General features: G+C 55.5%; 91 protein-coding genes and 1 riboswitch (1 of these 92 only partly in view). Of the genes, 55 read left to right on the top strand and 36 right to left on the bottom strand.

The window, feature by feature from the left end:
* The first annotated feature begins 10 nt into the window (after nt 1-10).
* From CSC3H3_RS20000 to CSC3H3_RS20110, 22 genes are all read left to right on the top strand, one after another.
* Entirely contained in the window at nt 11-511 is a 501-nt protein-coding gene (locus tag CSC3H3_RS20000) for a helix-turn-helix domain-containing protein (RefSeq protein WP_425444969.1), read from the top strand.
* 340 nt (nt 512-851) lie between these two features.
* Complete coding sequence (metK, locus tag CSC3H3_RS20005) at nt 852-2,027, top strand: methionine adenosyltransferase (RefSeq protein WP_101265452.1); 1,176 nt, start codon at nt 852-854, stop codon at nt 2,025-2,027.
* Between the two features lie 108 nt (nt 2,028-2,135).
* Nucleotides 2,136-2,849, top strand: a complete 714-nt coding sequence (gene trmB, locus CSC3H3_RS20010) for a tRNA (guanosine(46)-N7)-methyltransferase TrmB (protein WP_101265454.1) — start codon at nt 2,136-2,138, stop codon at nt 2,847-2,849.
* Between the two features lie 323 nt (nt 2,850-3,172).
* The gene (locus CSC3H3_RS20015; protein ID WP_101265630.1) at nt 3,173-3,751 is read left to right on the top strand and encodes an RNA polymerase sigma factor; all 579 of its coding nucleotides are present in this window, start codon (nt 3,173-3,175) and stop codon (nt 3,749-3,751) included.
* Between the two features lie 102 nt (nt 3,752-3,853).
* Complete coding sequence (locus CSC3H3_RS20020; protein WP_101285972.1) at nt 3,854-4,798, top strand: FecR family protein; 945 nt, start codon at nt 3,854-3,856, stop codon at nt 4,796-4,798.
* 191 nt (nt 4,799-4,989) lie between these two features.
* Nucleotides 4,990-7,767, top strand: a complete 2,778-nt coding sequence (locus CSC3H3_RS20025) for a TonB-dependent receptor (RefSeq protein WP_245881202.1) — start codon at nt 4,990-4,992, stop codon at nt 7,765-7,767.
* Between the two features lie 207 nt (nt 7,768-7,974).
* The gene (locus tag CSC3H3_RS20030) at nt 7,975-8,715 is read left to right on the top strand and encodes a calcium-binding protein (protein WP_101265460.1); all 741 of its coding nucleotides are present in this window, start codon (nt 7,975-7,977) and stop codon (nt 8,713-8,715) included.
* 128 nt (nt 8,716-8,843) lie between these two features.
* Nucleotides 8,844-10,706, top strand: coding sequence for a type I secretion system permease/ATPase (locus CSC3H3_RS20035; RefSeq protein WP_245881203.1), 1,863 nt, complete (start codon nt 8,844-8,846; stop codon nt 10,704-10,706).
* Nucleotides 10,703-12,118: an HlyD family type I secretion periplasmic adaptor subunit gene (locus tag CSC3H3_RS20040; protein ID WP_245881204.1), complete on the top strand. Its 1,416-nt coding sequence runs from the start codon at nt 10,703-10,705 to the stop codon at nt 12,116-12,118. Before CSC3H3_RS20035 ends, CSC3H3_RS20040 begins: the two co-directional genes overlap by 4 nt.
* 242 nt (nt 12,119-12,360) lie before the next feature.
* Nucleotides 12,361-12,972, top strand: a complete 612-nt coding sequence (locus tag CSC3H3_RS20050; RefSeq protein ID WP_101285974.1) for a biliverdin-producing heme oxygenase — start codon at nt 12,361-12,363, stop codon at nt 12,970-12,972.
* Nucleotides 12,973-13,136: 164 nt separating this feature from the next.
* Complete coding sequence (rimP, locus tag CSC3H3_RS20055) at nt 13,137-13,676, top strand: ribosome maturation factor RimP (protein ID WP_101265464.1); 540 nt, start codon at nt 13,137-13,139, stop codon at nt 13,674-13,676.
* Nucleotides 13,677-13,685: 9 nt separating this feature from the next.
* Nucleotides 13,686-15,245 carry a transcription termination factor NusA gene (nusA, locus tag CSC3H3_RS20060; protein ID WP_101265466.1) on the top strand — a complete coding sequence of 520 codons (1,560 nt, stop codon included), beginning with the start codon at nt 13,686-13,688 and terminating at the stop codon, nt 15,243-15,245.
* 19 nt (nt 15,246-15,264) lie between these two features.
* Nucleotides 15,265-15,855 (top strand): RNA-binding protein, encoded by a 591-nt coding sequence (locus CSC3H3_RS20065; RefSeq protein ID WP_101265468.1) that lies wholly within the window; start codon nt 15,265-15,267, stop codon nt 15,853-15,855.
* A gap of 80 nt (nt 15,856-15,935) precedes the next feature.
* Entirely contained in the window at nt 15,936-18,743 is a 2,808-nt protein-coding gene (gene infB, locus CSC3H3_RS20070; RefSeq protein WP_101265470.1) for a translation initiation factor IF-2, read from the top strand.
* Between the two features lie 18 nt (nt 18,744-18,761).
* The gene (rbfA, locus tag CSC3H3_RS20075) at nt 18,762-19,184 is read left to right on the top strand and encodes a 30S ribosome-binding factor RbfA (protein WP_101265472.1); all 423 of its coding nucleotides are present in this window, start codon (nt 18,762-18,764) and stop codon (nt 19,182-19,184) included.
* Nucleotides 19,184-20,110, top strand: coding sequence for a tRNA pseudouridine(55) synthase TruB (truB, locus tag CSC3H3_RS20080; protein WP_101265474.1), 927 nt, complete (start codon nt 19,184-19,186; stop codon nt 20,108-20,110). The genes rbfA and truB overlap by 1 nt, the downstream gene beginning before the upstream one ends.
* Nucleotides 20,111-20,127: 17 nt before the next feature.
* Nucleotides 20,128-20,397, top strand: a complete 270-nt coding sequence (gene rpsO, locus CSC3H3_RS20085; RefSeq protein WP_101265476.1) for a 30S ribosomal protein S15 — start codon at nt 20,128-20,130, stop codon at nt 20,395-20,397.
* A gap of 214 nt (nt 20,398-20,611) precedes the next feature.
* The gene (gene pnp / locus CSC3H3_RS20090; RefSeq protein ID WP_101265478.1) at nt 20,612-22,738 is read left to right on the top strand and encodes a polyribonucleotide nucleotidyltransferase; all 2,127 of its coding nucleotides are present in this window, start codon (nt 20,612-20,614) and stop codon (nt 22,736-22,738) included.
* Between the two features lie 107 nt (nt 22,739-22,845).
* Nucleotides 22,846-24,240, top strand: coding sequence for an NAD(P)H-dependent flavin oxidoreductase (locus CSC3H3_RS20095; RefSeq protein WP_101265480.1), 1,395 nt, complete (start codon nt 22,846-22,848; stop codon nt 24,238-24,240).
* 228 nt (nt 24,241-24,468) lie between these two features.
* On the top strand, nt 24,469-24,906 hold the full coding sequence (gene irrA / locus CSC3H3_RS20100; RefSeq protein WP_073955015.1) for an iron response transcriptional regulator IrrA: 438 nt from the start codon (nt 24,469-24,471) through the stop codon (nt 24,904-24,906).
* A 271-nt stretch (nt 24,907-25,177) separates the two neighbouring features.
* Entirely contained in the window at nt 25,178-25,606 is a 429-nt protein-coding gene (locus CSC3H3_RS20105) for a rubrerythrin family protein (protein WP_101285975.1), read from the top strand.
* 174 nt (nt 25,607-25,780) lie between these two features.
* Entirely contained in the window at nt 25,781-26,068 is a 288-nt protein-coding gene (locus tag CSC3H3_RS20110) for a YciI family protein (protein ID WP_101265484.1), read from the top strand.
* A gap of 93 nt (nt 26,069-26,161) precedes the next feature.
* Here the strand turns inward: CSC3H3_RS20110 and CSC3H3_RS20115 are convergent, their stop codons facing one another.
* Nucleotides 26,162-26,908, bottom strand: coding sequence for a class I SAM-dependent methyltransferase (locus tag CSC3H3_RS20115; RefSeq protein ID WP_101285976.1), 747 nt, complete (start codon nt 26,906-26,908; stop codon nt 26,162-26,164).
* Nucleotides 26,909-27,005: 97 nt separating this feature from the next.
* Between CSC3H3_RS20115 and CSC3H3_RS20120 the strand changes: the two genes are divergently transcribed.
* A complete protein-coding gene (locus CSC3H3_RS20120) occupies nt 27,006-27,356 on the top strand; it encodes a hypothetical protein (RefSeq protein WP_101285977.1) in 351 nt (116 codons plus the stop codon).
* Here the strand turns inward: CSC3H3_RS20120 and CSC3H3_RS20125 are convergent.
* Nucleotides 27,334-29,973 (bottom strand): alpha/beta fold hydrolase, encoded by a 2,640-nt coding sequence (locus tag CSC3H3_RS20125; protein ID WP_101285978.1) that lies wholly within the window; start codon nt 29,971-29,973, stop codon nt 27,334-27,336. The genes CSC3H3_RS20120 and CSC3H3_RS20125 overlap by 23 nt on opposite strands.
* 453 nt (nt 29,974-30,426) lie before the next feature.
* Between CSC3H3_RS20125 and CSC3H3_RS20130 the strand changes: the two genes are divergently transcribed.
* From CSC3H3_RS20130 to CSC3H3_RS20140, 3 genes are all read left to right on the top strand, one after another.
* Entirely contained in the window at nt 30,427-31,668 is a 1,242-nt protein-coding gene (locus tag CSC3H3_RS20130; protein ID WP_101285979.1) for an MFS transporter, read from the top strand.
* A 100-nt stretch (nt 31,669-31,768) separates the two neighbouring features.
* Complete coding sequence (locus CSC3H3_RS20135) at nt 31,769-32,353, top strand: CHAP domain-containing protein (RefSeq protein WP_101286345.1); 585 nt, start codon at nt 31,769-31,771, stop codon at nt 32,351-32,353.
* 980 nt (nt 32,354-33,333) lie between these two features.
* Nucleotides 33,334-36,057 (top strand): plasma-membrane proton-efflux P-type ATPase, encoded by a 2,724-nt coding sequence (locus CSC3H3_RS20140; RefSeq protein WP_215907533.1) that lies wholly within the window; start codon nt 33,334-33,336, stop codon nt 36,055-36,057.
* 177 nt (nt 36,058-36,234) lie between these two features.
* Here the strand turns inward: CSC3H3_RS20140 and bioB are convergent, their stop codons facing one another.
* The 13 genes from bioB to CSC3H3_RS20205 form a co-directional block, all read right to left on the bottom strand.
* On the bottom strand, nt 36,235-37,239 hold the full coding sequence (bioB, locus tag CSC3H3_RS20145) for a biotin synthase BioB (RefSeq protein WP_101285981.1): 1,005 nt from the start codon (nt 37,237-37,239) through the stop codon (nt 36,235-36,237).
* Nucleotides 37,239-37,838 carry a biotin transporter BioY gene (locus CSC3H3_RS20150; RefSeq protein ID WP_101285982.1) on the bottom strand — a complete coding sequence of 200 codons (600 nt, stop codon included), beginning with the start codon at nt 37,836-37,838 and terminating at the stop codon, nt 37,239-37,241. Before CSC3H3_RS20150 ends, bioB begins: the two co-directional genes overlap by 1 nt.
* 352 nt (nt 37,839-38,190) lie before the next feature.
* Nucleotides 38,191-38,841, bottom strand: a complete 651-nt coding sequence (locus CSC3H3_RS20155; RefSeq protein ID WP_101285983.1) for a GntR family transcriptional regulator — start codon at nt 38,839-38,841, stop codon at nt 38,191-38,193.
* A gap of 216 nt (nt 38,842-39,057) precedes the next feature.
* Nucleotides 39,058-39,801 (bottom strand): proteasome-type protease, encoded by a 744-nt coding sequence (locus tag CSC3H3_RS20160; RefSeq protein WP_101285984.1) that lies wholly within the window; start codon nt 39,799-39,801, stop codon nt 39,058-39,060.
* A 16-nt stretch (nt 39,802-39,817) separates the two neighbouring features.
* Nucleotides 39,818-40,639: a transglutaminase family protein gene (locus tag CSC3H3_RS20165; RefSeq protein ID WP_101265502.1), complete on the bottom strand. Its 822-nt coding sequence runs from the start codon at nt 40,637-40,639 to the stop codon at nt 39,818-39,820.
* 1 nt (nt 40,640) lies between these two features.
* Complete coding sequence (locus CSC3H3_RS20170; RefSeq protein WP_101265504.1) at nt 40,641-41,591, bottom strand: alpha-E domain-containing protein; 951 nt, start codon at nt 41,589-41,591, stop codon at nt 40,641-40,643.
* 15 nt (nt 41,592-41,606) lie between these two features.
* Nucleotides 41,607-43,010: a circularly permuted type 2 ATP-grasp protein gene (locus CSC3H3_RS20175; RefSeq protein WP_101265505.1), complete on the bottom strand. Its 1,404-nt coding sequence runs from the start codon at nt 43,008-43,010 to the stop codon at nt 41,607-41,609.
* Between the two features lie 173 nt (nt 43,011-43,183).
* Nucleotides 43,184-43,954: a precorrin-4 C(11)-methyltransferase gene (gene cobM, locus CSC3H3_RS20180; protein ID WP_101285985.1), complete on the bottom strand. Its 771-nt coding sequence runs from the start codon at nt 43,952-43,954 to the stop codon at nt 43,184-43,186.
* 2 nt (nt 43,955-43,956) lie between these two features.
* Nucleotides 43,957-45,963, bottom strand: a complete 2,007-nt coding sequence (cobJ, locus tag CSC3H3_RS20185; RefSeq protein WP_101286346.1) for a precorrin-3B C(17)-methyltransferase — start codon at nt 45,961-45,963, stop codon at nt 43,957-43,959.
* Nucleotides 45,960-46,697: a precorrin-2 C(20)-methyltransferase gene (cobI, locus tag CSC3H3_RS20190; protein ID WP_101285986.1), complete on the bottom strand. Its 738-nt coding sequence runs from the start codon at nt 46,695-46,697 to the stop codon at nt 45,960-45,962. The genes cobJ and cobI overlap by 4 nt, the downstream gene beginning before the upstream one ends.
* Nucleotides 46,694-48,040: a precorrin-6y C5,15-methyltransferase (decarboxylating) subunit CbiE gene (gene cbiE / locus CSC3H3_RS20195; RefSeq protein WP_101285987.1), complete on the bottom strand. Its 1,347-nt coding sequence runs from the start codon at nt 48,038-48,040 to the stop codon at nt 46,694-46,696. The genes cobI and cbiE overlap by 4 nt, the downstream gene beginning before the upstream one ends.
* A 7-nt stretch (nt 48,041-48,047) precedes the next feature.
* Nucleotides 48,048-48,734 carry a precorrin-8X methylmutase gene (locus CSC3H3_RS20200; RefSeq protein ID WP_101285988.1) on the bottom strand — a complete coding sequence of 229 codons (687 nt, stop codon included), beginning with the start codon at nt 48,732-48,734 and terminating at the stop codon, nt 48,048-48,050.
* A 32-nt stretch (nt 48,735-48,766) separates the two neighbouring features.
* A complete protein-coding gene (locus tag CSC3H3_RS20205; RefSeq protein WP_101265515.1) occupies nt 48,767-49,885 on the bottom strand; it encodes a sirohydrochlorin chelatase in 1,119 nt (372 codons plus the stop codon).
* Nucleotides 49,886-50,147: 262 nt separating this feature from the next.
* Between CSC3H3_RS20205 and cbiB the strand changes: the two genes are divergently transcribed.
* Entirely contained in the window at nt 50,148-51,164 is a 1,017-nt protein-coding gene (cbiB, locus tag CSC3H3_RS20210; RefSeq protein WP_101265517.1) for an adenosylcobinamide-phosphate synthase CbiB, read from the top strand.
* A 27-nt stretch (nt 51,165-51,191) separates the two neighbouring features.
* Complete coding sequence (locus tag CSC3H3_RS20215) at nt 51,192-51,824, top strand: nucleotidyltransferase family protein (protein ID WP_101285989.1); 633 nt, start codon at nt 51,192-51,194, stop codon at nt 51,822-51,824.
* Nucleotides 51,825-51,853: 29 nt separating this feature from the next.
* On the opposite strand, the gene rfaE1 is transcribed toward CSC3H3_RS20215, so the two are convergent.
* Entirely contained in the window at nt 51,854-53,326 is a 1,473-nt protein-coding gene (gene rfaE1, locus CSC3H3_RS20220) for a D-glycero-beta-D-manno-heptose-7-phosphate kinase (RefSeq protein WP_101285990.1), read from the bottom strand.
* A gap of 133 nt (nt 53,327-53,459) precedes the next feature.
* Nucleotides 53,460-54,041 carry a D-sedoheptulose 7-phosphate isomerase gene (locus CSC3H3_RS20225; RefSeq protein WP_101265523.1) on the bottom strand — a complete coding sequence of 194 codons (582 nt, stop codon included), beginning with the start codon at nt 54,039-54,041 and terminating at the stop codon, nt 53,460-53,462.
* Between the two features lie 393 nt (nt 54,042-54,434).
* On the opposite strand from CSC3H3_RS20225, the gene CSC3H3_RS20230 reads away from it, so the two are divergent.
* Nucleotides 54,435-55,670: an EAL domain-containing protein gene (locus tag CSC3H3_RS20230; RefSeq protein ID WP_101265525.1), complete on the top strand. Its 1,236-nt coding sequence runs from the start codon at nt 54,435-54,437 to the stop codon at nt 55,668-55,670.
* Nucleotides 55,671-55,797: 127 nt separating this feature from the next.
* On the opposite strand, the gene cobT is transcribed toward CSC3H3_RS20230, so the two are convergent.
* On the bottom strand, nt 55,798-56,832 hold the full coding sequence (gene cobT / locus CSC3H3_RS20235) for a nicotinate-nucleotide--dimethylbenzimidazole phosphoribosyltransferase (protein ID WP_101285991.1): 1,035 nt from the start codon (nt 56,830-56,832) through the stop codon (nt 55,798-55,800).
* Nucleotides 56,833-56,951: 119 nt separating this feature from the next.
* Here cobT and cobS point away from each other — a divergent pair, with 119 nt between their 5' ends.
* Both cobS and CSC3H3_RS20245 read left to right on the top strand, forming a co-directional pair.
* Nucleotides 56,952-57,926: an adenosylcobinamide-GDP ribazoletransferase gene (cobS, locus tag CSC3H3_RS20240; protein WP_157831967.1), complete on the top strand. Its 975-nt coding sequence runs from the start codon at nt 56,952-56,954 to the stop codon at nt 57,924-57,926.
* Nucleotides 57,923-58,573: a histidine phosphatase family protein gene (locus tag CSC3H3_RS20245; protein ID WP_101285993.1), complete on the top strand. Its 651-nt coding sequence runs from the start codon at nt 57,923-57,925 to the stop codon at nt 58,571-58,573. The genes cobS and CSC3H3_RS20245 overlap by 4 nt, the downstream gene beginning before the upstream one ends.
* Before the next feature lie 170 nt (nt 58,574-58,743).
* On the opposite strand, the gene CSC3H3_RS20250 is transcribed toward CSC3H3_RS20245, so the two are convergent.
* The gene (locus CSC3H3_RS20250; RefSeq protein ID WP_245881205.1) at nt 58,744-59,370 is read right to left on the bottom strand and encodes a hypothetical protein; all 627 of its coding nucleotides are present in this window, start codon (nt 59,368-59,370) and stop codon (nt 58,744-58,746) included.
* A gap of 487 nt (nt 59,371-59,857) precedes the next feature.
* Nucleotides 59,858-60,062, top strand: a riboswitch (cobalamin riboswitch).
* A 57-nt stretch (nt 60,063-60,119) separates the two neighbouring features.
* On the opposite strand from CSC3H3_RS20250, the gene cobU reads away from it, so the two are divergent.
* From cobU to CSC3H3_RS20295, 9 genes are all read left to right on the top strand, one after another.
* Complete coding sequence (gene cobU, locus CSC3H3_RS20255; RefSeq protein ID WP_101285995.1) at nt 60,120-60,647, top strand: bifunctional adenosylcobinamide kinase/adenosylcobinamide-phosphate guanylyltransferase; 528 nt, start codon at nt 60,120-60,122, stop codon at nt 60,645-60,647.
* Between the two features lie 46 nt (nt 60,648-60,693).
* A complete protein-coding gene (gene cobW / locus CSC3H3_RS20260) occupies nt 60,694-61,734 on the top strand; it encodes a cobalamin biosynthesis protein CobW (protein WP_101285996.1) in 1,041 nt (346 codons plus the stop codon).
* A gap of 144 nt (nt 61,735-61,878) precedes the next feature.
* Complete coding sequence (cobN, locus tag CSC3H3_RS20265; RefSeq protein WP_101285997.1) at nt 61,879-65,691, top strand: cobaltochelatase subunit CobN; 3,813 nt, start codon at nt 61,879-61,881, stop codon at nt 65,689-65,691.
* On the top strand, nt 65,678-66,565 hold the full coding sequence (locus CSC3H3_RS20270; protein ID WP_101285998.1) for an endo alpha-1,4 polygalactosaminidase: 888 nt from the start codon (nt 65,678-65,680) through the stop codon (nt 66,563-66,565). The genes cobN and CSC3H3_RS20270 overlap by 14 nt, the downstream gene beginning before the upstream one ends.
* Before the next feature lie 473 nt (nt 66,566-67,038).
* Nucleotides 67,039-67,719, top strand: a complete 681-nt coding sequence (locus CSC3H3_RS20275) for a hypothetical protein (RefSeq protein ID WP_101265539.1) — start codon at nt 67,039-67,041, stop codon at nt 67,717-67,719.
* Nucleotides 67,720-68,135: 416 nt separating this feature from the next.
* The gene (cobO, locus tag CSC3H3_RS20280; RefSeq protein ID WP_101285999.1) at nt 68,136-68,780 is read left to right on the top strand and encodes a cob(I)yrinic acid a,c-diamide adenosyltransferase; all 645 of its coding nucleotides are present in this window, start codon (nt 68,136-68,138) and stop codon (nt 68,778-68,780) included.
* A gap of 46 nt (nt 68,781-68,826) precedes the next feature.
* Nucleotides 68,827-70,443, top strand: coding sequence for a cobyric acid synthase (locus CSC3H3_RS20285; protein ID WP_245881206.1), 1,617 nt, complete (start codon nt 68,827-68,829; stop codon nt 70,441-70,443).
* A gap of 185 nt (nt 70,444-70,628) precedes the next feature.
* The gene (locus CSC3H3_RS20290; RefSeq protein ID WP_101286000.1) at nt 70,629-71,303 is read left to right on the top strand and encodes a glutathione S-transferase family protein; all 675 of its coding nucleotides are present in this window, start codon (nt 70,629-70,631) and stop codon (nt 71,301-71,303) included.
* A complete protein-coding gene (locus tag CSC3H3_RS20295; RefSeq protein WP_101286001.1) occupies nt 71,300-72,112 on the top strand; it encodes a class I SAM-dependent methyltransferase in 813 nt (270 codons plus the stop codon). Before CSC3H3_RS20290 ends, CSC3H3_RS20295 begins: the two co-directional genes overlap by 4 nt.
* Before the next feature lie 152 nt (nt 72,113-72,264).
* On the opposite strand, the gene CSC3H3_RS20300 is transcribed toward CSC3H3_RS20295, so the two are convergent.
* Nucleotides 72,265-73,296: a substrate-binding domain-containing protein gene (locus tag CSC3H3_RS20300; RefSeq protein WP_101286002.1), complete on the bottom strand. Its 1,032-nt coding sequence runs from the start codon at nt 73,294-73,296 to the stop codon at nt 72,265-72,267.
* A 134-nt stretch (nt 73,297-73,430) separates the two neighbouring features.
* Nucleotides 73,431-74,306: a tetratricopeptide repeat protein gene (locus tag CSC3H3_RS20305; RefSeq protein WP_245881207.1), complete on the bottom strand. Its 876-nt coding sequence runs from the start codon at nt 74,304-74,306 to the stop codon at nt 73,431-73,433.
* Nucleotides 74,307-74,597: 291 nt separating this feature from the next.
* On the opposite strand from CSC3H3_RS20305, the gene CSC3H3_RS20310 reads away from it, so the two are divergent.
* Both CSC3H3_RS20310 and CSC3H3_RS20315 read left to right on the top strand, forming a co-directional pair.
* On the top strand, nt 74,598-75,500 hold the full coding sequence (locus tag CSC3H3_RS20310) for an SDR family oxidoreductase (RefSeq protein WP_101286003.1): 903 nt from the start codon (nt 74,598-74,600) through the stop codon (nt 75,498-75,500).
* A 164-nt stretch (nt 75,501-75,664) separates the two neighbouring features.
* Nucleotides 75,665-76,672: a complex I NDUFA9 subunit family protein gene (locus CSC3H3_RS20315; protein WP_101286004.1), complete on the top strand. Its 1,008-nt coding sequence runs from the start codon at nt 75,665-75,667 to the stop codon at nt 76,670-76,672.
* A 184-nt stretch (nt 76,673-76,856) separates the two neighbouring features.
* On the opposite strand, the gene CSC3H3_RS20320 is transcribed toward CSC3H3_RS20315, so the two are convergent.
* On the bottom strand, nt 76,857-77,438 hold the full coding sequence (locus CSC3H3_RS20320) for a flavodoxin family protein (protein WP_101286005.1): 582 nt from the start codon (nt 77,436-77,438) through the stop codon (nt 76,857-76,859).
* A gap of 129 nt (nt 77,439-77,567) precedes the next feature.
* On the bottom strand, nt 77,568-77,963 hold the full coding sequence (locus CSC3H3_RS20325) for a DoxX family protein (protein WP_101286006.1): 396 nt from the start codon (nt 77,961-77,963) through the stop codon (nt 77,568-77,570).
* Nucleotides 77,964-78,080: 117 nt separating this feature from the next.
* On the opposite strand from CSC3H3_RS20325, the gene CSC3H3_RS20330 reads away from it, so the two are divergent.
* Entirely contained in the window at nt 78,081-78,992 is a 912-nt protein-coding gene (locus CSC3H3_RS20330) for a LysR family transcriptional regulator (RefSeq protein WP_101286007.1), read from the top strand.
* Nucleotides 78,993-79,035: 43 nt separating this feature from the next.
* On the opposite strand, the gene CSC3H3_RS20335 is transcribed toward CSC3H3_RS20330, so the two are convergent.
* Nucleotides 79,036-79,713, bottom strand: a complete 678-nt coding sequence (locus CSC3H3_RS20335) for a GntR family transcriptional regulator (protein ID WP_101265559.1) — start codon at nt 79,711-79,713, stop codon at nt 79,036-79,038.
* A gap of 5 nt (nt 79,714-79,718) precedes the next feature.
* Nucleotides 79,719-80,615, bottom strand: coding sequence for a dihydrodipicolinate synthase family protein (locus tag CSC3H3_RS20340; protein WP_101286008.1), 897 nt, complete (start codon nt 80,613-80,615; stop codon nt 79,719-79,721).
* 191 nt (nt 80,616-80,806) lie between these two features.
* Here CSC3H3_RS20340 and CSC3H3_RS20345 point away from each other — a divergent pair, with 191 nt between their 5' ends.
* Genes CSC3H3_RS20345 through CSC3H3_RS20355 form a run of 3 tightly spaced genes read left to right on the top strand, consistent with a single transcriptional unit; the run spans nt 80,807 to nt 83,633 of the window.
* Nucleotides 80,807-81,811 carry a sialic acid TRAP transporter substrate-binding protein SiaP gene (locus tag CSC3H3_RS20345; RefSeq protein WP_101265562.1) on the top strand — a complete coding sequence of 335 codons (1,005 nt, stop codon included), beginning with the start codon at nt 80,807-80,809 and terminating at the stop codon, nt 81,809-81,811.
* Between the two features lie 56 nt (nt 81,812-81,867).
* Complete coding sequence (locus tag CSC3H3_RS20350) at nt 81,868-82,341, top strand: TRAP transporter small permease (RefSeq protein WP_157831968.1); 474 nt, start codon at nt 81,868-81,870, stop codon at nt 82,339-82,341.
* Nucleotides 82,338-83,633: a TRAP transporter large permease gene (locus CSC3H3_RS20355; protein WP_101265565.1), complete on the top strand. Its 1,296-nt coding sequence runs from the start codon at nt 82,338-82,340 to the stop codon at nt 83,631-83,633. The genes CSC3H3_RS20350 and CSC3H3_RS20355 overlap by 4 nt, the downstream gene beginning before the upstream one ends.
* 176 nt (nt 83,634-83,809) lie before the next feature.
* On the opposite strand, the gene CSC3H3_RS20360 is transcribed toward CSC3H3_RS20355, so the two are convergent.
* The 3 genes from CSC3H3_RS20360 to CSC3H3_RS20370 form a co-directional block, all read right to left on the bottom strand.
* A complete protein-coding gene (locus tag CSC3H3_RS20360) occupies nt 83,810-85,957 on the bottom strand; it encodes a methyl-accepting chemotaxis protein (RefSeq protein WP_172963452.1) in 2,148 nt (715 codons plus the stop codon).
* 471 nt (nt 85,958-86,428) lie between these two features.
* Entirely contained in the window at nt 86,429-87,226 is a 798-nt protein-coding gene (locus tag CSC3H3_RS20365; protein ID WP_101286348.1) for a cobalt-precorrin-6A reductase, read from the bottom strand.
* Nucleotides 87,227-87,340: 114 nt separating this feature from the next.
* A complete protein-coding gene (locus tag CSC3H3_RS20370; RefSeq protein ID WP_101286010.1) occupies nt 87,341-88,447 on the bottom strand; it encodes a cobalt-precorrin-5B (C(1))-methyltransferase in 1,107 nt (368 codons plus the stop codon).
* A 290-nt stretch (nt 88,448-88,737) separates the two neighbouring features.
* Between CSC3H3_RS20370 and cobA the strand changes: the two genes are divergently transcribed.
* The 6 genes from cobA to CSC3H3_RS20405 all read left to right on the top strand — a co-directional run bounded on the left by cobA (nt 88,738) and on the right by CSC3H3_RS20405 (nt 95,092).
* Complete coding sequence (gene cobA, locus CSC3H3_RS20375) at nt 88,738-89,604, top strand: uroporphyrinogen-III C-methyltransferase (RefSeq protein ID WP_101286011.1); 867 nt, start codon at nt 88,738-88,740, stop codon at nt 89,602-89,604.
* A 133-nt stretch (nt 89,605-89,737) separates the two neighbouring features.
* Nucleotides 89,738-90,541, top strand: a complete 804-nt coding sequence (locus CSC3H3_RS20380) for a sulfite exporter TauE/SafE family protein (protein ID WP_101286012.1) — start codon at nt 89,738-89,740, stop codon at nt 90,539-90,541.
* A gap of 259 nt (nt 90,542-90,800) precedes the next feature.
* Nucleotides 90,801-91,439 (top strand): SCO family protein, encoded by a 639-nt coding sequence (locus CSC3H3_RS20390; RefSeq protein ID WP_245881208.1) that lies wholly within the window; start codon nt 90,801-90,803, stop codon nt 91,437-91,439.
* Nucleotides 91,420-92,934, top strand: coding sequence for a cobyrinic acid a,c-diamide synthase CobB (locus tag CSC3H3_RS20395; RefSeq protein ID WP_215907534.1), 1,515 nt, complete (start codon nt 91,420-91,422; stop codon nt 92,932-92,934). Before CSC3H3_RS20390 ends, CSC3H3_RS20395 begins: the two co-directional genes overlap by 20 nt.
* A gap of 83 nt (nt 92,935-93,017) precedes the next feature.
* The gene (locus CSC3H3_RS20400; RefSeq protein ID WP_101265649.1) at nt 93,018-93,455 is read left to right on the top strand and encodes a YcgN family cysteine cluster protein; all 438 of its coding nucleotides are present in this window, start codon (nt 93,018-93,020) and stop codon (nt 93,453-93,455) included.
* A gap of 146 nt (nt 93,456-93,601) precedes the next feature.
* Nucleotides 93,602-95,092: a methyl-accepting chemotaxis protein gene (locus CSC3H3_RS20405; protein WP_101286015.1), complete on the top strand. Its 1,491-nt coding sequence runs from the start codon at nt 93,602-93,604 to the stop codon at nt 95,090-95,092.
* A 269-nt stretch (nt 95,093-95,361) separates the two neighbouring features.
* Here CSC3H3_RS20405 and CSC3H3_RS20410 read toward each other — a convergent pair whose 3' ends face one another.
* The 6 genes from CSC3H3_RS20410 to CSC3H3_RS20435 form a co-directional block, all read right to left on the bottom strand.
* Nucleotides 95,362-95,631: a DUF1150 family protein gene (locus CSC3H3_RS20410; RefSeq protein WP_101265580.1), complete on the bottom strand. Its 270-nt coding sequence runs from the start codon at nt 95,629-95,631 to the stop codon at nt 95,362-95,364.
* Between the two features lie 33 nt (nt 95,632-95,664).
* Nucleotides 95,665-96,147 (bottom strand): Hsp20 family protein, encoded by a 483-nt coding sequence (locus CSC3H3_RS20415; protein ID WP_101265651.1) that lies wholly within the window; start codon nt 96,145-96,147, stop codon nt 95,665-95,667.
* A 269-nt stretch (nt 96,148-96,416) separates the two neighbouring features.
* A complete protein-coding gene (locus tag CSC3H3_RS20420) occupies nt 96,417-98,165 on the bottom strand; it encodes an adenylate/guanylate cyclase domain-containing protein (RefSeq protein WP_101286016.1) in 1,749 nt (582 codons plus the stop codon).
* Between the two features lie 143 nt (nt 98,166-98,308).
* The gene (locus tag CSC3H3_RS20425) at nt 98,309-99,037 is read right to left on the bottom strand and encodes a glutamine amidotransferase-related protein (RefSeq protein WP_101265583.1); all 729 of its coding nucleotides are present in this window, start codon (nt 99,035-99,037) and stop codon (nt 98,309-98,311) included.
* A gap of 199 nt (nt 99,038-99,236) precedes the next feature.
* Nucleotides 99,237-99,659 (bottom strand): DUF6691 family protein, encoded by a 423-nt coding sequence (locus CSC3H3_RS20430; protein WP_101265584.1) that lies wholly within the window; start codon nt 99,657-99,659, stop codon nt 99,237-99,239.
* Nucleotide 99,660: 1 nt separating this feature from the next.
* The gene (locus CSC3H3_RS20435) at nt 99,661-100,086 is read right to left on the bottom strand and encodes a YeeE/YedE family protein (RefSeq protein WP_101286017.1); all 426 of its coding nucleotides are present in this window, start codon (nt 100,084-100,086) and stop codon (nt 99,661-99,663) included.
* 87 nt (nt 100,087-100,173) lie between these two features.
* Here CSC3H3_RS20435 and CSC3H3_RS24735 point away from each other — a divergent pair, with 87 nt between their 5' ends.
* Both CSC3H3_RS24735 and CSC3H3_RS20440 read left to right on the top strand, forming a co-directional pair.
* Nucleotides 100,174-100,311: a hypothetical protein gene (locus CSC3H3_RS24735; protein WP_157831969.1), complete on the top strand. Its 138-nt coding sequence runs from the start codon at nt 100,174-100,176 to the stop codon at nt 100,309-100,311.
* A gap of 256 nt (nt 100,312-100,567) precedes the next feature.
* Nucleotides 100,568-101,557, top strand: coding sequence for a class I SAM-dependent DNA methyltransferase (locus CSC3H3_RS20440; protein ID WP_101286018.1), 990 nt, complete (start codon nt 100,568-100,570; stop codon nt 101,555-101,557).
* A 142-nt stretch (nt 101,558-101,699) separates the two neighbouring features.
* Here CSC3H3_RS20440 and CSC3H3_RS20445 read toward each other — a convergent pair whose 3' ends face one another.
* On the bottom strand, nt 101,700-102,539 hold the full coding sequence (locus tag CSC3H3_RS20445; RefSeq protein WP_101286349.1) for an FTR1 family iron permease: 840 nt from the start codon (nt 102,537-102,539) through the stop codon (nt 101,700-101,702).
* A gap of 186 nt (nt 102,540-102,725) precedes the next feature.
* Nucleotides 102,726-103,061, bottom strand: a complete 336-nt coding sequence (locus CSC3H3_RS20450; RefSeq protein WP_101265589.1) for a cupredoxin domain-containing protein — start codon at nt 103,059-103,061, stop codon at nt 102,726-102,728.
* Nucleotides 103,062-104,220: 1,159 nt separating this feature from the next.
* Here CSC3H3_RS20450 and CSC3H3_RS20460 point away from each other — a divergent pair.
* Nucleotides 104,221-115,343: the 5' portion of a cadherin-like domain-containing protein gene (locus CSC3H3_RS20460; RefSeq protein ID WP_101286019.1), read on the top strand. Its footprint extends 7,969 nt past the window's final position; only the first 11,123 of its 19,092 coding nucleotides appear in the window; it begins with the start codon at nt 104,221-104,223; its stop codon lies beyond the right edge, outside the window.

The raw sequence follows: 115,343 nt of genomic DNA on the forward strand, positions 1-115,343 counted from the left end.
GGACAAGACGATGTCGCCGAAGGATGACAGTGTGATGATTGTAAAGAATACACGCGGTCGTGGCCGTGGCCGTACGGCCACTGGAAAGCCAAACCCTGTAGATATTCATGTGGGTTCCCGGGTACGTTTGCGGCGTACCCTTCTGGGGATGAGCCAGGAAAAGCTGGGCGAGGCCATTGGCCTGACATTCCAGCAGGTGCAGAAATACGAACGCGGTGCCAACCGTGTTGGTGCTTCGCGCCTTTATGATCTTTCCCGTGTACTTGAAGTGCCGGTTTCATTCTTTTTCGATGATATGCCCGACGAAATTTCGGCAAAATCGGTGCATGAACGTCGTGAAATGTCGGAAAGCCCGGATCCGTTTGATAACGATCCGATGAACCGTCGTGAAACCCTGGAACTGGTGCGTGCCTATTACCGCATCATCGACCCGGTTCAGCGCAAACGCGTTTTTGAACTGGTCAAGGCGATGGGTGTTCTGCCGGCTGCCGACGAAGGCGACAGCAAATAAGCACGCGATGAGAAAAAACGTCTGGCGACGTTGAAGCACTTTATCTTAAACGCATTCGGCATCCACACCGGATGCGTTTTTTTATGGAATATTCCGTTCAAAACCGAATGCATCGATTTTGGAATGGTTGTCTTCAAAAAAATTGCCACTAATTAATGGCAGAAGGCTTAAAAAGCTTGGGTCATGTTTCCAATTGGGATATGACAACCTGATGACGTGGACGGATTTGGACCGCTTGCCACCACGCAAAAAAAGGCTAAGTGGGCGCTGATCGATACGTTCGTATCACGGCCCTCCGGTCCAGTTTTTGGAAACTCCCTTTTCACCGGAGAAGGTTTATATGTCTCATAAAGAATATCTGTTCACGAGCGAATCCGTTTCGGAAGGTCATCCCGATAAGGTTTGCGACCGTATTTCTGACTCGATCGTTGATATTTTCCTGGCTGCCGATGCGGATTCCCGCGTTGCTGTTGAAACCCTGGCAACGACCAATCGTGTCGTTCTGGCAGGGGAAGTTCGCGGTCCGGCAAGTGTCGCCAATAACGAAACCATGATCGAGGCAGCCCGCGAAGCCATTCGCGCCATCGGTTACGAACAGGAAGGTTTTAGCTGGAAGACGGCTGAAATTTCCTGCCACGTTCATGAACAGTCGGTAGACATCGCCCAGGGCGTTGACTCCAAGGACAATAAAGACCTTGGCGCTGGTGACCAGGGCATCATGTTTGGCTATGCCTGTGATGAAACCGACGAGCTGATGCCGGCCCCGATCCAGTTTTCGCACCGGATCCTGCGCCATATGGCAGAAGACCGCCATTCGGGCAAATCGGCCATTTTCGGCCCGGATGCCAAAAGCCAGGTGACCCTGCGCTATGTCGATGGCAAGCCGGTTGGTGCAACGTCGGTTGTGGTTTCGACCCAGCATAACGACGGCGTCAGCCAGGATGACGTCCGCGCTGCTGTTCTGCCCTATATCGAAGCTGCCCTGCCGGAAGGCTGGTTGCCCGCGCAGGACGAAATCTATATCAACCCGACGGGCCGTTTTGTCATTGGTGGACCGGATGGTGATGCGGGCCTGACGGGCCGTAAAATCATTGTTGATACCTATGGCGGTGCCGCACCGCATGGTGGCGGCGCATTCTCGGGCAAAGATCCGACGAAGGTTGACCGTTCTGCTGCCTATGCAGCGCGCTATCTGGCAAAGAATGTGGTCGCGGCTGGCCTGGCTGGCAAATGCACCATTCAGGTTGCCTATGCGATTGGTGTTTCCAAGCCGTTGGCACTTTATGTCAACACCCATGAAACCGGTGAAGTTGACGAAGTGAAGCTGGGCAAGGTCCTGCGTGAATTGATGGATCTCAGCCCGCGTGGCATTCGCGAGCATCTTAATCTGTGCGCGCCGATCTATACGCCGACCTCGGCCTATGGTCACTTTGGCCGTCAGCCGGAAGCAGGCGGGTTCTTCTCGTGGGAGAAAACCGACTTGGTTGGTGAGCTGAAATCGGCATTTGGTGCCTGATCGTGCATTTGGCCCCGGATAGGTGATTTGCCAAAATCGCCAGACATGTTATGACGCGGGCGGTTCATTGAAACCGCCCGTTTCGTTTTTTTAACTGCCAGAAAAACCATGCGTAGCAACAGACCCATCCCGACCCCTGATCGCCCGAATTTTTATGGCCGCCGTGGCAGCCGTGCGCCCAAAGCGTCACGCAAAGTCCTGATGGATGATCTGTTGCCAAAGCTGACCATCGAATATCCCGACCAGGCCGGTATTGACCCGGCAACCTATTTCGCCCCGGATCGCAAGGAACTGTGGCTTGAAATCGGTTTTGGCGGTGGTGAACATCTGGCCGGGCAGGCCGAAGCCAACCCGGAAATCGGCATTATCGGCTGTGAACCCTATATGGATGGGGTCAGCAGCATGATCCGCCATATCAGCGAGCGGAATTTGGAAAATGTTCGCATCGTGCCCGACGATTCTCGCCCGCTGCTTTATAAGTTGCAGGATGCGTGCTTTGATCGGGCGTTTTTGCTGTTCCCCGATCCCTGGCCGAAAAAGCGCCATGCGGAACGCCGGTTTGTTGGCCCCAAAAACCTGGCTTTGCTGGCCCGTCTGATCAAGGATGGCGGCGAGTTTCGCGTTGCCAGTGATGACATGCAGTATATTTCCTGGACGCTGCAGCATTTGCATAACCACCCGGATTTTGAGTGGCTGGCCGAAAGCCCCGATGACTGGCGCATTCCGCCGGAAGACTGGGTAAAAACCCGCTATGAGCAAAAGGCCCTGCGCCAGGGCAAAAAATGCAATTACCTGCGATTCCGGCGGAAAGCCCGCGCCTGATTGCAATATCGCGTTAAGGCCAAACCGTGTGCCACGTGATTTTGCGAAAATGGTTTGGGGGATGCCAGTTGTGTTGTTGGCAGTCCTCGACGATATTCAAACAGTTTCCAAAAGGTCCTTTGATGTGTCGAAGGGCCTTTTTCTTTTGCCGATATTGTCGCCTTCAATGAGCCTTTAACCGGGTCCTCGGGGCTAAATAGAATGGGACAGGCAGGTATTTGGCATCCGATGTCTTTTGCCGAAAAACAACATTTCGGGTCTGACTCCCCCAAGTTTTTATTGAGAATGATTTTCATATGCGATATCTGTTTTATATCAGCGATATGGCATTACCTGTGCGAACGCCTGCAAAATGGTCGTTTGCTTGCAGGTTCGTTTCAAAGGTCAGGCTTGTGGCCCATTGGGATATCAATCAACTTTTTCGCAAATATCAGGTGCGATTGCGGCATTTCGTGCAGAAGCGCAAGCTGGCCTGGTACACTGCCGATGACATCGTGCAGGATACGTTTTTGCGTATTGTTGCAACGCCCACATTACCTGATGTGAAATATGCGCAATCCTATCTGTATCGGACGGCGCAAAATCTGGTCGTTGATCATTTCCGTCGCGAACGAATTCTGAAATTTGTGCCCGACGCGGAAAAAAGCCTGGAATTCATGGCCAGCGACGACCCCCTGCCCGATCAGATCGCCTGGTCACGTCAGGAACTGCGCCAGTTGCAGGCGGCCATTAACAAGCTTCCCTCGCCAACTCGCGAAGTGTTTGTTCTGGCCCGGCTGGAAGGCAAAACCTATGTCGAGATCGGCGAAAAGCTGGGCATTCCACCGCAAACCGCCTTCAGCCGAATGGTTCGTGCCCTGACCCTGCTGCGCGATGAAACCCGACCGGGCGAAAAAAACTGAAATTATCTTCGGATATGATGAAGGCTGCCTCGTCATAAGAAAAAGCCCTGCCATTTTTGCGGGTATTACGGGTCTAATTGTGGAAATCGGGACAGGCACATCATGGAACACAGCAGCGCGTTTTTAAAAAATGCACCGGCCGATGATGTCTCCGAACAGGCGATATACTGGTTTGCCCTGTTGCTTGATGGCGCGGAAACCGATCAGGACCGCAAGGCCTTTGCCCGCTGGATTGCCGCAGACGATGCCAACCGGCAGGCTTTTCTGGAAATCGAACATCTTTGGGCCGGGACCTCCAGCCTTGATATGTCAGCTCGAACGTCGCCAATCGGGCGGCGGGCCTTTTTGGGTGCCGGGCTGGCTGCTGGGCTGGTTGGGGCGGCTGGCTGGTATGGCAATGTTATTCCCCATCATCCCTTTGCCGATTTTTCGGTGCCAAAGGGTGAACGCCGTAAATTCACGCTTATGCCCGGTATTCAGGCGGAACTGGCAAGCCAGACGTCCCTGTCACTGGCGCGAAATGACTTGGGTCAAACCGGCCTCACCCTTCATGAAGGCGAGGTCTTTCTGGAGCATGACGGCACCCAGACGGGATTTTTTGTGGCAGCGGCGGGCGGCATGGTCCGCCCGCGTGAAGCAGCCCGGTTTGATATTTCCCATTATGATGCGCGCGCGGAAGTAATTTCAGCACAGGGGATGCTTGATGTATCGGCCGATGCGTCATCGGTCGGGCTTGGGCAAGGCAGGGGATTATCATTTGGTCCGGCCGATATGGGCGTGCCCTATCAGGTTGATCTTGCCATGCGGCTGGCCTGGCGGCAGGGACGGCTGGTATTTGTGGGCGAACGACTGGATCGTGTGGCGACCGTTTTACAACGCTGGCAGCCGGGCAAAATTGTGGTGTTGGGTGAAGCGTTAAAACAGCGTCCCGTGACCCTTGTGGTTAACCTTAATCGTACCGGCGATATTTTGCCGCTGATGGGCAAGGTTTTAAATGTCGAGGTCAATCAGATTGGCAATTATCTGACGATCCTGCGGGCGGCCTGATTGTTAGGCAGCAACGCGGTTTAGCTGCGCCCGGAATGTGTTTTATTGTCCGGCATTCATCTTTTTATTTGATAATAAAAATTATTCGCAAAAATAAGCCTGCACTTTCGGATATCACCCCTCCCGGACCGTCTCAGTAAATAGATCGCGATAATGCGATGCATTTGCATATGTGTTTGGGAGACAGTTAAATGGGTTATATGTGGGGAGAAGGCCGGGAACCGGTGCCGGGGGACATGGCACCGGGGCGAAGATTCGGCCTTTTGTCACAAAAACTGGCGGCCACGGCCCTATCGGGCTGCTTGCTGGTTGTTATGCCGCATGTGGTGCTGGCGGCATCTACTGATGTTGGCACGGCACCAGAAGCTGCAATAGCAACCGTAACCGCTACGGAACTGGCACAGGCCGTATCTTCCGATCCATCATTCCGGTTTGATATTCCGGCGCAAAAGCTGACATCGGCGCTGGTCGAATATTCCCGGATTACCGGCATTGATGTGGTTATTGATGGCGATCTTTCTTCCAACCATGTAACGCCTGCTTTCAAAGGCGAAATGACAGCAAACCAGGCGCTGGACAGTTTGTTGAATGGTACGGGCCTGACATGGCAGGCGCTTGATTCGCATACCGTTTCGATTGTTACCGTACATGTTGATCAATCATTGTCACCCGTTGTGACTGCGCCTGTGACGATTACCTCATATGCTGGGCGTGGTGTTGGTGTGGATGCTGATCCTGAAACTGTCTATGAAACACCGGGCGGGCTTTCTGTTGTGACGCGCGACGACATGCAAAAAGTTCCGGGGCGTGAGGCACGGGATATTTTTGGTCAGGTGGCCGGCGTTGATATTTCCAACGATGCTCGCGACCCGGGACTGACGGTTAATGTCCGTGGTCAGCAGGAAATGGGGCGCGTTAACGTCAATATTGATGGTGCCCGTCAGAATTATAATCAAACAACGCATGGGACAACGTCGCGTGTTTATGTTGATCCTGCGCTTCTGGCAAATGTGACGATTGATAAAACCAACATGAACCAGAGCGGCGGTGCCGGAACATCGGCCGGGATCGTAACTCTTCGAACCCTAAACACAGATGATATTCTTGATTTCGGCGAGGATTGGGGTGGAAAAGTTAATCTGAGTCACGGCACCAACAATTATAACTTTGCCGGTGACGCATCTGTCGCTGCGCGCGTTTCGCCCAAGCTGGATATTGCTGCAGCGATGAGTCGAAAAACGATCGGAAATTACAGGGCTGGTTCACGAAATCCGGAACTGTTTACACTGAGTTCCGGCAAAGAATACACCACCGAAAATTCGCGCCCGGAATATACGTTTTCACGCCACACGTCGGGATTGTTGAAAGCCAATATTCAGCTTACCGACGATCAGGAGCTGCATCTGGGGTATGTCGGCAGCACGGTTGATTACGCCAAGACCAGTGATGTGACCAACCTTTATACAGATTTCAATGAAACCCAGACTCATACATTAACTGCAAAACATAACTGGAACCCTGATTCGGAACTTATTGACCTGAATACCAATCTGTACTGGACGAGAACAAAAAACCATCAGAACCGGCCTGCGCGCTATAATAGTTCAGGGCGTGTTACGACAGATTCTTTCAGTACGGATTACACCCTTGATACTGCCGGGGCAGATATCGCCAATAGTAGTGACTGGTATCTTGGAAATTTGGCGGGCGGGAGTAGTTCTATTCGGTTCAATTATGGAACTGAATTTTTCCAGGATAAGGCCAAAACGGATTCTTCAACCGGAGGCGAAGGGGGGGCAGGCGAAGATTACCAGTTGGAAGGGTCTACTCCCGGTGGCAAACGGGATGTTTATGGTGGATTTCTTAAAACGACCTATGATTGGGATGAGATGTTCCAAGTGTATGGCGGCCTTCGTTATGATCGCTATCAGCTGGATGGTAACGCTTATTGGTGTGATACTGCTCATCCCTGTACAAGTGGCGGTGTGTCTTATGACGTAAATCTTTCTGATCAGAAGGTTTCGCCGTCCTTCGGGGCCAGCGTGACGCCCTTTGATGGTATTCAGTTTTTCGCCAATTATCGCAAAAACATGCGGGCCCCCACGATCGCAGAAGCAATGATCAAGGGGGAGCATATTGGTGATGTTGGCATTCCGTTTTATGCCAACGGCAATTTGCAGTCTGAAGAATCAGAGACAAAGGAAATCGGCGTCAATTTCAAATTTGACGATGTGCTGCAAAAGCATGACCGTTTCCGAGCCAAATTTACCTATTACCGGACCAAAATTGATAATTATGTGACATTAGGATATGTGCCGGAGCCAACAACGAATGTGAGTTGTATTCCCAGTCCATGTACTCCTTCTTATATCGGTCGCACTATTACGACTAATCAAGCAGCTGCAATGGTTAATTTGACTGATCCAGTTTACATTAACGGTTCCGAGTTCGATTTAAATTATGATGCCGATATGTACTATCTAGGCGGTACTTTGACTTTGAACGACGTTGATCTGAAAGGTAACTATAATCCTTTCGTTTTAAATACAGCATATGATGAATATGCGAATTACCAACTTGACGAAGTTAAACCGGCTAATCTGTTTAATTTGACAGGACCCATCTATGGAAATGGTGGAACGCTTTACGGTATTTATGCTCCACCGAAACGTAAAATAACCCTCGACGGTGGATTGCGGCTCTTTGACCAGAATTTGATTTTGGGAATGCGGGCGACCTTTGTCGAACCCCAGGATAACTTTGGTTCTTCCAATATTTCCACAGTCGTTGGCAAGTACTTCAGTTATCGCTTCTTCGATTTCTATAGCTCTTACAAGATCAATGACCATGTTGCGGTGCGTTTGGCAGTAAATAATTTTCTTGATGAGGCGTATGTCCAGGGATCCGGGGGGACCTATGCTGCTGCACCCGGGCGAACGGGAATTTTGACATTAAGCGGTAATTTCTAGCTTTAACTTCCAGTTGTTAAGCAGCTTTTTGCATGTGTGAGCCGGTCGGGGTTTCCCTGACCGGTATGCAGTGCTGAAATAACATAAGTAATTGATTTAGTTGAATATTTTAAAATATTTCTGTTGACGATAAAAGATAATGAGAGTCATTATCATTTTTATCGCCCCTTTGGTTGGGACGATGAACATCAACAGGAGACTTTTGAAATGACGATCAATATCGACCTGAACGCAGACGCATCCGGCAATGGTGTTGACCTTCACGGCGTGATTGAGGATTTCAACGCAAACTTTTCGCTGGGCAGCGGTAATCACGGCACGTTTTATACTGGTCTGCTTGACACTACATTGTCGTATTCTGGCACCCAGTACTACGTAGAAGATCAGGACAGCGGAAGCAGCTACACTGGTGGCGTTTTGGCAACTGCTGGTGATGATTCTTTTGCCTATGACATTTCTTCCCATACAATCACCGGCGATCTTGACGGGTTTTCCTTTGGTGAAAACCTTGGCTACAATGCCGGTTATACGGGTTATGAATTTACCGACTCATCTGTCGATATTTCCAATTTGGGCCTGTCGGGCACCGATACCAATGACGTGCTGGTCGATATTTATACCGGCAGCACCGATGCCCTTGAATCCGCTTTCGCGTCAGAAGGCGTTGCCATCAACGGCAGTGCCGGTGCGGACGTGATCGGTGGTTGGTCGGGTGATGACGTTCTGACCGGCAATGGCGGTGCGGACGTTTTTGAATTTGATGCCAGCGCCAGCTTTGGTGATGACACCATCACCGATTTCACAAATGGCAGCGACCTGATTGGTCTGGATTACAACGACGTCACCATCACCGGTGATTCCAGCCATACCGTGATCACGCATGCCAATGGCACCGTGACCCTGTCGGGCGTCGATTTCGCGACCATCGACCAGAATGATTTTGTCTAAGGCAAAATAAACCCGTTCCGAGAGGGCTAATCGCGGAACGGGCACTTGGTCTCATCGGGTGTCGCACACGGCAAAATGGGCGGCACCCATCCCCAGTTTACCGGCAAATCAATGGATCACCAATAGTTATGCTTTGGCGTGCCAGCGCGGCTGCGTATTCCCCCTCATCCTATTCATCATCCAGATCATCCGATGGTTCCGCTAAATCGGGTGCCGCTGGGGCATCGGGCGTTTCGGGCTCATCTTTGGGCCGGGTTATGGCATCGCTTCGGCGCGCGTTTTACTGTGTCGCCGCGCTTAGCGGTGTGTCCAATATCCTGATGCTGACCGGGCCGCTTTTCATGTTGCAGGTCTATGACCGGGTTCTGGCCAGCCAAAGCATGCCAACCCTTCTGGCGCTGATCATGCTGGTTTTGGCGCTGTATCTGTTTTTGGGAACGGCCGATGCCCTGCGTGCCCGTATGCTGGTGCGGATCGGCTGGCGCGTTGATGAACAGATTGGCCCCGATGTCATGCGCCATGCCCTTGCCCTGCCGCTTGATCATCCGGGTGCCGATGCAAGGCCGGTGAATGACCTGGATCAGATCCGCCAGTTTGTTGGCAGTGCCGGGCCGGTGGCAATTTGTGATTTGCCCTGGATGCCCCTGTTTATGGGGATCGTGTTTTTGCTGCATCCCTGGCTGGGGATTTTGGCGCTGGGCGGTGGTGTGGTTCTGATCAGCCTGACCCTGATCAGCGAAACCCTGTCGCGCCGCCATGTATTACGAATGACCCATCAATCGTTACGGCGCAGCACCCTGCTTGAAGCCGGGCACCGCAATGCCGAGGTGCTGCGTGCCATGGGCATGGTGCCGGCCTTTCTGGCGCGCTGGGCGATGGTCAATGATCGCTATTTGCAAACCAACACCAGCGCGGGTGACGTCACATCGACCTTTACCGCCTATATAAAAGTCATCCGCCTTGCCATGCAGTCCGGGGTGCTGGCGCTGGGGGCCTATCTGGCAATTTTGCAGGAAGTTTCCCCTGGGGCAATGGTTGCCGCCTCGATCCTGACGGCGCGTGCCCTTTCGCCAGTCGAACAGGCAATCGGGAATTGGCGCGGCTTTGTTGCTGCCCGTCAGGCTTATGGCCGGTTGGGAAAAATCCTGGGCTGCGATGGTAAATCTGCCGGGATCGCGGATATATCCCATTCCCGCCTCGCCCTGCCCGCCCCGCATCAGACTCTGTCGGTTCAAACCCTGGTGGTACAGGTGCCATCGGCACGGTTGGCCGCATCTTCGGGCAAACATGGGGGTAAACCAGGCAATGGCATGGGTAGCGGGCGTACCCTGTTAAAGGTGGCGCAACTGGAGCTTAAGGCCGGTGATGGCCTTGGCGTGATTGGCCCCAGCGGGTCTGGTAAATCAACCCTTGCCCGTGCGCTGGTGGGCATCGGGCATTGCCCGCAGGGCACCATTCGCCTTGATGGGGCAGAGCTTTCGCACTGGTCGCGCGATGATCTGGGAAAATATGTGGGGTATCTGCCCCAGGATGTGGAACTGTTTGACGATAGCATTGCACGCAATATCGCCCGGCTGGCGGCACGGCCAAACGCGCAAAAGGTGATTGCGGCGGCGAAAATGGCCGGTGTCCATGATTTGATCCAGTCCTTTCCCAATGGTTATGACACACAGATCGGTCCCGGTGGCATCGTTCTTTCGGGCGGGCAGCGCCAGCGCATCGGTCTGGCCCGTGCCCTGTTTGATGACCCGTTTCTGGTGGTGCTTGATGAACCCAATGCCAGCCTGGATGCCGATGGCGAACAGGCCCTGATCAAGGCGGTGGTGGCCCTGCGCGAACGTGGTGCGATTGTCGTGATGATTGCCCATCGCCCGCATATTCTGGCCTGCGTGAATTACGCCACCGTTATCCAGAATGGCCAGCAGGTTGCCTTTGGTAGCCGGGACGACATTTTGCGCAAAACCCTGCGCCAGGTCGGAGAAAGCGCATGATCCCCCCTTTCAATAAGCCCGGCCTTTCAGTGGCAGCACATACCCCGAATGGAAATATACCTGCCGGTGGCGGGGATACCCGTGGCGAGATGCTTCTTGGTGATGGGCAAACAGGTGTCAGTCTGGCGCTGGCATCGCTGCGTCGGCATATGCTGTTTGGGGCGGGGGCGGTTTTGTCGCTTTTTGCCCTGATGATGGTGTGGCTGATTTTTGCCAGCCTTTCAGGTGCGGTGGTGGCAGGGGGTAAAATCGTTGTCGAAAGCAATGCCAAGGTGGTGCAGCATCCCGATGGCGGGATTGTTGGCCAGATATTTGTGCGCGATGGCGACCATGTAAAAACCGGCGATATGCTGGTGCGCCTGGATGATACAAGGGCGCGTGCCAGCCTTGGCATTGTCGAAAGCCAGATTGATGCCCTTTCTGCCAGCCAGATGCGCCTTTTGGCGGAACGCGATGAACGGATCACACCCGTTATCCCGGCGATATTGGCGGACCGTCTGAACCAGCGCGATATTGCAGACCTTATTCATGCCGAAACCCGCCTGTTTGAAGCGCGGAAAAACAGCCTGATTGGGGAAAAGCAGCAACTGGAACAAAAGCGCCGCCAGCTAAACGAACGGATTGGCGGGCTGGAAGCCCAGAAAACAGCCAATATGGAACAGCACCGCCATATCATGGACGAGCTTTCGGGCCTCGAAATGCTGTTTGCCAAACAGTTGGTGCCCATCACCCGTGTCGCAGCACTTCGCCGGGAAAAGGCCAATCTTGAAGGGCAGCACGGCGAACTGGCGGCTGAGATCGCCTCGATCCAGACGCAGATTGCAGAAACGCAAATGGCGATCCTGCAGCTTGAACGTGACCGCCGCACCGAAGTTTTGACCGATCTTTCCGATGTGGAACGCCAGTTGGCCGAACTTAAACAGCGCCAGATTGCCCTGGTTGACCAGTTGCGCCGTACCGATATTCGCGCGCCCTATGCTGGCACCATTTATCAGATGCAGGTGCATAGCGAAGGCGGGGTGATTTCCGCGGGCGAAAAGATCATGGGTATTGTGCCCGATCAGGATGCATTGGTGGTCGAGGCGCGCACCCGCCCGCAGGATGTGGACCAGATCCATCCGGGCCAAAAGGCAATGTTGCGTTTTACGGCTTTTAACCGTCGCACCACACCGGAACTGGCAGGCGAGGTGGATTTTGTCGCGGCGGATTTGTCGCGCGATGAGGTAACAGGCGAAAGCTATTACCCTGTGCGTATGCATATCGAACCGGGTGAGCTGGCCCGGCTGGGGGATCATGTGCTGATCCCCGGCATGCCGGTGGAAACCTTTATCGCCACGGGCGAACGCACCGCCCTTAGCTATTTTATGAAACCCCTGGCCGACCAGTTCGCCCGCGCCTTTCGCGAGGAATGATCGCATCCCATATGCCGCCGTTTTCACAGGTCACTATATATAAGTGATGTGCGGCGGTTCTGGCATGGCGTTGCGCTGCACTGCTGGTGGTGGCGCGGATGGAAAAATGATCCGGCTTTCTGGCATTTATTTCCATTTGGCTTCGGATATCGGCAGGGCTGGATCGTTTCTGATGATAAGGGGCATGGCATGCATATATGCCAGCCCGGAATTTCAGGACCAGAAACAGGGTGCCAGGCAATATGAATAGCGAACAGTCAACACAATCCGCCACACCGGAAACCATGACACGGCTGGAACGGGTGAAAGCCAATACCCGCGAAGACCACCAGCAGATTGACAACATGGTTATGGCGATGAAGCCCTTTGACAGCCGGGCCAATTATGTGCGGTTCCTGCAATTGCAGCATGCCTTTCATCGGGTGATGAAACCGCTTTACGAGGCCGAAGACATTAACCAGCTGGTGCCGGGCCTGGCATCGCGCAGCCGGTATGACGATGTATGTGCCGATCTTGCCGATCTGGGTGCCGCTGGCCGGGAGGGCGCACAGGGCATGGCAGCCCCGCAAAAAGGTGCCGGCCGGATGGGCTGGCTTTACGTTTGTGAAGGGTCAAATCTGGGGGCGGCGTTTTTGTTGAAGGCAGCCGCGCGGATCGGCCTGGATGACAGTTTCGGTGCCCGGCATTTGCGTGCGCATTCGGATGGGCGCGGCAAACACTGGCGCGAATTTGTTGCGCAATTAAACGCACTTGAACTTGACGCTGCCGAAGAAGAAGCCTTCATGAAGGGCGCGCATGATGCATTCGACTTTTTCCACAGCCTTCTGCTTGATGATCAGCGGCTGGCCGCATAGGGGCGAAGGGCAGGCTATCCCTTGGTTGAATGCCGGTCTGCGACAGGATCGTCACTTGATTTCTGTGGAAAATGGCGTTATACAGCGCGCAAGCTTTTTGTAAAACGTAACAAAGAGTGGGCCCCGGCCCGCTCTTTTGTGCATTTTGGGGTATGGCATTCTATATGGCTGAACTGATCGGACAGCAGGTAAAAGACCCGCTATTGTCGCGGATCGCGGATATTATTGCACCGTCGATAGAGGCACAGGGCTTTGAACTGGTCCGTGTGTCCATGATGGGCAAGGACAGCCAGATCCTGCAGATTATGGCGGATCGCCCCGAAGGCCAGGGATCCATCAATGTCGAAGACTGCGCTGAAATCAGCCGCACTGTTTCGGCCCTTTTGGATGTCGATGACCCCATTTCCGGTGCGTATAACCTGGAAGTCAGCTCGCCGGGGATTGACCGGCCGCTGACCCGGCGCAAGGATTTTGATGTTTGGCGCGGTTTTGACGCCAAGGTCGAACTGGTGGTGGCTGTTGCCGGTCGCCGCCGTTTCAGCGGAAAGCTGGATGGACTCGAAGACGACGCGGTCGCCATGATTGTGGACGGCGAACGCGAACTGTTGCCGTTGGCCGATATCGCAAAGGCGAAACTCGTGCTGACAGATGAATTGATCGCGCATGTCACCGGCCCGCGCCGGTCTGACGACAACGCAGAATAGAGGTTGGATATGGAAGCAACTTCGGGAATGCCGCGGCCGGAGCTTTTGCAGGTCGCTGATGCTGTCGCCCGCGAAAAAGGCATTGATCGTGACGAGGTTCTTGGCGCGATGGAACAGGCCATTCAAAAGGCCGGTCGTTCGCGTTATGGCCATGAACATGACATTCGTGCACATATCGACCGCAAAACCGGTGAAATCCGGCTGGCGCGCTTCATCGAAGTCACCGATGATATCGAAAATGACTTCACCCAGATGTCGCTGGAACAGGCGCGTATTCGCGACGAAAATGTCCAGCTTGGTGAATTCCTGATCGACCCGCTGCCGCCGATCGATTTTGGCCGTATTGCTGCACAGACCGCAAAGCAGGTTATCGTCCAGAAGGTGCGTGACGCCGAACGTGAACGCCAGTTCAACGAATATCAGGACCGTGTTGGTGAAGTCATCAACGGTGCTGTGAAGCGTGTTGAATTTGGTAACGTTCTGGTCGATCTGGGCCGGGCAGAAGCCATTTTGCGCCGTGAAGAACTGATCCCGCGTGAAACCATGCGCCAGGGTGACCGGGTTCGTGCCCTGATCCTTGATGTGCGTCGTGAACAGCGCGGCCCGCAGATTTTCCTGTCGCGTACCCATCCGACTTTCATGGCAAAACTGTTTGCCCAGGAAGTGCCGGAAATTTACGACAATATCATCGAAATCAAATCGGTTGCCCGTGACCCCGGTTCGCGCGCCAAGATTTCGGTTCAGTCCTCTGACAGCTCGATCGATCCGGTCGGTGCCTGTGTCGGTATGCGCGGTTCGCGCGTCCAGGCTGTTGTCGGCGAATTGCAGGGCGAAAAAATCGACATCATCCAGTGGTCGGAAGATCCGGCAACTTTTGTCGTGAACGCCCTGGCCCCGGCTGAAGTCACCAAGGTCGTGATCGACGAGGAATCCAACCGCATTGAAGTGGTTGTTCCCGATGATCAGCTTAGCCTTGCCATTGGCCGTCGCGGTCAGAATGTGCGTCTTGCCTCGCAGCTTACCGGCTGGGATATCGATATCCTGACCGAAGAAGACGAAAGCGAACGTCGCCAGGAAGAAGCCCGCAAGCGCGCCGAAATGTTCATCAAGGCCCTTGACGTTGATGAAGTCATTGCCCACCTCCTCGTGGCTGAAGGCTTTACCTCGATTGAAGAAGTCGGTTACGTGCCGCTGGCCGAACTGGCAGAAATCGAAGGCTTTGAAGAAGAACTGGCCGAAGAACTGCGCGGTCGTGCACGCAGCTATCTCGCCGAGGAAGCCGAACGCCTTCAGGCCCGCCGTGACGAACTTGGCGTCGAAGACGATCTGGTCGAATTCACGGGCATCTCGCTTGCTGTTGCGGTTCAGCTTGGTGAAAACGGGGTCAAGAACCTTGAAGATTTCGCCGATCTCGCCAGCGACGAGCTGATCGAATTTGCCGGTTCTGCCGAAACCATTACCCTTGACCAGGCCAATGACCTGATCATGGAAGCCCGCCGTCGTCTGGGTTGGTTTGATGACCTGGAAGAAGAAACCGGCGATGCCGGAGCGGAAGGCGAAGACGCCTGATCGCTGATCGGAGGGGACCATGTCGCACCGTAAAGGCGGCAAGGAACGCGAGCTCCCGGAACGCCGGTGCATTGTCACCGGCGAAGTCCGGCTAAAAGAAGACCTTCTCAGATTTGTGATCGGCCCTGACAACAGTGTCTTTCCGGATCTTGATGAACGGTTGCCCGGACGGGGATTATGGTTGTGCCCGTCGCGGGATGTGGTAAATACCGCCTGTGCAAAAAATGCCTTTGCCCGGGCGGCACGGCAAAAAGTCGTGATTGATCCGGCGCTGGCAGACAGGATTGAAGCAATGCTGTCGCAAAAATGCGTTGATCTGCTGTCTCTGGCGCGTCGTGCCGGGCAGGCTGTCGCCGGATTTGAGAAGGTTCGCGCCCAGATAGACGAAGGCGCGGAACTGGTTTTGGCGGCACGTGACGGTGCTGCGGACGGAAAAGCGCGTATCGCGGCCAAAGCCGCCGATATACCGGTTTTCTCCGTTCTGGATGCTGCCGAGATTGCAGCGGCTTTTGGCCGCGATCACGCAGTACATGCGGCTGTTGCACCAGGTGGTCTGGCGCAACGCCTAAGCCGGTCACTACAGCGGCTTGAAGGATTTCGCGCAGCCTGAAGGCAGGCCGCGCCGTACGGAAGAACAGGATTGGCCGCCAGGCGACTGATCCCGCAGGAAATGAGGAAGTTGGACGGATTATGAGTGATCGCGATCAGGAGAAGAAGCCGCTAAGCCTCAATCGATCGAAGCTTGAATTGCGCAAGACGGTCGAGGCTGGGCAGGTGCGCCAAAGCTTCTCGCACGGACGGTCCAAATCTGTGGCCGTGGAAGTGCGCAAGAAGCGTACTTTTGAACAGAACGAATCCGGCCGCTTCCGCGAAGTGAACAAGGATAACGCGGCCAAGACCGAGACCCCGGCACCGGCACCGGCAAGTGCGCCGGCCGCTCCGGCTGCGCCTGCGGCACCGGCTGCTAAAAAACCGGCACCGGCAGCGTCCAAGCCTGCTGCCCCGCAGCGTCATAAGCCGAAACCGGCCCCGCAGCGCCCGCGCGCCAATGAAGACCAGGGTAATCTGACCCAGGGTGAGCGCGCAGCCCGCATGGCCGCCCTGATGGCTGCCGAAGAACGCCGCAAGCAGGAAGAAGCCGCAGCCGCCGAGCAGGCCCGCAAGGACGCCGCTCGCAAGGTTGAGGAAGAAGCTGCCCGCAAGAAAGCCGAAGCTGAAGAAGCTGCCCGCAAGGCGGAAGAAAAAGCCCAGGCAGAAGCCCAGGCCGCTGCACCTGCACCGGCTGCTCCGGCCAAGGCCGCACCGGCTGCTGCGCCGAAGTCGCGTGATGAAGATGCCGGAAATGCCCGTGATGCTTCGGCACCGCGCACCAAAATGCAGCCGCGTCCGAAACCCGAAGCCCGTAAAAAGGTAGAGGAAGAAGTCATTCCGGGTGCACCGGCAGAACCGCTGGTCCCTGAAGAGCGCCGCCGGTCGGCCCCGTCCGCTTCCAAGCCGAAAAGCCGCAAGGAACTGGACGAGGAAGAAGTCCGTTCGGCAGCAGCCCGCAAGCGCGCGGAAGAAGCCGAAGTTGCCGGTCGTGGCGCACGTGCGAAAACCGAAGACACCAGCCGCCGCCGTGGCAAGCTGTCGATCAACACCGCAATGAGCGGTGATGAAGGTGGTCGCCGCCGTTCGATGGCATCGATCAAGCGCCAGCAGGCCAAGGCGAAAGCCCGCAGCCAGGGCCAGCAGAAGCCGAAAGAAAAAATCATTCGCGAAGTTATCGTTCCGGACGTCATTACCGTTCAGGAACTGGCTAACCGTATGGCAGAACGTGCTGCTGACGTGATCAAATGTCTGATGGGTCTTGGCGTTATGGCCACCATCAACCAGAGCCTTGATCCCGACACCGCACAGCTTGTTGTCGAAGAATTCGGCCACAACATGAAGCGCGTTTCCGATGCAGACGTCGAAGAAGCGCTGGTTGTTGCCGATGACACCGACGAGCAGCTGATCTCGCGTCCGCCGGTCGTGACCGTGATGGGCCACGTTGACCATGGTAAAACCTCGCTTCTGGACGCCCTGCGTAAAACCGACGTGGTGAGCGGCGAAGCCGGTGGCATTACCCAGCATATCGGTGCCTATCAGGTGACCATGGCCAACAGCGCCAAGATCACCTTCATCGATACCCCGGGTCACGCCGCCTTTACCGAAATGCGTTCGCGCGGTGCCAAGGTTACCGATATCGTCGTTCTCGTGGTTGCAGCCGATGACTCGGTCATGCCGCAGACCATCGAAGCCATCAGCCACGCCAAGGCTGCCGACGTGCCCCTGATCGTTGCCATCAACAAGATGGACAAGCCGGGTGCCGATGCCAACCGCGTGAAAACCGAACTGCTGCAGCACGAAGTCGTCGTTGAAGAAATGGGCGGTGATGTTCAGGCTGTTGAAGTTTCGGCCAAGGCTGGCATGGGTTTGACCGACCTTGAAGAAGCCATCCTGCTGCAGGCTGAAGTTCTTGACCTTAAAGCCAACCCGAACCGTGTTGCTGACGGCGTTGTCGTTGAAGCCCGCATGGAAAAGGGTCGTGGCCCGGTGGCAACCGTTCTGGTTCAGCGCGGTACGCTCAAGACTGGTGATATCTTTGTGACCGGTGCCGAATGGGGCCGTGTCCGTGCCCTGATCGACGATCACGGTGCGCGCGTCCAGGAAGCCATTCCGGGTATGCCGGTCGAGGTTAACGGCCTGAACGGTGTTCCGTCGGCTGGTGATGACTTTGTTGTTGTTGAAAGCGAAGCCAAGGCCCGTGAAGTTTCCGACTTCCGCCAGCGTCGCATCCGTGAACAGCAGGCTGCCGCGATGAAGAAATCGGCGCTTGAAAACATGTTCACCAGCAATGGCGATCTCAAGGAACTGCCGGTTGTCATCAAGGGTGACGTGCAGGGTTCTGTCGAAGCACTTATTGGTACCCTGCAGAAGCTGGGCAACGAAGAAGTCAGCGTTCGCGTCCTTCACAGTGGCGTTGGCGGAATCAACGAATCCGACGTAACCCTGGCCCGTGCCTCGAACGCGCTGATCATCGGCTTTAACGTTCGTGCCAACCAGCAGGCCCGTGAACAGGCCCGCCGTGACAATGTCGACATTCGTTACTACTCGATCATTTACGATGTCGCCGATGACACCAAGGCAATGCTCAGCGGCATGCTGTCGCCGGAAGTCCGCGAGAAGTTCCTGGGTTACGCCCAGATTCGCGAGATCTTCACGATTTCGGGCAACAAGATTGCTGGCTGTATGATTACCGAAGGCACCGTGAAGCGTGGTGCGGGCGTTCGCCTGCTGCGCGACAACGTTGTCATTCATACCGGCGAACTTTCGACGCTGCGTCGCTTCAAGGACGAAGTCAAGGAAGTCCGCGAGGGTTACGAATGCGGTATGTCCTTTGCGAAATACAATGACCTTGCCGTTGGCGACGTTATTGAGTGCTTCGAGCAAGAGGAAGTCGCCGTCGAGCTTTAAGAGGCGATTGAAACTGATATGTCGAAGCAACCTGCCAAGGGACCAAGTCAGCGACAGTTACGCGTGGCGGAGGAAATCCGCCAGGCGCTGTCCTATGCGCTTGAACGTGGTGATATCTACGACCCGGAACTGTCGCGTCGTCCGATTACCGTGACCAAGGTTGACCTTAGTCCGGACATGCGCAACGCAATGGTATCTGTAACCCCGCTTGGCGGCGGGGATGCAAAACCGACCCTTGAGGCGCTTAAACGCCAGAAGGGTATATTGCGAAGCCATGTTGCCAACAGCGTGCATATGAAATATGTCCCGGCTTTGCGTTTTATCGAAGATACCAGCTTTGATATCTCCGATCATATTGGCGCGCTGTTGCGCGACCCGCATGTGGCACAGGACCTGTCGTCCGACGAGGACGCGGACGATTACGACAAAGAGGACGACTGATGGCGCGTCGGCGTCGCGGCAAAATTATCAGCGGCTGGCTGGCGGTCGACAAACCCCTTGAGATCACGTCTTCAACCGTGGTCAACCAGGTGCGTCGTCTGCTTGATGCGGCCAAAGCCGGGCACGGCGGGACTCTTGACCCGTTGGCAACCGGCGTTTTGCCCATTGCCTTTGGCGAGGCGACAAAAACCGTCGCCTATGTCATGGATGGCAGTAAAAGTTACCGCGTTACCCTGAAATTCGGGGAATCGCGCAGCACCGATGATGCCGAAGGCGAAGTGACCGCCACATCGGACCATCGCCCGACTCGCGAAGAGATCGAGGCCGTGCTGGGTGAATTCATCGGCGAAATTCAGCAGGTGCCGCCCAAATTTTCGGCGATCAAGGTAAATGGCAAGCGTGCCTATGATCTTGCGCGCCGTGATGAAGACGTGGTTTTGAAAGCCCGTCCGATTTTGATAAAAGATCTTCGTCTGGTTGACATGCCTGATCGCGATCATGCCGTGTTCGATGTAATATCGGGCAAAGGGGCATATATGCGGTCGCTGGCGCGCGATATCGCATTGCGCCTTGGCACTGTTGGCCACATTGCCGCCCTTCGCCGCACATCGGCGGGGCCGTTTGCGGAAGGTGATTCCATTCCCCTGCAGGAACTGCTGGAAATGGATCCCGAGGCGGTAATGGAAAAACTGCTTCCGGTCGAGACCGCGCTGGACGACATCCCGGCGCTGGCCCTGACCGAAGTCGAGGCGCAACGTCTTGCCAGCGGGCAGCCTGTCGGGCTGTTACCGGTGGTCAAACGCAGCGAACTCGGTACCTCCGTCGCCCAGGACGGGATCGTCTGTGCCATGCTGAACGACCGCGCTGTTGCGCTGGCCGAAATTCATGGCGGCGAAATCCGTCCGGTGCGTGTATTTAATCTTTAAAGGCGAAAGGATGCCTGATGTCGATTACTGCTGAACGCAAAACCGACCTGATCAAAGAATTCGGCCAGAAAGAAGGCGATACCGGTTCCCCCGAGGTCCAGATCGCAATTCTGACCGAGCGGATCAAGAACCTGACCGAACACATGAAAGAACACAAACACGACTTCCATAGCCGTCGTGGTCTTCTGATGATGGTTGGTCAGCGCCGTCGGCTGCTGAAATACCTGCAGCGCAAAAATACCGAACGTTACGAAGCGATTATCGCTACCCTCGGTATTCGCCGCTGATATTGACGCGCGGCGGAGTGGTTTATCCCTCCGCCGTCGTTTTTTTATTGTCCCGCGGACGGGGATGCACGGGAGCGTAGATCCAGAGTGGCTGGTCACGCCCGGTTTGTCCGGACCCATTAATTATGTCGCTGACGCAAAAGCCTCATAATTAATGTGTTCGGATCTCGTGTAAAAAACGCTTGGTCCGCAAGTAGGTTTGGAAGGAAGTAAAATGTTTAATGTCGTCCGCAAGGAAATGCAGTGGGGCAATGCCAAGCTGGTTCTGGAAACCGGCAAGGTTGCACGCCAGGCAGATGGTGCGGTTATGGTCACCTATGGTGAAACCGTTGTTCTGTGTACTGCTGTTGGCGCCAAGTCGCCGCGCCCGGACATCGACTTTTTCCCGCTGACCGTGAATTACCAGGAAAAGGCATTTGCCGCTGGTAAAATTCCGGGTGGTTTTTTCAAGCGTGAAGGCCGTCCGTCGGAAAAGGAAACCCTGGTTTCCCGTCTGATCGACCGTCCGGTCCGTCCGCTGTTCCACCCGCAATATCGCAACGAAACCCAGATCGTTTGTACCGTTCTGTCGCATGACATGGAAAACGATCCTGACGTCGTTGCCATGATCGGTACCTCGGCCGCGCTGACCATTTCCGGTTTGCCGTTCCTCGGCCCGATTGGTGCAGCACGCGTTGGTTACAAAGACGGCGAATACCTGCTGAACCCGTCGACCGAATCCATCAAGGAAAGCGCACTGGACCTGGTTGTTGCCGGTACCCGTGATGGCGTGATGATGGTTGAATCCGAAGCATCCGAACTTTCCGAAGAAGTGATGCTCGGTGCCGTCAAGTTCGGCCACGAGAAATTCCAGGCCGTGATCGACCTGATTATTGAACTGGCCGAAGAAGCCGCCAAAGACCCGCGTGACATCGCCGGTCTGCCGGAAGGTTATGATGCCCTGGTCGAAAAAGTTGCGGCTATCGGCACGGAAAGCCTGACCGCGGCTTATGGCCATGTCGTCAAGCAGGAGCGTTCGGCTGCCGTTTCGGCTGCCAAGGAAGCCATCGTTGCCAAACTGGCTGACGAAGAAATCGAAGATGCCCTGAAGGGCAAAGTTTCCTCGATCATTAAAGATCTGGAAAAAGACATCGTTCGCGGTGCGATCCTGAAAACCGGCAAGCGTATCGACGGCCGTACCGGTTCCGACGTTCGCCCGATCCTGGGTGAAGTTTCGGTTCTGCCGCGCGCCCATGGTTCGGCGCTGTTCACCCGTGGCGAAACCCAGGCCCTGGCAGTTGCCACCCTTGGTACCGGCCAGGACGAACAGATCGTTGACGCCCTTGATGGTGAATACCGTGAAGGCTTCATGCTGCACTATAACTTCCCGCCCTACTCGGTTGGTGAAGCAGGCCGTATGGGTTCGCCGGGACGTCGTGAAATCGGTCATGGCAAGCTGGCATGGCGCGCAATTCACCCGCTGATGCCGACCAAGGATGCCTTCCCCTATACCGTCCGTATCGTTTCGGAAGTTACCGAATCGAACGGTTCGTCCTCGATGGCAACGGTTTGCGCAACCTCGCTGTCGATGATGGATGCCGGTGTGCCGCTGGCACGCCCGGTTGCCGGTATCGCCATGGGTCTGATCAAGGAAGGCGAAGATTTCGCCGTTCTGTCCGACATCATGGGTGACGAAGACCACCTTGGCGATATGGACTTCAAGGTTGCCGGTACCGATCAGGGTATCACCTCGCTGCAGATGGACATCAAGATCACTTCGGTGACCCCGGACATCATGCAGATCGCCCTGGGCCAGGCCCGCGATGGCCGCCTGCACATCCTTGGCGAAATGTCCAAGGCCCTGCCGGAAGCCCGCGGTGAAGTTTCGGGCAATGCGCCGACCATCACCCAGTTCTCGATCCCGAAAGACAAGATCCGTGACGTTATCGGTTCGGGCGGCAAGGTCATTCGCGAAATCTGCGAAGAAACCGGCGCGAAAGTCGATATCGAAGACGATGGCTCGATCACTGTTGCACATACCGATGGTGCAAAAGGCAAGCAGGCCGTTGACTGGATTAAGTCGATCGTTGCAGAACCTGAATTGAACCATATCTATGAAGGTAAGGTTGTTAAGGCTGTCGATTTCGGCGCATTCGTGAACTTCTTTGGTGCGCGTGACGGCCTGGTTCATATTTCGGAACTGGCACAGGAACGTGTCAAACAGGTTTCCGATGTGGTCAAGGAAGGCGACAAGGTGAAGGTCAAGGTTATCGGCTTTGATGACCGCGGCAAGATCAAATTGTCGATGAAGCGTGTTGACCAGGAAACCGGCGCTGACCTTGATGCTGCCGCTGAAGCCTGATTAAAGGTATGTGTGAGCGGGCGGCGATAAAAAAAACAGACGCCGCCCCTTCCTCACATGCATTCGGATAACCCGCTTGTCCGAAAAGCCGAATGGGAGAGACGAATTTGAAAGCCCTTAAACCGCTCGTCATGTCGGGAAAAGAGGTTCTGCCTTTGGTTGAAGGTGGAAAAGGCATCTCTGTTTCGACAGGTCAAAGCTCAGGCGCATGGGCCGCGGCCGGTGGTATCGGTACCTTTTCTGCAGTGAATGCCGATTATTATGATGCAGCCGGCAATGTTGTGCCTGTCACCTATGAAGGCAAGACCCGCGGCGAACGCCACCACGAACTGGTTTCCTTTGGTATCCAGGGCGGTATCGCCCAGGCACAGATCGCCCATGAAACCCGCAACGGCGAAGGCCGCCTGCACATGAATGTGCTGTGGGAAATGGGCGGGGCCGAGGCCATCCTTGAAGGTGTCCTGGAAGGCACCAAAGGCCTGGTTCATGGCGTTACCTGTGGTGCAGGCATGCCTTACCGGGTATCGACCATCGCAGCATCCTACGGTGTTTATTATTATCCGATCGTGTCATCCGCCCGTGCGTTCCGCGCATTGTGGCTGCGTGCCTATAAAAAGGTACCGGAATGGCTGGGTGGTGTGGTTTACGAAGACCCGTGGCGTGCTGGTGGGCATAATGGTCTGTCAAATTCCGAAGACCCGCTGGTTCCTGAAGATCCGTTTCCGCGCGTGCGGGCCCTGCGCGAATTCATGAATTCCGTTGGCCTGAATGATGTTCCGATCATTATGGCTGGTGGCGTGTGGTATCTGCGCGATTACGCCGACTGGATCGAAAATCCCGAAGTTGCTCCGGTTGCCTTCCAGTATGGCACCCGCCCGCTGCTAACCCAGGAAAGCCCAATTTCCGATGAATGGAAAAAGCGCCTCCTGACCCTGCAGAACGGCGATGTGTCCCTGCATAAATTCAGCCCGACCGGCTTTTACAGCTCGGCGGTGCGCAACGACTTCCTTGAAGACCTGCATCAGCGTTCGGACCGCCAGGTACGTTATTCACGTACGGCAGAAGCCGATTTGCATGTGGGGATTCCGCTGGGTCGTCGTGGCCGTCCGATTTATGTGCGTGAAGACGATGCCGACAAGGTCCGTGGCTGGCTTGAAGCCGGTTACACCGAAGGCATGCCGACCCCGGATGACACGATGGTTTTCGTTACCCCGGACAGCGCACTGGAAATCAAAAAAGACCAGATCGACTGCATGGGTTGCTTGTCGCAGTGCCAGTTCTCCAACTGGCAGCAGCATGAAGGCACCACCGGCAAGCGTGCTGATCCCCGTTCTTTCTGCATTCAGAAAACCCTGCAAAACATTGCCCATGGCGCCCCGGTGGACCATGAATTGATGTTTGCCGGGCACAATGCCTACAAGTTTGCCGAAGATCCCTTCTATGCAAACGGCTTTATTCCGACAGTCAAACAGCTTGTCGAACGTATTGCTTCGGGCGACTGAGAACAGACACATGATGACAGCAACCTTGCGTTGCATGTCAAAAAACAGGGGCTGGTCATCGACCGGCCCTTCTTTTTTAAAACATTGCCCCGACAATCGACCTTAAGAACAATTATAGTTGATCAAAATCAAAGAAAACGACTTTAAGGTACGCCTAATATAGCCTCGAAATCAAAGGGCAGTTGTCTTTCAACCGCCGGTTCGAAATTTTGTCGAAGGGGCACCATCATGACCATCCAGCGGCCTTATACCCATGCACTGAACCGTCTTAAAGAAGCCGGTCTGCGTCCGACCCGCCAGCGCCTTGCACTGGCCCGTTTCCTGTTTGACGCCGGCCATCGCCATGTTACCGCCGAACAGCTTCATTCCGAAGCCATGGCCCAGCATGTCAAAGTTTCGCTGGCGACGGTTTATAACACTCTGCACCAGTTCACCGATGCCGGTTTGATCCGTGAAATCATCGTTGATTCGGGCCGTTCCTATTTCGATACCAATGTTGCCCCGCATTACCATTTCTATTGCGAAGATGACGGCAGCCTGGTCGATATCCCGGCGGATGCCGTTCATCTGGCGCGTATTCCCAATATGCCGCGCGGCACCGAACTTTCTTCGGTTGATCTGGTTTTCCGTCTGCGCCGCCAGCAGGAACGCCACGCTGCTGCGTAACGCGTTACCGACAATTGCGATGAAGCCGGGTTTTCATCCCTGATGTAAAGCCGCTGCTGATCTGCCGGTATTGTGCCGTTTGCCAAGGCCTTTTTGGCTGTGCATGGATGGCCGCTGCTGTGACAGGGTTATGAAAACGAACCGGCGCGTTGCCAAACGCCCCTTTGGTTCTTGACGCGCATCGATATTGAAACAAATACAAGGACGGCAATGCGGGGTATCGCGTGCCGTCCTTTTTTATGTCTCGACCAATAAGAAACAGGGGGCCCCAGTGGCGCTAAAGGGAACACGTACCGAGCAAAACCTGCGTTCCGCCTTTGCGGCCGAAGCCGCAGGAAACCGGCGTTATCTTTATTTTGCCCAGCAGGCTGATATTGAAGGACTGACCCAGCTTGCCGATCTGTTTCGCAGTGCTGCCGAAGCAGAAACCGGCCATGCCTTCGGGCATCTGGAATTTCTGGAGCAATGCGGCGACCCGCAAACGGGCTTGCCTTTTGGCAACAGCCGGAGCAATTTGCGCGCGGCCCTGCAGTCCGAACGCGAGGAATGCGCTAATTCCTACCCGGAAATGGCGCGTGTCGCCCGGGAAGAAGGCCTGGAAGACATTGCCGCCTGGTTTGAAACCCTTGGCCGGGTGGAAAAACAGCATGCTGACCGTTTTGAACGCGCACTGCGCGACCTTGGCGAGACCGTTGAATAAACAAAAATAACGGCTGCCAAAGCCCGGAAATCCGCGCGGATTAACGCGCATGGAACCGGGTAACACGTTGAGGAAGATCAGTGCGACCACCTTTTTCCGGGGCGGTCGTAATTTCCAGGCTGATGAAAAAGGCACCATCACGCCTGCACATATGAAAACCGGATGACTCATTGAATGTTCATTGTGAACCTGACCTATCTTGTTGATCTAAATGAAATCGACGCAGTGCTGGCCGATCATGTTGAATGGCTCAAGCAATGTTACGGGACGGGGGCCTTTGTGGCATCGGGGCCGAAAAAACCGCGTGAAGGCGGGGTTATTCTGGCGCGATGCACCCGCGAAAAACTTGAAGACTGTCTGAAGCTTGATCCCTTCTGGGATAAGGGTTTTGCCCGCTATGACATTATCGAGTTTGAACCGGCCATGATGGCAAGCGGCTTTGAAAAGCTGCTGGCAAAGTAAAGACACCACCGTCAGATACCCTGTCTGACGGTGTGTTTTTAGGGGCTGTGTGCTTTGATATCGCAATGCCCGCAGAATGACCCGGCAGGTTTTTCAGGATGCCGGGCGGGTGGCGATGGCGATCAGTTCAGCACAGGTATTCGTTGCTGGCTGCCCCTGCCAGTCGCCCAGCCAGGTGATGGGGGCAAAGCCACAGCCTGTCAGCAGGGCTTCAATTTCCGCGCGCGTGGAAAAACGCAGGGTGCTTTGGCTGGTAACAGGGGCATCTTCGCCGGGAAAATAATGGCGGGTGTGAAAATGCACCTGATCACCCTTTACCCATTGCAGGTCATGTTCGACGGTCACGGCACCAATATCGTCCAGCATTACGGTTTTGCGGGTTTGATCCGGCGTCCAGTTCAGCCACGGTTTTTGCAGCGGGTTGCGGCTTTCAAATATCAGCCTGCCGCCGGGTTTTAACAACGCAAATGCCCTGGCAAGGGTGGCACGGGTGGCTTCATCATCCAGAAAAACCTGAAAAACATGGCCAGTCATGATGATCAGATCGAATGTGTGATCAAGGTGGGCAGACTCCGCAGTGCCCCGTTGCCAGTGAACCCGGTCGCCGAACGGCCTTTTTCGCGCGACTGAGAGCATTTCAGCCGCCGGATCAATACCCGTAACATCTTTGCCCTGTTGCGCCAGAGCAGCGGTTAAAAGGCCCGTACCGCAGCCAATATCGAGCACCGATTGCGCATCCTGTGCCATGCGCAGGTAAAATTCGGTGTCCTGCCCGGCGGGGTTAAGCACGTCATACAGGGCAACCAGAAGACGGTTTTGATAAATGGCATCCTCAGTCATGACGGCCTTTTGATCTAAAATTCTACATAAACGTTGTGGTATTTTGGGTGCAGGTCTATCATCAGGTTTGCCAGTTCAGGTCCTGCAGGGCAGTACTATGAGACGCCAACATCTTGCTTTTCAAGCCATTACCTCAAAAGACCGCCATCTAGTCGGGCGGCAGATTCAGGATGCCCTGACTTTGGCGGGGGGCTGGGTTGATGATGCGCGGTTTTATTCCAACAAAATGACGACCATCCGTTTCACCCTTATTGGCCGTGACGTTGCTGTGTTTCTGGGGAAATTGCAGGAAGATGGCCTGAAGGTTGAGGAAGTCAGCCGCCCGGGTAACGCCATTGCCGCAGCGGCCGCTGCTGCGGATGATGCTGAAATTTCAGGATCGATCCAGATTACGTTTTTGCATGATGAACCGGATCTGAAACAGGTTATTCCGGCTGTGCCGGGCTAAGGTCTGTCGGTTTTTGCGCTGGCTCATCTGGCAGTGCCGGTTCTGCTTCGATATCCTTTTTTACGGCCAGTTTGCCAAACCCGGCGCGTGCCAGAATGGCCAGGCTTTTATCCCGTGCGCTCAAAAGGGGGCTGTTGGCTTCGCTGGTTTCGGCGCCATCCGTGTTGGCTTCGGTGTCGGCAATGGGCAGGTTTTCGTCTGCGTCATCACGTAACAGGATTGCAGTTTCATCAACCTCCGAACCGGGCATGGGCAGGGCAGCGGCACCAATGGCGGCTTCGGGCCGGTCTGGCAGGGTGAAATCCTCGCTTTGGCGGACAAATTCCGCAACCTGATCCAGGGCATCGCCGATATTTTCGTTAAGCACCCCGTGTCGGTCAGATTCCAGCATCCGCACGGTTTTGTTGATGGTGCCCGTCAGGCGCCGGGCAATCATATTGGCACTGACGGGGTCGACGATCTGGTCATTATCGGCCTGCAGGATCAACACCGGGATATCAATATGTGCCAGCCTGTCATTCATTTCGGCAACGGCGCGGCGCAAATGATACAGCCCGTTAATCGGGATATGGCGGTAATTGGTTTCCGGGTGTTCGGACTGGTTGGGGCGAAAACCCAGCATTTCGCCCGCATTGGGCACCCAGCCCATCAATTTGTTGGCCCCATAAAGCAGGGGCACAAACATCAGGTTGCGATTGCGGAATTTAAGCGGTGCACTTGCCATCAAAAGCCCGGCCAACCGGGGCGGATGGCTGGCGGCAAATATCGCACTAAGTGCGGCCCCGGTTGAAAAGCCGACAATGACCACCCGGTCACAAAAGGCGGAAAGAATGTCATAACCGCGCTGGACCGATGCCAGCCAGTCCTGCCAGTTACGGGTTTGCAGATCATGCGGGGATGTACCATGCCCCGACAGGCGTACGCCCAAAACGGCATGGCCCTGTGTTGCAAGATGGTCGCCCACATTGCGCAATTCGGCAGGGGAAGCCAGAAACCCATGCACGACCAGAATGCCGGTTTTGCTGTGGCGTGATGGTTCAGGCAGGTGCAGATAGGGCGCGCCGGAAAGGGTGGCTGTTTCCTGGTCATTAATGGTGGCAAATTGCGGACGATGGAATTTTTGCCAGTTCCATTGCCAGGCGCGCATTTCATCATCAAACCGCAGGCGGGCAAATTCGGCGGGTTTTATTTTGCCAATCTGTTTGCGCGCGGCCTTCAGGGCATCCCACGCGGCCTGGATCGGCGCCATTTCATTGGCATAAACCATCACCGGGTTATCCATACGGATCTGGTCAAAGCCTGCTTCGGCCTGCAATTTGGGCAGGAAACAATATTTGCCATCGCGCCGTTCGATCAGGCCCAATTGCACGGCGCTGTCAATAAACTGGCGGATTTGCGGGCATTTATGATCAAAAATGCCGATATAGGCCGCCGGGTTTAAAATGCCGCGATGCAAATGCACATTTGTTGCCTGCTGCACATTCTTGATCGCCAGATAGATGGTTTTGTCGAACCGGTCGATATCGACTTCGGTTTCGCCATCGGCCAGCATCATCTTCATCAGCCGCGCGGCAAGGTGGCTGACATTCAGCGTAATGTTGGAATACATCACCGCCATGCACTGGTCGCGCAGCGGATGCACATGGCGGGTCAGGGTGTTTTGAATCACGCGGTCCCCCAGGCGGGGTAAATCGCGGGCCGGGCGAAACAGGTCATCAACGGTTTTGGCATGGCGCACGATGCGCCCCAGCAGGCGCTGGTCCAGCCAGTTAAACCGTTCATGGGGATAAACCGGGTCACCCAGGCGAATATCCATGTCGGTCCGTTTCAGGATCAGGTTGCCTTCAATGATCAGTTCTTCGGCCATTTTCGGGCTAAGCCCGCCCATAAACATTTCCGCCCCGCGCGCCAGCAGGTTCTGGTCCACGCGCAGTGGATGAAACGTGATATTGGCGGGAAACATCAGGGTCGGTTTGGCAATGGCGGTTCTAAGCTGGTCGGTACTGGTGCCCAGAATATCCGCCCAGCGCAGGATTTCATCGGGGTGGCCATGTTCGATCAGCCAGGAAAGCCCGGTTTTAAACCCGTCCAGGCCCAGGGCCAAAACTGCCGCACCGGTATGGTGGGCGCGGCGCTGGTCAGCAGACCGTGAATAGATGCTGTAATCGGGCCGACGGCCAATAAAGGGTGACTCATCGGTCATCACCCGCCGGTCTTTGACCATGCCGCCTTCGGGAAAGATAACAACCTTGCCACCCCGCAGGATTTCTTCTGCCAGAAATGGTAAAAGGCGCGCATAATTATTGGGCACACCGCCAAGTGCGCGTAAATATTTCGACAGGGCATTGTCTTCGACAAAAAATTCCGACGATGCCACAGACCGGCAATAAACCCCGGTTTCCAGCGCAATCAGATATTGCGGGATAAAGGTTTCAAAGCGGGCGAAATGGTTGAACATGAAAATATCGCCCTGGGCAATATGTTCGCGTTCCCCATGCAGCTTGATATTGATATCGACCCGATTGCGCAGCACGCTCATGGCGCGCATTGTCCATTCACAGGCGGCCGGGTGAATGGCGAACTGTTCCTGTTCGATCTGTTTGAAATCGGGTGTCATGGGCGGCCTTCCCTAACGGTGCGATTGCACGTTGCGGCAGGAACATGATCCAGCCTGGGGCCGGACCGACAAACAAAACCGGAATGGAACAACGGGCGGGCAAAATGCCGTGATGTTGGCGGGCAGTGCGTGATTACATACGCTGTGCCACTGCCGGAATTATGCGGGCAACCCGGTGCTGGTTTGACCCGCCGTGGGGGTGGGTGATGCGGGGTCGCCTGTTTGCCAAACCTGAACGTTCCTGCCGGTCATGTTTATATTTTCCGACCTTATTTATTATATGTGTGGAAATCATGGCGCTGCCAAGCCGCCCCCGTCAAGAATGACGATGGCAAGCAATGCGGGCCGTGGTTATAGTAACCCACCCCGACCGGCAGCAGGCCGCCCCAATACGCCCCACAAATACCCTGTTGCCGTGTTTCTTTGCGCCCCGTTTACCATACAGGACCCGTTTTGAGCGACGATGCCGCCCGCCGCCCTTCCATTTTCCGGGATCGGAATTTTGTGCTGTTCCTGACGGGACAGGCGATCAGTACCCAGGGATTGTGGATCGAAAAAATTGCCATGTCCTGGCTGGCCTGGTCTTTGACCGGGTCTGCCTTCTGGACCGGGCTGATTGCCGCCCTGCATTTTGCCCCGGCCTTTTTGCTGGGGCCGGTTTTTGGTGTTTTTGCCGACCGGATCGATTTGCGCCGCGCGGCCATTCTGATCAATGCGTTAATGGCGGCAACGTCGTTTTTCCTTATGGCCCTTTCTTTTGCCGGGTATGTCACTGTTGGCTGGATGGTTCTGATCGCCACCTGCAATGGCGTTCTGGCCAGCGCCATGACGCCCATTCGCCTGTCTTTGGTGCCAGCAATTGTTTCACGCGAATATATGAGCCGCGCTGTCACCTATGCCTCGATGAATTTTAATCTGTCGCGGCTGGTGGGGCCGGCCATTGGCGGGGTGGTGATTGCGCGGTTCGATGTTGGCACCGCCTTTATGTTAAATGCCATCAGCTATCTGCCGTTTATTTTCGTGATGATGCTGGTGGATATCCAGGCGGACCGTGGCCCGGAAACCCGCAAACGGCGAATCTGGGCTGCTTTGGGCGATGGCGCGCGCTATGCCCTGGGCGAACCGATGATTCGCGCCATGCTGTTGCTGTCCTGTGTGATTGCGATTGTCGGGCGCGGGATGCTGGAACTGATGCCGGTTTTTGCCGAAGGTGCCTATGACAGCGGGGTGACCGGGCTGGGGGCTTTGTCTTCGGCGGCGGGGTTCGGGGCGGTGATTTCGACCTTTGTTTTATCGCGCACCAAATCCGACCCGCATAGTTTTCAAAGGGTTGCCGTTATCGGTGCATTGCTCTCAGGTGGGGCGATGCTGGCACTGTGTTTTTGCCCCTGGTTCAAGCTGGCGGTGGTTCTTGTCGGGCTGGCTGGCTTTGGTTTGACAGCGGTTGGTGTGGGCTCGCAAACGGCGTTGCAATTGGCTGTCGACAACACCCTGCGAGGCCGTGTAATGAGCTTCTGGAGCGCTACCAGTTTTGGGGGCGTTGCGCTGGGTGGCACCGTTCTTGGGGCAATCTCGCAATGGAGTGACATCCGCCTGACGGCGGGTGGCGCAGGATTATTGATTGTGCTGGTGGCACTGGTGGCAATGTGGCGCATTTCACGCGCCGCAGGGCCGACAGCATCACCGGTAAAGTGACTTCATTTTGCGTCACAGGATGTGTGCGGAAGTGACTGTGTAAACACTTGTTTAAACATCGACAGGGTATGGTGGAATGCAGTTATTTGGGGGTCGTGGAATGCGTCAGTTAGCGATTGTCTGTCTGAGTTTGGTTCTTGCCGGGTGTTTTTCCAACGCCAATAGTGCGACCGGTGTTTCCGTCCAGCCAGACCTTGATCGCGACGCCCGTGACACCCGCGTAACACAGGTTGCCCATGTTGCCCTGCCGCCGTCCCGTCTGAACAATTTCCCGCCCACGGATGAATTTTTGCAATGCGTGCCCTATGCGCGTGCGGTTTCGGGCATTGAAATTTATGGCGATGCCTGGACCTGGTGGGGCCAGGCCAAGAGCCAGTATAAACGCGGCAGCAAACCCGTTGTTGGTTCAGTCCTCGCCTTCAAGAAAACCAAACGTCTGCGTTATGGCCATGTTGCCGTGGTTTCTGCCGTGCTCGATAAACGCCACATCCTGGTCAACCAGGCCAATTGGGGCAGTGATTCGCGCACCCGTGGCAAGGTTCACCTGCGTCAGCCAGTCGAGGATGTATCGCCGAAAAACGACTGGAGCCAGCTTCGCCTGATGAACACGATCGGCACCTATGGCCGCATCTATCCGGCGCATGGTTTCATCTATCAGCCCAGCGAAACGGCCGAAGCCAACTGATCAACCCTGTTGGCATTCCGGTCCCATAAGCATCCCTGGCCCTTCTTTTCCTGCCTTTCATAGCCTCCCTGCTTTCACGGATTTTCTGTGTGCCGATGCCACTGGGCAAAGGCATGTCTGTGCGTGAAGCTGTGTCGCGTTAAATGTGATGTGCTGCAGGTGCCAAGGTGGCTGGTTAGGGGAAGGGCCATATTGAAAACGGGCTTTTGAGGGCCGGGATTTTGTTGTCCTGCACGGGAACCTTTTGCACTGTGCCGCCTTTTGCTTTTGGGCGTTTCCCGCGCCAAAAATGCCGTAATCGGGGCGTAGAAATTTCGATGCTACAGACCAAAAAACGGGCAAATTGGCCAAAATTTTTGAACCGGGATTATTGATCAGGAATAGATCATCTATACAGTTGTTTAGGATGCATTCTTGATCAAGAACTTCAATTTTTGAAATATTATCAAGGGTGGTGATCGTGCCCGGAATTTCGAAAATTTCTGTCGGATGATTTGCAAAAATCCGGTTTAGGATGGATGGATTTTCTCTCTGTCAGGCAGGGAAAAATCATCAGAATTTTGAATTTCGTATAGGTTATTTATACCTTTAAATCAAAATGCTATATCCATTCTCTCATGCGATTATTTAGCCTTCTGAAATTAGTTCAAAAGTTAAAGTAATTTCTGAGGTTTTTGAAATAGAGGATCTGGCAGGGGGGCGTTTTGCATGCTTGCGTATTTTTGCCGGAAATCGTGCCGGATGCCGTTAAAGACGGTGAATGTGATGAAGCATATGCTTTGATCGCGATGCTGGCGTCAAATGGTTGAAATGCGCAGCAGGAAATATTTCAAAAACAGGTTTGTTTTCAAATCAGTGGATGAAGTTTTTAATCAATTGGATTTTAAAATTTCGCGCTGAATTTTGATTTCCCTCAAGGTTTGGTCCCCATACGGGGCGCATAGTCGGTTTTTCGATCTGTTGTTTACGGAAACCATGCCATGTCAGATGATCTGGATGGGCAGGACAACAATCACGCTCGCCACCCACAAAAATCAACGTCCCCTGCCCCGACCTCTCCAAACGCCCAGCCTTCCCGAAACGATCCCGCCTCTCCGACCGTTTCGTCTTCTCCTTCCTCTTCTTCTGCCTCCACCTCCACACCTTCCTCTGCTTCCCCGGTTTCCAATGCGGCATCTGCTGCGTCATCCGGTGCCCCGTCATCCCCGCCGCTTGAAAATCCGACCAGTTTGAAACTGGGGCTGGATTCCCAAACGGCGCAAAAGCGGCTGGTAACCGATGGCCCCAATGTGATTGCCGAACAGACCCGCAATGTCTGGTGGAAACTGGTATCGTATTTCTGGGGGCCGATCCCCTGGATGATCGAGGTTGCCGCCATTCTGTCGGCAGCGGTTCAGCACTGGGCTGATTTTGCCATCATCCTGGTTATGCTGCTGCTCAATGCCGGTGTCGGTTTCTGGCAGGAATACAAAGCCGATAACGCCATTGCCGCGCTAAAAAACCAGTTGGCGCTAAGCGCACGTGTTTTGCGTGATGGCAAATGGCGCGATATTCCCGCGCGGGACCTTGTCTGCGGCGATATCGTTTCGCTGCGTCTGGGTAATATCATTCCCGCCGATGCCAGGCTGGTGGCGGGGGATTATCTCGCCGTTGATCAATCCGCGCTAACCGGGGAATCGTTGCCGGTTGATAAAAAAACCGGGGATGATGTTTATTCTGGTTCGATTGCGAAAATGGGCGAAATGACCGCCCAGATCACCGCCACGGGCATGAATACCTATTTCGGTAAAACCGCGCGGCTGGTGCAGAATGCGGGCAATATTTCGCATTTCCAAAAGGCCGTGCTGCGGATCGGCAATTTCCTGATCCTGTCGACCATTGGTCTGGTCGCAATCATTTTGATGGTAGCGCTGTTTCGCGGTGACCCGTGGTTTGAAACCGTGCTGTTCGCCCTGATCCTGACGGTCGCGGCGATCCCGGTGGCATTGCCTGCTGTTTTGTCTGTCACCATGGCAGTGGGGGCGGAAAAGCTGGCACGGTTGAAAGCCATTGTGTCGCGCCTTGTTGCGATCGAGGAACTGGCCGGTATCGACATTTTATGTTCCGATAAAACCGGCACCCTGACACAAAACCGCCTGACCCTGGGGGGCCCTGTTATTCTGGCCGCACAGGGCCGCGATGATTTGCTGCTGGCCGCAGCCATGGCATCGCGCGCTGAAGGCGGGGATGCCATTGACCAGGCCGTTATGGGCGGGCTGGGTGATGCTGTTATTCCGTCGTCATGGCAAACAGTGGCCTTTCATCCGTTTGACCCGGTATCCAAACGGGCCGAGGCCACCATTGCCGATGGTGCCCGCCAGTGGCAGGTTGCCAAGGGTGCGCCGCAGGTGATTTTAAAACTGGTTAATCCCGATGCCAGCCTAAGCGAAACTGTCACCCATGCTGTTAATGACATGGCATCACGCGGCTATCGTACCATTGGTGTGGCAAGGCGTGTTTTGCCTGCGGGTGATGCTGATGGCACCGATAAGATGCAGGCGCAAGGCCAGGGCTTGGACCAGAACCAGAGCCAAGACCAGGGCCAGTGGCAGTTTCTGGGGCTGTTGCCGCTGTTTGATCCGCCGCGCGAAGATGCGGCCCAAACGGTGCGCGAAGCCGCGGCAATGGGTGTGGATATTAAAATGGTTACGGGGGACCACGAAGCCATTGGTCGCCAGATTGCCATGTCGCTGGGTATGGGCAGCAATATCCTGCCGGCTGATCAGGCCTTTGGGGATGGTGCCCCGGCAATCAATGCTGTTGCCATTGAACAGGCCGATGGCTATGCTCGCGTTTTTCCCGAACATAAATATGCCATCGTCAAGGAACTTCAGGATCGCGGCCATATCATCGGTATGACCGGCGACGGGGTGAATGATGCCCCGGCCCTGAAACAGGCGGATGTCGGCATTGCCGTTAGTGGTGCGACCGATGCCGCGCGGGCGGCGGCCGACCTTGTGTTGACGGCGCCGGGCCTTTCGGTGATTACGACTGCGATCGAAGAAGCCCGGCGCATTTTTGAACGTATGGGCAGCTACGCGACCTATCGCATTTCGGAAACCATTCGTGTCCTGCTGTTCATGACCATTTCGATCCTGGTATTCAATTTTTACCCGGTTACGGCGGTCATGATCGTGTTGCTGGCATTGCTAAATGATTTCCCGATCATGATGATCGCCTATGACAACGCACCTGTATCGCCCCAGCCGGTGCGCTGGGATATGGCAACGACGCTGACAATGTCCTGCCTGCTGGGTGTGATGGGGGTTGTGGCATCGTTTCTGCTGTTCTGGATTTGTGAAAACTACCTGCATCTTGATCGCGGGATGATCCAGTCGCTGATTTTCCTGAAATTGCTGGTCGCCGGGCATCTGACGATTTACCTGACCCGCAATAAAGGTGCGATCTGGCACAAACCCTGGCCCAGCCTGAAACTGTTTGTCGCCACCGAAATCACGCAGATCATTGGCACGCTGGCAGCGGTTTATGGCTGGTTCATAACCCCGATTGGCTGGAAATATGCCCTGCTGATCTGGGCCTATGCCCTGATCTGGTTTGTCATCAATAGCGGTGCCAAAATTCTGGCCTATCGCCTGCTATCCTATCGTGCGGACCGGCAGGCGCGCCATGTTGTCAATGTTACGCAAAATCTGCATTCGCACTGATCTGGCGGTTATTGCTGGCTGATAATCAAAAGGCGGTCCTGTCATGGGGCCGCCTTTTATGTTGCCAGGTGGGGTCCAAACATGGTGCCGGGTCATAAAAAATGGCGAAGGCCTGATGGATGGCCTTCGCCAGGTTGAACCGGTTGCATGTGGGGTGCGCCCGGTTCGGGGGCTGGATTAAAATGCAGTTTGGGCAGCACTGGCCGGAATGGCGGCAAGGGCCGCAAACAGGGCGGTGTCGCTGTCTTCTTCGGGGTTGGGGGTGGTCAGCAGTTTTTCGCCGTAAAACACCGAATTGGCACCGCATAACAGGCACAGAATTTGCGCCTCGCGGTTAAGGCTGGTGCGCCCGGCCGACAGGCGCAGGGTTGATTTGGGCATGGTGATGCGCGCCGTTGCGATCATGCGGACCAGCTCCAGCGGGTCAACAGGCGTGCGCTTGGCAAGGGGCGTGCCCTCCACCGGGACCAGCGCGTTGATCGGCACACTTTCGGGATGGGGGGCAAAGCCTGCCAGAACATGAAGCATCGATGCCCGGTCGCGGATGCTTTCACCCATGCCGATAATACCGCCGCAGCACAGATCAATACCGGCACCCCGTACTGCTGCCAGGGTATCAAGGCGGTCCTGATAGGTGCGGGTTGAAATGATCTGGCTGTAATATTCGGGGCTGGTATCAAGATTGTGGTTATAGGCGGTTAACCCGGCCTCGGCCAGGCGTTCGGCATGGCGGGTTTCAAGCATGCCCAGGGTGACGCAGGCTTCCATGCCCAAATCACGCACGCCGCGCACCATTTCAATCACCGCATCAAAGGCGGCCCCATCGCGGACCTTACGCCATGCGGCCCCCATGCAAAAGCGGTCTGCCCCGGCTTCTTTGGCGCGTGCTGCCATGGCCAGAACCGCCTTTGGGTCCAAAAGCTGTTCCTTGCCCAGTTTGACTTCGCGGTGATGGGCGGATTGCGGGCAATAGGCGCAATCTTCCGGGCAGCCCCCGGTTTTGATGGAAAGCAGGCTGGCCTTTTGCACATCGTTGGGGTTGTGATGGGTTTGATGGACCGCGCTGGCGCGGCCCATCAGTTCCAGTAATGGCAGGCGGTAGATCGCCTCGATTTCGTCAATCGACCAGTCATGGCGAATGGTTTGGTCAATTGCCGGGCTTTGTGCGGGAAGGTGGCCCATTATGCGTGCTCGCCAGTGTTGCGTTTGACAAGGCGGCCAAGGGCCTGGCTGCCCAGTGCGACCAGTGCAACCTTTACAACATCGCCTGGCACAAACGGGGTAAAGCCATACGCGGCAAGTTTTTCAAGCGGTACGAAAACCGCCAGCCATGCCAGGCCCAGCACATAAACCGGGATCATCGCAGTCATCATGATGCCAAAACGCGCAAACATGCCACGCCCGCGGGCAAAGCTGCCAACCATCCAGGCCGCAACCAGATATCCCAGCAAATAGCCGCCCGTCGGCCCGACCATATAGGCAAGACCAATGCCGCGTTCCGGTGTGCCGGCAAAAACCGGCAGGCCAACCGCCCCGGCCGCCAGATAACCCAAAACGGTGGCGCAGGCCAGGCGCGGCCCGGTGGCAAGGGCAATGGCCATAATCGCCATGGTTTGCAGGGTCATGGGGACCGGCCAGAACGGAATGGTGATTTTGGCGCTGGCGGTCAGAACAGCGACGCCAGCCAGAATCATCAGGCTGTATTTCAAGGCCGGTTTTGCATCGGATTTGGGGCCGTGCAGGGCTGATACGTTACCCGGTTTGGAGGCAGGATTGCTCATCAGAGGATGTCCTTCGCTGGCTTGATAAAATTATAGATAAAATGTGAATCTCATCTATTAATTACGCCGCGCCAGACGGGCAAAATCAATCCCAAAAATAGATAATCGGGCGAAAATCAGTGATTTTCTTGAGGGTCCTAATTACTGAATTGATATTGTTTGATTATTTTTATCTATAAAATTGCAATTTGGCACATAGAAAAGCCCTTCCCACTGCTGGCAGGCAGAAAAAAGGGCTGATCATGATGATGTTTTGAGTTTCTCAACCGTCAGAAGCGACGCGTAAAGACGGTTTGATAGATCGTTCGCCAAGCTGGTTTGGGAATCAACCAAAGGCGCGCTTGGCCGTTGGTCAGGACAGGGCTTTGGCGCGGGGTTTTACGCCCGGCTTGGTGCCGATCCATTTGACATGGCGGGCCAGGGTGGCGGCGGCAACATCAAATTGCCGTTCGCGCAGGGCTTTTAAAATTGCGCGGTGGTCCTGGTCGGTCGGGGCTTCCCATTCCATGCGGAAGCCGGAAAACAGGAAACGCGCACTGGCGGCGTGCAAATCATCAATGGTGGCAAGCAGGCGCGGCATGTTGCACGGGCTTAAAATCAGGCGGTGGAAGGCGCGGTTGGCTTCTTCCCAGGCACGCACATCGGGGGCATTTTCCCCGGCACGATTGATTTCTTCGGCTTCATCTAACAGCGCACTGGTCAGATAGGGGGCGGCATGACGCAGGGCCAAAACTTCCAGCGATGCGCGCATTTCGGCCACTTCGCGGACCTCGGCAATGTCAAAATTGGCAACCCGCACGCCCCGGCGCGGTTCGCTTACGACAAGGCCCTGGGCCTCCAGCCGGCGAAAGGCTTCGCGCACGGGAACGTGGCTTGCGCCGAATTCTTCGGCGAAGTGGTCCTGGCGCAATTTGGTGCCCGGTGCGATTTCTCCGGCAATGATGCGGTCCGCAAGCGCGCGGCTGATCCGGCCGGTAACCGTGTCGTCTTTGGTGTTTGTCATGATTTTATAGATAATTTGCCTGCCCGAACTTGTCGAGCATGCAAATGCATTACCGCGAAATTATCTCGCCCGTTGGGGCAATAGCGATTCATGCCACCTGAAAATGGCCGAACGGCTGCAGCAATGCTGGTGTTATGGCAGGTAGACCTGGTGGTGATGTTGCGCCGGATTATTGATACGAACCGACCCTCACCACCAGGGTTTGGCTTTTGCCTGTCAGTCTTCGTCCGAATGCTCGTCAGGCATGTCGGCAAAGGCCTCGCGAAGCGCGCGGGACCAGGCATCGGACAGGGCCTTGAAGCCGGCATCTTCGGCCTCGATCCGGCGGCGTTCGGAAAACTGGCATTGTCCTTCGGGCAGAACCGCCAGATCCAGCGGCATGCCGACAGACAGGTTGGATCGCAGGGTCGAATCCATTGATAGCAGCGCTGCCTTGACGCCATCATCAATGGGGGTTTCCTGCGAAATTACCCGATCGAGAATCGGCTTGCCGTATTTGTGCTCGCCAATCTGAAGGTACGGGGTGTCTTCGGTGGCCTCTATAAAATTGCCCGCCGCATATATCAGAAACAGCCGCTGTGCACCGCCTGCCCGCTGGCCGCCCAGTATGATGCTGGCGCTGGAGCTTTCTTTGCGCTGTTCAAGCGTGTCATGATATTTGTGCTGAACCGACTGCATGGCTTCGCCCACCAGTTCGGCAACCCGAAACATGGTAGGTGCCGTGAGGATGCTGTCACGGGGGTCGGTTTCGGGGTCTTCGATGGCTTCCTGCAAAAGGCTGACCACTGCCTGCGTGATGGCAAGGTTCCCTGCCGTCAGCATAACAATGGCGCGTTCACCCGGGACTTCCCAGGTGAACATTTTGCGATAGCGTGAAATGTTGTCCAGGCCTGCATTGGTGCGAGTGTCGGACAGGAAAACCAGCCCTTCATCAAGCATGAGGCCCACGCAATAGGTCATTTTTTCTTTAGTCCAGTTATTGTTGGGCTTGCGCGACGACTACGGTTACATCCAAATCCTCGTCGGCGCCACCAGAATGTATGCCCCGTATAGGTGAGGCGTCCCTGGCGTCAAGTCCAGATCCCAGCCGGATATAAAAATCCGTCGGGCAGCAGCGATTGGCAGGGTCAAACCCGATCCAGCCAATATTGTCGATATAAAGCTCGGCCCATGCATGGGCGGCTTCGTGGGGCACACCTTCGGCATCGGCAAACAGATAGCCCGATACATACCGTGCAGGAATATCAAGCAGGCGTGCTGCCGTGATCAGCACATGGGCATGATCCTGGCAAACCCCCTGCCCGGCTGCCAGGGCATCGGCCGCCGTGGTATGGGCGTGCGTGGTGCCCGGTGCATAATCGATCTGGTCACGGACGGCAGCCGCCAGGGCATGGGCAGTTTCAAGCAGCGATGCTTTTGCCCCGACCGATTTGCTGACGGTTTTAACCAGCTTGCGAATGGCGGTGCTGGGCTTGGTCATTTCGGTCGAGCGCAAAAAGACCAGCGGCGGTGCCTTTTCCTTGTGGTTGGTCAAAACGCCAGCGGTGTCGCTGGTTTCGATCATGCCACGCACGACAATTTCCAGCTGGTCCACCGGGCCATTGCAGGTCAGGGTGCTGATGGTATCGCCATAACCATCGGTAAATTCCGATGTGATGGCGCAATTTTCAGCCGAAATTGACCAGTCGACGATCTTTTGCCCGTCAAACTGTGATGGCGTCAGCTTCAGGCTTTGCGTGACATAGCGTGCCGCCGGCGCATAGCGGTAACGGGTGCGATGTTCGATTGTCAGGCGCATGTCACTGCCCCCCAAAATAATAGGTTTCGGCAATGGCTTCGGACAGGGCGCGATAGCGTTGCAGGCAGTCGCTTAGAAATTCGTGCAGGCCGTGGCTGAAAATTTCGTCCATATCCCCGTGATTAAGGATCGAATAGGTATCAACCGCCAGGCTGTGCACGGCCTGTCTTTGCCCATATTGTCGGGCAAGGCGTTCAAGATGGGTGGTGATATTTTCCATGCAATGCGCCAGCGAACGCGGGCTGAACGGATTGAGGATCAGGAAATGCGCGATCCGCCAGGGGGAATAATCATCGCGGTAAACCCAGTGAAATGCCCGCATCGAGGATGCAGCCCGCAAAACCGTGGTCCATTGGTAATTATCCACCCCGTCGCCGACCATGCTGGTTTCGGGCAGCAGCACGTAATATTTCACGTCAAGCAGGCGGGCGGTGTTATCGGCACGTTCAAGGAACGTACCCAGGCGGATAAAATCAAACCCGTCATTGCGCAGAATGGTCGAATCCGTTGCCCCGCGAAACAGCGCGCCCTGGCTTTTGACCCAGTCAATAAAACCCGGCAGGTTGGTTTTGGCCAGGTTACGCATTGATGTTTTACGCAATTCCATCAGGGCGCCATTCAGGGCTTCCCACATTTCCTGGGTGATGGCGGTGCGCATGGCACGCGCATTGGCACGTGCATATTCAAAACAGTTCAGGATCGATGACGGGTTATCCCGATTGAAAATGAGGTAATCCGAAACCGTTGCCTGTGACAGTTCGGTATTGTCGGAATCAAATCCTTCGGCGCAACCTGCCGCCGAAAGCACCGATCGCCATTCCGAACGGTTGCCATCGCCCGCGGCAGGCATCAATGCCATGCGATAGCCCATTTCCAGAAGGCGGGCCATGTTTTCAGCGCGTTCCACATAACGCGACAGCCAGAACAGATTTTCAGCAGTACGACTAAGCATGTCTGTTCCTCCCCGTTATTCCGCCATGATCCAGGTATCCTTGACACCGCCACCCTGTGATGAATTGACCACAAGGGACCCTTCACGCAGGGCAACGCGCGTTAACCCGCCCGGTGTCAGGCGGATATCGTCGCCAACCAGACAGAAAGGACGGAAATCGACATGGCGCGGGGCAATGCCGCTTTCAACAAAGGTCGGGCAGGCCGAAAGGGCCAGGGTTGGCTGGGCAATGAAATCCGACGGGTTGGCCTTGATGCGTTCGGCATAGGTCGCGCATTCTTCCTTGGTCGATGCCGGGCCGACCAGCATGCCATATCCACCCGACCCGTGAACTTCCTTCACCACCAGTTCGGGCAGATGTTCAAGGACATATTTAAGGTCGTCAGCGCGCGCGCATTTCCATGTCGGCACATTGTTCAGGATCGGTTCCTGACCCAGATAAAACCGGATCATGTCGGGGACATAGGTGTAAATTGCCTTGTCATCGGCCACACCGGCGCCCGGTGCCGAACAAATGGCAACCCCGCCCGAACGATACACATTCATCAGGCCCGGAATACCCAGCACCGAATCGGGGCGGAAACACAGGGGATCGATGAAATCATCATCGATGCGCCGGTAAATCACATCAACCCGTTCCGGCCCGCGTGTCGTGCGCATGTAAACCCGGCCTTCGGAAACAAACAGGTCCTGGCCTTCGACCAGTTCAACACCCATCTGATCAGCCAGAAAGGAATGTTCATAATAGGCGCTGTTCATCGCACCTGGCGTCAGAACCACAATATTGGGGTCGCCCTCGCATTTGCGCGGGGCAATGCTTTTTAAGGTTTTCAGCAACTGGTCCGGGTAGCTGTCAACCGGTTCGATCCGCAGTTTTGAAAACAGTTCGGGGAACATGCGCATCATGATTTCGCGGTTTTCCAGCATATAGGAAACCCCCGAAGGCGTGCGGCAATTATCCTCCAGCACGTAAAATTCATCCGGTCCCACGCGCACAACGTCGACGCCAACAATGTGGCTGTAAACCCGGCGGGGCGGATCAATGCCAATCACGGCGGGCTCGAAGGCAGCGTTTTTATAAACCAGATCGGCCGGAACAACCCCGGCACGGATGATTTCGGCGTTGTGGTAAACGTCGTACAGAAATGTATTAAGCGCCCGCGCCCGCTGTTTGACACCGCGTTCAAGCTTGCGCCATTCCGAAGCGGTGAAAATGCGGGGAATCAGGTCAAACGGAATAAGCCGTTCGGGGTCGCCACCTTCGCCATAAACGGCAAAGGTAATGCCGATTTTGCGAAACAGCGTTTCGGCTTCCAGTCTTTTCTGGGCCAGTGTTTCCGGCCCGGTGGCATCCATCCAGTCAACCAGCGCGCGATAGGGTTCGCGCACCTGACCGTTCATTTCCATCTCGTTGAACATGCGCCATTCCCTTTCTTTTCAGGTCATTTTCGACCTTGGTATAGATTAAAGGCAGCGGATCAGGCGGGGGTCAAGGCTGTTCAGGAAGAAAGTGAATGTTTTTTATTCGTTTCCATCAAGTGATGAAAAATTATGCTGCGGGTGCGAAAAGACTGGGCAAAAACCGCCAGTTATTAATTTGCGGCGGTTTTTTTCGGGCGCAGAACATGGTGATGGTCTGCAGCGTAAAGCCGGGAATCGGTGAAGTCACGACGGCCAAAAACCTCGCCCACCATGATCAGGGCGGTGCGGGTAATGCCGCTGCCTTTGACCTTGGCGCGGATATCGCCCAGCGTTCCGTGAAGATAGCGCGCATCGGGCCAGGTCGCACGATAGGCAATAACAACGGGGCAATCTTCGCCGTAATGCGGGGTCAGGTCACGAATGACATTCACCAGATTATTGATCGACAGGTGAATGGCCAGTGTTGCCCGGGATTTACCCAGTTCCGCCAGGCTTTCACCATCAGGCATGGCCGAGGACCGCATGGCGGTACGCGTCAAAATCACGGTCTGGGAAATATCAGGCAGGGTCAGTTCCGCGCCAATTTCGGCGGCAACGGCGGCATAGGCCGAAACGCCCGGCGTAATGTCATAGGGAATGCCCAGTTCCTCAAGGCGGCGGATCTGTTCGGCAATCGCCCCGTAAATTGACGGATCGCCTGAATGCACCCGTGCCACGTCCTGCCCGGCGTCGTGGGCGGTTTTGATCTCGGCAATGATTTCATCCAAATTCATCGGCGCGGTATCAATCACGCGGGCATCATTTGGTGCACTGGCAACGATTTCCTCGGGTACAAGCGACCCGGCATAAAGGCAGACCGGGCATTTTTCGATCAGGCGTAAACCGCGTACAGTGATCAGGTCGGGCGCGCCGGGACCGGCACCAATGAAATGAACCGTCATGATTATTCTTTTCCTGTTGCGGTGGCATCGCCGGTATTCGGGCGTTGGCCGGGGGTGGTGCCGGTTGATGTGCTGCCGGTGCTGCTATGCACCGGGGCGTTGGCGGCGTCAGCCCCCTTTTTGGCGTAACCGCGCGGGGTATAAACCCATTCGCCCATACCACGGATAATATGCTTGCTGTTGCTGGACCCAACCAGAACGGTGGTCAGCATATCAACCATGTCGACTTCAAGTTTCGATAGCGGAACGACCGTTATTTCCTGGTCGGGGCGGCCAAGTTGGCGGCCCAGGATGACCGGGGTATCCGCCGGGCGATTATCCAGCAGCATGTCGCGTGCCGTTGCCAGCAGATCGCGGCGGCGTTTGGAAACCGGGTTATAAAAGGCAATAACAAAGTCGCCCGCGGCGGCAGCGGCAATCCGGCGCAGGATATCTTCGCGCGGGGTTAGCAGGTCGGACAGGGAAATGGCGCAAAAATCGTGGCCCAGGGGTGCGCCAATACGTGATGCGGCAGCCTGCAGGGCCGAAATACCCGGTGATACCTGAATGGCAACACGGTTCCATGCTGCTTTGTCTTCGCGGTCCAGCAATTCAAATACCAGGGTTGCCAGGGCATAAATGCCCGCATCACCCGACCCGATCAGGGCAACGTCACGCCCCTCGGCCGCCAGTTCCAGCGCATGGCGGGCGCGGGCTTCTTCGGCACCCAGGTCCGAATGGTGCAGTTCCTTGCCGGTGATCAAATCCCCCAGCAGGTCCAGATACATCTGATAGCCGACAATATCGCTGGCCTGTGCGATCAGGGTGCTGGCTTCGGGGCTGCGCCAGCTTGCCTGGCCAGGGCCAATGCCAACAATGGATAAACGCCCCTGCCCGCGCCCGGTGGTTTGCGGGGTGATATCCTCGGTCGACTGGCCAACGGCGCAGGTTGCCCGTTTTGATTTCTGTTTCGCAACGATCAATGTGCCGTCTTCACCAACGGTGGCAAGGGCCGCACCCTCGGCAACGCCGTGGCAGCCGGTTTCGGCAAATACAATGTCGGATGGTGTTTGCAGGCGCGGTGCCTGTTCTTCCAGCTCAGCGGCGGTAAAGAAACGGGCCGGAACACCCATATGCCGCGCCAATGCATGAACGGCGGGTTCATCTGCTTTTAAATCAATCGATGTAACGCAGGCAACGGCACTGGCACTTAACCCGGCATCGGCCAGGGTTTTTTCGGCAAGGTCAATCAGCTCGGCAGGTTCGCAGTTGCGTTCGCAACCAACCCCCAGGGCCAATACCGGCGGGTGGAAGGTCACCGGGGCCAGTTCGCCTGCCTGATCGGAAAGGATCGTGGTTTGGGCGCGTGCGGTCACATGCAGGGCAACGGTGCCACTTTCATCACGCGGGATGGCGCTGTTGGTCAGCCACGCGGCAGAACCGGCATCAATGGTGATTTTGGCACTGGCCCCGGCCAGCAGGGCGGCGGTTGCGGGCTTGACAGCGGCCTTGTCAGCCAGTTTCCAGCCAATCGGGGGTTCATCAAGTGCCAGGCCAAGGGCGGCATCGCCCGGCGTGGTGATGGCGGCACGCGCCCCCAGCTTTTCGGCCAGATCACGCGCCAGTTTGTTGCCGCCATGATGCCCGCCCAGAAGCGGAATAAAGTTTTCGCCAGCTTCATCCACGGCAATCACGGCGGCATCCTGCCATTTCCCGGCCAGAAGCGGTGCCAGGGCACGAATAAGAATACCGCTGGCACAAACCCCGATAATCACATGGTCGGCAGCAAAGGTTTGTTGCAGATGCGCAATGGTATCGTCAAAGGCGATATCGACCTCGCGGGTGGAAACCCGGGTACGCAACCCATGCAGGCTGGCCCCGCGCAGAACGGATGCAATGCGTTTGGCCGTCGGCAAGGCGCGCTGGGTCAAACAGACTACGGCAATCGGCGCGATAGGATCGGTCGGCAGCATCGGATCAGCGCCATTCGCGGTGGCCGGAATGGTTGAATTGGTCGGATTGGTGGTCATTTCCATGCGTCTCCGCGACGGTGGATCAGGATCATTGAAAAATAGGGCGCGGTGGCATCGGTTGGCAGTTCACCCAGCGGCACCATTTTCTGGCTATCCAGGGTGGCCCGTTCGATATAGCGCGCACGGTCTGTCAGGCCCAGTTCGTCAATCACCTGGCGGACCTTGGCAAAATGCCGGCCCAGTTTGATGATGGCGGCCGCATCGGTATCAGCCAGTTGCGATTTCAGGCGGTCGGCGGGCAAAGGCCCGGGAATAACCTGCAAAACATCGTTTTTCGCGGCAAGTGGTGCGCCAAGCTGGGCGGCACAGGCCATCATGGAGCTGACACCGGGAATGCTTTGCACCGGGAAACCTGCTTCGGCCAAACGGCCAAACAGATACATGAAGCTGCCGTAAAAAAACGGGTCACCTTCGCATAATACTGCAACCGTACGCCCGGCGCGCAAATGTTCGCCAATTTCAAGGGCGGCAGCATCGTAAATGCTATCGGCCGGTGGCCCCATCGGGATGCGAATGGCAATTTCCGTGCGGCCTTCGGGCATATGCGGGGCGACAATCTGCCGGGCCAGGCTGGCCCCGTCTTCCAGCGCGGGATAGGCAATGACATCCGCTTCCTGCAGGATTTTATACGCCTTAAGCGTGATCAGGTCGGCCTCGCCCGGGCCAATGCCCAGTCCATAGGCTGCACCCTTTTTGGTGACGGGTGCAAAATTGCCTGCTTTCGCGGTCATGATTTAACTCCGACATAGTGGGTGACCGGGGCAAGGCTGTGCCAGCCGGTAAAGCTGCCGCGCGGGGCCAGCCGGGATACGGCAAAGCGCGAAAGCGTGCCACCATTTTTATTATAAAATCGAAACAGTTCCTGTTCGCCTTCCAGGGTGACGGCATTAGCCACCAGTCGCCCGTGGCGCGGTAACAGGCCCCAGCATGTTTCCATCAGGCCCGGTGTTGTGATGCCCCCGCCAATAAAAATGGCGTCAGGTGCCGGGAAGCCATGTGTTTTTGCACGCTCGGTTGATGCATCACCGATGCCGTTATAATCGCTGTTGGTGGTGCTGGCGGCTGCGGCCTCAAGGGCAGCAAGGATGCTGGTGTGATGCACGATCAGGTCGGGTGTGCCAAGGCGTGTTGCATTTTTGCGGATCATATCACAGCGATTGCCATCCTGTTCGATGGCAACGGCCTGGCCGCCAAGGCGCATCCATTCTATGGAAATGCTGCCGCATCCTGCCCCCAGATCCCACAATATGGCGCCCTTCCAAATGCTCAGCGATGCCAGGGTCTGGGCGCGGATATCGGATTTCGTGATCATGCCATCATGGATAAAGGCATCATCGGGCAGGCCAGGGCCAAGCGGCAAAATGGTGGCTTTTTGATCGGCGACCAGATCGATCAGAATCACATTCAACGGGTCAATATCGCTGCCTTCAAGGCGGGTTAAGGCATCATGCTGCCATTCGCGGGCGGTTTTGGTGGTGATTTTTTCATGATCACCGCCCAGCCTTTCACAAATGGTCAGCCTGCTATCGCCATAACCTGCTTCATAAAGCATTACCGCGACCAGTGCCGGGGTGCTGCCATCGTGCGACAGGGCAATGATGCGGCCGCGCGGGCGCAGGCAGGCACGCAAATTTTCGGGTTTGCGGCCATGAAGGGTGATCACATCACATTCCGCCAATGCCCAGCCGGTGCGCGCACAGGCGAGGCTGATGGAGGATGGTGCCGGAAAAACAGATATATTTTCGTACCCGAAATGATTGACCAGGGTGTTGCCAACCCCGTAAAACATCGGGTCACCGCTGGCCAGAATGACCGGGTTTTGGGCCTGGTAACGGGCAATTTCGGCCATGTTATCGCCAAACGGGCTTAGCCAGGCTATTTGTTGCCCGGCAATGTCGTCTGGCAGCATGGTAAGGTGGCGTTTGCCACCAAAAATGACTTTTGCCTGTTTTATTTCCCGGGTGGCCGCGGGCGAAAGGCCGGCAAAACCATCTTCGCCAATGCCAATAACCGTGATTTTGCCATTTGTTGCAGGCGTGTCGTCATTCTGCGTGGTGATGTCGGTATTTGGCATGGTGTGTCTATCCCTTCGTCCCGGGCGATGACGGGGGCGTACCATCGGCATTTTCGGCAGGTTTGGCAATGCGGGCCAGGGCATTTACCGTGGCGGCGGTTACAGCACTGCCGCCAAATCGCCCGCGCAGGGTGGCAAAGGGAATACCGGCTTTGCCTGCATGTTCGATCAATGCTTCCTTGCTTTCGGCCGCACCCACAAAGCCGACCGGCATGCCAATGATCAGGGCGGGTTTGGGCAAATGGCCGTTTAAAACCGCATCAAGCAGGTGAAAAAGGGCGGTAGGTGCATTGCCAATGGCAACAATGGCCCCGTCGATATCATTGGTCCAGGTTTCAACCGCTGCGGCCGACCGGGTGGTGCCGATCATGGCAGCAAGGGCGGGGATGTTCTCGTCATTCAGGCGGCAGATTACGGCGTTATCAGCCGGAAGCAGGCGTGAAATGATGCCGTTTTTAACCATTTCCGCATCGGTTAAAACCGGCTTTCCCGCCAGAAGGGCCGTTGTCGCCGCAGCGATAACATCGCCGCCAAAGGCAATGTTTTCGGCCATTTCAACCATGCCACAGGCATGGATGATGCGTATGGCAACGGGCCGCAATTCGTCGGAAAAACGGGCGAGGTCGGCTTCGGCTTCGATGGTTGCGAAGCTTTGCCGATATATGGCCTGCGGATCACGCAGATATTCAAACATAACCCCGCCCTTCGAGCCTGGTCCCGGTCTGGTTAGTTGCCGGTTTTTTCCACAGTGTCGTGCGCGCCATCTGCATTATGGCTGTGATCATGATCGTGGTTATGGGCATGATCATGGTCGTGACTGTGCGCATGGCTGTGGCTGTGCGAATGGCCGTGATCGTGGCTGTGATCGTGGTTGTGATCATGGGAATGGCCATGAGAATGCCCGTGCGAATGACCATGGCTGTGCCCGTGCCCGTGGCTATGCCCGTGTGAATGGCTGTGACCATCGGTGCCAATGCCCATCACATGGTGATGATGGCCGACCTGCGGTGTGGCAACATCGCCTTCATAACCAATGATCTGCTCGCGATATTTGCAAAGCTGGCAGTTCATATTGTTATCGCCGGTATCAATTTCGGCCAGGCGTTCGGCAAAGCTTTCAAGAACCAGCGGATGATCGGCCAGGTACGACGCCTTGATGAATTCGACATCGGGGAATTCTGCCGCAACCTCGTCGGTATGGGTATAGATGCGGTCGATCAAAATGCCGACAAACAGAAAATAGGGAAAAACGACAACCCGTTTATAGCCCATTTTCATGGCTTCGCGCAGGCCCGCATTTACGCGCGGATGCGCCACACCCGAATAGCTGATTTCAACCCGGCCAAAACCCATGCCTTCCTGAAGCATGCGCGCAACCTTATAGACATTGGAATTGGCATCGGGGTCGTTGGTGCCACGCCCCACCACCATCAGCAGGGTGTCCTTGCGATCAATGCTGTTATCGGCGGTTGCCAGGGCTTCTTCGATGCGGTCGGCACTGGCGCGCAGCAATTTCGGGTCAATTGCCAGGTCGCGGCCAAATTTTACCGTGATATCGGGGTTTTCGTGGTCAAAATTGTTTACTTCGCTTGGCAGGTCGTTTTTGACGTGTCCTGCGGCAAACAGCATGCCCGGCAGGGCGTAAATCTTTTTATGGCCGCGTGCTTTCAGCTTTTCAAAACCATCGCGCAAAATGGGATGGGCGAATTCCAGAAAGCCGCTTTCAACATCGTAATCGGCGAAATGGGTCTGTTTCATTTGTTCAACCATATTGTTGAACTGTGAAACCGCGCGGTCATCACGGGAACCGTGACCGCAGATCATGATGGCACCTTTGGGGGACATAAAGGCTGCTCCTTTTTCTCTCTCTCGCCATGCGGTCCAGCAGTGCCAAATGGCACCTGCTGCCGCCCGATGTCCCCCACGTTTTCCCTGATTGAACACCCGATTGCAAGCAGCAGCTTCGGGAATTGTACTTTTGACTGTGCAGGTTTGTTACAGGATGCCGGCTAAGTTATGAAGAATATTGAAAAATTATGAAAATGGTTAATGGCCTGATCTGTAAAGTCATATTGACGCAATCGCGCCATCGCCGCATCTTGCGGCGATGGAACAGGCATTTTTCGATTTTTTTGTCCCGATACCGGGCATTTATGGCTTTGGCGTTGCTGTCATCATTTTGGGTTTGGCCCTTGATGCGGCAGTGGGGGATATGCCGTGGCTGTTTTCACGCATTGCCCATCCTGTTGTCTGGATTGGTCGGCTGATTTCATTTTTTGAAAAACGCTTGAACCGCGTTGATCGCAGCGATGGCGACCGCCTGCTGCGTGGTGCGTTAACCGTGCTGATCGTGCTTTTGGTTGCCGGTACTGTGGGTGGGCTTGTTCAGTTCTGGGCCATGAAGGCCCCGTCGGGCATTGCCGCCGAGATTTTCCTGCTCGGTGTGCTGATCGCGCAAAAGGGGCTGTATCAGCATGTGCAGATCGTTGCTGATCGTCTGGAGCACGATGGCCTTGCCGCAGGGCGCAGTGCCGTTTCCATGATTGTCGGGCGGGACCCGGCCAGTCTGGATCACGCCGGGGTCAGCCGGGCGGCGATTGAAAGCTGTTCTGAGAATTTTTCCGACGGGGTTGTTGCCCCGCTTTTCTGGTTTGCGCTGGGCGGGCCGATTGGCCTGTGCCTATATAAGGCGATCAATACCCTTGATTCCATGATTGGCCATCGCAACCGGCGTTATCTTTATTTCGGGCGGTTTGCCGCGCGGCTGGATGATGTTGCCAATTTTATTCCTGCCCGTTTGGCTGGGGGGCTGGTATGCCTGGCGGTGTTGATATCGCTGGGCTTTGCTGCCGGGCGCCGGGCATGGGCAACTATGTGGCGCGATGCGCGCAAACATAAATCGCCCAATGCTGGCTGGCAGGAGGCGGCAATGGCAGGCGGGCTGGATTTGTCCCTGGCCGGGCCGCGCCAATATGGCAGCGAAATTGTCCAGGACCCGTATATTGGGGATGGTCGGCGTGATGCGACACCCGATGATATCCGGGCGGCTTTGCGGGTTTTTGTGCTGGCCTGTATTTTAAACGGGCTGTGGCCAGTCGTGATCTGGATGGCCCTGAACCATTAAACCCAAGCACATTGGGACGCCGTTGTGATGAAACCCGGTTTACATGACATTGTGATCAGCCCTGAAAATGCGGCAATCGACAGTGATGCCCGCACTTTCGTTTCGCTGGTCTGTCAGAACCCCCATGTTCAGGCGATTTTAAGCCGCATGGCGCATTTCGGCCTGCAGGACTGGTGGTTAACAGCCGGGTGCCTGGCGCAAACCATCTGGAATATTCAGGCGGGGTACGATCTGGTTGCCCATATCGATGATTACGACCTGTTTTATTTCGATCCCGATACGGGATTTGATGCCGAAGACCGCGTGATCAAACAGGTTGCCACCCTGTGTGCTGACATACCGGTGCGCATCGAAACCCGCAACCAGGCGCGGGTGCCGATCTGGTATGAACCGAAATTTGGCTTTGCCTATGGGGATGTTCACCGCGCCAGCGACGGGATTGACCGTTTCGCCTATCAGACAACTGCGATTGGCTTACGGCAGGGCAAAGACGGGGATTTTGCAATCTATGCCCCGTTCGGCCTTGAAAATGTGCTGGCCGGGCATGTGGTGCCCAACCGGGCCTTGCCGGTGGCAGCGGTTTATCGGCAAAAAACTGAACGCTGGGGTAAAATCTGGCCGCATCTGACCATCCTGCCGTGGCGGGATGACCCGGTTTGAATTTTGATTTGATATCGAAATAACGTCGGTTATTCGGGTTTTTTATTCATCCGCGCAATGGTCGAGGTGGTTGAAAAACCATCCGCCAATTGGGCAAGAAACACTTTGCCGCCATATCCCTGCACGATATCGGCGCCGACCACGGTTTCAATGGTGTAATCCGCACCCTTGACCAGAATATCGGGTTTCAGGGCCGAGATCACATCAATCGGCGTATCTTCATCGAAAATCACAACGCCGCTAACGGTTTCAAGCGATCCAAGAACGGCTGCACGGGCCGCTTCGGACTGAACCGGGCGGGTTTCGCCCTTCAGCCGTTTGACCGATGCATCGGAATTAAGGCCGATCACCAGCCGGTCGCATTGCGAACGGGCCTGTTGTAACAGGCTGATATGGCCAGGATGAAGCAAATCAAAACAGCCATTGGTAAAGCCAACCTTGTATCCCTTGCGTCGCCAGCGTTCGACGCGGTCAACCATGCGATCAAGCTTCATCAGCTTGGCTTCGCCAATCATCAGGTCATGATGATGCAACAGCGTAATCAATTCGTCGGGGTAAACAACAGCAGTGCCGATTTTACCCACAACAATGCCCGCCGCGACATTGGCAATGCGCGCGGCATCGGCAATGTTGCTGCCTGCGGCAATGCTGGCAGCCAGGCAGGCCACCACCGTATCCCCGGCACCCGATACGTCATAAACTTCGCGGGCTTCGGTCGGCAGGTGGATGGCGTCGCCTTTTGCCGGGACAAGCGTCATGCCATCCTGGCTGCGCGTTAGAAGGACATTTTCAATACCGCAATTATCAATAATGTGCCGGGCGGCGCGGATGGCATCCTCGTCGTTATTCACCGCAATGCCGGTCGCGGCTTCGGCCTCGGCCCGGTTGGGGGTTACCAGGGTTGCCCCGCGATAACGGCTGTAATCGTTGCCTTTCGGGTCGACAATCACGGTTTTGCCAGCGGCACGGGCCGCAGCAATCGTCGCGCGGATCAAATGGCTGTCCACCAGCCCCTTGCCGTAATCGGAAAGGACCACGGCATTGACATCCGGGGTTAGCTGCGCGGCAAGGTCGCCAACATGGGTCAGTGTGGTGTCGGCAGGCGGTGATGTGGTTTCGTTATCAGACCGCAACAATTGCTGCCCACCAGCGATAAAACGGGTTTTGATGGTGGTGGGGCGATTACGTTCGATCTGGATATAGGGTTCAACCAGCTTGTCACCGGCGACATATTCCATCACTTCGCGACCCGGCAGGTCATCTCCCACCATCGACAGGAATTTGACCGAAGCACCCAGTGCCGTGGCATTGCGCACCACATTGCCCGCCCCGCCCAGCATCGCACTTTCACGCTGTACGCGAATAACGGGAATGGGGGCTTCGGGTGAAATGCGTGTGACCGATCCGTAAACAAAGCGATCAAGCATGACATCGCCAATGCACAGGATTTTGGCATTTCCCAGGTCTTCAACCAGACGGGCAAGATGGCTTAAATCGGTCATGAACGCTACTTTCGGTATCGGTTATCGCAAGCAATAGGCAGGTTGATGGCAAAATTTGGCAGGCAGCACAGGCGATTAATGGCTGCGCGCCAGCCCCGCCAGAAAGGCAGGGGCAAGCAGCGCAGGCCAGGTATCAATCGCGCAGGCCAAGCCGGTATTCCAGCATACCGACCAGCATTTGGCCCAGCATGATATGCATTTCCTGAATGCGCGCCGTCGTCTGGCTGGGAACGATCATGACCGGGTCACAAAGTGCTGCCATATCGCCGCCCGAACGACCGGTCCAGCCGGTAGCAATCAGCCCCATTTCGCTGGCCTTTTGCAGGGCAAGATTGACGTTTTTGCTGTTTCCCGATGTGGAAATGCCAATGGCAATGTCGCCGGGTTTGCCAAGGGCTTCGACCTGGCGTTCAAACAGATGATCAAACCCGAAATCATTGCCAATCGCGGTCAGCGCCGAGCTGTCGGTGGTCAGCGCGATGGCTGGCAGGGCGCGACGGTTATGAACATAGCGGACGGTAAATTCGGTTGCGATATGCTGGGCATCCCCGGCAGAGCCGCCATTGCCGAAAAACAGCAGTTTGTTACCGGCATTCAGCGCATTTTCACACAGGTCAACCAGCTTGATAAACGGCGCGCGCGTGGCTTCGCGCGTTTTGTTGACCAGATCGAAATGCTCGTCAAATTCGGCATCAAAAAAGGTGTTAATGTCCATTTTCGGCTCATATCTTGAAATTGTCAGGTGGCAGCCAGGTTGCGTGCGCAGGTCACGGCGTCATCATGTCCATTGCGGTTATTTCTGCCATATGGCCCCGCTTTTAGCCGGTTTGGCCCCATGACAGACCATGAAATTTGGCATGGCCGGTTATCAGGATGCGCTGGCATCGCCATATGTCAGACCTTAACCGTGGTCAAAGGATCATGATCGCGGCGAAACTAGCACTTTGGTTTCACTGTGGCTATTGCTTATCGGGCCATCACATGCGGAAGATTTTAAGAAATTATTCGACAATTTTCAGGGGTCGGATACATATGCTGTTAAGGATAACACTTTATATTGTTTCGGAATCCGTGTTTTCGGATCGAATGTGCAAACAACCGGGTAAACATGTCTGATAATTCACTGCCCTCACCCGAGGCGTTTCTGGTTGATTATGTCCGGCGTCTGGAACGCCGGCGACAGGGCGTGGGTGCCGTGCATGTGCATATTTCGAAATTGCAGAACTATAATCGCCGTGAACACCATATCCGCACCTGCCTGACCGCGTTCGAGGAACTGGTGCCGGTGGTAACAGGCCGCCTGTTTTTTCTGACCAATCAGGACATCATTTTCATCTATGAACAGAAGTACCTTGATGAGGTCAATGCGGCTATTTTCCGCCTGAAATTCCTGTTCAATGATGACCCGCTGCTGGCCGATGGTGTTGACCCCGATGGCATGCCAGCCAGCTTTACCGACTTTTTTGATGTCGATAAGGAATACAAGGACTTCCTGCATCTGACCCAGCGCCTGGTGCGCAGCAATGCCGGCCGTGAAAAGGCCGTAAGCCAGGCAGCCCAGCGCCATAACGATGCCCCGGACCAGAACCAGGATGGCGCCCCCCTAACACCAAAAATTCTCGGTCGGATTGACGAGGCCCTGCGCCGTGCGGATCTGTCGAACCTGATGCGCCGTCAGGCGATTTGTGCCGTGGTTGGCGGGGCGCAGCCAACGCCGGTTTTTCATGAACTGTTTATTTCGATCCGCGATTTGCAGCACACCCTGCTGCCCGACATCAATGTGACGTCCAATCGCTGGCTGTTTCAGCATCTGACCGAAATTCTCGACCGTCGTATGCTGGCTTTGCTGTCGCGGACCAACGACACCAGCGTTTCGGGGTCGGTCAGTATCAATCTGAATGTATCAACCCTGCTATCGCCGGATTTCCTGACCTTTGACAGCAATGTCAAAGCCGGGCAGCGCGGGACGATTGTGCTGGAACTGCAAAAGATCGATATTTTTGCCGATCTGGGCGCGTTCTTTTTTGCCCGCGATTTTTGCCGGGATCGCGGTTATCGCATCAGCATCGATGGCATCAGTCACCTGTCGCTTCCCTATATCAACCGCAACAAGCTGGGCGTTGATACGATCAAAATGATGTGGTCGCCGGAAATGAAGGACCTGCCGGAAGAAAAGGTGAATGAAATTCGCGAGGCGATTAATGCCGCGGGCGATACCCGCGTGATCATGTGCCGCTGCGATGACCAGAACGCCATTGATTTTGGCCATTCCGTCAATATCACCATGTTCCAGGGGCGTTATGTCGAACAGCTTTTAAACGAATATGCCCGGGCGAAAAAATAACAGCTGACCGGCCGGGGCAGGGATATTCTGCCAATATCAGATTAAAAAACACCGCCAGATCCGATCTGACGGTGTTTTTGTTTATAACGGCCGGATGCGGCCGGATATGGCCACGGAAGGCCTGATATCAGTTTTCGTCGCGATTGCTGACATGGGCTGTTTCAAACGTTGCCATACCGTTATGACAATCAGCCGCGGCGCGCAGCAAAGGCAGCGTCAAGGCAGCACCAGACCCTTCGCCAAGGCGCATATTGAATTCCAGAAGTGGCTTTTTACCCAGTTTTTCCACCAGGTTGCGATGGCCCGGTTCAACTGACAAATGGCCGACCAGGCAATGATCAAGCGCATCCTGGCGGATATTGTAAAGCACGGCAGCCGCCGCACAGGAAACATAACCATCCAGCACGACCGGCACGCGCTGCAGGCGTGCCGCAAGGATGGCACCGGCCATGGCGGCAATTTCACGCCCGCCAACACAGCGCAGCACTTCCAGCCCGTCGCGCATCTGGTTGCGATGTAAAATCACTGCATCACCTACCACGTGGGTTTTGCGCGCAAGGGTGCTGTCATCAATGCCGGTTCCACGGCCGGTCCAGTCTTCCGGGGCGCCACCAAACAGGGCGTGGGAAATGGCCGCCGCAGCCGTGGTATTGCCAATGCCCATTTCACCGGGCACAAAAACATCCAGTCCGGTTTCAACCGCGCTCATGCCAAAGGCCATGGCTTCGGCGCAGTCTTCATCCAGCATGGCGGCTTCGCGGCTGAAATCATTGGTGGGAATTTCAAGGGCAACTTCCATCACCCGCAATTCGGCGTCAACGGCCTTGCAAATCTGGTTGATGGCGGCACCGCCATTAATGAAATTTTCCACCATTTGCTGGTTCACACTGGCGGGGAAGGCCGAAACGCCCTGTTCGCAAACACCGTGGCTGCCCGCAAAAATGGTTACGCGCGGGCGGTTGGCGCGTGGCCGGGCATTACCCTGCCAGCTTGCCAGCCACAGGCTGATTTCCTCAAGCCGGCCCAGCGACCCTTCCGGTTTGGTCAATTGGGGTTCCCGGGCGATAACGGCGTCGCGCGCGGCCTCGTCGGCGGCGGGCAGGTCGGCCATCAGGGCACGGATATCGTCCAGATTTTGCGGCGGGTGTTTGGGATCGAACATGAAAAAAAGTCTCCGGGCGGCAGGAAGCGCCAATGGTGGGCAATGGTGCTTGGCTTTGTTGCGCACCATGATTAGTCTTCCCCCAGCGAAATTGCCAGTTTGAAAATCGGAAAATGCCGGTGTCCCCAGATCAGCCCCTATCCCCCCATTCTGCCCGCGATGGCAAAAAAGCCAGCGCGAAGGCAACACCATCCCCTGCTGATCGCGCAGATGCACAGGAAGGTGACGTTGGGGACGCGTCGGGGGTTGATCATGATCTGGGGGGCGATGAACCGGCGGAAAGGCCTGTGAATACGGGTGCTGCCGGGCATGATGCAAATGGGCCTGCTGAATGGATTGTCGCCGATTTTGGCCGTGCCCTGATGTTGCTTTCGCGTATTCCCTGGCCCGCCCGGCTTGATTTTCAATCTGGCCTTATTGCCCGGTCTGTCTGGTGTTGGCCGCTGGTTGGGGTGTTTTTGGCCGGTATTGCGGTTTTACCGGCACAGGCCCTGTTGTGGTTAACCGGCAATGCCGGGCTGGCGGCGGTTTTTGCCTTGCTGGCAATGGTCGGCCTGACCGGTGCCCTGCATGAAGATGGCCTTGCCGATTGCGGGGATGGTTTTGGTGGCGGGGCCACGCGCGAACGCAAACTTGAAATCATGCGTGACAGCCGGATTGGCAGTTACGGCGTTGTTGCCCTGATCCTTGCCTTTGCCGCGCGGTTTTTTGTGCTGGAACAGGCGATTGAACAGGGTGTGTTCATGATGGTCATGATCGTTACTGCCATGTTTTCGCGCCTTGCCATGCCCGCCATGATGGCCATCTTGCCCCCTGCCCGGCCCGATGGTTTGGGGCGTGGTGCGGGGCGGCCCGGCCTTGTGCCCTTGATGGTGGCATTATTGTTTACTGTTATCATCACCATGCTGGTGGCAGGCCCGGTTTTGATGCTGGGCGCATTGCTCGCCATGGGGTTGGCCTGCGGGGTGGTTGGGCTGGTTGCATATTGGCAAATTGGCGGGCAAAGTGGCGATGTTCTGGGGTGTAGCCAGATCGTGGCTGAAATTTTCGTTGCGATATCGTTATTGTCATTGCTGGCAAAGGGCCTGGTATGAGCAGCTTTGCCATTACCCGCTGGTGGTTGATCCGCCATGCCCCGGTGGAAAACCCGGCAGGTGTGATTTATGGCGCGACCGACCTTAAGGCGGTTTTTCATAACCGCCCCGCACTGGAATTTTTGGCCGCAACTCTGCCCCGTAACCCGGTTTATATCACCAGCACGCTTTCCAGAAGCATCGATACCCTAAATCAGGTGCAGGATTTGCGTGGTTCAAAACAATCCGGCGAAGATACGGCGCGGGCAGCTGATGACCCAATTCAGGTGCCCGAATTGGGTGAACAGAATTTCGGTGACTGGGAAGGGCTTCGATGGGCGGATATCCCGACAGATCAAGCCCGCCAGTTTTGGGATGATTATGCCAATGCCATCCCGCCAAATGGTGAAAGTTTTAACCAGTTGGCAGAGCGGGCGGTAAAGGCCTTTGGCAGGCTTAACCAGAACCATGTGGGATGCGATATTGTGGCTGTTTTACATGGCGGGACAATACGCGCCATTCTTGCCCAAGTTCTGGGGCTTAAACCGTCGGCTGCCTTGTCGTTTGATATTTCCCCGCTGGGACTGACGCGCATTGATTACCTTGATGCGCCGGAAAACCCCGGTTGGCGGATTGGCGGGGTGAATTTGCAGCTTTGCCAGGATTAACTGGTTTTTCCGGTGCTTCCTGTATAATCGCGTTACGGGCTGACCCGCCGCCGATTTTATATCGATATCGAATTGTTGTGGCAGGTTTGTCGCGCATTCAGGCCCGGCCATTGTCGCTTTGGTAAACAATGGCCGGTTGGGCCTGTGAAACATGCGGTGATTGTAAACAATCAGGCCGATTTGCGGCTGGCGATGGTTTCGCCATTGCCGGTGAATTCGGCAAGGAAGCGATCAAGATTGTCATGCGAGATATCGTGTTTGATCGCAAGATCGTTCAGATCGGCAAGATAGGCTTTGTAATAATCAAGCGGGCGGCTGCGGGCTTTGCCGCGCAACAGGTTGGTGCGCGGGAAATCTTCGGCGAATTCAGAGCTTTCAATTGCGGCTGAAATTGAATCATCAAGGATGGCAGCGGGAATGCCATCAAAGTTTTTACCGCAGGCTGACAGCATTTTGCTGGCGGTGGGGACGGAAATACCCGGCTGGCCCAGCAAATGGTTGAGCGATTCATCACTGAAATCGTCGCGGTCAAACAGCTCGACCAGGGTTGGCAGGTCGCGCACCAGCAGCGAAAGAGCGTTAACGCGGATACCACGGGCATGCGTCCAGATAATGGCCGCAACCATTCCCAGTTCGGGGTCAGCCTTGTAAAGCGCGCGCACCTGGCGGCGGCGCAGCACTACTTCATTGTCGTCGGCATGTTGCTCCAGAAAGCTGGAGAAATGCGGCGCATCGTTTTGAAGCCGGTCAAGCAGCTTGGTCCACATGTCACGGCGTGACGTGGTCTGCCAGATCAATATTTCCTGAGCGCGAATCTTTTCGACATAGTGTTCTAAAGCCATCGGGACAAACAATTTTAAAGTTATCTGGAATGACGGTATGCAGACAGCGCTCGGGTCCCCTACACCCGGGTTTTCCCGGTGTGTTTACATTCCTTTTTATGGCTCCGATGTTCCCTCAAAGACAAAATGGCCTCAACATATCAATTCTTACAAATACTGACCTTTCGTCTAGGGCGGACTTATTCTTTAAGTTGCCGGGGCTTACCCCGTGCGGGTTGGATATAGGTCCGGTTCTGCACCGGTCCTTGATATCTGCGGTGATCAGGGGTTTTTGGTCTGGCGGATGCACCAAAATTTTCGCGTTTGTGACGGGCCAATTTTTTATTTCGCAGGAAACCCCCTAACACACTGAATTTAATGTGTTTAACAACCGGTGCGGTTGGCGGGACTCGCCTGTTCTCCTATTGGGAGAAAAACGCCAATGCGACGCGGGGCCTTCTAATCGAGAGTCTTTTGGGCTAGTGTCGCCGCGCCGACTGGTAACGGGAAATCGGTGCAAGACCGATGCTGCCCCCGCAACTGTAACGGGATGGGTCATTTGCGGCAGAAAAACCTGCCACCCACTGAAGGATGGGATAACCCCCTTTGGGAAGGGAAATGACCGACATGCCCGAAGCCAGGAAACCTGCCAGTGGTGATGCCCGATCATTGGGCATCAACTGCAACCGGGTCTCGGGTGGAGACCATAGCGCAAGGAACGGGCCATGGCCCCAAAGGTTATTGAAAATGGCGTTCACCTGATATTGGGTGGCGCACGTTCCGGCAAAAGCAAATTTGCCGAGGATATGGTCATTGCGGCAGGCGGGGGCACCTATATTGCCACCGGACGCGCCTGGGACGATGAAATGGCCGATCGTATTGCCCATCATAAACAGCGCCGCGGCCCGCTTTGGGCCACGATCGAGGAACCGCATGATTTGTGCGGTGTGCTTGAACGCCTTGATCAGCAAAGCGAAGGTCCGGTTCTGGTGGATTGCCTGACCCTGTGGCTGACCAACCTTATGATTGGCGAGCACGATATCGAGGCCGAGATCGAGCGCCTTTGCGCGCTTTTGCCCCGGCTGGCTTTGCCGGTTTTGCTGGTCTCAAACGAGGTTGGCTTTGGCATTGTACCGGAAAACGCAATGGCGCGTGCCTTTCGCGACCATGCCGGGCGCCTGCATCAGCGCATTGCCGCACTTTCGCGTCAGGTGACGCTGGTGGTTGCGGGCATTCCAATGAGTGTTAAATAATTTCAATCCGGTATGTGATACCCGGTTTTTCAAGGATTTAAAGATAATGGCGCATTTGGGTAAAATTCCCGCAACCGTGATTACCGGCTTTTTGGGGGCCGGCAAAACCACCATGATCCGCAATATGCTGGAAAATGCCGGTGGCAAGCGTATCGCCCTGATTATCAATGAATTTGGTGATGTTGGCGTGGATATGGAAGTCATCAATGGCTGCGGCATTGAAGGCTGTGCCGAAGAAGACGTTCTGGAACTTGCCAATGGCTGCATCTGTTGCACCGTGGCCGATGACTTTGTACCGACCATGCAAAAGCTGCTGGATCGCGATACCCCGCCTGATCATATCGTTATCGAAACATCTGGTCTTGCCCTACCCAAGCCGCTGGTAAAGGCCTTTAACTGGCCGGAAATCCGTTCGCGTGTGACGGTCGATGGCGTTGTTGCCGTGCTTGATGCCGCCGCCCTGCGCGATGGCCTGTTTGCCCATGATCACGACGCAGTCCAGGCCCTGCGCGAGGCCGATGAAAACCTGGATCACGAAAGCCCGCTTGAAGAACTGTTTGAAGAACAGCTTCATTGCGCCGATATGGTGGTTTTAAACAAAACCGACCTTCTGACCGGCGATGAAAAAAGCAGGGTCGAGGCCGATATTCGGGCCGAGCTGAAACGCCCGTCGGTCAAAATCATTGCGACCGAACATGCGCGCATTGAAAATGCCGTGCTGCTCGGCCTGGGGGCCGCCGCCGAGGATGACCTTGATAGCCGCCCGTCCCATCATGATGACGGCCATGAGCATGACCACGACGATTTTGAAAGCTTTGTCGTCACGCTTGATGATGTCACGGACCCTGCTGCCCTTGAAAAGCGCCTGATCAATGTGGTGCGGGAATTTGACGTTTTGCGCATCAAGGGGTTTGTCCATGTGCCGGGCAAGCCGATGCGCCATGTGGTGCAGGGTGTTGGTGAACGCTTCCAGCGCTATTTTGACCGCCCCTGGCAGGAAAACGAAACCCGCCAGTCGCGTCTGGTGGTGATTGGCCTGCATGATATGGACCAGCAGGCAATTACCAGCGCCATTCTGGCGGCCTGATCCACTTTAAACCCTGAAAGGCAGCAGCCTTAATGCTTCAGGCATGCTCCCTTTGTGCCCGAAAATTGCGGCAGTGATCATGCGCTGCCGCTGTTTTTGGGCCAGATAATTTAATGCCCATCCCTTTGCAGACAGGCCTTATTCATGCACTTACTTGCCGCACAGCCGGGAATGATCACCGATGGCAGCGAGGCCGTTGATCTGGGCCAACGCCCCGGTGATGTGGTTATCCTTTCGGCGGCGGAATCCGAACTGGCCTGTCTGGCAACGGCACAGGGGCACCTGAATGCCGAATTTCCCGGCAAGGTACCGTCGCTGCGCCTCGCCAGTCTGTTGCAGCTGGGGCATAACATGTCGGTCGATCTTTATATCGATGATGTGGTGTCCCATGCCCGTTTCATCATTGTGCGGGTGCTGGGCGGGCGCGGCTATTGGGAATATGGCATTGAACAATTCGTCGCACTGGCGCGCGAACGCTACATTCCGTTACTGCTGCTTCCCGGCGATGACCAGCCCGATGCCGAATTGCTGTCGCTGTCGACCGTCAAAGGCCAGGCATGGCAACAGGTTTGGCGCTATCTGGTTGAAGGCGGGCCGGGCAATGCCGAAAATTTGTTGCGATATGTTTATGAATGTATCACGGCGAAAACGGATAATGCTGATCCCGCCATCCAATGGCATTGGCAACCGCCTGCCCCGCTGGTAAAGGCCGGGCTTTATTGGCCGGGTAAAAGCAATGCGGCCCTGTCCGACCTTGCCGGTGTTTGGCAGGCTGGCAAGCCGGTGGTGGCGGTGGTTTTTTACCGGGCGCTGATCCAGGCGGGTAATCTTGATGTGATTGATGCCGTGATCACGTCGCTGGCACGGTCCGGTCTTAACGCCCTGCCCGTTTTTGTTTCCAGCCTGAAGGACCCGGTGGCCGCTGCCCTGGTGGCAGACTGGCTGGCGGAAACAAAGTGTGATTTGATTTTAAATACCACCGGCTTTGCCCTGGCTGTGCCCGGTGCCCTGCGCGGCGAAAGCCCGTTTGATGCCGTGGATGCCCCGGTGATGCAGGTGGTATTGTCGGGCGGCAGCGAGAGCGCCTGGCGCGATGGCGTAAATGGCCTTGCCGCGCGTGATATCGCCATGAATGTCGCCCTGCCCGAGGTTGATGGCCGCATCTTTTCGCGCGCGATATCCTTTAAGGGTTCCGCCGGGCGGGATGTGCTGACCGAGATTGATCTGGTCAAATATATCCCGGTCCTGGACCGGGTGGATTTTGTTGGGCAACTGGCGGCAAACTGGGTGCGCCTGCGCCAAACCCCGGCCCCGCAAAAACGGGTGGCGATGGTGATGGCGAACTATCCCAACCGCGATGCGCGTTTGGGCAATGGTGTTGGCCTGGATACCCCGGCAGGCATGATCACCACGCTAAAGGCCATGCAGGCGGCGGGCTATGACATTGCCAGCCTGCCCGCAAATGGCGATGCCCTGATTGATCAGGTCAAATCCGGCCCGACCAATGATTTTACCGCCCTTGATCAGCGCGATATTCGCATCATCCTGCCATTGGCGGATTATAAGGCGGCCTTTGACGCCCTGCCCGCTGCCATTCGGGATCAGGTGATGGATCGCTGGGGCACGCCGGAAAGCGACCCGTTTTATCGCGCCGATAAAGGCGGATTTGCCCTGTCGATTGTGCCAATGGGCAATGTCGTGGTCGGTTTGCAGCCCGCGCGCGGTTATAATATTGATCCGCTTGAAAGCTATCATTCGCCCGATCTGGTGCCGCCGCATAATTATTTCGCCTTTTATATCTGGCTGCGTCACAGCTTTGATGCCCATGCGATTATCCATTTTGGCAAACATGGCAATATGGAATGGCTGCCGGGCAAGTCATTGGCTTTGTCCGATGCCTGCTTTCCCGAAGCCGTTTTTGGCCCGACCCCGCATCTTTACCCCTTTATCGTCAATGACCCCGGCGAAGGTACCCAGGCCAAACGCCGGGCGCAGGCCGTGATTATTGACCATCTGACGCCCCCTTTAACCCGTGCCGAAAGCTATGGTCCGCTAAAGGATATGGAGGCCCTGGTAGATGAATATTACGATGCCGCCGCCGTTGACCCGCGCCGTTTGGCCCTGCTGAAACGCGATATTCTGGAACTGGCGGTACGCATTGGGCTGGACCGCGATTGCGGTATTGAAACCGGCGAAGATGAAGAAAGCGCGCTGGCAAAACTGGATAATTACCTGTGCGAGCTGAAGGAACTTCAGATCCGCGATGGTTTGCATATTTTTGGCGAGGCCCCCGAAGGTCGCCTGTTGACCGACCTTTTGGTGGCACTGGCGCGGTTGCCCCGTGGGGTTGATCGCGGCAAAACCGCCTCCCTGCATCGTGCGCTGGTGCGCGACCTGATGCCGGAACTAACCGGTGAGATGGCGTTTGACCCGCTGGATTGCATCATGGGCGATGTTTGGTACGGGCCCAAACCCGCCGCCCTTTGTACCTATGACGGGCAATGTGGCCCCTGGCGGACATTGGGCGATACGGTGGAACGCCTTGAATTGCTGGCCCATGATCTGGTGGCGGGTGAAAAGCAGGCGGATGCAAGCTGGCACCATACACAGGATGTTCTTTGCGATATCGAAACATCCCTGCGCCCGGCGATAACGCAATGTGGTACGGCGGAGCTTGCGGGCATTTTACGTGGCCTTGCCGGCAAGTTTGTTGAACCGGGTCCATCGGGCGCACCAACCCGGGGGCGGCCCGATGTATTGCCAACCGGGCGTAATTTTTATTCGGTCGATACCCGCACCGTGCCGACACCGGCGGCCTGGCATCTTGGCTGGAAATCGGCGGAATTGCTGCTTGAACGCCATGTGCAGGAACATGGCGAATGGCCGTCGGCCCTTGGGCTTTCGGTTTGGGGAACCAGTAATATGCGCACCGGCGGCGATGATATAGCCCAGGCCATGGCCCTGATGGGGGTTAAGCCAACATGGGATTCCGCCTCGCGCCGGGTGACGGGGTTTGAGGTTTTGCCCCTGTCGCTGTTGGCGCGGCCACGCATTGATATTACCCTGCGCATTTCCGGTTTCTTCCGCGATGCCTTTCCCGGCCTGATTGATTTGTTTGACAGTGCCGTGCGTGCGGTGGCCGCGCTGGAAGATGAACCTGCCCACATGAACCTGATTGCGGCGCGGGTGCGCGATGAAACCGTGCGCCTGTGTGCCGATGGCATGGAAAGCGAACAGGCCGGGCAAATGGCGGCTTACCGTGTGTTTGGTTCCAAACCCGGCGCCTATGGGGCCGGGTTGCAGGCCATGATTGATGAAAAATTGTGGGAAGATGAAGCCGACCTTGCCAATGCCTACCTTGCCTGGGGCAGTTATGCCTATGGTAATGGGGCCAGCGGTACACAGGCGCGCCGGGTTTTTGAAACGCGGTTGGGTGCGGTGGATGCGATTGTCCATAACCAGGATAACCGCGAACATGACCTGCTGGATTCCGATGACTATTATCAGTTCGAAGGTGGAATGACATCGGCGGTGCGTCATCTTTCCGGGCAGCAGCCGGTGATTTACCATAATGACCATTCCCGGCCCGAAAGCCCGAAAATCCGTACCCTGAACGAAGAAATCGCCCGTGTGGTGCGTGCCCGCGTGGTGAACCCGAAATGGATTAGCGGTGTGATGCGGCATGGCTATAAGGGCGCATTTGAAATGGCGGCAACGGTTGATTACCTGTTTGCCTTTGCCGCGACAGCGCGTTGCGTTGCCGGCCATCATTTTGACCTGGTTTATGATGCCTATCTGGGCGATGAAATCGTGCGCGATTTTATCGCAGACCATAACCCCGATGCTTTGAATGATATCCGCGACCGCCTTGCCGAGGCCATTGAACGCGGCCTGTGGCAACCACGGCGCAACACCGTGACTGCCGATTTGATGGAGAAGATCGATGCGCAGAACTAAAACCGCCAAATCGGACCATGATCAGCGCCAGAATTTGCTGCGCATCTGGACCCGGACCGCGATCAATACCGGGATTATGGCATCGGCGGCGATGCTGTTGTGCCTGAATGCCAATGGGGCACAGGCCGGTGAGACAAAGGCTAGTGACACAAAGGCTGCTGCGAAATGGCAGGCTGTGCCCGATTGGGCGTTTTTCTGGCAGTTGCAGGGCAATGTGACCCCGGCCAAAGGCAGCCGGGTGGTTGATAGCGACCTGTTTGATACCCCGGCAAGTCAGGTTGTAAAATGGCGCAAACAGGGGCTTTACCCGGTTTGTTATGTCAATGTCGGGGCGTTTGAAGACTGGCGCGATGATGCATCGGATTTCCCCGAAGACGTGATCGGTGCGGCCTATGATGGCTGGGACGGGGAACGCTGGCTGGATATCAGCCAGTATTGGGCGTTTAACCAGATCATTGAAGCCCGGCTGGATTTGTGTGCCAGCAAGGGATTTTTGGCCGTGGAGCCTGATAATATTGATGGTTATGACAATGAAACCGGGTTTGATATTTCGCGCGATGATCAGCTTGCCTATCTGCGCTGGTTAACCGAACAGGCCCATCAGCGCGGACTTGCCATTGGCCAGAAAAACGCCCCTGACCTGATTGGTGACCTGGTGGATGAGATGGATTTCGCCCTGCTGGAATCCGCTTGGCGCGACGGATTTCTTGAAGATTTCAGCCCGTATCGAAACCAGAACAAACCTGTCTTTGCCGTGGAATATCGCGAAGATGGGGCCAGCCTGAAAAAGATGTGCGGCGATATCAGCCAGCAGGGATTTATTGGTGTTCTGGCCGATTATGACCTGTCGGGCCATATCGAGAATTGCCGGTAAACCTCCATACCTGATGACCCCATGTGAGACGGGCGAGGGGCACGGCTGCGTTTTTTGAGAATACGTGGCCTGCCTGCTGCCTGCTGCCTTGCGCCGCTGGCTTCCCATGTATCGGTCGGCAGGGGATGGCGTTGCCCTGCATTTGCCCGCGCGAAAGACACCTATGGGCAGGTCATTTGCCTGTCTTTGCAGGCCCCATGTCAACCACAGCGCAATAATGGGTGTGGGGACTGTCAAATCGGATCGATTTAGAAACAATCCTGAAATACTTTATGTTGTGGCGCGTGGAGTGCTGATCACAAAAAGTGGTTTTTCGGAACCTTTCGGTAAACTTTAACGTTTCCGAAATGGGTGATTTATGCGTTAATAGTTTATTAACCCTTGGTTGGGCGAAGAGTCACCCCATTAGGGGCCAGGACGCAGCGGCGAACACAGCCGGTTAAAATGCGCCAGGCCCAAGGCAGGAGGCCGCGATGGAGACTTTGAAACAGGTTCGTTTGCCCCATTATGCGCAAACACCGCCCCCCGCACATGGCGGACATGCGGATATTATCGATTTCCTTTTAACCGGGCAGGATGTGCCCCAATGGCTGCGCGATGATTTGCACGGCAAGGGCACCATGCGCCCGGCACGCGGTGCGATTGGGGCCGTGCTGGCCCTGCGTGAACATTTTGGCAAATGCCACGAACCGGTCAGCCAGAAACAGTTCCGCGATGGCCTGAACGAGCTGGGCCGCCATTTTCCCCTTCCTGATAACCAGCATATCAAATCCCGTGAACGGATTTACTGGCGCTATTTGCAGGGGGTGGAAACACCCGTCTGGCAGGCGACAGTATCGCTGGCCCATATCCGGCAAAAAACATTCCCCGTGGTGCGCGACCTGCGGGCATTGATCGATGATGTGGTTGCCAGCCGCAACTGGGCCGAACGGCGGCTTGAACTGGTTGAACACAGCTTTTCCATGCCTGCCAATACGCCAAATGCAGTGATGGCAAAGGCGCTGGTTCGGTTGCGGCAAATGTCGCCGGGTGATCGGTTGCAACTGTTTAACAAGGCCCGCATGCGCCGCCCCGAATTGGCCAACACCGACATGCGCGAACCCGCCAAATGGGCTGATCTGGTGGTTTCCGACCTTGGTGTTGCCTCGCGCTAGGCAATGCCGGGTTGGGTGTTTCGCACCGGGGCTTTTGCATTGGGTTTACGGTGATGGGTACGGCGACGCGCGTTTGGTGGCCTTTTGGTAATCTGTCATGGTTCATCCTCCCGGTACTGTGACAGGCCAAAGGTTTTGATGGGTGTTTTAGGCAACCGTCGGTCTTTGCGCAGGCTTGGCCTTAAAGGCCATGAAACCGGATTTGAAAAATGGTGTGCCATATGGTGTGGCGCACCATTTTTATTTTGGTGGGGACGGGGGATAGTGTGGATATGGGCAGAGACATGGTGTTGAAATTATTGCCGGCATCGGCCCTGAAAATTGACAATCCTTCTTGATTGTCACCGGGCTTTGGCCGAGTTTGGCACCCTTCAATGCGGCACTAAAGCCCGAAGCTTAGCAAGGATGGGAAACCAATGACCGATCAGACCGAAAGCCCGGCCACGACCAGCGAACTTGATGCGCAAAATGCCCGCCATGATGAAAAAATGAAGAAAATCAAGGCGGCGCGCGACAAAATGATGGCGGCAAAGATCGACAAAAAAGGTCTGGTTATTGTTCATACCGGCAAGGGCAAAGGCAAATCATCCTCGGCCTTTGGCATGGCGATGCGCTGTGTTGGCCATGACATGAAGGTGGGCGTGGTCCAGTTTATCAAGGGCGGCTGGGAAACCGGCGAGGCCAAATTACTGGCGAAATTTCCCGACCTGTGCGATTTCCACGCGATGGGGGCAGGCTTCACCTGGGAAACACAAAATCGCGCCCAGGATATTGCCCTGGCCCGTCAGGCCTGGGAAAAAGCCTGCGAAATGATGCGCGATCCGTCCTATTCGATGATTATTCTCGACGAACTGAACATCGTTTTGCGCTATGATTTTTTGCCGCTTGATGATGTGCTGGCAGCGCTAGTGGAAAAACTGCCCGATCAGCATGTGGTGATTACCGGCCGCAATGCGCCTGATAAACTGATTGAAGCGGCCGATCTGGTGACGGAAATGACGCTGGTGAAGCACCCGTTCCGTGAGCAGGGGATCAAGGCGCAGATCGGCGTTGAATTTTGATTTTCGGGTGTAAGGCCCGGCAGGCAAGGAAAGTTTCGGTTTTATAATGAATAAACCGGCGGGCAATAGCACCCCGGCCCTGATGTTGCAGGGCACCGGGTCGGATGTGGGGAAATCGCTTCTGGTGGCGGGCCTGTGCCGGGCATTTGCCCACCGTGGCCTGCGGGTGCGCCCGTTTAAACCGCAAAATATGTCCAATAACGCCGCCGTCACGGCCGATGGCGGCGAAATTGGCCGGGCGCAGGCCTTGCAGGCGCGGGCCGCTGGGGTGGAAACCACGGTGCATATGAACCCGGTTCTGTTAAAGCCGCAAAGCGAAATTGGTGCGCAGGTGGTGGTGCAGGGCCAGGTCCTGACCAGTGCCAAAGCGCGCGATTATTACCGCCTGAAACGCGACCTTCTGCCGCGCGTGATTGAAAGTTTTGAGATCATTGCGGCGGATGCCGACCTTGTTATCGTCGAAGGGGCGGGGTCACCGGCAGAAGTGAATTTGCGGGCTGCCGACATTGCCAATATGGGCTTTGCCGAAGCCACCCAAATGCCGGTTGTGCTGGTTGGCGATATTGACCGGGGCGGGGTGATTGCCTCGATCGTGGGGACACATAACCTGCTGTCTGAAAGCGACCGGCAGTGGCTGAAGGGCTATGTGATCAACAAGTTTCGCGGTGATGTATCGCTGTTTGAATCGGCGTTGGAGATTATCGAAGATCATACCGGCCTTAAAAGTTTTGGTATCGCAACGTTTTGGCCGGATGCGGCAAAGCTGCCGCCCGAAGATGGCGTGGCATTGGGCCAGGCGGAACGTTACCGTAAATCCCTGCGGCGCCCGGTAACGGGCAGGAATGTTGGGGATACGGGCGATGTTGAGGGAAGCAAGCCGGAAGGGGCACCAGCGCAACCCCTGCTTCGCGTGGCGGTGCCGCATTATCCGCAGATTGCCAATTTTGATGACCTTGACCCCCTGCTGGCCGAACCGGGCATTGATTTGATGCTGGTTAAACCCGGCGAGGTCATACCGGCGGGATGTGATTTGGTGGTGTTGCCCGGCAGCAAATCGACCCTGTCGGATTTGCGGTTTTTAAAGGCGCAGGGCTGGGATAGCGACATTATCGCCCACTGGCGCAATGGCGGCCATGTGATGGGCATTTGCGGTGGCTATCAGATGCTGGGTACCTGTGTTTCTGACCCCAACGGGGTTGAGGGGGAGCCGGGTGATGAAGCCGGGCTTGGCCTGCTGGATGTGCAAACCGTGATGGAAGGGCGCAAAACCCTGCGCCAAAGCCAGGCCCATGTGGCGGGCAACGCCCTGTGCCCGGTGGCCGATGGCACGGCCCTTGGCGGTTATGAAATCCATATGGGGCAAACCACCGGGCCGGACCGCAAGGCTGGCTGGGTTGCCACCCCGGAAAATGAAGATGCGGATGGTGCCATTGGCGGGCAGGGCCGGGTGATGGGATGCTATTTGCATGGCCTGTTTACCAGCGATGATTTTCGCCGGGCCTATCTTGCGGCGATCAGCGGGCAGGGGCCGTGGGACCAGAATGTTGCCTTTGAGGCCGGCATTGATGCAACGCTGGACGGGCTGGCGGCCCATCTTGAACAGTGCCTTGATCTGGACGCCCTGTGGGCGCTGGCAAAAACACGTAATAATCCGATGATTTAATTCGTTTTGTTAACGGTTTTGTCTCATAATGATGCCATGTTTAAACCGCATGGCCTCTGGCGGGATCGATGTCTTTACATCACCCCCTGACACATGTTTTTTAAAACCATTGCAAATCGGTCCCAAACCGGGTCAAACACCGTGAAATCGTCACATCTTCATTCCTGATCGGTAAACTTCTGACCATGCGTCAATTATATCACTTCTGGCTGTCCCCGTTTTCCCGCAAGGTCCGGCTGGTTCTTGCGGAAAAGAAACTGGATTTTCAACTGGTTGCAGAACCGGTGTGGGAACGGCGTGAAGAATTCCTGCGCATGAATCCGGCGGGCACCGTCCCGGTTTTGCAGGAAGAAGATGGCACCGTCATTTCAGACTCGACCGTGATTTGCGAATATATCGACGAAGTTTACACCGACGAACCGCTGATGGGCAAAACCCCGGTTGAACGGGCCGAAATCCGCCGTCTGGTCGCGTGGTTTGATGGCAAGTTCAATCAGGAAGTCACGGAAAACCTTTTGGGTGAAAAATTCCTGAAACGCTATTTCACGCCCGGCTCCACGCCTGATACCGGCTGCCTGCGGGCGGGCCGGGTGAATGTTGCCCATCATCTGGATTATCTGGGATGGCTGTTTGAACGGCGTAAATGGCTGGCGGGTGACCATTTGACGATGGCTGATATTGCCGCTGCTGCCCAAATCTCGGTGATTGATTATATGGGCGATATTAAATGGTCGCGCCATGAACGGGCGAAGGAATGGTATATGCGCATCAAAAGCCGCCCGTCGATGCGCGATATTCTGGCCGATAAACAGGCCGTTTTCCCACCGGCATCCCATTACGCCGACCTGGATTTTGAATGACATCATCCATCCCGCCCTCGCAAAACGGTTTTTACCCTGATGGCGGGCTGAATGTTGCCAGTTATGATTTGCGGGCCGAACTGGACCGCAAACTGTTTGATGACCCGCTGCCCTTTTACCGTGACTGGGCGATCAGGGCGGGTGGCCCGGTGTTGGAACTGGGTTGTGGCACCGGCCGCATTGCCGGTGAAATTGCGCGCCATGGTATTGATGTTGAAGGGTTGGATCTTTCCGGTGCGATGCTGGCACAGGCGCGCCGTCATTATCCCGATCTGACATGGCATCAGGCCGATATGTGCGATTTTGATCTGGGGTGCCGTTTTGCCCTGGTGATTATTCCCTTTCGCGGATTACAGGAAGTAACCACGGCCGCCGGGCAGCGTGCCGCGCTGTCGCGGGCCTTTGCCCATTTAAAACCCGGTGGCAGGCTGGTGTTTGACCTGATCGACCCTGATTTGCGCTATTGCCTGCCCGAAGGCGATGCGGAAATTGTGCAATTGCCGCTATTTCCCATGCCTGCCGGTGTTGGCGAACCTGACAGCCGGTTGCGCATTACCGCCATGGAACGCAGCAATACCCCGCTAACCCAGCAGTTTTGCGAACATTGGCGGTTCGAGGAATTATCCCCCGAAGGAAAAATCCTGCGGCGTGAGGATAACTGGCATCATATGCGCTGGGTCCATCGGGCGGAAATGGCATTGATGCTGGAAATTTGCGGGTTTGTTTCGATTTCGGAATATTCAGGGTTTAACCAGGAAGCCCCCTGTTATGCCGCCAATCAGGTTTGGGTGGCAACACGCCCGGCGTAAGCCTGATTAAGGGCAAAGGGCTTTAAAAGCGGTCATGAATACCGGTTTTCCATATAAAAACAGGCCCAGCCGGGTTGGCGGGGCCTGTTTTTTCTATCCAAGGCTATCGGGCATTACCGCCTGGCACGCTTTGGCGTCAGGCCATTTTGTGGTTATTGTGCAATGAATTTCTGGGCTTCGGCCAGGGCTTCTGCGCGTTCGCTTTCGGGCAGGGGGACCAGGCCGTTATTCACCAGAAGGCCTTCTTCACCGATAATGCCATCGGATACATAGCTGGCAACAAAGGCTGAAAGTTCGGGGACAAGCTGGCGGTGGTCGTCCTTGATATATAAAAATAACGGGCGCGAACCGGGATAGCTGCCATCAAGGATGGTTTCATATTCCGGCATGATACCGGCAATGGGAATGCCCTGCAGCGAATTTGAATTGCGTTCAAGGTTGTTGAAACCCATCACGGCATAGGATGTGGGGTCTTTTTCAAGCTTGCTGATCAGAAGGCGGTCGTTTTCACCGGCTTCGATATAGGCGCCATCTTCGCGCATGGTGCGGCATAGCAGGCGGAAGCTATCGGGTTCGGTGCTTTCCATCGCGGCAATATCGGCAAAGGTCTTGCAGCCCCGATCCATCAAAAGCTGACCCAAAAGGTCACGTGTGCCCGATGTGGGCGGCGGGCCGTAAACACGGATGGGCAGATCGGGCAGGTCGGCATCGATATCCGACCATTTCTGATAGGGGTTGGGAACGCTGGCACCCTGAACCGGCACTGTCCGCGCCAATGCCAGATAAAGCTGGCGCGGGCTTAGCTTCATGGATGGTGCTTCGCGCGAGCCGATCAGAACAATGCCATCATAACCAATGCGGATTTCGGAGATATTGCGCACCGAATTGGCCGCACATACGGCGCGTTCGCTGCCGGTGATCGGGCGGGATGCATCGACAATATCGGGGAATTCTTCGCCAATACCGCCGCAAAACAGCTTGAAACCACCACCTGAACCCGTGCTTTCGACAACGGGGGCCGGTTTGCCGGTGGTTTTGCCGTAATGTTCGGCGACCTTGGCAGTCAAAGGATACAGTGTGGATGACCCGACAATGCGAATCTGGTCGCGGGCCTGGGCAGTGCCAGCACTAAACGCCGCCCCGAAGGCCAGGGCAATAACAGCAGAACAGACAGAACGGCGCATCTTTTCCCCCGATGCAGTCACAGGATTTTCAATTCAAAGGGCTGCTTTGCCGCAAAATGCGCCAAGATGCAAATGTCTTGCGCCGGTTTTGCCACATGCAGCCCTGAATATCACAAGGTGAAAGTCCTGAGAGACTAGTTCTTCTTGGCGTTTTCTTCCATCATCTTGGCGTTACCGTTTTCTGAATCGACATCCATCTTTTCGATATTGTCGCGCGCGGCCTTGGCAGCAGGGGTGCCATCGGCCTGTTCGATCACGGCCAGCCAGTCTTCACGGGCGGCTTTTTTGTTGCCGGCAATGCGGTTCAGGTTGCCGCGCTCAAGGCGGGCCTGCAAATGGTCGGGCTGCAATTCAAGGGCGCGGTCAATATCGGCCCGTGCAAGGTCATAGGTTTCAAGGGCGCGCCAGGCGCTGCCACGGTACACCAGTGCCTCGACATTATTGGGGTCAAGGTCCAGCGCCTTGTTCAGATCGTCGATTGCTTCCCAATATTGCCCGGCCATACCCAGCGTTACGGCGCGGTCCACCCACAGGGTCGGGTCCTTGTCGATCAGCTTGAGCGCGCGGGTCTGGTCACGCCAGGCAAATTGCAGGTTATTGACCATTGTCCAGGCCTGGGCTGCCTGGCCCAGAAAACCGGCAACGATGTCGGCACTTGATGAACTTTTATCGGCGAGGGTATCAAGCTTGGTGGCGGCCTGGGTGTAGTCGCCCAGCCCGATCAGCGCGACAGCGGCGCAATGTTCGGCAGGTTCGCCGCCGCCCATATCGGCCCACTGGCTGGCGCTGTCATAACCGTCCTGCGGTTTCAGGCGCGCAAGTTTCAGGCAGGCGGCATATTGGTGTGCGGCATCGGTTTGGGCGTTTACGGCTGGCTGGCTTTGCGCCATGGCCAGACTGGGTGCCAAAACAAGGCTTCCGGTAAATGCCCCGATCATTCCGGCACTAACGGCTGTAAGCATGGACAGTCGGCGAAGACCGGAAAAAGATGAAACGTTACGTCCGGGCATGGATTCCTCATTATGTGTCATGGCATTAAGGGGCCGCTGGTCGGCGCAATGATAGCCGATTTGCCTGCATCCCATGCGATGAAAACGGCAACAAGATGATTGTGTTCCCGAAAACCCGGCCTTTTGCCCATATTTTGATTTTTAAAACAGTTTTTAAGGGGCAGGCAGCAGGGGGATGGCGATGGATTTCATGGCAGGGGACCGAAGAGACTCCTTCTAATCGCCATTGAAAAACCCTACTGTGCGGGAAAATCAGGTTTATTCCTGCCCGCAAGCAACAAGGCCCCTTATATGTCCAACAAGCTTTTCTGTTTTGGCACCGGCTTTAGCGCCCGGCTGGTCGCACGTAAATTGCGGGCCGAAGGCTGGGAGGTTGCTGGAACCACCCGCAGCACGGAAAAATTTGATGCCCTGAAGGCCGAAGGCATTACCCCCTGGCAGTTTGATGATGGCCTGCCGGTGGGCGATATTGCAAATGCGCTTGAAGGCGTAACCCATGTGCTGGTGTCCACCCCGCCGGGCGGTAATGGCGACCCGGTTTTGAACCATCACCGTGCCGATCTGGCAGCATTGCCTGCACAAACATGGATTGGCTATTTGTCGACCACCGGGGTTTATGGTGATCGCAATGGCGATGTCGTGACCGAAGAAAGCGAGCTTCTGCCGAGTGGCAAGCGCGGGCGTCGGCGGGTGGCAGCGGAAAAGGCCTGGTTTGACCTGGGGCTGCGCCATGATTTGTGTGTGCAGTCCTTTCGGCTGGCGGGTATTTACGGGCCGGGGCGCAATGCGCTGGAAACGGTGCGTTCGGGCCGGGCACGGCGCATTGTCAAGGAAGGGCAGGTTTTTTCGCGCATCCATGTCGAGGATATCGCCCGGACTGTTCTGGCGGCTATTGAGAGGCCCCATGCAGGTGCGGCCTATAATGTGTGCGATGACGATGCCGCCCCGCCGCAGGATGTGATTGCCTATGCCTGCGGCCTTCTGGGCATGGACCCGCCTGCCGAAGAAACCTTTGAAACCGCATCGCTTAGCCCGATGGCAGCCAGTTTTTATGAAGATAACAAGCGGGTGGATAATGGCCGGATCAAGCGGGAACTGGGTGTAAACCTGCGTTATGCGGATTATCAGGCCGGGTTGCAGGCGCTTTTGGACGACATTTTGCGCAAAAGCACAGGCGATGTCGGCGAAAATTGACAAAACCACATTGTTGACGGGGCTTTTGCGTCGTATATAACCCTTTGACAGATGTATCAAAGGGAACCGCATACCCGTGACGGTTCCCACCCCCCTGACTGGGCAGCCATCCCCTGGCGCGCCATCAGCGCGGACCCGAGAGGCCGACGAGGAGAGAATTTACAATGGATCGTCGTATCATCACCGTATTTGGCGGCAGCGGCTTTGTCGGGCGCTATATCGTCAAGCGCCTGCTGGAAGCCGGGTACAATGTACGTGTCCCGACCCGCTTTTTTGAACGCACCAAAAAACTCAAGCCGATGGGCTATCTGGGACAGATGGTTCCGGTTCATTGCGATGTGAGCGACCCGGAAGCGATCCGTCGTGCTGTTGACGGTGCCGATGCGGTGATCAATCTGGTTGGTGTTCTGTATGAACGCGGTTCGCGCAGCTTCATGAACATGCATGTTGTTGCTGCGAAAAACATTGCCGAGGCCGCAAAGGCCGCCGGTGTGAAAACCCTTGTTCACATGTCCGCCCTGGGCGCGAACAAGAACCCGCATTCGCTTTATGCTACCTCGAAGCTGGCCGGTGAAAAGGCCGTTCGTTCGGCATTCCCCGAAGCTGTTATTTTCCGCCCGTCGGTTATTTTCGGCCCGGAAGACAACTTCCTGAACAAATTTGCCGCCATGGCACGTGTTCTGCCGTTTATTCCGGTTGTTGGCACCCCGGCCCTGCCGCAGGTTGACCTTGGTAAAGGGTCGATCGATTTCTTTGGCGAAGGTGGCCCGAAATTCCAGCCGGTTTATGTTGGCGATGTTGCCGATGCCTTTTTCAAGGCTGTCGAAGACAAAACCCTGGCTGGTGAAACCTTTGAACTGGGTGGACCGGAAAAATACAGCTTCCTGCAGATCCTTGAAGATATGCGCGAACTGACCCGCCAGCGCGTCTGCCTGCTGCCGGTGCCGTTCTGGCTGGCATCGATCAAGGCGTTTTTCCTGCAGTTCCTGCCCAAACCGCCGCTGACCCCTGATCAGGTCCGTATGCTCAAGACCGACAATGTCGTGTCTGACGATGCAAAAACCTTTGCCGATCTGGGAATCGTGCCGAACTGCATTGAAACCGTTGCCCCGGCCTATCTGAAACGCTTCCGCCCGCCGCGCAAAAGTGGCGAGTTCCGCCGTTTCACCTAAACCGGTTGGGCGGGTTTGATGGCGGCACCTTTCTGATTTGGTGCTGACTGACAAAATGCCGTGATACAAAATGAAGCACCCCGCCATAGAAATGTGGCGGGGTGTTTTTGTCAGGCTTTGCCGTTAAACGGGCGTGGGTTTTGTCTTCTTTGCCTTGTTTGCGCTTGCGGGATGCATGCGGGTCTTATGGCTTGGTAAACCGGCTGGCGATGTGGGCGACGCGCGCGCCATAGCTTTGCGCGGTTTCCAGATCGCCCTTGGACATTTCATCGGGGGCGGCATCGGCATCGGATTGTGCCATTGGCCCGATATAGGACCCCATCCGGTTGGGGTCATCGCGTTTGGATGATTTCAGATTGGCCGGTTTGATTGCCAGACTGACCCAGATGCCGCCATGCTGCCCGGCCAGAAGGGCAAAATATTGCAGGGTGTTAAGCTTGTCGCCATTGATGCTGGCGCTGTTGGTGAAGCCGCCAAAGATTTTGTCTTTCCATTTTTCTTCAAACCACGGTTTTGAAGACGCATCGGCGAATTTTTTAAACTGCCAGCTTGGCCCGCCCATATAGGTTGGCGAACCGAAAATGATGGCGTTTGCACGGTCAAGAATGGTCCAGGCATCGTCAGGGATATTGCCGTCGGCATCAATCGCGATCAGGGCGGCAGTGCCTTGCGATTCGGCCCCTTGGGCGGCGGCCTCGGCCAGCCGTTGTGTGTGGCCATACCCTGAATGATAGACAATGGCGGTGGTGATTTGGGGATGGGTCATTGTGATTTCCTGTTATGGGCCGCGTAACGCGACGGAAAAGCGGGGGGTGGGGGAAATGCGATAGGGCGGGGTGCCAGCATTGGTGTTCGCTATGAAACAGCCCTGTCGTTGGGAAGCGCATGAAAGGTGCTAGCGGGTAAGGGGCAGAAGCGGATGCAGGCGGGGATCGCGCAGGTAAAGGCCACCCCAGGTTAAGGCCCCCAGCAAAAGCGAGGCGATTTGCGGGGCGGACCCGATTTCGCCCAGCCGGAAATGGGCGCAAATTGCCCCGCCCAGAAACCCGGTGACCAGAATGGCACCGAGAAAACGTGTGGCAGGCAGGGCGTATAAAATGGCGCATCCCAGCATGATGCTGCCCAATGCCGGGGTTAAAGCCATGTCAAAGCCGGTTTCCTGCATCATGGCGGCGATGCTTGCCGGGGCAAGGAACTGTGATGCGCCATCGAGGAGCAGCGCGATCACCACCAGCCCACTGGCGGCCCGGCCAATCCATAGGGTACGGGGTGTTTGGGAAATGTCGGGCATGAACCCTCCTTGAAGAATGCTTCAATTTGGGTGCGACGGTATAGTGTTTTATGAATGCAATAAATTATGCAAAAATGAACGCATTGTTATTTCAATGATAAACAATGGTGGTGCCGGATGCATAACCTGGAGCCGATCCTGATTTTTGTTCGGGTTGCGGAAATGGGCAGTTTTACCCAGGCTGCGGACTTTTTGGGGATTCAAAAAGGGCGGGCATCAACCGTTATTCGCAAGCTGGAAGAAGATGTTGGCGCGCGGCTTTTGCACCGGACAACGCGCAGTGTGCAATTATCCGAAGATGGCAAAGCATTTTATGAACGCGCCTGTGCGTTGCTGGCCGATATGGATGATCTGGAAACGATGTTTTCGGGTGAACATGTTGCCTTGCGTGGCAGGCTGCGGGTTGATGTGCCAACAGGGGTGGCCTGGAAGGCGATTATCCCCACCTTGCCCGATTTCATGGCACGCTACCCGGAACTGGAACTGGAACTGTCGAGCACGGATCGTAAGGTGGACCTTGTGCAGGAAGGGTTTGATTGTGTGCTGCGCATTGGCCCGATTGGGGATGACAGCCTGGTTGCCCGGCCATTGGGGCAAATGCGCATGATCAATGCGGCCAGCCCGGCTTACCTTGCACGGATGGGCACCCCCCGAACCCTTGATGATTTGCGCAGTCAGGGGCACCGGGCCATCCATTACAGCCAGAATTTGGGGGCAAAACCCTATGGCTGGGAATATCCGTTAGAAGATGGTTCAGGCTATGCATCCATGCCATTGGCCGGTGCGCTGCATGTCAATAGCGTGCAGACATATGAGGCCGCCGGTCTGGCCGGGCTGGGGGTGATGCAGGCGGCTTATGCGGGGATAAGGCCGCATCTTGAAAGTGGCGAGCTGGTTGAAATCCTGCCAGATTTGCGACCATCGCCGTTAGATGTGGCCCTTGTTGTGGCGCATCGGCGCAATTTATCACGCCGTGTTCGGGCCTTTATGAACTGGGTGGAAGGGGTGATGACGCCCTATCTGCAATAGGGCGTTGATATTCAACGGCATGGGGCGGCGGGGTAATTTGACCTTACATCTCGCCCAGACCAAGGGCACGGCCACGGGCATTGTCGAGATGGCTGCGCAGGGCATTGACGGCGCGATCAGGGTCGCGGGATTCAAAGCCGGAAATGATTTCGAGATGGTCATTCATCACGGTGGTCAGAAGTTTTTCGTTCAGACGGAACCGTTCCTGCCGGATCAGGCGGATTTTAACCGAATTGACCCGATAGACATTGGAAATGATGGCGTTATTGAGCGAATCGATAATGCAGTCATGCAGGGACCAGTCGACGGCCTGTGCGCGTTCCAGAAGGTCCGGGGTGATGCCTTTTTCGGCATCGCGCAAAACGGTTTCGTGGGCCTGGCGGATTTCACCAATCATGTCATCGGTGGCATTGATGGTGAAAAGGGCAGCGGCTTCCAGCTCCAGAAACATGCGAAGCTGAAAGGCGTTTCGCACCAGATCCAGGTCGATATGGGCGACCTGCATGCCGCGCTGGGGAACGGTGGTGATCAGGCCATCCGCCTCCAGGCGCGGGACCAGTTCGCGGATCGCGCCCAGCGGCATGCCGGTAATTTCGACCAGTTCGCGCTGCGACAGAAATTGCCCGGGCAAAATGTCGCGGGCCAGAAGCCGCTCGGTAAAGCTGTCATAGGCGCGGCTGCGAAGGCTGCGTTCTCCTCTGGGCCGGGCGGCTTCTGTCATTTTTCTTACCTCGTTGGCGATGCGAACAGTTCGTCGTAACGTTTTGCAAGGGCTTGATACTGTGCCGGGCTTAAGCGGGCAAGGGGCGCGCGTGCGGCCAGCCAGGATTGTTGGCCACCCAAATGCCCGACCAGTGCCTTTACTGCTGGTGTTACCGGGTATTGCAGCAGGGCTTCGACCAGTTCGGGCAGGCGCGGATCGGCCGGTTTACCTGCCAGAATCGCCGTCAGAAGGTCCGGGCGGAAATTGGCAACACCGCTGATCGAACCGGCAGCACCCAGGGCCACACCCTTGGCCAGCAGGCGTTCGTCGCCGATCAGAATATCAAGATCGGGGAAGCGTTTTAACAGTTCTTCGGTGTTGTCCCAGTTGCCAGCGGAATCCTTGACGCCGGTAATCAGGGCCGGGAAGTCCTTTTTCAGTTCGGCAACCATATCGGGGGTAACGGCGGCGGCGGTAACCTGCGGGATATGATAGAGAATCACCTTAAGGCCGGTGGGGGCAATTTCGGTCAGAAAGGCGCGGAACCAGGCAAGCTGGCCACTATCGGCAACGCCCTTGAAATAATAAGGCGGCGCAAGAAGGATATGCGCGCTGTCAAGTTCGGCGGCCTGGCGGGCAAATGCCACGGCATTGGGCAGCGATGATTCGATAATGGCAAAAACAATTTTGTCGGCCGGAACGCCGGCTGCCGTCATGGCATTATGCGCGGCAACCTTTTCTTCCTGTGAAAGCGACGGGCCTTCGCCGGTGGTACCGCCCAGCGTTACCGAAGTGCAGCCCTTTGCCAGGGCATCCTGCACATGGCTTACCAGAAGGGCGATATCGACATTGCCAGCCGCATTGAACGGGGTGGTCAGTGCGGCGGAAATGCCAAAGGGGCGGGTCTTGTCAAAAGTCATGGAGCGTTCCAGTCAGGCAATAGCCCGAAATAGTGTTTGTTGTTGGTGGATTAAGTGTTGTGTAGCACTAACATGTTAGTTATACAATATGTTTGTTGGCGCTATAAACCTGGTTGATTTTCCGCCGGTAGCCATCCAAAAAGAATAATAAACGAGAAACATCAGGTAATTAGTCCACGGGAGGACCTTAAATGCTTAAACATCTACCCAAATACACAGCCGGTATCGCGGCAGCAGCGATTCTTGCATTTTCCGGTGCGGCGACCTCGGCGATGGCTGATCCGGTCAAATTGCGCATTTCGACCCCGGCGGTTGACAGCGACTGGCATGCCAAAATGCTGACCGTTTTCAAAGACGAGCTGGAAAAGCAGGCGCCGGGCCAGTTCGATGTTGAAATCCACCTGAATGCCAGCCTGTTCAAACAGGGCACGGAACCCGCAGCGATGCAGCGCGGCAACCTGGATATGGCGATGATTTCGGCACAGGACATTGCCAAGCAGATTCCGGCATGGTCCGTGTTTACGGCAGGTTATCTGATCCGCGATCCGCAGCATCAGCGCGCCGTCTTCCACAGCGACATCGGTAAGGAATTTTACCAGATGGTCGCCGATGACATGAATATCGAGATTCTTGATGTGGGTTACCTTGGCACCCGTGAACTTGACATTCGCGGTGACAAGAAAATCGAAACCCCGGCGGACCTTGCCGGTGTGAAACTGCGTATGCCCGGTTCGGATGCGTGGCTGTTTTTGGGCAATGCCCTTGGCGCCAATGCAACCCCGCTGGCATTTGGCGAAGTTTATACCGGCCTTCAGACCGGCACGATCGACGCCCAGGACAACCCGCTGCCGACCGTCAAAGCCGCGAAATTCTATGAAGTCACCAACCAGATTGTTCTGACCGACCATCTGGTGGACGCAGTTTTCCTGTCGATGGCCAAAAGCACCTATGACGAGCTGAGCGAAGACCAGCAAAAGCTGGTGCATGAAGCTGCCGAGAAAGCGACGGCCTATAACAATGAAAACCGTATTGCTGACGAAGCCAAGCTTCTGGATTTCTTCAAGGAACAGGGCCTGAAGGTTTACAAACCCGATGTTGATGCTTTCCGCAAGAAAGTGCAGCAGGACTACCTGGATTCCGAATTTGCCAAAGACTGGCCGGAAGGCATTGTCGAGCGCATCAACGCAGTTAAGTGAGCCTGGTTGTGCGATCATTTCGATCCATAATGAAAAAAGGTTGCGAGGGCATCGCGGTGACATTGTTCATCGTGATGTTCGCGACCTTTCTTTTGCAGATCTTTTCACGCTATGTCCTGAATGCGCCGCTTGGCTGGACGGTGGAAGTCTGCGTTATTCTATATATCTGGCTGGTGTTCTGGACGTCGGCCTTTCTGTTGCGCGATAGCGAACATGTATCGTTCAACATGCTGTTTTTAATGGCAAACCCGCGCCAGAAGCGGGTGATGGCGATATTGGGCATTTTATGCATCGGTGTTGCCATGGCCGCGGGCCTGCCGGTGATTGTCGATTATGTGCAGTTCATGCATATCGAAAAAGCCCCGGTCACGCGCATTCCACTGAATTACATTTATGCGATCTTCCCGGTCTTTATCATTGCGGTGGTCATCCGATCCGCGATGTCGCTGTATCGGCTGTTTACCCGCCGCTGGCAGGATGAAGTAGCCGCCATTGCCGGGGATGAAGAAGAACAAAGGGACCTGCCATGAGCCTGGCCTTTATGTTTAGCCTTGGCGGATTTTTGCTGCTGGGCGCGATTGGCATGCCCATTTCGCTGGCGGCCTTTGCCAGTTCGATCGCCTATCTTTTCATGACCGGGCAGGATGTGGGGCTGGTGGCCGAACAGGCACTGAATGGCCTGTTTAACAGTTATGTCCTGCTGGCGGTGCCGCTGTTTATTCTGGCGGCGAATTTCATGAATGCCGGTACGATCAGCGACCGGCTGCTGAATTTTTGCGTGGCGATTGTCGGGCGTATGCGCGGGGGCCTTGCCCATGTGAACGTGCTGGCCAGCCTGATTTTTTCGGGCATGTCGGGCTCGGCGATTGCCGATGCAGCGGGCATTGGCCGCGTGATCATTGATCTGATGTGCCGCAATAACCGCTATCCGCCGGGATATGCCGCTGCCCTGACCGCTGCTTCCAGCGTGATTGGCCCGATCATTCCGCCGTCCATTCCCATGATCCTTTATGCGCTGATTTCCGATACCTCTATCGGGTATCTGTTTTTGGGCGGGATCGTACCGGGGTTGCTGCTGGCGCTTGTTCTGATGATTTTGAATGCCATCACCGCACGCCGGCGCAATTTTGCCCGTGACGAAGCGGTGCCGGTTCGCGATATTCCGCGCCTGACCATGCGGGCCTTCCCGGCCCTGATGTTACCGGTGATCCTGCTGTATGGCATTTACGGTGGTGTGACTACCCCGACCGAGGCCGCCGCCGTTGCGGCAGTTTATGCCCTGGTGCTGTCGGTGGTGTTCTATCGTTCGCTGAGCTGGAAGGAATTTTACAAACTGGTGCTTGATGGGGCGCGTTCGACCTCGGTCGTGGGCTTGATCATCGCATCTGCACTGGTGCTGAATTACCTGGTTGCCAGTGAAAATGTGCCTTCGATGGTGGCCGGTCAGCTTGCCGGGCTGGAAATGTCGCCGCTGGTGTTTTTGCTTGGCGTTAACGTGCTGATCCTGCTTTTGGGGTGCCTGTTTGATGCCACGACCCTGCTTTTGATTGTGGTGCCGCTGTTCCTGCCTGCTGCCAAGATGCTGGGCATTGACCTGGTGCATTTTGGCGTCGTGATTACGGTCAATATCATGATCGGGCTGGTGACACCGCCTTATGGTGTGGTGCTGTTTGTTCTGAATGGCGTTACCGGTATTCCGCTGCGCGATATCATTCGCGAAATCTGGCCGTTTATCTTTGTGCTGTTGCTGGCCCTGCTGGCGATGACATTGATCCCGTCCATCGTATTGTGGTTGCCACGCATGTTTGGCTATGGCGGGTAATTATTCCGCCTTAAAGCCCATTGCCCTTAATATGCGAGACTGAATAACAAAACCCCCGCAGTGATCTGCGGGGGTTTTGTCTTGGCGCCCTTTGGAGGCTCTCCAAAGGGCAAAGCCGAACCGGGCTGGGGCAAACCAGGCATATAATGCAAACCAGTCCGGCTTCTTGCCGGTTGTCAGTCGGCGCGAACGCGACTGACGAAATTGTTGGCCTCTAGCTGCAGGTTCTGCGTTTTGCGCAGCAGTTCGCCTGCAACTTCGCGGGCATGGCTGGCAAGGTCCTGAACCATATTGGCCGTGTGCGAAACACTTTCCATATTGTCCGACACATGGCGCACGCCATTTGCCGCCTCTTCGGAGCCACTGGCGATTTCACCGGTGGCCGCGCCCTGCTGGCGCATTGCCGCCCCGATAGAAGCCGAAATCACATCCATTTCGCCAATGGTATGGGCGATTGCAGAGATCATTTCAACGGCATCGTTGCTTACGGTGCGCATTTCTTCGATCTGGCGGCCAATATCGTCGGTCGCGCGCTGCGTTTGGGTGGCAAGGTTTTTGACTTCGCCCGCCACAACGGCAAATCCCTTGCCGGCATCACCCGCACGGGCGGCTTCGATGGTGGCATTCAGGGCGAGAAGGTTGGTCTGATCGGCGATATTGGTGATCAGGTCGATGACTTCGCCAATGCGCGATGCGGTTTCCGACATTTGCCGCACGGTTTCATCCGACCGGCGGGCCTGATCAACAGCATTTTGCGAAATTTCCTCGGCCTTGCTGATCTGGCGTTCAATTTCCCGGACGGAGGCGGAAAGTTCCTCGGTCGCGGATGAAACCGAGCTGACATTGCGCGATGCATCCTGGGATGCATTGGTGACTTCCATGGCACGCGCAACGTTATTGCCCGCATTATCGGCCATCTTGCTCATGGTGTTGCCCATGTCGCCTGCGGCTTCGACCAGTTCGGACACCAGGGTATTGACGGTGGTTTCAAAACCGTCTGCCATTTCCAGCAGGGTCTGGCGGCGGAGTTGTTCGGCGCGTTCTTCGGCGGCTTCGTTTTCGGTGCGCAGGCGCTGCGCTTCCAGCCCGTTTTCGCGGAAGGTTTCAACCGCCACGGCCATATCGGCAATTTCGTCGCGGCCCTTATCGATGACAGGTGTGTTCAAATCACCCCCGGCAAGGCGGGCCATGGCGCGGTTAAGGCCAATCAGGCGGCGCAGCAGGTTGCGCTGGACATATAGCCACAGGATCAGCCCGGAAATGACGATGACGGCCAGGATCACCGCAATCATCACGGTTTTCGAGGCTTCGATGGTTTCCTCGACCGCGCGGTTGGCATTGTCGATTTTGTTTTGCATCTGTTCGAGGACCTGTTGCGCGCTTTGCGCAATATCGGCCGAGATGCTGTTATTCTGGCTTAGGATATCTTCGACGGTATCAATGGTTTCCAGCCGTTTGCGTTGCAGATCAAACAGGTTCTGATCGGCATTGGGGTTCAGATTGGCATGGATGATGTCGAACTGTTTTTGCCCGTGGGCCTTTTCATCGTCATCGGCGATGCGTTCAACGCCTTTTTGCAACTGGGTCAGCAGCGGATCGGCGCGGAACTTGACGCGATCAAGGGCTTCAAAACTGTTGGCCGCCACGACCTGGTCGCCGGTTGCGGGGATTTGAAAGGCATTGGCGCGCAGATCACCCATATTCTGGACATTGACGGCATTGACATCAAGCAGGGTATTGAGGGTTTCAAAGGCCGCCGATGTCTGATCGGGGCTGCCGATCAGGGAATAAAGCGAGCTGGCATTGTCGGTCAGATCCATCGAGGCATTCATGCCCAGATCATTGGCCAGCAGTTCGATATCGGCTGCGGCCTTGGCATTTTGTTCAACCCGTTCGCCAAGTGTTGCGCCCAGGGAAAACAGGGACATGCGCGTATCGCTGAGCAGGCGGATATTGCTGCCAAGCTGGCCTGTCTTGCTTGAAAAGCTGTTGAGGATTTCGGCATCAACGCCAAGCTGGCCGAGGCGTGCGATATCGTCGCTGATCGCGTTTTCCACGGATTCAAGGTTGGCCGATGCACTATTGACGGAATCCTGGTTCTCGGCGGCGGCGACCATGCGGCCGATCGCGGTAAGGGAATCGGTTTTGGCATAAAGCTGCTGGGCGGTTATCAGGGCGGGAATTGCCTCTTCTGAAACCGTGTTTTGTTGTTGCCGCGTGGCTTCAAACGAAAAAATACCAATCCCTGCTGCACTTGCAGCCAGCAGCGCAATCGGCACGATGGCAAGCATCAGACGCCCGCGCAGACCAAGACGACCCGTCATTCCAAGATCCCCATTTACATGTTTATGTCGTCGTGCGGCGATTGGCGCCATTCTAGCGACATGGATGTAATCCCCCTTCTGCAGTGTCGTCCGGCATATGTGGCAGGGTGCGGCCCCCGATACATCCCCCGTCGAACGCATGCATGCCAATCATGGCTTTTGATATATTCCGTCTCGGATGCGGCCATGCAAGGAGTTTAACCAAAATTCACGCTGGGGCGGTTTTTGGCGGGTATATCACAATTTAAGGTATAATAACTGTCGCAGAAACTGCAGGAATCTGCGGGTTTGCCGCAGAAAATGTCACATATTCGACATGTAAAATACACAAGGGCCGAATCCACCCATACGGGGATTCGGCCCTGTTTATTCATCTGGGGGTCATGGGGTAATTGCCCTGTATTGACCCTGCCAGCCTGTTTGTTGCGATATCGTAATGGGGGGTGGGTTGTGTCTAACCCTGCCCGGCCGTTATTGTGCGGTGTGCTGCTGGGCGACTTTTTGCACGACCTCTTCGGTGCTGGTGGCGTAATCAACGGCCTGCAATGGCGGGCGATCGATCATGATAACGGGAATGCCCAGTTCGCGTGCGGCAATCAGTTTGCCTTCGCTGGCGTCGCCGCCGCTGTTTTTGGTGACGACAACATCAATTTCGTGGCGTTCCAGCAGTTCGCGTTCCAGTTCGGGCGAAAAAGGCCCGCGTGCCGACAGCCATTCGCCATTGGCAAGGTCAAACGGGTGATTGGGGGCCTCGACCGTGCGGACCAGCAACCAGCAATCATGCAGGTCGTTAAAGCAGTGCAGGTGGCGGCGGCCAATGGCGATCAGCGCGCGTTTGCCAATGGACGGCAGTTTTGCTGCCGCGGTTTGAATGTCGGGCACATTGATCCAGTGATCGCCTTGCTGTGCGATCCAGGGCGCACGGTGATACTGGATGCAGGGCGTACCAGCCTGTTTGCAGGCATCGGCAATATGGGCGGAAATTTGCGTGGCAAAGGGGTGGGTGGCATCAATCACCAGGTCGATACCATCGCTTTGCAGGCTTTTGACAATGCCTTCCGGCCCGCCAAAGCCACCAATACGCACTGGCACGCCATCGGGCAGGTTGGGTGCGCTGGTGCGCCCGGCAAGGGATAGCTGCAAACGGATATGTGATCCAAACCTGACAAGAAGTTCGCTTGTGATGCGGTTGGCATCACCGGTTCCCCCAAAGACCAGAACATTCAACGGGGAAAGGTGGTTTTTCAGGCGCAGGTCGGGATCGGGCATTGGCAAACGGTATCCTTTGTTTTTGGCGCGCCAAACAGGCCGGAATGGCAGGCGGGTGAGAACGGAACGCGCAATGGCAATTAATGATGCCAAATCAGCCCCGGAACGGGGCTGTCAGGGGGAAGACGGGGTTTCAAGCCGCCCGGCGCGCCCCACCATGCCGCCTTGCCTGTCAAAAATAACAATTTCGATCGCACAGGCACCATCAATGGTTGCCATGGCGGTCTCGCGTGCCTGTCTGGCGATTATGTTACCTATATCAACGCTTTGCGCAGCACAAAGTTCCAATACATGGCGGGCGGTATTGGCGGTGCGGATGGCATCGCACAGGGCAGTATCGGCACCAATTGCGGCGGCGGTGTGGGCCAGTTTTTCCATATCCACCTGTGAACGGCTGCTATGCAGGTCCAGGTGGCCCTGTGCCAGTTTGACCAGTTTGCCAAAACCGCCAGCAATGGTGACATTGGGCACCGGGTTGCGCCGCAGATATTTCAGCATGCCGCCGACAAAATCGCCCATATCAAGCAGGGCTTCGTCTGGCAGGCCATATATCGCCTTGATCGCGCTTTCCGATGTTTTGCCCGTGGCCCCGGCAACATGATGGCGGCCGGTGGCACGCGCAACATCCACCCCGCGATGGATGGAATGGATCCAGGCCGAACAGCTAAAGGGTATAACAACGCCCGTTGTGCCCAGCACCGAAAGCCCGCCAATGATGCCCAGGCGCGGATTCCAGGTTTTTTGGGCGATTTCCGCGCCGCCGGGAATGGAAATTTCAATTTCAACATCCGGGCGCACGCCAAATTCGGCGGCCAGTTCCAGGATTTGCACCGTCATCATTTCGCGGGGTTTGGGGTTGATGGCCGGTTCCCCCACCGGCAAAGGCAGGCCGGGCTTGGTGATCGTGCCAACCCCAGCGCCAGCATGAAATGAAATACCGGCCCCCGTGGATGCCTGGCGCACCGTGGCGATGATTTCGGCCTGATGGGTAACATCGGGGTCATCGCCGGCATCCTTGATGATGCTGGCACGTGCCCAACCCGGCCCGGTTTCCTTTTTGACCAGGGCAAATTGCGGTGTTTCGCCACGCGGCAGGGTAATGCCAACCGGGTCGGGAAACGCCCCTGACAATATTGCCTGCCAGGCCGCACGGGTGGCCGCCGTGGCACAGGCCCCGGTTGTCCATCCTTTGCGAAGCGGGCCGTCGGGTTTGCGGGTCATGGGGCGGGCAGGGTTCCTGTAAAATGCATTCGGCCAAGTTATGGGCTGGCGCGGCGCAAGGATCAATCCTTCGCTTTGCCTATGCTAGCCTTTTCACCAATGGGCTGCCATTGCGCAATCGCAAGATATTAAAACACAATCGGAATGTTGTATTTTTTATAATACCATAAAAAATTGGATTTATCTGTTGCCTTGCGATGACTATTCCTGTGTAAGATGTTTGCCACGGCCTGCAATTGCAACGGGCCTGGGCGGGCGATATGTCCCTGAAACGCGGGTAAGTTTGGCGCATGACAGCACTTGGTATTGATTTTCCGGTATTTGAAGCAGGCTGGGTCTGGCTGGTAGGTGCCGGGCCGGGCGACCCCGGATTGCTGACCCTTCATGCCGTTAACGCCATGCAGCAGGCTGACATTGTTGTTTATGATGCGCTGGTCGATGACCGGATTTTAAACCTGCTGCGCCCGGATACCAAACGGGTATATGCCGGCAAGCGCGGCGGGCGCCCGTCGGCCAAACAAACCGATATTTCCCTGGAACTGGTGGCGCTGGCCCAGCAGGGTTTACGCGTTTTGCGCCTGAAGGGCGGGGACCCGTTTGTGTTTGGCCGTGGCGGCGAGGAAGGCCTGACACTGGTGGAACATGGCATTCCGTTCCGGGTGGTGCCGGGCATTACAGCCGGGATTGCCGGGGCGGCCTATGCCGGGATTCCGGCCACGCACCGCGATTGCAATTCGGCGGTAACCTTTGTTACCGGCCATGGGGCCAGCGGTGATGTGCCTGATAACATTAACTGGGCGTCGCTGGCCGAAGGGTCACAGGTGCTGGTGATGTATATGGCAATGAAGCATCTGGACCGTATTGCCACCCGCCTGATGGATCATGGCCGCCCGGCAGATGAACCGGTTGCCATTATCAGCCGGGCCACAACGCCCCATCAGCAATTGCTGATTACCACCCTGAAAGATGCCGCCGCCGACATTGCACGCGCGCAACTTGAACCCCCGGCAATTTGCATTGTTGGCAAGGTGGTTGATTTGCGTGACCGGTTAAACTGGCTGTCGCCGCAGGATGATGTATCGGAGGTGCGCCATGTTGCCTTTGACCAGATTTTGGAACTGATCACGACACCGGCAGGGGATGATAAACCGGCCTAAGTGCCCGTATCCTGATAAAGTGTTGAACCATTCAATTTCATTGGGTGGGGATTGATATATATCGTTGTTCTTTGGTCATGCGCCCGGCAAAATCGCCGCAAGTTTGGGCAATGCCCCGGTAGCAGGTAGACCAATGGACGAACAGCAAATTCTGATCCGCATTATTGAAAGTGGCTGGGCACAGTGCAGTAGTGCTGTGCGCCAGGATGGCGGCGTAATGGTGACGGCTTTGCTGGCCGGGCTGGTGGGCAGTGCCACCCATTGTGTGGGTATGTGCGGGCCATTTGTTGTCAGCCAGGTGACGGCACGCATGGAAAAAATGCCGCTGGATAAAATGTCGGAATTTCGCCGCCTGACGGGGGCGGCCCTGTTTCCGTATCATTTCGGTCGGTTAACGACATATATTTTCCTGGGTGTTCTGGCCGGATTTTTTACCGACAGTATTTCGGCGCTGGCGCGTGTATGGTGGATTGGCCCGGTTTTATTATCGGTGGCGGCGGTATTTTTCCTGATTTATGGCATTTCCGGGCTGGTGCCCCATATTGGGGGCCTGTTGCCTGGTGCGGCGGCGCGCACAGCAGGTGCATCATCGGGGCTGGCGCAATGGTGGAACCACAAGGTTACCGCGCGGCTGGGGCCGTTTTTTAGTGCGCCTTTCGGTTTGCGGGGCTATGTGCTGGGTGTGTTGCTGGGTTTTATTCCCTGTGGCCTGATATATGGGGCGCTGGTGCTGGCGGCGGCAGGTGGTTCAGCACTTTCGGGCGGCATGGTTATGGCGGCCTTTGGCCTTGGCACCGTACCGATGCTGTTTGCAACAGGCTGGATCGGCCAGTATGCCACGCGGAAATTTCGCGGTGTTATGGCCCCGGTCGGCCGGGGGCTGATGGTGGCAAATGCGGTGGTGCTGGCCATGCTGGCCTGGCATCAGATCGCCTGACAGGCCAGTGCTTTATGGTGTGGCAGTGTGGCGGTGGGGCTGCGATTGGTATTGCCAGCCGTGTTTGTGGGTTTGCCGCACAGATACGCGGCCAAGGGCAGGATGACAAGATTTGCGGGAATAGGTGCCAGACAGGCCGGATTCCGCGCAGGATTTGAGAATTGGAATAACAGAAACGGGTCGGCCAAAACCTTGAAACCACGGGCAGGCATTTTATAGTGCCAGGTGGTACGACCCCAAATGCAAGGACGGGCAAGACGTGGATAGAAAAACCTGGCTGATTATCATTGCCATTATTGTCGTACTGACATTTGGTTTTGGCTTTCGCCTTTATAATATGGGGCGCGACATTAACGCAGAAAATGGCGGCCAGACCAGTTCATCGGGTGTTGCCACTATTGGCGGGCCGTTCAATCTGGTTGATCAGAATGGCAAGGCGCGAACCGAACAGGATTTTCGCGGCCAGTATATGCTGATCTATTTTGGCTATACCTATTGCCCCGATGTGTGCCCGACCGAATTGCAGGCCATGTCCAATGCGATGGACCAGTTGCCCGCCGATATTGCCAAGCAGGTCCAGCCGATTTTCATTTCGGTTGACCCGGAACGCGATACGGTTGCGGCCATGGCCGATTATGTCCCGCATTTCCACCCGCGCCTGATTGGCCTGACCGGTACGCTGGAGCAAACCAGTGCAGCGGCAAAAGCCTATCGCGTTTATTACGCCAAGGCCTTTGCCGATGGTGAACCGAAGGATTCGGATACCTATCTGGTTGATCATTCGTCCTTTATTTATCTGATGGGTAAAAACGGTGCCTATGTTCGCCATTTCAATTATGGCGAACCGCCCGAAAAAATTGCCGAAGGCATTGCAAAAGTTGTCGAAACCCAGGGCTGACCATATTCCCGGCCTGCTGATCGCGGCCCCGGCATCCAATAGCGGCAAAACCGTTGTGACGCTGGGGATTTTGCGCGCCCTTGCCAACCGGAATATTGCCATTGCTGCTGCCAAGGCCGGGCCGGATTATATCGACCCGGCCTTTCAGCATGCGGCAAGCCGGCGACGCTGCATCAATCTTGACCCTTGGGCGATGACGCAGGATGCCATCCGCGATCTTGCCCGCTGGCATGTTGGCGCATCTGCCGATGGGCGGTTTGTGCTGTGTGAAGGGGTCATGGGCCTGTTTGACGGGGCGGCAGGCGGGGGTGGTTCGTCGGCGGACCTTGCCGCCATGATGGACTGGCCGGTGGTTTTGGTGGTTGATGTGCGCGGACAGGCGGCATCGGCAGCGGCGATTATTCAGGGCTTTGCCAATTTCCGCCCCGATGTGCAAATTGCCGGGGTTATTTTGAACCGCGTGGGCAGCCCCCGCCACCGGGATATGATCATGGATGCCTGCGCGCGCGCGGTGCCTGATATTCCCATTATCGGTGCGGTGATGCGCAGCAATGACCTTGCCCTGCCCGAACGGCATCTGGGACTGGTGCAGGCCGGTGAACACCCCGAACTGGAAGTGTTTCTGGAACGTGCCGGTGCGATTATGGCACGGGATATTGACTTTGACGCGTTGCTGGGGCTGGTGCGTACGCAAGGTATAGACCATGGCCGCGTAGCTGGCGCAGTGGGCACGAATGGCAATGATGGCACGAATGATACGGATGGTGATGACGGCAGGGATCACCTGCCTGAGGCAGGATCGCAGGTGCAGGACCAGGCCGTTGCGCCCAAGGATAACGGTGCGGCTGTTCCCGGTGATGTGGCACGGTCCGCGCAAAATGATGCGAAATATGCCGCCCCGGTAACGATTGCGCCGCTGGGCCAGCATATTGCCGTGGCACGTGACGATGCCTTTGCCTTTTGTTACCCGCATCTGATTGCCGGGTGGCAGGCTGTGGGGGTGAAAATCAGCTTTTTTTCACCGCTGGCAAACGAGGCACCACCGCAGGGCTGCGATGCGGTTTATTTGCCAGGGGGGTATCCTGAACTGCATGGGGCGGTATTGGCCGCGGCGGACTGTTTCCTGGACGGGTTGCACGATGCGGCCCGGCGGAACCTGCCCGTTTATGGCGAATGCGGTGGCTATATGGTGCTGGGCGATTGTCTGGTCGATGGCGATGGCATTTCCCATAAAATGGCGGGGTTGTTGCCATTGGAAACCAGTTTTCACCAGCGCCGTTTGCATCTGGGCTACCGGCTGGTTGATATTCGCCAGCAATGCCCGTTGGGGAATGTGGGGGCCGTTTTGCGGGGGCATGAATTTCATTATGCCAGTACCATTCGCGCCGATGGCGAAGGCTGGCTAAATGCGCGCACGGCTGATAATCGTGATCTTGGCCCATGCGGATTGCAAAAAGGCTCGGTCTTTGGATCTTTTTTTCATCTGATCTGTTAGAAGCCCGATCTGTTTTCCATATCGGATCGTAAACACCTAAATGCACAGGCGCTTTTGCTGGCGGCCTGATAGTGGATATTGAAATGACTTTGCCTTTCTGGAAAACCAAACGTCTTGAAGAAATGACCCGGGACGAATGGGAATCGGTTTGCGATGGCTGCGGCAAATGCTGTTTGCACAAATTGCAGGACGAAGACACCGATACGCTTTTTTACACATCGGTCGCCTGTCGTTTGCTTGATTGCAACAGTTGCCAATGCAGTGATTACCCCGATCGCAAACAGCATGTACCAGACTGTGTGCAGCTTTCAAAAGACAATATTGACGAGATCGACTGGATGCCATCGACCTGTGCATACCGGTTGTTACGAGATGGTGAAGATTTGCCCGAATGGCACCCGCTGGTGACGGGGGATCGGCAATCAACGATCAGGGCGGGCATGTCTGTATCTGGAAGGGTAGTGTCCGAGCTGGATGCCCATCCGGACCTTGAACGCTATATCGTTGACTGGCCGTCCTGAGTTTCTGCGGATTTCCGGGCAGAAAAAAACAACCGTTAGTTCTTTTTCTGACTCGCAGCATATACTAATATATAGTATAGCTATTCTAAAGTTGTTTCGTTGCCCGTTATGGGCATGGACCCGGTATTCTTTAAGGTGGAACGGTTATGGTGTTTTCGCGGATTTTCCAGTCGGGCAAGACCCAGGATGCCACGCAGGTTCTGGATGCACTGAACCTTTCTATGGCATCAATCGAGTTTTCGATGGATGGACGCATTCTGAGCGCGAATGAGAATTTTCTGGCACTTACGGGCTATACGCTGTCGGAAATTGTGGGCAAGCAACACAGCATTTTTGTCCCGGTCGAAGAACGCGATACCCCGGAATATCATGCCTTCTGGAAAAAGCTGCGTTCTGGCGAATTTCAGAGTGCCGCGTTTCGCCGCGTGAATAAAAAGGGCCAGGATGTCTGGATGGAAGCCAGCTATAACCCGGTGCTTGATGGCCGTGGTGTGCCGGTAAAGGTGATCAAATTTGCTACCGACATTACCGAACGCCGCCAGGAACGCGCTGTTTTGCAAAGTGTTTATAATGCAATCAACAAGGCGCAGGCGGTTATTGAATTTGACCTTGATGGCAAGATCCTGACGGCCAACCAGAAATTCCTTGCCCTGTTTGGCTATCGTTTAAACGATATCGAGGGCAAACATCACAGCATGTTTGTGGAAGCCGGTGTTAAAGGCACCCGGGAATATTCCGATTTCTGGCGGGCCCTTAAGCAGGGTGAATTCCAGCAGGGCCAATATAAACGTGTTGCCAAAAACGGGCAGGTTGTCTGGATCGAGGCATCCTATAACCCCGTGCTGGACCCGATGGGCAAGCCTTTCAAGGTAATCAAGTTTGCAACCGATGTGACCGAACAGGTCAATCTGTTGATCGAGCTTAAGTCCATGATTGATAACAATTTCTCGGATATTGATGTGAATATCGAGATTTTGGGCAATACCGCGACCGATGCCGTGACAGCCGCAACCGATACCTCGGAAACCGTGCATACGGTGGCAACCAGTGCCGAACAGCTTGCCGCATCGATTGCAGAAATTTCACGCAGCATGGCGCAATCGCGCAGCGCGACCGAACGGGTGTTTGAACAGACGGTCGCTGCGGATTCATCGACCCAGCGCATGTCCGAAGTGGTCGCCGCGATGGGCAATATCGTTGAGGTGATTCAGGATATTGCCGGGCAGATCAACCTGCTGGCCCTGAACGCCACCATTGAATCGGCCCGTGCCGGTGATGCGGGCAAGGGTTTTGCCGTGGTTGCCAACGAGGTTAAAAACCTTGCCAACCAGGCCGCCCGCGCGACCGACCAGATTGCCGAGGAAATTTCCGGTATTCAGTCGATCACGACCGAAGTGGTGGATGCGCTGGGGACGATCCGCAATTCGGTTGAAATGGTGCGTGATAGCGTGACCAATATTTCGTCCGCCGTTGAAGAACAAAGTGCAGTGACTGACGGTGTTTCGCAAAATATCCAGTCGATGCGCCACACGGTCGAAGCCGTTTCGCGCAATATTGGCGATATTCAGAAATCGGCCGGTTCGGTGGCAACATCGGTAAACCGTACCCGCGAAGCCGCCGAGATTTTGGCCCGTTAACCCGGTTTGACCGGTTGGCTGGCACGGTCAGAATTACACAGGAAAGGGCCATCAAGCGGCCCTTTCTTTGTTTTTCGTTTATGACCCGTTTTGGTCAGACATGTTTGAATGCTTGCATACATCAAAAAAGGCAGCCCCGGTTTTGGGCTGCCTTTTGATTTGAGGGTATTTTACCCGAATGCCTGTTCCTGTCCGGCGGCACGCAATGCTGCTGGCATAAGGGGCCGAAAACCGATCACATCTGATGTGATGGCTAACGTTAATTGGCCTTAATGGACCGAGCGCGGTTCCATATCGTGCTGACGGATCGCGGCATAGGCAACGGCATAGCTTTCAAACGATGCGATATGGGTGCCATCGGCGGTAAAGACCGCATAGATGCGGGCGGCATCGCTGTCTTCCGGGTTGTCCATTTTGCGGACATAGGCAAAATCCTGAATGCCCAGCATGGCAAAATCACCCGATGACAGCATATGCAGGTCCTGCTCGGCCGGGATGACGCCTTCTGCGTCTTCATGGTCTGTGATGCGATTGCTCATTTGAACCACTCCTTGTACTGGCCTTGCGGCTCCTTAGATATTTGTATCATTTGCGTCGTCATCCATCCGCATGTCGATGGTACGCGACGGCACGCTTTTTTTGCGGTTCGAATTGATGGCAATTTCACGAACAACCGGTTCAGGCACCGGACGGTTCAGGTCAATATGCAACAAACCGTTATCAAGATGGGCGCCAACCACTTCGATGCCTTCGGCAAGAACGAAGGAGCGCTGGAACTGCCGGGAAGCGATGCCGCGATGGATATAGACGCGGTTGCTTTCATCTTCCTGGTGTTTGCCACGAATGATCAGCTGGTTATCCTCGGTCGTTACCGACAGGTCATCGTCGGAGAACCCGGCAACGGCAACGGTGATACGGATATGGTTGTCACCGATCTGTTCGATATTGTAGGGCGGGTAGCCTTCGGCCTTGGTTTTCGAAACCTGATCAAGAACGCGTTCGATCTGATCAAAACCAAGAAGGAGAGGGCTGTTAAACATTGAAATACGCGACATGGCGATGACTTTCACCTCCTCTGACTGAGCGAGCGTGCAACCGATCAGATCCTTTCGGCATCTGTCTGCCCTGGCCCGGTCGACCGGCACCAAAGACGCACTTTCCTTATAATTACATGTTATTTTGGGCGTGATAGTCAAGCCCCATCCGCAGTGCACCATTTAACAGGCAGCCCGGATGTGCATGCATATCACGCCCCTGCAAAGCCACGATGGGGCAGATCAGACGATTCCCCTGTGCCCGGCCCTGGCAAAGTTATGATCAGGGATTATTCGGCGGGGGCATTTGCCAGCTGTTTTTCGTGGCGTGCGGTGATCGCGGGCAGACTGCTCAGGGCGTAATAGGCAACTTCGCGGTCTTTACCGCGTAACGATTCCCGGTGCAGGTTTGTTCCTTCGGGGATTTGTAATTTCCCCCGCAGCACAACATCCTCGGAAATGATCAGGGGCACGCCATGTTCCTTGCATTTGGATTCAAGGCGCGCGGTGGTGTTGATGCTATCGCCAATCGCGCTGATCTGTTCGCGGCGCGGCGGGCCCATTTCCCCGACAATGGCATCACCAACATGAATGCCCAAACCAATGCGCAATTCAAAGGGAAGTTCGGATCTAAGCTGGTTATTGAGCTTGTCGATTCGTGCCAGCATCTCACCCGCCCCGCGAATGGCATTTTCAATGGCCCGGCGGATATTGCGGTCTTCCAGCCCGTAAAGCGCCATCAGGCCATCGCCGGTAAACTGGGCATAATGGCCGCCGGTGGTGCGCAGGGCTTCGGTCATTTCGGCGAAAAACTGGTTTAAAATGAACAGCACATCATAGGGCATTTTGGTTTCGCCCAGTTTGGTCGAATCCCGAAGGTCGGTGAAAATAACCACGACCTGCCTTTCACTGCCGCTAAGCCCGCCGGGGCGCCTGCCATCGCTTGCCGTGGCATTGGCAGGCAGAAGCGGGGTAATGGCCAGGTCGGCCCGTGGGCGGATCTGGCAGGCAAGGCGCCATTCTTCGGGCGCGTTGATGCTGCGCAGGGCGGCACTTTCAATGGCGTTGGGGGCAGGAAGGTCGCCCAGGCCATCGCGGCAATGCAGGCGGCAGGTGGTGCACCGGCCGCGCCCGCCACAAACCGATGCGATGGGCACCTTTGCCTCGCGCAGGGCCTCAAGTGCGGTGGCACCCGGGGTAAGGCGCACGATGCGCCCGCCGGGCAGTTTCAGGCTGGGGGCGGTGCGGACCCGTTCAAGCACCTTGCGCAACTGACGCACGATAAACGGGCTGGCGGCAAGGGCGATGGTCACAAACAGCAGGTATTCCGACATGCGGGTATAGAACCCGAAGGATTCGGCCGTGCGCCCGGCATCATTGATCAGTTTGGCAAGATAGGGCGTGCCGCCCTGTGCGGCACGTTCAATCACTGTATTGGCCGCCGACATATAACCCGCCAGTGACAGGGTGGGGATGACAATGGCCAGAAACCCCAAAAGCGACCGGATACGCCCGTAAAACGGTTTTACCGACAACCAGTAATGAATGCCAATACAGCCATGAGTCCAGATTACCATCAGGGCGACGGCCTGAAGCAGGCCAATGTCGGGGCGGAAAACAGCAAGATCGGCCAAAACCCGTTCATAGGGTGGTTTAACCCCCCAAACGGTTTCGGCAACGCGGGTGCCCAGAATATGTTGGAACAGCAAAATGGGAATTAAAAGCCCCAGCGTGATTTGCAGCCATTCCTTGGGTTTCAGGCGCAGGCTGCGGCGGCGTGCCAAACGCCCGGTTGCCAGCAGGAAATGCGTGACGAGCGCGGTTATCAGCAAATATTCCAGCGGTGCTGATTTCCAGGGCGAGGTCAGATAATTATTGGCCTGTTCCATGGCTTCGGGTGAAATCAGGCCAAAGATATGGTTGGTCAGGTGCATCAGCACATAGGTCAACAGCACCAGCCCGGCATAAAGCCGCAGTGCGGGAACCTGGATGGCCAGATTGGCGATGATCGGATGGCGGGCAGGTCGTTCTGTGGTCATCGGGCGGCCTGTTGCTGATACATTTTGCAATACTGTATCGGGGGTTGGGCCGGACCCAAAGATGTGAATGATTGAAACACATAAAATTTACGGCGACCGGGGGGCGGTCGCCGTTTATCGGTGTTTTGGTCTGCCGGTTGTAATCAGGCAGCCTGGCGGTTCTGTTCGCCTTTCAGGAAGGCCAGAAGCCAGTGGGCGAAGCTTCCGCCATCAACCGGGTTATCAAGCGACTTTTCCGCGATAACAGCGAGGTCTTCCTCGATCAGTTCGCCACGGCGCGATTGCAGCAGGGCGTTTTCATAGGCACGGGAAAATTCCGGGTGCGGCTGGATCGATGCGGCTTTGTCGCCATAATTCAGGCCGGCATAGGGACAGAAATCCGAGCTGGCCCAGACCGATGCAGTTTCCGGCAGTTTGACGACTTGGTCCTGGTGAAACGCATTCAGCTTCATGGCTGCCGGGGCGTTTTCAACCCATTTCGGCGCATCTTTTGCCACGTCATATTCATGAACGCCAATGCCCCAGCCCTTGTCGGATTTGACAACGGTGCCACCCATGGCCGCAGCCAGAATCTGATGGCCGAAACACACCCCAAAAACCGGAATGCCAGCCGCAACAATGTCGCGCAGCATTGCCTGCAGGCGGATCATCCAGGGCAGGTTTTCATAAACACCGTGTTTTGAGCCGGTAATGATCCAGGCATCGGCATCGTGGATGCTGGCCGGGAACTGGTCGATCAGAACAGACCAGCTTTGAAATTCAAGCGACGGGTCAACCGAACCGAGCATCTTTTCAAACATGGCGGGATAGCTTTTGAATTCGTCCTGCATTTCTTCGGGAACGAAACCAGTTTCAAAAATGCCGATCTTCATAATCTACCTTTAAAGGCTGGTGAATTTGCCTGTCACAGGTAGGCTAGACGGATTCCAAAGACAAGATTTATGCCATGCGCCAGCGGGAATACCTGCCATGTTCCCGATTGGCCCGAAAATTGATAGCCGGGGACGGGGACGCCCCCGGCGGTTATTTCGGGCCGGTATGTTGCATTGCCTGTGGCAGGGTGCGGTTAATTCAGGACCGGGCAAAAACCCGCTGCAGGGCCATGCCCGCCAGCATGGCGGCAACAAATAACAACGGTTTGGCCTGCATATAGGATAGTGCCGAAATGGCCGGGCCCGGACACAAACCGGCAAGGCCCCAGCCGCCCCCGAAGATCAGGCTGCCGATGATCAGCGGGCGGTCAATTGTTCTTTTTGTTGGCAGGGTTATGGAGCCACCCAGCAGGGCCGTGTCATGGGATTTGGCCCAGAAGAAAAACGGCATTGCCACAACCAGCCCGCCTGCCATGACAAAAATCAGGCTGGGGTCCCAGCCATTGTTGATGATGGCGGCGATATCAAGAAAACCCAGAACCTTTTGCGGGTTGATCATGCCCGATAGGGCCAGTCCGGCCCCAAACAGGCTGCCACATAACAGGGCACCGAAAATACGCATGTTAAAACCCGATCAGATGACGCATGACAAAGGTGGTCAGCAAACCCGTACCCATAAAGGCAAGGGTTGCGGCCAGCGAACGTGGGGAAAACCGGGCCAGCCCGCAAATGCCGTGCCCGCTGGTGCAGCCGCTGCCCAGGTTGGTGCCATAACCGACCAGCAAACCAGCCAGCACAAGCACCGGCAAATTGGCATCGACCGTAATGGGCGGGCGGTAACCCGACACCAGCGCAAGAATGACCGGACCAATGACCAGACCGGCAATGAAGGCAAGGCGTTCGGCCTTTTGTTTTGCCGTACCATTAATCAGCCCGCCAATTACGCCGCTGATGCCGGCGATTCGACCGTTAAGGACGATATATAACCCGGCGGAAAGGCCGATAAGCGCCCCCCCGGCAAGGGAGGTGAATGGCGTGAAATTTTCCATTCCGTGTTCCTTATCAAAATTATTTAATACGTATATTATAATGAAATAATTTAATGCAAGGTCGCCCTGTGTGGGAGACCCGAAAAAATGTCACCTTTTGATATCACGGTTTTGGCCGATGCGCAGGGTTTTGCCCACCCTGACCGCTCGCCCGTTTCCCAAATGATGCGTGTTTTCAGGGTGCAGGGCACCCGTGAAGGTGGCCTGTGTTGGCTGATTGGATGATGGTTGGGCATTTGCGTTTCCACCCCGACCAAATTCACATGGCTGGTTTGTCATTCATGTTGGCATGGGTGTGTGCGCCAACAAGTGGCGGGAATGCGCCCTTTATGAAGGCTGTGGATGGAAATTGCGATAAGCGTTTATGCTAATCCATTGTAAAACAACGATTTAATCTGACTTGCCAAAATCGGGAAACAGGCAGATATAGCGTCTGGTTTTGATTGCATCCTGCGGGATGATTTTCCGGGACTTTACACCCATGAGTAACGATCGGCTTTCAGCCAGTCGGCGCCTTGATGTTGCGCTGGCCATGGCAGCACGCGGTGATATTGAGGCGGCGATTGAAGTAGCAACAGCAGCGATCGAGGCGGATTCCGAATGGGATGAAGCCTATTTTGCGCTGGGCGAAATGCACGAAAAGGCCGGTCAGGGTGAACAGGCGGTTGAAGCCTATCGCCAGTATCTGATGCGTGATGAAACTGATCGCATGGGGGCGGAAGTCCGTTTGATGCTGTTGGGGGCTGTTGCAATGCGCGATCGCCTGCCGCCGGAATATGTGCGCGCCCTGTTTGATGATTACGCCCCGCGGTTTGAACGGTCCCTGCGCGATAAGCTGATCTATCGTGCGCCGGAACTGATGTATGAAGCGGTTCGCACACTGCTGGCCGATCTGCCGCGCCCGCTTGAGGTGCTAGACCTTGGCTGTGGGACCGGCCTTGTCGCCGATGTTTTTGCCGGGCAGGTTGATGTGCTTGATGGTGTCGACCTGTCACCGCGCATGTTGAACCGCGCACGGGCCAAGGGCATGTATCGTGACCTGCGCGAAGCCGATATTACTGCAATGCCCGATATGGCAACGGCGCAGTATGGTATGGTCATTGCAGCAGATGTTTTGAACTATCTGGGTGATCTGGAAGGCGTTCTGGCCATGATCCGTTCCCGGCTGGTGGCGGGTGGCATTTTGGTGATGTCGCTGGAAGAAGGCGATATTTACCCGTTCGATTTGGGGCCGGGGCAGCGGTTCCGCCATCATCCCGATATCATTTTTGACTGGCTGAAAAAGGCCGGGCTGGAAGTGGTGTCAAACCAGCAGGGTGTGCTGCGCCAGGAAAAGGGTGTGTCGGTTATGGGGCGCATTGTTGTGGCGCGGTCTGCACCGGTGCTTTCTGGCCTGGTTGACCTTGCCGGTACGCCATCGCTGGCAACAGATGCCGAAGCGGGCATCGGGGTTTCGGTATTGCTGCACTGATAAAGGGCGGCAATTTCCCGCCTGTTTGACACCGGTAATACAATAATCAATGTTCCGAATTAATCGGATACGAGCAGATAAAGAAAAAGGCGGTGGCACCAGATGCCCCGCCTTTTTGCATGAATGATGTGGCAAGCCCTAATTATTCGGCTGCGCTGGGCTGGCTTTGGCGTGCCGGGCGGTTTGCGGCGCGGCGGGTGGCCTTGCTGGCAAGGGTGATTGCCAGTACTGCGACAATATAAACCACGATCTGCAGCAATGTTGGCCGGTCCATATATCCCACCAGGGTATGCAGGGCTTTGCCTAGCAGGCTGTCCTGGCTGAGCAGCCATGAACTGTCCCACAGGACGGGGCCAAGATTGACGATATCGGCAGCGGACAGGAAGTTCATTGCCTGTGCGGCCATGCCTGCCGCCAAAAGCGTGATCATGAGGCTGGTAACGGAAAACAGGTAACGGGTGGGAATGCGCAGCAGGCCCAGATACATGCCCGCACCCACAAGGACACCGGCACCAAGGCCGATTGCACCGCCAATCACGGTATCGGACAGGCCGCCTTCGGCGGTTGCCAGCCCGTATAGAAACAGCACGATTTCCGATCCTTCACGCAGAACGGCAACACCCACCACAATGGCCAGTGCTGAAAGCGATTTTTGACCATCGCGCACGGCATTGCCGGCATCGCGCATTTCCATTGCCATTTCGCGGCCATGCACCGACATCCAGGCGTTGTGCCAGCCCAGCATCAAAACGGCGACCATCAGGATGGCGGCATTGAAAATTTCCTGCCCGTATCCGGCCAGTGCCCCGGCAATGGCGCCCGCGAAATAGGCGACAATGGCGGCCCCGGCAACACCCCCGGCAATACCGGCAGCAATCCATGCCTTGGCACCGCGCACACCATTTACGGCAGCCAGTACAATGCCGACGATCAGCGCGGCTTCCAGAACTTCACGAAATACAATGATCAGGGCTGCGGTCATGGGATCAATCCCGGTTGTGGCATTGGAAATGACGAAGATATCGGCAGGCAGGTGGGTTTGTTTTACGGGCGTGCCAGAAAAGGCAGGGGGTAGGAACCGGAAGTATTGCGTTTGACCGCAAATTGGTGGGCAGTACGGGTAAAACAGTAAGATAAAGGCCACCATAGCAGCCTTTACCAGGCAGTATTACTGGACGTGGACTTTGCCCTGGGCCGTTTTTGAATGAAATTCACCCATAAAGCTGTAATCACCGGCAGCGAGGCCATCGAGTTTGATTTTTGCCGTCATGCCCGGCGCGATGATTTTTTCGCGGCGCAGGTCATGGCTGTCAAATTCCTCGACTGCGCTATCGGCATTTTTAACCTGCAGGATCACTGGCGTATTGGCCGGAATGGTGATTTCTGCGGGCGAAAATTTGTGATCCTTGATCACCATGTCGATGGTCTGGGTTTCGGCATGGGCCGTGGCAGATACAACACCGCCAAGCAGCAGAACGGAAAAGACGGCAAGGAATTTGGTCATGGCAGAACCTGATGAAACTTGCAGGGACTAGGTGCAGGACGGGCTGAACAGCCGAAAGAAGGGCGCAATTGCAACTGACTTGCGATTGCGTGACTCTCATACGCCTGATCAAGGGGCAGGGTCAAGTGGCGAACAAAAAAGTGATCGGCAGGGCCGCCATGCAGTTTTGTTCGGTCCCTGCGGGATGGCGGGTGAGATGGCGGGGCAGATGGTGGGGGAGGTCTGCCCTTTCTTACAAGTGAGGGTTGCTGCCGATTGACCGGGAAATGGTCGTGCCTGGTGGCCGGATCGCCAGCAATTACAGGTGGGGTCGTAACGGATATCGTCCGCCATTTTCGGCATGTCTTGCCGGGCGATTGTCCCGGGTGGCACAGGCTGCATTTAATGGGGTGATCGGGCGTTAAAGACGGGCCGGTGACAAACCCCGTAATATTTGCACGTGCCTTGCTGGAATGCCCGGTTTTCGCCCGTTGCAAGGTATAGCACATCATAGACAAGGGTAGGTTTTACCCCGATTTTCAGGGCGATGTTGTTTATGTATTTTATGGCATGAAGAGCAGGTATATGCATAAAGTTTCAAGTAAATTTTGATATAGGAATTCACAACCAAAAATCGAAATTTGGTTGAGTCTGAATGACCAAAACAAAGATTTGAAAGTTTTGTTTTCGGCTATTTAGATTGCACTAGAGTATTGGCAGAAATACTCAACTAAAACGGAATCTGTTTGAGTCCGGGTAATAAAATTTCCAAATGGAAACTGACTCGTCTATTTTGAGATGAAATTCTGCGAATATTTAACGAAATCTGACGTGCTTTATCTACAGGTCAGAAAATGTCAGATTTCGGTTATTAGGGGATCTCAATATTCCCCGATGTGCCACATTATCCTTGAGAATAGATAAAGTGCATAAGCCGAAGGTACTGATATCCGGCCAATATTGGCTGATTTGTATATTAGATTATGTCGTAAAAATAATACGCAAGTATAAAATAAGATTCTGTTAACCTTTAAATATTGACTGATTTCTGTTTTTAGTGCCTCAAAAATTGCCTTGCTACTGGATAGGCTTTCCCGAATAACCGTACCCGGACAGTAAACTTAATATCACAGTCAATATATACTTGCGTATATATTTCGGGGTCTCGGGGTAGGAAATCATGACTAAGCTGTATTTTTCGGCATTGGAACCGCGCGTTCTTCTTGATGCGGCCGCCGTTGCGACAGTTGCTTCAGAAGTCACCCATCATGATCAGGCTGAAACCAAACATCAGGCCGACGCCCAGAAGACCAGCGATGCGTCATCGGATGTGTCGTCGCAATTTGATGCGGTTGTTGCCAATCTGAACCCCGAAACAGCCACCGGCCGCGTGCTTGTTGTGATCGACAGCCGCGTTGAAGGTGCCGAGGAATTTGCCGCCAGCCTGGAAGGCAAAGCCGATGTCCTGATTGTTGATAGTGACCAGTCCGGTGCCAAGGCCATCGCCGATGCCCTGGCATCGGGCACCGATGTTTCCGGTCTGCATATTATCTCGCACGGGGGCGATGGCAGCTTCGAGCTGGGCTCCGACCATATTGACAGTGCCGCACTTGCCAGCGAGGTCGGCAGCGAAATTTCATCCTGGAGCAGTCATTTATCGGCAGGTGCCGATATTTTGCTTTATGGGTGTAACATTGCCAAAGACGAAACCGGCAAACAGTTTGTTGATACATTTTCAAGCCTGACCGGTGCCGATATTGCGGCATCCGATGACGTAACGGGCAATACCGATCTTGGCGGCGACTGGGACCTGGAATATGCCACCGGCCAGATTACGGCCACCCTGCCCGCTGATTCATCTGCCCTGCATTCCATTTCGCAATTGCTGGCCGACCCGGTTGACCCGGTTACGGGACACCAGCCCACCATTTCGGGCATGGGTGTTTCGCAAAACGGTGTTGAAGATACCGCCGTCACCCTTGGCGGTATTTCTGTTGGTGATATCGACCATGATGCCAGCAATGTTGGCGAAACGCTGACTGTGACGATTACGGTTGTTGACGGTTCGTCAAATCCGACGGGTTCGATTGCGTTAAACGGGACGGCCGGTCTTGATAGCGTCACGGGCGATAACGGCAATACCATTACGCTTGTGGGCAAGCAGGATGCGATCAATGCTGCCCTGAACAACATGGTTCTGACCCCGTCGGAAAACTATAACGGTACTGTAAATGTTCATCTGACGGTGAATGACGGCACCACGGGTGATGTTACCGATACCATCACGGTCAATCTGTCACCGGTGAACGATGCCCCGGATATGAGCCCGTCACCGGTTTCGGTTGATGAAGGTGGCTCGGTTACCATCGGGACCGATATTTTCAATCTGACCGACCCGGAACTTGGCATCACCCAGACGGCAAGCCAGGAAGTTTTCCAGGTTACGGCACTGCCGACCGAAGGTGTGCTTAAACTTAATGGCAACAACCTGCTGGTGGGCAGTACCTTCTCGCTGCAGGATGTGATCAGTGGCAAGCTGACCTATAAGCATGACGGAACCGACATTATCGTTGGCAGCAACGACGTTGACGGCTTCAAGGTTACCGTGAATGACGGTGGCGGTAGCGGCAATGTCGGCCCGTTTGACGTTGCCATCAATATCGCCCCGGTCAACCAGGCCCCCACCGTGGATGGCAGCCCGACGGTTCATGAAGGCGAGGGAACCGAGGATGTTTATAATTCACCCGGCACGGTGACGCAGGCGGCCGAGATCGGATCGCTTTTGAACATTTCCGGTGGTGATGCTGACAGCGCCGATGATCTGGCAAATATGACCATCACCATTTCCGAAGTTGATAATCAGGGGCATGGCACCCTGTTTATCGATACGGATGGCGATGGCATTTTCAATTCCGGCATCGACCAGATTATTACCGGTTCGGTTACGATTTCGGGTGCGGATATTGGCAAGCTGAAATTTGCCCATAATGGCACGGAGCCCGATGGCAACAGCCCCAGTTTTAAAATCACCGTAACCGATGGCGGCGGTGGTGCGGGTGATGCGGCAAAGGCCAGTGTTTCCAAAACCATCACCATTGGCGTGATCGGCAATGATGATAACCCCGAAATTGATACCAACAGCCCCCAAACCGTGGATGCTGGTGTTGTTACTGTATTGTCTTCGGCAAACCTGAAAGTTACCGATATTGACGATACCAGTGGCGGCAAGCAGCTGGTTTACAAGATTACGTCACTGCCGACCTATGGCGAATTGCGCCTGAATGGCGTGATCCTGAGCGTGGGTGACCGTTTCAGCCAGGACGACCTTGATAACGGCCGGGTGACCTATTTCCAGACGGCAAAGGTTACTGCAGCCGACCGTGTATCGGGTGAAAACTATGTCGCGGATGGCTTCAGCTTTGAAGTTCGCGATTCACAATTGCGGTCCTATAACCAGGCTGGTGCCGAAGGTGGCGTGGTCGACCCGACGACGGGCAACATCAAAACCAACAGCTTCGAGCTGCGCATTAATGGCGATTGGACCGGTGACGGCGGTGAAACCCCTGATGGATCGGTGACCATCAAGGGAACCCCGGTCAATAGCGGCCTGCAGGTAACCGAGGAAGACGGCATTGTTGGGGGTGCGGATACCGGCACCATCACGTCTTCGATGCTGAATTACATTTTACAGGCGACCAGCGGTGGCAATACCTATGACATTGCCTCCAGCGACACGATTTACCGTCTGACGGACCTTCCGACCAATGGCAAGCTGTATCTGAACGGTGTTGAACTGCATGTGTTCGATTCCTTTACCCAGGCAGATATCGACGCCAATAATGTAACCTTTGTGCATGATGGCAGCGAAGACCATCAAAGCAGCTTCGGGTTCTCGCTGTCGGTTGGTGTGAATGAAGTCGTCAAGACGACTTTTTCGCTGCGCGCAACCGCGACAAATGATGCGCCGACCGTTTCGGGCGGCACCGCAACTGTTGCAGAAGGCAGTGCGGTTGGGCTGACCACGTCATCGCTGGGCATGGCGGATGCCGATACTTCCAACGAACCCGGTGAACCGTCGGATGCCAATGATGAAGCCCAGGCAGATGATCTGTATATCCAGATCACGACATTGCCGCAAAATGGCACCCTGCAATATCTTAGCAATGGAACCTGGATTGATATTCAGGCGGGTGACTGGATTTCGGCCAAGCTTCTGACCGGCGATGAAAACACCACCGGAATTCGTTATTTGCAAACCGTGGATGCCGTTGCCAGCGACAGTTTTGAATATCGCGTGCGCGATGATTTCAAGGATAATAGTGACAACGACACCGACAATGTCCGCAGCAGTGTGGCCGACCCGGATGCCAACCATGTTTCGGGCAATGGCACCGTTAACCTGACGATCACATCGGTTGATAACCACGCGCCGACCATTAACGGCAACCCGAAAGCCTATGAAGGCCAGGGCAGCGAAAACCTTTATAACGATAATTCCACCAAGACCCAGGCCGCCGATATTGGCGGACAGATCACCATTGCCGATTTTGACAGCTATGATGATGATACGCGCCTGACGGTTTCGATCACCAATGTCGATACCCACGGTGTTGGCACGCTGTTTCTGGATGTAGATGGCGATGGTTATTTTGGCGCGGGTGATACGCAAATTACCGGCGACACGGCCAATCTGACGATTGCGCAGCTTAAAACCCTGAAATTCATTCATGACGGGGCGGAACCCTCGGATGCGACGGACCCGTCCTTTACCCTGACCGTAACCGACAGCGGTGGCGGTTTTGGGGTTGGCGAGGCACTTTCGACCAGCAAAAATATCGTGATAGATATTTTGGCAAACGATGATTATTCATCGCTTGATACCAATAACACCGCCCAGATTGATGCAGGTCAGTCTTTTGTCATTGATACATCCTATCTTAGCGTTTCTGACGTCGATGACACCAGCAATGGCACCCAGCTTGTTTATGAAGTGACCGATCTGCCCGATCATGGTGAATTGCGCCTGAACGGGGTGCGTCTGACACTGGGTGACCGGTTCAGTCAGGCTGATGTGGCCGCTGGCAAGCTGGTTTATGTGCAGAATGGTGCCGTTGATGACCCGGATGCCAAAGCCAGTGGAACCGCCTTTACCGCTGATAGCTTTGATTTCAAGGTTTACGATTCCCAGCAGCGTGCCTTTAATAATGATGGTGCCGATGGTGGCGTGGTTGACCCCAACAACAACCATGAAATTGCGACAAATACCTTCAATATCGAAATCCAGGGCGATTTCGCAGGTGACGGTGGCACGGCAACATCCAGCGACCCGGTTACGATTGTTGATTCAACCAATAACGGCATCGACGTTGTTGAAGGTGATGGTGTTTCGGGTGGCAGCGATACCCACACCATTTCATCGTCCGAACTGAATTATGAATTGAAATACACCCAGGGCGGGTCGGAATATACTGTTCCTGCCGATGCCACGGTTTACCGTATCAGCAGCCTGCCAACCAATGGCACCCTGTATGTCGATGGCAAGGCCATTGACAGCCTGTATGATTCCTTCACCCAGGACGATATCGATAATGGCCGGGTGGTTTTTGTTCATGACGGTGGCGAAATCCATCAGGGCAGCTTTGGTTTCACCATCTCGGTCGGGACGTCCGAGGCGGTTGCGGGCACATTTGCGCTGCGGGCGACCGCAACCAATGACGCACCAACAGCAACTGGCGGCACCCTGGCCGATGTTACGCAGGGGGCGACGGTTGGCATTACCACCGGCGCCCTGGGCATGTCCGATGTGGACGTTGCCAATGAAACTGGCGAACCGGGCAGCAACCCCGAAGCCTCCAGCGATGATCTGTTCTTCAAGGTGACCGATCTGCCCGATGGCGGTAAGCTGCAATATTACGATGATGGAACATCAAGCTGGGTGGATGTTGGCGCAAATGACTGGCTGTCGGCCGGGTTGCTGACAGGGGATAGCGCCACAACCAAGCTGCGTTACGTTAATGACAGCGGCATCGCCCTGTCGGCGGATAATTTCAAATTTATCGTCCGTGATGACCTCAGCACGGTGGACGGTGCCAAGCAAACCGCAGCAGACCCGGCAACCGGCAATGTATCGGCAGAAAAGCAGGTTAGCTGGAATATCGTGGCGTCGGTCAATCATGCACCGACCATTGATGGCACGCCCAGCGTCTATGAAGGCCAGGGCACCGAGGATGTATATAACAATCCCGGCACCAAAACATCGGCAGCCGATATTGGCGGCCAGATTACCATTGGTGATGTTGATACCAGCGATAGCGGCAATCTGGGGATCGTGATTTCCGATATCGATACCTATGGTCTGGGCACCCTGTTCCTTGATGCCAATGGCAATGGCCAGGTTGATAGCGGTGAAGCCATCACCGGCACAACGGCCACGCTTACCATGGCGGAATTCAAAACCCTGAAATTTGCCCATAATGGCACCGAACCGGACGGCACCACCAAACCCGAATTCAAGCTGACCGTTACCGATGCGGGCGGTGAACCGGGCGCTGGCCATGAATTGACCACGGCAAAAACCATCCAGATCGATGTGATTGCCAATGATGACCACTCGGTTCTTGATACCAACAAACCCACAACGGTTCAGGCTGGTGTTTCGACGGTTATTACCCGCAATTTCCTGCATGTTTCCGATGTCGATGACACCAGCAATGGCACCGAAATCGTCTATCGTCTGACGTCGCTGCCGACCTATGGTGAATTGCGCCTGAATGGCAATTTGCTGACGGTGAACAGCACCTTTACCCAGGCCGATATCGATGCCGGGCGCCTGACCTATGTTCAGACCAAGGCCGTTACTGATTCCGACAATTCAACGGCAGGCACGTCCTATACCTCTGACAGCTTCAATTTCGAGGTCAGGGATTCGCACAGCCGCGTATTTAACAATGCCGGTCAGGCTGGCGGTGTGGTTAACAGTGCCGATGGCACCATTGCCACCAATACCTTCAATCTGCAAATCCAGGGCAGCTATGACCCGGATGCAGCCCCAACCGGTGACCCGGTTGTCATTGACCAAAGCTCGGTCAATACCGGCATTGAAGTGTATGAAGGTGATGGTCAGTTTGGCGGTACGGACAATGATACCGTTACCATTACCAGCCAGAATTTGTCCTATACGCTAAAGGCGACACAGGGAACGTCGGAATATACCATTCCGACCGAAGGCACGGTTTACCGTCTGACCACGCTGCCGCAAAACGGCACCCTGTATCTGAATGGCAAGGCACTGGGGATTTATGATTCCTTCACCCAGGCCGATATCAATAACGGGCTTTTGAAATTTACCCATGACGGGGGCGAAACCCATCATGGCAGCTTCAATTTCTCGATCTCGATCGGGACGGGCCAGCTGGCCGATGACCGCGCCCAGGGCACCTTCACCATTACCGCCATTCCGGTCAATGATGCCCCCACAGCAGATGGCGGCTCTGTTCCGACCATTGGCGAAGGCGCGACGGTTACCATCACGACGGGCACCATGAAGATCGGTGATGTCGATAACCAGGCCGAAGCAGACGAACCGTACGGCGAAGCGGTTATTGATGATCTGTATTTCCAGATTGTTGACCTGCCCGATACCGGCACGCTGCAATATAAGGATGCAGGTGGAAACTGGGTTGATGTTCAGGCTGGTGACTGGCTGTCTGCCAGCCTGTTGACCGGCGATAAAAACACGACCGGCCTGCGCTACATCCATGATGGTACGGAAAACTTTACGGACAGCTTCCAGTTCCGGGTGCGCGATGACCTGCATAGCAGCGATGGTTTGCGCCAGACGGCAACGGACCCAGCGACCATCAATACCTCCAATAATGCGACGGTCAATTTCACCATTGCCCCGCTTAACGATGCGCCGATTTCCGATCAGAATGCGGCAGCAGACAGCGCAACAACGGAAAATGGCCGGACCACGGTTAACGAAGTGCTGGAAGTTTCCGAAGGTGGCACCGGCACAATTTCGGATAGCTATCTTGTTTCGGTTGATCCCGATAACGCCCCGGAAACCTTGCAGTATCGCATTACGCAAAATGTGACGTCAGGTGTTCTTTATCTTGATGGCAAGCGTTTGGGGGTTGGCTCGGTCTTTACCCAGGCCGACATTGATGCCGGCCGTCTGACCTATATCCATGATGGTTCGGAAGTCCGGTCCGATAATTTCCAGTATATCGTTTCTGACAGTGTCAACGACCACACCTGGACGGTTGATGGCACCAAGGCTGCCTCGCAGTTTGACATTATCGTGCCTGCGTCGGGCTATGCCAACGATGTGCCCAAAATCACCCGTGCGGGTGCCGACTATGATGTGTATGGCACCAACACCTTTGATATGGATGGCAAATTCACCCTGAGCGACCCTGACCTTGTTGTGGTTGACAGCCCGGGTGAAACTGATTTCGTTTCCGTAACGGTTGTTCTTAAGGACAAGGACGGCAATGCGGTTGATCTAAGCTCATCAGGTGATCTGGCGCTGGGGACCCTCACAGGCATTACCGTAACGTCCGATGTTGCCAGCAGCGGTTCAATTACCTTCCAGGGTTCACTTGCCGACGTGCAGGCCGCCCTTAATAGTATGAATGTTGTTCTGCCCGATGGCGACCATGACACGACCTACACGGTTGAAGTCAGCGTTGATGACCGCTTACGTGATAGCAGCGGTAATTTGACTGCCGGTGCCAATGGTTCGGAAAATGCGACCATCAACCAGGATGGTTCGACGATCAATGATGCCAATAATATCGCCAAAACATCGGTGCTGTTGCGCGCATCACGCACCAATACCCCGCCGACGATTGATGTTCCCAATCCCGGTGATGCCCGCGTTACATACGAAGATACGACCAAAACCATTTCCGGTATTCGCATTGACGATACCGATGCCTTTGGCAAAGACGTTAAGGTAACCCTGTCGGTCAGCAATGGCCGTCTTGAATTTTCGGCACCGGGCGATGTGACGATTTCGGGCAATGACAGCGGCACCGTTACGCTGACCGGTTCTGTGACCGAGATCAACGCGATCATGGATCAGCTGACCTATGCCGGGAACCAGGATTATGTTGGTGCCGATGTCCTGAACATTACGGTTAACGACCTTGGCAATTCCGGTGGTCCGGCTGAAACGGCAACGACCACGGTTAATATTACCGTTAAGTCCGTCAACGATGCGCCGACCATTACCAATGGCACAACGGGTCGCATTGATGTTGTGAATAACAACACCTACACCTTTGGCGATAGCAGCAATGGTTTCATCATTGATGACATCGACCTTGATGGCGGTGCGGGTGATGATGCCTTTGTGGTTACGGTTCGTATTCTTGATCCGAATGGCAATCCGGTTTCGGCGGCCTCCTACACCACCGGTTCAAACAATATCGTCATCAGCAGCACGGACAGCAGTGGTGCCGTTACGGTGGATGGTACCTATAACGGGGATGGTGCTGCCCTGCGCATTTCCGGTTCGGAAGCCGATATCAATAATTACCTGAAGGGGCTTCAGGTTAATTTTGGTGATTTTGGTGAACAGAACCAGACCTATAAGGTCCAGGTTATCGTTGATGACCGTATGCCCGCTTCACCGGAAGGCTCGGATAATAACGCGCTTGAATCATCAGACATGGCCAATGGCGGCCCCAACCCGGACCAGACGCCTTATGACTCGGCACCAAATATTGATGCCACACCGATTGATCCCTATACGACCGATGTTTCGGCATCGAATTTCCAGTATAACGTGGCGGCTGTCACCCGCGATGTGTTCCTGACGGCCTATAACACCCCAGCCAAGGTCACGGGCAATAATTTCAGCGTTGATGAAAGCAATGGCGTTATTAACGTTAATGGCAGCAATGCCAATCTGACCATCGATGACGTTGATGATCTTGGTCAGGACATGTCGGTAACGCTGACGGTTTCGGCGGGCAGCACCATTACGGGCCTGAACAACCAGACGGCCGATGGCGCCGGGATTACCGGGCTGGGCGGTACGAGCGTGACGCTTTCCGGTTTTAACGAAGCCGAACTTAATGCCATTCTGAAAACCATTGTCGTCAAGGTCCCGACTGAAACCGGTGATGCGGGCAGCAATTCCAATTTCAACGGCGATATTACCCTGACGGTTGCGGTCAACGACCTTGGTAACACCGGCTTGCGTCCGGATAGCCTGACTGGCGACACCAATGATGCGGCGGCCAATCCCGGTGATTATGCTTATGCGGATGGTTCGTCTGCGGAACTGGTTACGACCCGTACTATCACGATCACAGTCAACCCCACCAACGATGCACCAACAATCAGTGCCGGCACCACGTCGCACAATGTCACGGAAAGCAATGTGGTGGGGCAGGGTACGCCGGAAACCACCATTCTTGATAACGTCACCATCGGCGATGTTGACCTTGCAACAACGGGCGGGCTTGATGCCAATACCTTTGGTAAAGGCCAGATCGTTGTTTCGCTGACGGGTGCTCAGGCAGGTGAAGTTCTTTCCGTTAGTGGATCGCTTGCCGGTATTGACAGTGTTACGGGTGGTACAGGCGGTAGCGCCCTTACGATCAATCTGACCGATACGGCGACCCTGGCCGAAGTGAAGGCCATTGTTGAGGCCATCAAATATCAGTCCACCGGCGATATCGTGACCGGCACGCGCAATATTACGGTTAATCTGTATGACGCGCAGGGCAGCAGCCAGGATGGCAACATTCAAAGTGGCGGTGATGCCGGTGCATCACGCCTGAGCGCGTCGATTGCTGCTACGGTAACCGTTACCGAACAGAACGACCCGCCCAGCATTTCCGGTTCTCCGTCCATTACGGCCAAGGAAGATATCGATTATGTCTTCCAGGTCAGTGATTTCAACTTCACCCAAACCGGTGGTGAAAGCGCGCTTGATACCGAACTGGGTCAGATCACTGTCAAATCTTTGCCCGACGGGGCAAAGGGCGATCTGTTGTTGCAGACGGGAACAGATGGTAATGGCGACCCGGTCTATAGTGCGGTTACAGCCAATCAGACCATTTCGGCACAGGATATTGCCGATGGTAAGCTGATCTATCGTTCCGATCTCAACCTGAACCAGTCGCAGGCGGATAACAGCTTTACCTATAGCGTCTGGGACAAAGGGCATGCCAGCGATACCACCATTCGGGAATCTGCTGATGGCACCATGCAGATCAATGTTGATCAGCAAAACGATGCCCCGGTTCTTGATGCGACCAATAAAACGGCAAGTGCAACCGAAAGTGCTACCAGTGCAACGGGTACTGACCCGGTTCAGATTGTTTCGGGTGTTTCGCTTAGCGATATCGACCTTTCCACAACCGATGGCCTGAGTGTTTTTGGTAAAGGCACGCTGACGGTTGAAATTGTCGGTGCAACGACTGCCACCAAGGAATATCTGACGCTTTCGGGCAGCCTGCCTGCTGGTGTGACGGTGGTTGATTCCCAGGGCAATCCCATTTCGCTTTCCAGCACGGTTGGTGATAACAAACTGGTCTTCAGCCTGGATGCCGATACCACGGCTGCCGAAGTCCAAAGCCTGATGGAAAGCCTGCGCTATCATACGGAATCGGACGTTCTTGACGGGGCACGTACCGTTAAATTCACCATCAATGATGGCAATAACGAACAGACAAACGGCAATACAGCCGGTGGCCCGACCAGCCTTGAAGCAACGCTGAACGCCACAGTTACCATTACCGAAGTCAACGACCCGCCAGCAGGTGGGGATCAGACGGTTGTTACCCTTGAAGACACCGATTATGCGCTGAAAGTTTCGGATTTCAATTACACCCAGCCCGGTGATGAAACCGATACCTTCAAGGCTGTCCGCATTGATACCCTGCCGGGTAGTGGCACGCTGAAGCTGAACGGTGTTGCGATTACGGCGGGTACGGTGGTTTCGATAGCCGATATCACATCGGGCAATCTGGTTTACAGCCCGGCTGAAAATGTGAACGGCGATGCGGCTGCGACCTTTACCTTCTCGGTCCAGGATAGCCGCGACGGGTTTGATACCTCGCCCAATACCATTACCGTTGATATCACCCCGCAAAACGACGCACCGACCTTCAATGATACGGTTGGCGTTGTTACCAGCGTCAATGAAAGCACCGCTGCCAATACCGGCACCAGCCCGGTTGCGATCATTACCGGTGCCAATATTGGCGATATCGACCTTTCGACAACCGGTGCGCTTTCCAGCACGGTTTACGGTGCGGGTAAAATCACCGTTGCTGTGACCGG

Origin of the sequence: Thalassospira marina (assembly GCF_002844375.1) — a bacterium.
GTDB lineage: Bacteria > Pseudomonadota > Alphaproteobacteria > Rhodospirillales > Thalassospiraceae > Thalassospira > Thalassospira marina.

What these genes read in the sequence shown, in the direction of transcription:
- CSC3H3_RS20000 (WP_425444969.1), top strand. Translation starts at nt 11, where the DNA reads ATGTCGCCGAAGGATGACAGTGTGATGATTGTAAAGAATACACGCGGT.
- metK (WP_101265452.1), top strand. Translation starts at nt 852, where the DNA reads ATGTCTCATAAAGAATATCTGTTCACGAGCGAATCCGTTTCGGAAGGT.
- trmB (WP_101265454.1), top strand. Translation starts at nt 2,136, where the DNA reads ATGCGTAGCAACAGACCCATCCCGACCCCTGATCGCCCGAATTTTTAT.
- CSC3H3_RS20015 (WP_101265630.1), top strand. Translation starts at nt 3,173, where the DNA reads ATGGCATTACCTGTGCGAACGCCTGCAAAATGGTCGTTTGCTTGCAGG.
- CSC3H3_RS20020 (WP_101285972.1), top strand. Translation starts at nt 3,854, where the DNA reads ATGGAACACAGCAGCGCGTTTTTAAAAAATGCACCGGCCGATGATGTC.
- CSC3H3_RS20025 (WP_245881202.1), top strand. Translation starts at nt 4,990, where the DNA reads ATGGGTTATATGTGGGGAGAAGGCCGGGAACCGGTGCCGGGGGACATG.
- CSC3H3_RS20030 (WP_101265460.1), top strand. Translation starts at nt 7,975, where the DNA reads ATGACGATCAATATCGACCTGAACGCAGACGCATCCGGCAATGGTGTT.
- CSC3H3_RS20035 (WP_245881203.1), top strand. Translation starts at nt 8,844, where the DNA reads ATGCTTTGGCGTGCCAGCGCGGCTGCGTATTCCCCCTCATCCTATTCA.
- CSC3H3_RS20040 (WP_245881204.1), top strand. Translation starts at nt 10,703, where the DNA reads ATGATCCCCCCTTTCAATAAGCCCGGCCTTTCAGTGGCAGCACATACC.
- CSC3H3_RS20050 (WP_101285974.1), top strand. Translation starts at nt 12,361, where the DNA reads ATGAATAGCGAACAGTCAACACAATCCGCCACACCGGAAACCATGACA.
- rimP (WP_101265464.1), top strand. Translation starts at nt 13,137, where the DNA reads ATGGCTGAACTGATCGGACAGCAGGTAAAAGACCCGCTATTGTCGCGG.
- nusA (WP_101265466.1), top strand. Translation starts at nt 13,686, where the DNA reads ATGGAAGCAACTTCGGGAATGCCGCGGCCGGAGCTTTTGCAGGTCGCT.
- CSC3H3_RS20065 (WP_101265468.1), top strand. Translation starts at nt 15,265, where the DNA reads ATGTCGCACCGTAAAGGCGGCAAGGAACGCGAGCTCCCGGAACGCCGG.
- infB (WP_101265470.1), top strand. Translation starts at nt 15,936, where the DNA reads ATGAGTGATCGCGATCAGGAGAAGAAGCCGCTAAGCCTCAATCGATCG.
- rbfA (WP_101265472.1), top strand. Translation starts at nt 18,762, where the DNA reads ATGTCGAAGCAACCTGCCAAGGGACCAAGTCAGCGACAGTTACGCGTG.
- truB (WP_101265474.1), top strand. Translation starts at nt 19,184, where the DNA reads ATGGCGCGTCGGCGTCGCGGCAAAATTATCAGCGGCTGGCTGGCGGTC.
- rpsO (WP_101265476.1), top strand. Translation starts at nt 20,128, where the DNA reads ATGTCGATTACTGCTGAACGCAAAACCGACCTGATCAAAGAATTCGGC.
- pnp (WP_101265478.1), top strand. Translation starts at nt 20,612, where the DNA reads ATGTTTAATGTCGTCCGCAAGGAAATGCAGTGGGGCAATGCCAAGCTG.
- irrA (WP_073955015.1), top strand. Translation starts at nt 24,469, where the DNA reads ATGACCATCCAGCGGCCTTATACCCATGCACTGAACCGTCTTAAAGAA.
- CSC3H3_RS20110 (WP_101265484.1), top strand. Translation starts at nt 25,781, where the DNA reads ATGTTCATTGTGAACCTGACCTATCTTGTTGATCTAAATGAAATCGAC.
- CSC3H3_RS20115 (WP_101285976.1), bottom strand. Translation starts at nt 26,908, where the DNA reads ATGACTGAGGATGCCATTTATCAAAACCGTCTTCTGGTTGCCCTGTAT.
- CSC3H3_RS20120 (WP_101285977.1), top strand. Translation starts at nt 27,006, where the DNA reads ATGAGACGCCAACATCTTGCTTTTCAAGCCATTACCTCAAAAGACCGC.
- CSC3H3_RS20125 (WP_101285978.1), bottom strand. Translation starts at nt 29,973, where the DNA reads ATGACACCCGATTTCAAACAGATCGAACAGGAACAGTTCGCCATTCAC.
- CSC3H3_RS20135 (WP_101286345.1), top strand. Translation starts at nt 31,769, where the DNA reads ATGCGTCAGTTAGCGATTGTCTGTCTGAGTTTGGTTCTTGCCGGGTGT.
- CSC3H3_RS20140 (WP_215907533.1), top strand. Translation starts at nt 33,334, where the DNA reads ATGTCAGATGATCTGGATGGGCAGGACAACAATCACGCTCGCCACCCA.
- bioB (WP_101285981.1), bottom strand. Translation starts at nt 37,239, where the DNA reads ATGGGCCACCTTCCCGCACAAAGCCCGGCAATTGACCAAACCATTCGC.
- CSC3H3_RS20150 (WP_101285982.1), bottom strand. Translation starts at nt 37,838, where the DNA reads ATGAGCAATCCTGCCTCCAAACCGGGTAACGTATCAGCCCTGCACGGC.
- CSC3H3_RS20155 (WP_101285983.1), bottom strand. Translation starts at nt 38,841, where the DNA reads ATGACAAACACCAAAGACGACACGGTTACCGGCCGGATCAGCCGCGCG.
- CSC3H3_RS20160 (WP_101285984.1), bottom strand. Translation starts at nt 39,801, where the DNA reads ATGACCTATTGCGTGGGCCTCATGCTTGATGAAGGGCTGGTTTTCCTG.
- CSC3H3_RS20165 (WP_101265502.1), bottom strand. Translation starts at nt 40,639, where the DNA reads ATGCGCCTGACAATCGAACATCGCACCCGTTACCGCTATGCGCCGGCG.
- CSC3H3_RS20170 (WP_101265504.1), bottom strand. Translation starts at nt 41,591, where the DNA reads ATGCTTAGTCGTACTGCTGAAAATCTGTTCTGGCTGTCGCGTTATGTG.
- CSC3H3_RS20175 (WP_101265505.1), bottom strand. Translation starts at nt 43,010, where the DNA reads ATGTTCAACGAGATGGAAATGAACGGTCAGGTGCGCGAACCCTATCGC.
- cobM (WP_101285985.1), bottom strand. Translation starts at nt 43,954, where the DNA reads ATGACGGTTCATTTCATTGGTGCCGGTCCCGGCGCGCCCGACCTGATC.
- cobJ (WP_101286346.1), bottom strand. Translation starts at nt 45,963, where the DNA reads ATGACCACCAATCCGACCAATTCAACCATTCCGGCCACCGCGAATGGC.
- cobI (WP_101285986.1), bottom strand. Translation starts at nt 46,697, where the DNA reads ATGACCGCGAAAGCAGGCAATTTTGCACCCGTCACCAAAAAGGGTGCA.
- cbiE (WP_101285987.1), bottom strand. Translation starts at nt 48,040, where the DNA reads ATGCCAAATACCGACATCACCACGCAGAATGACGACACGCCTGCAACA.
- CSC3H3_RS20200 (WP_101285988.1), bottom strand. Translation starts at nt 48,734, where the DNA reads ATGTTTGAATATCTGCGTGATCCGCAGGCCATATATCGGCAAAGCTTC.
- CSC3H3_RS20205 (WP_101265515.1), bottom strand. Translation starts at nt 49,885, where the DNA reads ATGTCCCCCAAAGGTGCCATCATGATCTGCGGTCACGGTTCCCGTGAT.
- cbiB (WP_101265517.1), top strand. Translation starts at nt 50,148, where the DNA reads ATGGAACAGGCATTTTTCGATTTTTTTGTCCCGATACCGGGCATTTAT.
- CSC3H3_RS20215 (WP_101285989.1), top strand. Translation starts at nt 51,192, where the DNA reads ATGAAACCCGGTTTACATGACATTGTGATCAGCCCTGAAAATGCGGCA.
- rfaE1 (WP_101285990.1), bottom strand. Translation starts at nt 53,326, where the DNA reads ATGACCGATTTAAGCCATCTTGCCCGTCTGGTTGAAGACCTGGGAAAT.
- CSC3H3_RS20225 (WP_101265523.1), bottom strand. Translation starts at nt 54,041, where the DNA reads ATGGACATTAACACCTTTTTTGATGCCGAATTTGACGAGCATTTCGAT.
- CSC3H3_RS20230 (WP_101265525.1), top strand. Translation starts at nt 54,435, where the DNA reads ATGTCTGATAATTCACTGCCCTCACCCGAGGCGTTTCTGGTTGATTAT.
- cobT (WP_101285991.1), bottom strand. Translation starts at nt 56,832, where the DNA reads ATGTTCGATCCCAAACACCCGCCGCAAAATCTGGACGATATCCGTGCC.
- CSC3H3_RS20245 (WP_101285993.1), top strand. Translation starts at nt 57,923, where the DNA reads ATGAGCAGCTTTGCCATTACCCGCTGGTGGTTGATCCGCCATGCCCCG.
- cobU (WP_101285995.1), top strand. Translation starts at nt 60,120, where the DNA reads ATGGCCCCAAAGGTTATTGAAAATGGCGTTCACCTGATATTGGGTGGC.
- cobW (WP_101285996.1), top strand. Translation starts at nt 60,694, where the DNA reads ATGGCGCATTTGGGTAAAATTCCCGCAACCGTGATTACCGGCTTTTTG.
- cobN (WP_101285997.1), top strand. Translation starts at nt 61,879, where the DNA reads ATGCACTTACTTGCCGCACAGCCGGGAATGATCACCGATGGCAGCGAG.
- CSC3H3_RS20270 (WP_101285998.1), top strand. Translation starts at nt 65,678, where the DNA reads ATGCGCAGAACTAAAACCGCCAAATCGGACCATGATCAGCGCCAGAAT.
- CSC3H3_RS20275 (WP_101265539.1), top strand. Translation starts at nt 67,039, where the DNA reads ATGGAGACTTTGAAACAGGTTCGTTTGCCCCATTATGCGCAAACACCG.
- cobO (WP_101285999.1), top strand. Translation starts at nt 68,136, where the DNA reads ATGACCGATCAGACCGAAAGCCCGGCCACGACCAGCGAACTTGATGCG.
- CSC3H3_RS20285 (WP_245881206.1), top strand. Translation starts at nt 68,827, where the DNA reads ATGAATAAACCGGCGGGCAATAGCACCCCGGCCCTGATGTTGCAGGGC.
- CSC3H3_RS20290 (WP_101286000.1), top strand. Translation starts at nt 70,629, where the DNA reads ATGCGTCAATTATATCACTTCTGGCTGTCCCCGTTTTCCCGCAAGGTC.
- CSC3H3_RS20295 (WP_101286001.1), top strand. Translation starts at nt 71,300, where the DNA reads ATGACATCATCCATCCCGCCCTCGCAAAACGGTTTTTACCCTGATGGC.
- CSC3H3_RS20300 (WP_101286002.1), bottom strand. Translation starts at nt 73,296, where the DNA reads ATGCGCCGTTCTGTCTGTTCTGCTGTTATTGCCCTGGCCTTCGGGGCG.
- CSC3H3_RS20305 (WP_245881207.1), bottom strand. Translation starts at nt 74,306, where the DNA reads ATGCCCGGACGTAACGTTTCATCTTTTTCCGGTCTTCGCCGACTGTCC.
- CSC3H3_RS20310 (WP_101286003.1), top strand. Translation starts at nt 74,598, where the DNA reads ATGTCCAACAAGCTTTTCTGTTTTGGCACCGGCTTTAGCGCCCGGCTG.
- CSC3H3_RS20315 (WP_101286004.1), top strand. Translation starts at nt 75,665, where the DNA reads ATGGATCGTCGTATCATCACCGTATTTGGCGGCAGCGGCTTTGTCGGG.
- CSC3H3_RS20320 (WP_101286005.1), bottom strand. Translation starts at nt 77,438, where the DNA reads ATGACCCATCCCCAAATCACCACCGCCATTGTCTATCATTCAGGGTAT.
- CSC3H3_RS20325 (WP_101286006.1), bottom strand. Translation starts at nt 77,963, where the DNA reads ATGCCCGACATTTCCCAAACACCCCGTACCCTATGGATTGGCCGGGCC.
- CSC3H3_RS20330 (WP_101286007.1), top strand. Translation starts at nt 78,081, where the DNA reads ATGCATAACCTGGAGCCGATCCTGATTTTTGTTCGGGTTGCGGAAATG.
- CSC3H3_RS20335 (WP_101265559.1), bottom strand. Translation starts at nt 79,713, where the DNA reads ATGACAGAAGCCGCCCGGCCCAGAGGAGAACGCAGCCTTCGCAGCCGC.
- CSC3H3_RS20340 (WP_101286008.1), bottom strand. Translation starts at nt 80,615, where the DNA reads ATGACTTTTGACAAGACCCGCCCCTTTGGCATTTCCGCCGCACTGACC.
- CSC3H3_RS20345 (WP_101265562.1), top strand. Translation starts at nt 80,807, where the DNA reads ATGCTTAAACATCTACCCAAATACACAGCCGGTATCGCGGCAGCAGCG.
- CSC3H3_RS20355 (WP_101265565.1), top strand. Translation starts at nt 82,338, where the DNA reads ATGAGCCTGGCCTTTATGTTTAGCCTTGGCGGATTTTTGCTGCTGGGC.
- CSC3H3_RS20360 (WP_172963452.1), bottom strand. Translation starts at nt 85,957, where the DNA reads ATGACGGGTCGTCTTGGTCTGCGCGGGCGTCTGATGCTTGCCATCGTG.
- CSC3H3_RS20365 (WP_101286348.1), bottom strand. Translation starts at nt 87,226, where the DNA reads ATGCCCGATCCCGACCTGCGCCTGAAAAACCACCTTTCCCCGTTGAAT.
- CSC3H3_RS20370 (WP_101286010.1), bottom strand. Translation starts at nt 88,447, where the DNA reads ATGACCCGCAAACCCGACGGCCCGCTTCGCAAAGGATGGACAACCGGG.
- cobA (WP_101286011.1), top strand. Translation starts at nt 88,738, where the DNA reads ATGACAGCACTTGGTATTGATTTTCCGGTATTTGAAGCAGGCTGGGTC.
- CSC3H3_RS20380 (WP_101286012.1), top strand. Translation starts at nt 89,738, where the DNA reads ATGGACGAACAGCAAATTCTGATCCGCATTATTGAAAGTGGCTGGGCA.
- CSC3H3_RS20400 (WP_101265649.1), top strand. Translation starts at nt 93,018, where the DNA reads ATGACTTTGCCTTTCTGGAAAACCAAACGTCTTGAAGAAATGACCCGG.
- CSC3H3_RS20405 (WP_101286015.1), top strand. Translation starts at nt 93,602, where the DNA reads ATGGTGTTTTCGCGGATTTTCCAGTCGGGCAAGACCCAGGATGCCACG.
- CSC3H3_RS20410 (WP_101265580.1), bottom strand. Translation starts at nt 95,631, where the DNA reads ATGAGCAATCGCATCACAGACCATGAAGACGCAGAAGGCGTCATCCCG.
- CSC3H3_RS20415 (WP_101265651.1), bottom strand. Translation starts at nt 96,147, where the DNA reads ATGTCGCGTATTTCAATGTTTAACAGCCCTCTCCTTCTTGGTTTTGAT.
- CSC3H3_RS20420 (WP_101286016.1), bottom strand. Translation starts at nt 98,165, where the DNA reads ATGACCACAGAACGACCTGCCCGCCATCCGATCATCGCCAATCTGGCC.
- CSC3H3_RS20425 (WP_101265583.1), bottom strand. Translation starts at nt 99,037, where the DNA reads ATGAAGATCGGCATTTTTGAAACTGGTTTCGTTCCCGAAGAAATGCAG.
- CSC3H3_RS20430 (WP_101265584.1), bottom strand. Translation starts at nt 99,659, where the DNA reads ATGCGTATTTTCGGTGCCCTGTTATGTGGCAGCCTGTTTGGGGCCGGA.
- CSC3H3_RS20435 (WP_101286017.1), bottom strand. Translation starts at nt 100,086, where the DNA reads ATGGAAAATTTCACGCCATTCACCTCCCTTGCCGGGGGGGCGCTTATC.
- CSC3H3_RS24735 (WP_157831969.1), top strand. Translation starts at nt 100,174, where the DNA reads ATGTCACCTTTTGATATCACGGTTTTGGCCGATGCGCAGGGTTTTGCC.
- CSC3H3_RS20440 (WP_101286018.1), top strand. Translation starts at nt 100,568, where the DNA reads ATGAGTAACGATCGGCTTTCAGCCAGTCGGCGCCTTGATGTTGCGCTG.
- CSC3H3_RS20445 (WP_101286349.1), bottom strand. Translation starts at nt 102,539, where the DNA reads ATGACCGCAGCCCTGATCATTGTATTTCGTGAAGTTCTGGAAGCCGCG.
- CSC3H3_RS20450 (WP_101265589.1), bottom strand. Translation starts at nt 103,061, where the DNA reads ATGACCAAATTCCTTGCCGTCTTTTCCGTTCTGCTGCTTGGCGGTGTT.